The sequence below is a fragment of the Sphingomonas sp. genome, assembly GCF_003248515.1.
Classification (GTDB): Bacteria; Pseudomonadota; Alphaproteobacteria; order Sphingomonadales; family Sphingomonadaceae; genus Sphingomonas_I.
Map to the genome: position 1 here is coordinate 172,485 of NZ_QFOB01000006.1, position 111,804 is coordinate 284,288.

General features: G+C 66.1%; 114 protein-coding genes, 3 tRNA genes and 1 pseudogene. 46 read left to right on the forward strand and 72 right to left on the reverse strand.

Annotation, left to right across the window (positions count from 1 at the left end; translation table 11 throughout):
• Positions 1-8: 8 nt before the first annotated feature.
• The 3 genes from DI605_RS11895 (at position 9) to DI605_RS11905 (ending at position 2,780) form a co-directional block, all read left to right on the forward strand.
• Positions 9-590, forward strand: a complete 582-nt coding sequence (locus DI605_RS11895) for a hypothetical protein (RefSeq protein WP_293973822.1) — start codon at positions 9-11, stop codon at positions 588-590.
• A gap of 65 nt (positions 591-655) precedes the next feature.
• Positions 656-1,855 carry a phospholipase A gene (locus DI605_RS11900; RefSeq protein WP_293973825.1) on the forward strand — a complete coding sequence of 400 codons (1,200 nt, stop codon included), beginning with the start codon at positions 656-658 and terminating at the stop codon, positions 1,853-1,855.
• Positions 1,856-2,021: 166 nt separating this feature from the next.
• Positions 2,022-2,780, forward strand: a complete 759-nt coding sequence (locus tag DI605_RS11905; RefSeq protein WP_293973827.1) for a PEPxxWA-CTERM sorting domain-containing protein — start codon at positions 2,022-2,024, stop codon at positions 2,778-2,780.
• Between the two features lie 225 nt (positions 2,781-3,005).
• On the opposite strand, the gene leuC is transcribed toward DI605_RS11905, so the two are convergent.
• From leuC to ubiG, 6 genes are all read right to left on the reverse strand, one after another.
• Entirely contained in the window at positions 3,006-4,451 is a 1,446-nt protein-coding gene (leuC, locus tag DI605_RS11910; protein ID WP_293973829.1) for a 3-isopropylmalate dehydratase large subunit, read from the reverse strand.
• Between the two features lie 79 nt (positions 4,452-4,530).
• A complete protein-coding gene (locus DI605_RS11915) occupies positions 4,531-5,490 on the reverse strand; it encodes an NAD(P)-dependent oxidoreductase (protein WP_293973831.1) in 960 nt (319 codons plus the stop codon).
• A gap of 121 nt (positions 5,491-5,611) precedes the next feature.
• Entirely contained in the window at positions 5,612-5,920 is a 309-nt protein-coding gene (locus DI605_RS11920; RefSeq protein WP_293973834.1) for a (2Fe-2S) ferredoxin domain-containing protein, read from the reverse strand.
• 18 nt (positions 5,921-5,938) lie between these two features.
• Positions 5,939-6,466 carry a J domain-containing protein gene (locus tag DI605_RS11925; RefSeq protein ID WP_293973837.1) on the reverse strand — a complete coding sequence of 176 codons (528 nt, stop codon included), beginning with the start codon at positions 6,464-6,466 and terminating at the stop codon, positions 5,939-5,941.
• Positions 6,467-6,718: 252 nt separating this feature from the next.
• Complete coding sequence (locus DI605_RS11930; RefSeq protein ID WP_293973840.1) at positions 6,719-8,746, reverse strand: M13 family metallopeptidase; 2,028 nt, start codon at positions 8,744-8,746, stop codon at positions 6,719-6,721.
• 17 nt (positions 8,747-8,763) lie between these two features.
• Positions 8,764-9,501 carry a bifunctional 2-polyprenyl-6-hydroxyphenol methylase/3-demethylubiquinol 3-O-methyltransferase UbiG gene (ubiG, locus tag DI605_RS11935; RefSeq protein WP_293973843.1) on the reverse strand — a complete coding sequence of 246 codons (738 nt, stop codon included), beginning with the start codon at positions 9,499-9,501 and terminating at the stop codon, positions 8,764-8,766.
• An 89-nt stretch (positions 9,502-9,590) separates the two neighbouring features.
• Here ubiG and DI605_RS11940 point away from each other — a divergent pair, with 89 nt between their 5' ends.
• The 12 genes from DI605_RS11940 (at position 9,591) to DI605_RS11995 (ending at position 22,480) form a co-directional block, all read left to right on the forward strand.
• Positions 9,591-10,853 (forward strand): aspartate kinase, encoded by a 1,263-nt coding sequence (locus tag DI605_RS11940; RefSeq protein ID WP_293973846.1) that lies wholly within the window; start codon positions 9,591-9,593, stop codon positions 10,851-10,853.
• A 297-nt stretch (positions 10,854-11,150) separates the two neighbouring features.
• Complete coding sequence (locus tag DI605_RS11945; RefSeq protein ID WP_293973849.1) at positions 11,151-11,357, forward strand: cold-shock protein; 207 nt, start codon at positions 11,151-11,153, stop codon at positions 11,355-11,357.
• Between the two features lie 236 nt (positions 11,358-11,593).
• On the forward strand, positions 11,594-11,803 hold the full coding sequence (locus DI605_RS11950) for a hypothetical protein (RefSeq protein WP_293973852.1): 210 nt from the start codon (positions 11,594-11,596) through the stop codon (positions 11,801-11,803).
• 10 nt (positions 11,804-11,813) lie between these two features.
• Positions 11,814-12,047, forward strand: coding sequence for a hypothetical protein (locus tag DI605_RS11955; protein WP_293973855.1), 234 nt, complete (start codon positions 11,814-11,816; stop codon positions 12,045-12,047).
• A gap of 43 nt (positions 12,048-12,090) precedes the next feature.
• Positions 12,091-13,104, forward strand: a complete 1,014-nt coding sequence (locus DI605_RS11960; protein ID WP_293973858.1) for a nitronate monooxygenase — start codon at positions 12,091-12,093, stop codon at positions 13,102-13,104.
• 3 nt (positions 13,105-13,107) lie between these two features.
• Entirely contained in the window at positions 13,108-13,401 is a 294-nt protein-coding gene (locus DI605_RS11965; RefSeq protein WP_293973861.1) for a hypothetical protein, read from the forward strand.
• A 44-nt stretch (positions 13,402-13,445) separates the two neighbouring features.
• Positions 13,446-15,725 carry a phosphoenolpyruvate--protein phosphotransferase gene (ptsP, locus tag DI605_RS11970; RefSeq protein WP_293974451.1) on the forward strand — a complete coding sequence of 760 codons (2,280 nt, stop codon included), beginning with the start codon at positions 13,446-13,448 and terminating at the stop codon, positions 15,723-15,725.
• A gap of 76 nt (positions 15,726-15,801) precedes the next feature.
• A complete protein-coding gene (locus tag DI605_RS11975; RefSeq protein ID WP_293973864.1) occupies positions 15,802-16,674 on the forward strand; it encodes a helix-turn-helix domain-containing protein in 873 nt (290 codons plus the stop codon).
• A 77-nt stretch (positions 16,675-16,751) separates the two neighbouring features.
• Positions 16,752-17,684: a tetratricopeptide repeat protein gene (locus tag DI605_RS11980; protein WP_293973866.1), complete on the forward strand. Its 933-nt coding sequence runs from the start codon at positions 16,752-16,754 to the stop codon at positions 17,682-17,684.
• Positions 17,681-18,658: a tRNA lysidine(34) synthetase TilS gene (gene tilS / locus DI605_RS11985; RefSeq protein WP_293973868.1), complete on the forward strand. Its 978-nt coding sequence runs from the start codon at positions 17,681-17,683 to the stop codon at positions 18,656-18,658. Before DI605_RS11980 ends, tilS begins: the two co-directional genes overlap by 4 nt.
• Before the next feature lie 140 nt (positions 18,659-18,798).
• Positions 18,799-20,745 carry an ATP-dependent zinc metalloprotease FtsH gene (gene ftsH / locus DI605_RS11990; protein ID WP_293973871.1) on the forward strand — a complete coding sequence of 649 codons (1,947 nt, stop codon included), beginning with the start codon at positions 18,799-18,801 and terminating at the stop codon, positions 20,743-20,745.
• A 244-nt stretch (positions 20,746-20,989) separates the two neighbouring features.
• The gene (locus DI605_RS11995; RefSeq protein WP_293973874.1) at positions 20,990-22,480 is read left to right on the forward strand and encodes a hypothetical protein; all 1,491 of its coding nucleotides are present in this window, start codon (positions 20,990-20,992) and stop codon (positions 22,478-22,480) included.
• A gap of 10 nt (positions 22,481-22,490) precedes the next feature.
• On the opposite strand, the gene DI605_RS12000 is transcribed toward DI605_RS11995, so the two are convergent.
• Together DI605_RS12000 and DI605_RS12005 are read right to left on the reverse strand one after the other, a co-directional pair.
• Positions 22,491-23,000, reverse strand: a complete 510-nt coding sequence (locus tag DI605_RS12000) for a septal ring lytic transglycosylase RlpA family protein (RefSeq protein WP_293974453.1) — start codon at positions 22,998-23,000, stop codon at positions 22,491-22,493.
• Between the two features lie 118 nt (positions 23,001-23,118).
• Complete coding sequence (locus DI605_RS12005; RefSeq protein ID WP_293973877.1) at positions 23,119-24,249, reverse strand: lytic transglycosylase domain-containing protein; 1,131 nt, start codon at positions 24,247-24,249, stop codon at positions 23,119-23,121.
• Positions 24,250-24,412: 163 nt separating this feature from the next.
• Here DI605_RS12005 and DI605_RS12010 point away from each other — a divergent pair.
• Positions 24,413-24,500 (forward strand) — tRNA-Ser (locus DI605_RS12010).
• Positions 24,501-24,504: 4 nt separating this feature from the next.
• Here DI605_RS12010 and DI605_RS12015 read toward each other — a convergent pair.
• Both DI605_RS12015 and DI605_RS12020 read right to left on the reverse strand, forming a co-directional pair.
• The gene (locus tag DI605_RS12015; protein WP_293973880.1) at positions 24,505-24,972 is read right to left on the reverse strand and encodes a PIN domain-containing protein; all 468 of its coding nucleotides are present in this window, start codon (positions 24,970-24,972) and stop codon (positions 24,505-24,507) included.
• On the reverse strand, positions 24,972-26,132 hold the full coding sequence (locus DI605_RS12020; RefSeq protein ID WP_293973883.1) for an ImmA/IrrE family metallo-endopeptidase: 1,161 nt from the start codon (positions 26,130-26,132) through the stop codon (positions 24,972-24,974). The genes DI605_RS12015 and DI605_RS12020 overlap by 1 nt, the downstream gene beginning before the upstream one ends.
• A 398-nt stretch (positions 26,133-26,530) precedes the next feature.
• Between DI605_RS12020 and DI605_RS12025 the strand changes: the two genes are divergently transcribed.
• The 4 genes from DI605_RS12025 to DI605_RS12040 all read left to right on the forward strand — a co-directional run bounded on the left by DI605_RS12025 (position 26,531) and on the right by DI605_RS12040 (position 29,131).
• A complete protein-coding gene (locus DI605_RS12025; RefSeq protein ID WP_293973886.1) occupies positions 26,531-27,280 on the forward strand; it encodes a hypothetical protein in 750 nt (249 codons plus the stop codon).
• On the forward strand, positions 27,270-28,040 hold the full coding sequence (locus DI605_RS12030) for a metallophosphoesterase family protein (RefSeq protein WP_293973889.1): 771 nt from the start codon (positions 27,270-27,272) through the stop codon (positions 28,038-28,040). Before DI605_RS12025 ends, DI605_RS12030 begins: the two co-directional genes overlap by 11 nt.
• Positions 28,041-28,115: 75 nt before the next feature.
• Positions 28,116-28,562 (forward strand): hypothetical protein, encoded by a 447-nt coding sequence (locus DI605_RS12035; protein WP_293973892.1) that lies wholly within the window; start codon positions 28,116-28,118, stop codon positions 28,560-28,562.
• Positions 28,559-29,131, forward strand: a complete 573-nt coding sequence (locus DI605_RS12040) for an OmpA family protein (protein ID WP_293973894.1) — start codon at positions 28,559-28,561, stop codon at positions 29,129-29,131. The genes DI605_RS12035 and DI605_RS12040 overlap by 4 nt, the downstream gene beginning before the upstream one ends.
• A gap of 101 nt (positions 29,132-29,232) precedes the next feature.
• Here the strand turns inward: DI605_RS12040 and DI605_RS12045 are convergent, their stop codons facing one another.
• Complete coding sequence (locus tag DI605_RS12045; RefSeq protein WP_293973896.1) at positions 29,233-29,901, reverse strand: PEPxxWA-CTERM sorting domain-containing protein; 669 nt, start codon at positions 29,899-29,901, stop codon at positions 29,233-29,235.
• 338 nt (positions 29,902-30,239) lie between these two features.
• Between DI605_RS12045 and DI605_RS12050 the strand changes: the two genes are divergently transcribed.
• Entirely contained in the window at positions 30,240-31,376 is a 1,137-nt protein-coding gene (locus DI605_RS12050) for a hypothetical protein (protein ID WP_293973899.1), read from the forward strand.
• Positions 31,377-31,475: 99 nt separating this feature from the next.
• On the opposite strand, the gene DI605_RS12055 is transcribed toward DI605_RS12050, so the two are convergent.
• The 13 genes from DI605_RS12055 to rpsB all read right to left on the reverse strand — a co-directional run bounded on the left by DI605_RS12055 (position 31,476) and on the right by rpsB (position 43,353).
• Positions 31,476-31,865: a teicoplanin resistance protein VanZ gene (locus tag DI605_RS12055; RefSeq protein WP_293973902.1), complete on the reverse strand. Its 390-nt coding sequence runs from the start codon at positions 31,863-31,865 to the stop codon at positions 31,476-31,478.
• Positions 31,866-32,000: 135 nt separating this feature from the next.
• Complete coding sequence (rpmE, locus tag DI605_RS12060; RefSeq protein ID WP_293973906.1) at positions 32,001-32,231, reverse strand: 50S ribosomal protein L31; 231 nt, start codon at positions 32,229-32,231, stop codon at positions 32,001-32,003.
• A 107-nt stretch (positions 32,232-32,338) separates the two neighbouring features.
• Positions 32,339-32,815, reverse strand: a complete 477-nt coding sequence (gene fabZ / locus DI605_RS12065; protein ID WP_293973909.1) for a 3-hydroxyacyl-ACP dehydratase FabZ — start codon at positions 32,813-32,815, stop codon at positions 32,339-32,341.
• 6 nt (positions 32,816-32,821) lie between these two features.
• Positions 32,822-33,484 carry an OmpH family outer membrane protein gene (locus DI605_RS12070; RefSeq protein ID WP_293973912.1) on the reverse strand — a complete coding sequence of 221 codons (663 nt, stop codon included), beginning with the start codon at positions 33,482-33,484 and terminating at the stop codon, positions 32,822-32,824.
• Positions 33,484-36,129, reverse strand: coding sequence for an outer membrane protein assembly factor BamA (gene bamA / locus DI605_RS12075; protein WP_293974456.1), 2,646 nt, complete (start codon positions 36,127-36,129; stop codon positions 33,484-33,486). Before bamA ends, DI605_RS12070 begins: the two co-directional genes overlap by 1 nt.
• A gap of 117 nt (positions 36,130-36,246) precedes the next feature.
• Positions 36,247-37,380, reverse strand: coding sequence for an RIP metalloprotease RseP (rseP, locus tag DI605_RS12080; protein WP_293973914.1), 1,134 nt, complete (start codon positions 37,378-37,380; stop codon positions 36,247-36,249).
• On the reverse strand, positions 37,377-38,546 hold the full coding sequence (locus tag DI605_RS12085; protein WP_293973917.1) for a 1-deoxy-D-xylulose-5-phosphate reductoisomerase: 1,170 nt from the start codon (positions 38,544-38,546) through the stop codon (positions 37,377-37,379). The genes rseP and DI605_RS12085 overlap by 4 nt, the downstream gene beginning before the upstream one ends.
• Positions 38,543-39,304, reverse strand: coding sequence for a phosphatidate cytidylyltransferase (locus DI605_RS12090; RefSeq protein WP_293973920.1), 762 nt, complete (start codon positions 39,302-39,304; stop codon positions 38,543-38,545). The genes DI605_RS12085 and DI605_RS12090 overlap by 4 nt, the downstream gene beginning before the upstream one ends.
• A gap of 21 nt (positions 39,305-39,325) precedes the next feature.
• The gene (locus DI605_RS12095) at positions 39,326-40,069 is read right to left on the reverse strand and encodes an isoprenyl transferase (RefSeq protein WP_293973923.1); all 744 of its coding nucleotides are present in this window, start codon (positions 40,067-40,069) and stop codon (positions 39,326-39,328) included.
• The gene (frr, locus tag DI605_RS12100; RefSeq protein WP_293973925.1) at positions 40,066-40,623 is read right to left on the reverse strand and encodes a ribosome recycling factor; all 558 of its coding nucleotides are present in this window, start codon (positions 40,621-40,623) and stop codon (positions 40,066-40,068) included. Before frr ends, DI605_RS12095 begins: the two co-directional genes overlap by 4 nt.
• Positions 40,624-40,626: 3 nt before the next feature.
• Positions 40,627-41,352 (reverse strand): UMP kinase, encoded by a 726-nt coding sequence (pyrH, locus tag DI605_RS12105; RefSeq protein WP_293973928.1) that lies wholly within the window; start codon positions 41,350-41,352, stop codon positions 40,627-40,629.
• A gap of 207 nt (positions 41,353-41,559) precedes the next feature.
• A complete protein-coding gene (gene tsf, locus DI605_RS12110; RefSeq protein WP_293973931.1) occupies positions 41,560-42,510 on the reverse strand; it encodes a translation elongation factor Ts in 951 nt (316 codons plus the stop codon).
• 90 nt (positions 42,511-42,600) lie between these two features.
• Positions 42,601-43,353, reverse strand: a complete 753-nt coding sequence (gene rpsB / locus DI605_RS12115) for a 30S ribosomal protein S2 (protein WP_293973934.1) — start codon at positions 43,351-43,353, stop codon at positions 42,601-42,603.
• Positions 43,354-43,768: 415 nt separating this feature from the next.
• On the opposite strand from rpsB, the gene DI605_RS12120 reads away from it, so the two are divergent.
• On the forward strand, positions 43,769-43,999 hold the full coding sequence (locus tag DI605_RS12120) for a hypothetical protein (RefSeq protein WP_293973937.1): 231 nt from the start codon (positions 43,769-43,771) through the stop codon (positions 43,997-43,999).
• On the opposite strand, the gene pssA is transcribed toward DI605_RS12120, so the two are convergent.
• Both pssA and DI605_RS12130 read right to left on the reverse strand, forming a co-directional pair.
• Positions 43,935-44,732 (reverse strand): CDP-diacylglycerol--serine O-phosphatidyltransferase, encoded by a 798-nt coding sequence (pssA, locus tag DI605_RS12125; RefSeq protein ID WP_293974459.1) that lies wholly within the window; start codon positions 44,730-44,732, stop codon positions 43,935-43,937. The genes DI605_RS12120 and pssA overlap by 65 nt on opposite strands.
• A 42-nt stretch (positions 44,733-44,774) precedes the next feature.
• On the reverse strand, positions 44,775-45,509 hold the full coding sequence (locus DI605_RS12130; RefSeq protein ID WP_293973940.1) for a phosphatidylserine decarboxylase: 735 nt from the start codon (positions 45,507-45,509) through the stop codon (positions 44,775-44,777).
• Between the two features lie 117 nt (positions 45,510-45,626).
• Between DI605_RS12130 and DI605_RS12135 the strand changes: the two genes are divergently transcribed.
• From DI605_RS12135 to DI605_RS12145, 3 genes are all read left to right on the forward strand, one after another.
• Entirely contained in the window at positions 45,627-46,847 is a 1,221-nt protein-coding gene (locus tag DI605_RS12135) for an NADP-dependent isocitrate dehydrogenase (RefSeq protein ID WP_293973943.1), read from the forward strand.
• Between the two features lie 187 nt (positions 46,848-47,034).
• Complete coding sequence (locus DI605_RS12140) at positions 47,035-48,804, forward strand: cation:proton antiporter (protein ID WP_293973946.1); 1,770 nt, start codon at positions 47,035-47,037, stop codon at positions 48,802-48,804.
• The gene (locus DI605_RS12145) at positions 48,805-49,728 is read left to right on the forward strand and encodes a hydrogen peroxide-inducible genes activator (protein WP_293973949.1); all 924 of its coding nucleotides are present in this window, start codon (positions 48,805-48,807) and stop codon (positions 49,726-49,728) included. It begins immediately after the preceding gene.
• Positions 49,729-50,045: 317 nt separating this feature from the next.
• Here the strand turns inward: DI605_RS12145 and DI605_RS12150 are convergent, their stop codons facing one another.
• Genes DI605_RS12150 through DI605_RS12175 form a run of 6 tightly spaced genes read right to left on the reverse strand, consistent with a single transcriptional unit; the run spans position 50,046 to position 53,193 of the window.
• On the reverse strand, positions 50,046-50,777 hold the full coding sequence (locus DI605_RS12150) for an anti-sigma factor (protein WP_293973951.1): 732 nt from the start codon (positions 50,775-50,777) through the stop codon (positions 50,046-50,048).
• A complete protein-coding gene (locus DI605_RS12155) occupies positions 50,770-51,324 on the reverse strand; it encodes a sigma-70 family RNA polymerase sigma factor (RefSeq protein WP_367120044.1) in 555 nt (184 codons plus the stop codon). The genes DI605_RS12150 and DI605_RS12155 overlap by 8 nt, the downstream gene beginning before the upstream one ends.
• Before the next feature lie 22 nt (positions 51,325-51,346).
• A complete protein-coding gene (locus DI605_RS12160) occupies positions 51,347-51,799 on the reverse strand; it encodes a molybdenum cofactor biosynthesis protein MoaE (protein WP_293973957.1) in 453 nt (150 codons plus the stop codon).
• A complete protein-coding gene (gene moaD / locus DI605_RS12165) occupies positions 51,796-52,053 on the reverse strand; it encodes a molybdopterin converting factor subunit 1 (protein WP_293973960.1) in 258 nt (85 codons plus the stop codon). The genes DI605_RS12160 and moaD overlap by 4 nt, the downstream gene beginning before the upstream one ends.
• A 13-nt stretch (positions 52,054-52,066) precedes the next feature.
• Positions 52,067-52,615 carry a CDP-diacylglycerol--glycerol-3-phosphate 3-phosphatidyltransferase gene (pgsA, locus tag DI605_RS12170; RefSeq protein ID WP_293973963.1) on the reverse strand — a complete coding sequence of 183 codons (549 nt, stop codon included), beginning with the start codon at positions 52,613-52,615 and terminating at the stop codon, positions 52,067-52,069.
• A gap of 44 nt (positions 52,616-52,659) precedes the next feature.
• Entirely contained in the window at positions 52,660-53,193 is a 534-nt protein-coding gene (locus DI605_RS12175) for a GNAT family N-acetyltransferase (protein ID WP_293973966.1), read from the reverse strand.
• Positions 53,194-53,282: 89 nt separating this feature from the next.
• Between DI605_RS12175 and DI605_RS12180 the strand changes: the two genes are divergently transcribed.
• Entirely contained in the window at positions 53,283-54,581 is a 1,299-nt protein-coding gene (locus DI605_RS12180) for an MFS transporter (RefSeq protein ID WP_293973969.1), read from the forward strand.
• Between the two features lie 271 nt (positions 54,582-54,852).
• Here the strand turns inward: DI605_RS12180 and DI605_RS12185 are convergent, their stop codons facing one another.
• Entirely contained in the window at positions 54,853-55,284 is a 432-nt protein-coding gene (locus DI605_RS12185; RefSeq protein ID WP_293973972.1) for a hypothetical protein, read from the reverse strand.
• Positions 55,285-55,430: 146 nt separating this feature from the next.
• Here DI605_RS12185 and DI605_RS12190 point away from each other — a divergent pair, with 146 nt between their 5' ends.
• The 5 genes from DI605_RS12190 to DI605_RS12210 all read left to right on the forward strand — a co-directional run bounded on the left by DI605_RS12190 (position 55,431) and on the right by DI605_RS12210 (position 59,515).
• Positions 55,431-56,423 carry an agmatine deiminase family protein gene (locus DI605_RS12190; protein ID WP_293973975.1) on the forward strand — a complete coding sequence of 331 codons (993 nt, stop codon included), beginning with the start codon at positions 55,431-55,433 and terminating at the stop codon, positions 56,421-56,423.
• Positions 56,420-56,770 (forward strand): DUF3147 family protein, encoded by a 351-nt coding sequence (locus DI605_RS12195; RefSeq protein WP_293973978.1) that lies wholly within the window; start codon positions 56,420-56,422, stop codon positions 56,768-56,770. The genes DI605_RS12190 and DI605_RS12195 overlap by 4 nt, the downstream gene beginning before the upstream one ends.
• Before the next feature lie 8 nt (positions 56,771-56,778).
• Positions 56,779-57,627 (forward strand): N-carbamoylputrescine amidase, encoded by an 849-nt coding sequence (aguB, locus tag DI605_RS12200; RefSeq protein WP_293973981.1) that lies wholly within the window; start codon positions 56,779-56,781, stop codon positions 57,625-57,627.
• Between the two features lie 172 nt (positions 57,628-57,799).
• The gene (locus tag DI605_RS12205; RefSeq protein WP_293973983.1) at positions 57,800-59,143 is read left to right on the forward strand and encodes a chloride channel protein; all 1,344 of its coding nucleotides are present in this window, start codon (positions 57,800-57,802) and stop codon (positions 59,141-59,143) included.
• 57 nt (positions 59,144-59,200) lie between these two features.
• The gene (locus DI605_RS12210; RefSeq protein ID WP_293973986.1) at positions 59,201-59,515 is read left to right on the forward strand and encodes a hypothetical protein; all 315 of its coding nucleotides are present in this window, start codon (positions 59,201-59,203) and stop codon (positions 59,513-59,515) included.
• A gap of 24 nt (positions 59,516-59,539) precedes the next feature.
• Here the strand turns inward: DI605_RS12210 and DI605_RS12215 are convergent, their stop codons facing one another.
• Positions 59,540-60,196 carry a uracil-DNA glycosylase gene (locus DI605_RS12215; protein ID WP_293973989.1) on the reverse strand — a complete coding sequence of 219 codons (657 nt, stop codon included), beginning with the start codon at positions 60,194-60,196 and terminating at the stop codon, positions 59,540-59,542.
• 145 nt (positions 60,197-60,341) lie between these two features.
• Here DI605_RS12215 and folK point away from each other — a divergent pair, with 145 nt between their 5' ends.
• The 3 genes from folK (at position 60,342) to DI605_RS12230 (ending at position 62,304) form a co-directional block, all read left to right on the forward strand.
• Positions 60,342-60,830 carry a 2-amino-4-hydroxy-6-hydroxymethyldihydropteridine diphosphokinase gene (gene folK, locus DI605_RS12220; protein WP_293974462.1) on the forward strand — a complete coding sequence of 163 codons (489 nt, stop codon included), beginning with the start codon at positions 60,342-60,344 and terminating at the stop codon, positions 60,828-60,830.
• A gap of 12 nt (positions 60,831-60,842) precedes the next feature.
• Positions 60,843-60,918: transfer RNA gene (locus DI605_RS12225), tRNA-Lys, on the forward strand.
• 81 nt (positions 60,919-60,999) lie between these two features.
• Positions 61,000-62,304: an Hsp70 family protein gene (locus tag DI605_RS12230; RefSeq protein WP_293973992.1), complete on the forward strand. Its 1,305-nt coding sequence runs from the start codon at positions 61,000-61,002 to the stop codon at positions 62,302-62,304.
• Positions 62,305-62,424: 120 nt separating this feature from the next.
• Here DI605_RS12230 and DI605_RS12235 read toward each other — a convergent pair whose 3' ends face one another.
• From DI605_RS12235 to DI605_RS12260, 6 genes are all read right to left on the reverse strand, one after another.
• Positions 62,425-66,432 carry a multiheme c-type cytochrome gene (locus DI605_RS12235; protein ID WP_293973994.1) on the reverse strand — a complete coding sequence of 1,336 codons (4,008 nt, stop codon included), beginning with the start codon at positions 66,430-66,432 and terminating at the stop codon, positions 62,425-62,427.
• Entirely contained in the window at positions 66,432-68,228 is a 1,797-nt protein-coding gene (locus DI605_RS12240; protein ID WP_293974465.1) for a hypothetical protein, read from the reverse strand. The genes DI605_RS12235 and DI605_RS12240 overlap by 1 nt, the downstream gene beginning before the upstream one ends.
• 235 nt (positions 68,229-68,463) lie before the next feature.
• Positions 68,464-70,449, reverse strand: a complete 1,986-nt coding sequence (locus tag DI605_RS12245) for a heme-binding protein (RefSeq protein ID WP_293973997.1) — start codon at positions 70,447-70,449, stop codon at positions 68,464-68,466.
• Positions 70,446-71,837, reverse strand: coding sequence for a multiheme c-type cytochrome (locus DI605_RS12250; protein ID WP_293974000.1), 1,392 nt, complete (start codon positions 71,835-71,837; stop codon positions 70,446-70,448). Before DI605_RS12250 ends, DI605_RS12245 begins: the two co-directional genes overlap by 4 nt.
• A gap of 150 nt (positions 71,838-71,987) precedes the next feature.
• Entirely contained in the window at positions 71,988-72,410 is a 423-nt protein-coding gene (locus tag DI605_RS12255; RefSeq protein WP_293974003.1) for a VOC family protein, read from the reverse strand.
• A gap of 68 nt (positions 72,411-72,478) precedes the next feature.
• Entirely contained in the window at positions 72,479-73,039 is a 561-nt protein-coding gene (locus DI605_RS12260; RefSeq protein WP_293974006.1) for a PEPxxWA-CTERM sorting domain-containing protein, read from the reverse strand.
• A 233-nt stretch (positions 73,040-73,272) separates the two neighbouring features.
• Here DI605_RS12260 and lnt point away from each other — a divergent pair, with 233 nt between their 5' ends.
• Together lnt and metK are read left to right on the forward strand one after the other, a co-directional pair.
• Positions 73,273-74,793 carry an apolipoprotein N-acyltransferase gene (lnt, locus tag DI605_RS12265; RefSeq protein WP_293974009.1) on the forward strand — a complete coding sequence of 507 codons (1,521 nt, stop codon included), beginning with the start codon at positions 73,273-73,275 and terminating at the stop codon, positions 74,791-74,793.
• A gap of 81 nt (positions 74,794-74,874) precedes the next feature.
• Positions 74,875-76,080 carry a methionine adenosyltransferase gene (gene metK, locus DI605_RS12270; protein WP_293974467.1) on the forward strand — a complete coding sequence of 402 codons (1,206 nt, stop codon included), beginning with the start codon at positions 74,875-74,877 and terminating at the stop codon, positions 76,078-76,080.
• A 380-nt stretch (positions 76,081-76,460) separates the two neighbouring features.
• Here the strand turns inward: metK and DI605_RS12275 are convergent, their stop codons facing one another.
• Complete coding sequence (locus DI605_RS12275) at positions 76,461-76,952, reverse strand: MarR family transcriptional regulator (protein ID WP_293974012.1); 492 nt, start codon at positions 76,950-76,952, stop codon at positions 76,461-76,463.
• A gap of 61 nt (positions 76,953-77,013) precedes the next feature.
• On the opposite strand from DI605_RS12275, the gene DI605_RS12280 reads away from it, so the two are divergent.
• From DI605_RS12280 to DI605_RS12295, 4 genes are all read left to right on the forward strand, one after another.
• A complete protein-coding gene (locus tag DI605_RS12280) occupies positions 77,014-78,099 on the forward strand; it encodes an HlyD family secretion protein (RefSeq protein ID WP_293974015.1) in 1,086 nt (361 codons plus the stop codon).
• Entirely contained in the window at positions 78,096-79,682 is a 1,587-nt protein-coding gene (locus DI605_RS12285) for an MDR family MFS transporter (protein WP_293974018.1), read from the forward strand. The genes DI605_RS12280 and DI605_RS12285 overlap by 4 nt, the downstream gene beginning before the upstream one ends.
• 1 nt (position 79,683) lies before the next feature.
• Positions 79,684-81,120, forward strand: coding sequence for an efflux transporter outer membrane subunit (locus DI605_RS12290; protein ID WP_293974021.1), 1,437 nt, complete (start codon positions 79,684-79,686; stop codon positions 81,118-81,120).
• 232 nt (positions 81,121-81,352) lie between these two features.
• Positions 81,353-81,910, forward strand: coding sequence for a YitT family protein (locus DI605_RS12295; RefSeq protein ID WP_293974023.1), 558 nt, complete (start codon positions 81,353-81,355; stop codon positions 81,908-81,910).
• 52 nt (positions 81,911-81,962) lie between these two features.
• Here the strand turns inward: DI605_RS12295 and DI605_RS12300 are convergent, their stop codons facing one another.
• The 22 genes from DI605_RS12300 to DI605_RS12405 form a co-directional block, all read right to left on the reverse strand.
• Positions 81,963-82,667, reverse strand: coding sequence for a biotin--[acetyl-CoA-carboxylase] ligase (locus DI605_RS12300; RefSeq protein ID WP_293974026.1), 705 nt, complete (start codon positions 82,665-82,667; stop codon positions 81,963-81,965).
• Between the two features lie 4 nt (positions 82,668-82,671).
• Positions 82,672-84,111, reverse strand: coding sequence for an NADH-quinone oxidoreductase subunit NuoN (gene nuoN, locus DI605_RS12305; RefSeq protein WP_293974029.1), 1,440 nt, complete (start codon positions 84,109-84,111; stop codon positions 82,672-82,674).
• Positions 84,111-85,637 carry an NADH-quinone oxidoreductase subunit M gene (locus tag DI605_RS12310; RefSeq protein ID WP_293974032.1) on the reverse strand — a complete coding sequence of 509 codons (1,527 nt, stop codon included), beginning with the start codon at positions 85,635-85,637 and terminating at the stop codon, positions 84,111-84,113. Before DI605_RS12310 ends, nuoN begins: the two co-directional genes overlap by 1 nt.
• A gap of 115 nt (positions 85,638-85,752) precedes the next feature.
• The gene (nuoL, locus tag DI605_RS12315; protein WP_293974035.1) at positions 85,753-87,861 is read right to left on the reverse strand and encodes an NADH-quinone oxidoreductase subunit L; all 2,109 of its coding nucleotides are present in this window, start codon (positions 87,859-87,861) and stop codon (positions 85,753-85,755) included.
• Positions 87,862-87,868: 7 nt separating this feature from the next.
• Complete coding sequence (nuoK, locus tag DI605_RS12320) at positions 87,869-88,174, reverse strand: NADH-quinone oxidoreductase subunit NuoK (protein WP_293974038.1); 306 nt, start codon at positions 88,172-88,174, stop codon at positions 87,869-87,871.
• Positions 88,171-88,782, reverse strand: a complete 612-nt coding sequence (locus DI605_RS12325; protein ID WP_293974041.1) for an NADH-quinone oxidoreductase subunit J — start codon at positions 88,780-88,782, stop codon at positions 88,171-88,173. Before DI605_RS12325 ends, nuoK begins: the two co-directional genes overlap by 4 nt.
• A 127-nt stretch (positions 88,783-88,909) precedes the next feature.
• Positions 88,910-89,395, reverse strand: a complete 486-nt coding sequence (gene nuoI / locus DI605_RS12330) for an NADH-quinone oxidoreductase subunit NuoI (protein WP_293974044.1) — start codon at positions 89,393-89,395, stop codon at positions 88,910-88,912.
• Between the two features lie 4 nt (positions 89,396-89,399).
• Entirely contained in the window at positions 89,400-90,443 is a 1,044-nt protein-coding gene (gene nuoH / locus DI605_RS12335) for an NADH-quinone oxidoreductase subunit NuoH (RefSeq protein WP_293974047.1), read from the reverse strand.
• Positions 90,440-92,443 (reverse strand): NADH-quinone oxidoreductase subunit NuoG, encoded by a 2,004-nt coding sequence (gene nuoG / locus DI605_RS12340; RefSeq protein WP_293974050.1) that lies wholly within the window; start codon positions 92,441-92,443, stop codon positions 90,440-90,442. The genes nuoH and nuoG overlap by 4 nt, the downstream gene beginning before the upstream one ends.
• 4 nt (positions 92,444-92,447) lie before the next feature.
• Positions 92,448-93,083 (reverse strand): hypothetical protein, encoded by a 636-nt coding sequence (locus tag DI605_RS12345; protein ID WP_293974053.1) that lies wholly within the window; start codon positions 93,081-93,083, stop codon positions 92,448-92,450.
• Entirely contained in the window at positions 93,080-94,384 is a 1,305-nt protein-coding gene (nuoF, locus tag DI605_RS12350; RefSeq protein WP_293974056.1) for an NADH-quinone oxidoreductase subunit NuoF, read from the reverse strand. Before nuoF ends, DI605_RS12345 begins: the two co-directional genes overlap by 4 nt.
• Positions 94,381-94,530, reverse strand: a complete 150-nt coding sequence (locus DI605_RS12355; RefSeq protein WP_293974059.1) for a hypothetical protein — start codon at positions 94,528-94,530, stop codon at positions 94,381-94,383. Before DI605_RS12355 ends, nuoF begins: the two co-directional genes overlap by 4 nt.
• Positions 94,530-95,171, reverse strand: a complete 642-nt coding sequence (locus DI605_RS12360; protein WP_293974062.1) for an NAD(P)H-dependent oxidoreductase subunit E — start codon at positions 95,169-95,171, stop codon at positions 94,530-94,532. The genes DI605_RS12355 and DI605_RS12360 overlap by 1 nt, the downstream gene beginning before the upstream one ends.
• Positions 95,171-95,512, reverse strand: a complete 342-nt coding sequence (locus DI605_RS12365) for a nuclear transport factor 2 family protein (protein WP_293974065.1) — start codon at positions 95,510-95,512, stop codon at positions 95,171-95,173. The genes DI605_RS12360 and DI605_RS12365 overlap by 1 nt, the downstream gene beginning before the upstream one ends.
• On the reverse strand, positions 95,509-95,685 hold the full coding sequence (locus DI605_RS12370; protein ID WP_293974069.1) for a hypothetical protein: 177 nt from the start codon (positions 95,683-95,685) through the stop codon (positions 95,509-95,511). Before DI605_RS12370 ends, DI605_RS12365 begins: the two co-directional genes overlap by 4 nt.
• A complete protein-coding gene (locus DI605_RS12375; RefSeq protein WP_293974470.1) occupies positions 95,682-96,887 on the reverse strand; it encodes an NADH-quinone oxidoreductase subunit D in 1,206 nt (401 codons plus the stop codon). The genes DI605_RS12370 and DI605_RS12375 overlap by 4 nt, the downstream gene beginning before the upstream one ends.
• Before the next feature lie 32 nt (positions 96,888-96,919).
• Positions 96,920-97,579, reverse strand: a complete 660-nt coding sequence (locus DI605_RS12380; RefSeq protein ID WP_293974071.1) for an NADH-quinone oxidoreductase subunit C — start codon at positions 97,577-97,579, stop codon at positions 96,920-96,922.
• 11 nt (positions 97,580-97,590) lie between these two features.
• Positions 97,591-98,145, reverse strand: coding sequence for an NADH-quinone oxidoreductase subunit B family protein (locus tag DI605_RS12385; protein ID WP_293974074.1), 555 nt, complete (start codon positions 98,143-98,145; stop codon positions 97,591-97,593).
• Positions 98,136-98,513 (reverse strand): NADH-quinone oxidoreductase subunit A, encoded by a 378-nt coding sequence (gene ndhC / locus DI605_RS12390; protein WP_293974077.1) that lies wholly within the window; start codon positions 98,511-98,513, stop codon positions 98,136-98,138. The genes DI605_RS12385 and ndhC overlap by 10 nt, the downstream gene beginning before the upstream one ends.
• Positions 98,514-98,674: 161 nt before the next feature.
• On the reverse strand, positions 98,675-99,493 hold the full coding sequence (locus tag DI605_RS12395) for an inositol monophosphatase family protein (RefSeq protein WP_293974080.1): 819 nt from the start codon (positions 99,491-99,493) through the stop codon (positions 98,675-98,677).
• A gap of 128 nt (positions 99,494-99,621) precedes the next feature.
• Positions 99,622-100,185 (reverse strand): elongation factor P, encoded by a 564-nt coding sequence (gene efp, locus DI605_RS12400; protein WP_293974083.1) that lies wholly within the window; start codon positions 100,183-100,185, stop codon positions 99,622-99,624.
• A 136-nt stretch (positions 100,186-100,321) separates the two neighbouring features.
• Positions 100,322-100,615 (reverse strand): hypothetical protein, encoded by a 294-nt coding sequence (locus DI605_RS12405; RefSeq protein ID WP_293974085.1) that lies wholly within the window; start codon positions 100,613-100,615, stop codon positions 100,322-100,324.
• 170 nt (positions 100,616-100,785) lie between these two features.
• On the opposite strand from DI605_RS12405, the gene DI605_RS12410 reads away from it, so the two are divergent.
• A complete protein-coding gene (locus DI605_RS12410) occupies positions 100,786-101,064 on the forward strand; it encodes a hypothetical protein (RefSeq protein ID WP_293974088.1) in 279 nt (92 codons plus the stop codon).
• 150 nt (positions 101,065-101,214) lie between these two features.
• Positions 101,215-102,051, forward strand: coding sequence for a hypothetical protein (locus DI605_RS12415; RefSeq protein ID WP_293974091.1), 837 nt, complete (start codon positions 101,215-101,217; stop codon positions 102,049-102,051).
• 9 nt (positions 102,052-102,060) lie between these two features.
• Here the strand turns inward: DI605_RS12415 and DI605_RS12420 are convergent, their stop codons facing one another.
• The 3 genes from DI605_RS12420 to DI605_RS12430 form a co-directional block, all read right to left on the reverse strand.
• Complete coding sequence (locus tag DI605_RS12420) at positions 102,061-102,981, reverse strand: alpha/beta hydrolase (RefSeq protein WP_293974094.1); 921 nt, start codon at positions 102,979-102,981, stop codon at positions 102,061-102,063.
• Between the two features lie 87 nt (positions 102,982-103,068).
• Positions 103,069-103,656, reverse strand: coding sequence for a M23 family metallopeptidase (locus DI605_RS12425; protein WP_293974097.1), 588 nt, complete (start codon positions 103,654-103,656; stop codon positions 103,069-103,071).
• Positions 103,653-104,552 carry a L,D-transpeptidase gene (locus tag DI605_RS12430; RefSeq protein WP_367120045.1) on the reverse strand — a complete coding sequence of 300 codons (900 nt, stop codon included), beginning with the start codon at positions 104,550-104,552 and terminating at the stop codon, positions 103,653-103,655. The genes DI605_RS12425 and DI605_RS12430 overlap by 4 nt, the downstream gene beginning before the upstream one ends.
• A gap of 170 nt (positions 104,553-104,722) precedes the next feature.
• Between DI605_RS12430 and DI605_RS12435 the strand changes: the two genes are divergently transcribed.
• From DI605_RS12435 to DI605_RS12445, 3 genes are all read left to right on the forward strand, one after another.
• Complete coding sequence (locus tag DI605_RS12435) at positions 104,723-105,280, forward strand: DUF882 domain-containing protein (protein ID WP_293974102.1); 558 nt, start codon at positions 104,723-104,725, stop codon at positions 105,278-105,280.
• Positions 105,281-105,392: 112 nt separating this feature from the next.
• Positions 105,393-105,650 carry an XrtV sorting system accessory protein gene (locus DI605_RS12440; RefSeq protein WP_293974105.1) on the forward strand — a complete coding sequence of 86 codons (258 nt, stop codon included), beginning with the start codon at positions 105,393-105,395 and terminating at the stop codon, positions 105,648-105,650.
• A gap of 402 nt (positions 105,651-106,052) precedes the next feature.
• A complete protein-coding gene (locus tag DI605_RS12445) occupies positions 106,053-106,496 on the forward strand; it encodes a hypothetical protein (protein ID WP_293974108.1) in 444 nt (147 codons plus the stop codon).
• Here DI605_RS12445 and DI605_RS21495 read toward each other — a convergent pair.
• Positions 106,486-106,833 carry an alpha/beta hydrolase family protein gene (locus tag DI605_RS21495; RefSeq protein WP_367120046.1) on the reverse strand — a complete coding sequence of 116 codons (348 nt, stop codon included), beginning with the start codon at positions 106,831-106,833 and terminating at the stop codon, positions 106,486-106,488. The two genes, DI605_RS12445 and DI605_RS21495, sit on opposite strands and share 11 nt — an antisense overlap.
• On the opposite strand from DI605_RS21495, the pseudogene DI605_RS12450 reads away from it, so the two are divergent.
• Positions 106,825-106,947 (forward strand): annotated as a pseudogene (locus DI605_RS12450) (IS481 family transposase); the annotation flags it as partial. The gene DI605_RS21495 and the pseudogene DI605_RS12450 overlap by 9 nt on opposite strands.
• Positions 106,948-107,060: 113 nt before the next feature.
• On the opposite strand, the gene DI605_RS12455 reads toward DI605_RS12450, so the two are convergent.
• The 5 genes from DI605_RS12455 to mreC form a co-directional block, all read right to left on the reverse strand.
• Positions 107,061-107,136, reverse strand: a tRNA-Lys gene (locus DI605_RS12455).
• Between the two features lie 154 nt (positions 107,137-107,290).
• The gene (rodA, locus tag DI605_RS12460; protein WP_293974111.1) at positions 107,291-108,397 is read right to left on the reverse strand and encodes a rod shape-determining protein RodA; all 1,107 of its coding nucleotides are present in this window, start codon (positions 108,395-108,397) and stop codon (positions 107,291-107,293) included.
• Entirely contained in the window at positions 108,394-110,397 is a 2,004-nt protein-coding gene (mrdA, locus tag DI605_RS12465; RefSeq protein WP_293974114.1) for a penicillin-binding protein 2, read from the reverse strand. Before mrdA ends, rodA begins: the two co-directional genes overlap by 4 nt.
• Entirely contained in the window at positions 110,397-110,924 is a 528-nt protein-coding gene (gene mreD, locus DI605_RS12470) for a rod shape-determining protein MreD (RefSeq protein WP_293974117.1), read from the reverse strand. Before mreD ends, mrdA begins: the two co-directional genes overlap by 1 nt.
• Positions 110,924-111,802, reverse strand: coding sequence for a rod shape-determining protein MreC (gene mreC / locus DI605_RS12475; RefSeq protein WP_293974123.1), 879 nt, complete (start codon positions 111,800-111,802; stop codon positions 110,924-110,926). Before mreC ends, mreD begins: the two co-directional genes overlap by 1 nt.
• Positions 111,803-111,804 lie beyond the last annotated feature (2 nt).

Here is a 111,804-nt window from a genome sequence, read left to right on the forward strand (position 1 = left end):
AGGAGTGCATGCTGCCTTTGTGGCTGTGGAGTTCGGTCGTGGCGGCGACAGTGCCGGTGTCGCCGGCGACCCCCGACATACGTGTAACCCGCGCGACCCAGCTTTTCGATCAGCTGTGCCTGAAAGCCTTTCCCAGCGATGCCGCCCTCGATGATGCGGCCAAGAGCATGGGCGCGATCGCGCTGACGCCCGATCAGGTGAAGGTGACTCTGGTCAACGATCCCGGACGCGGATGGGCTCTCGGGGAAAACGGCACCACCTATCTGATCTTCCTCGAACTTCCTCCCTTCCACGCCTGCTCCGTGCGATGGAGCATGCCCGAAGGTGAAATCGATCTCGGCGAATATCGCGCGCTGATCGAAAACGAGAAGACGGCGCGCGCCGGCTTCACCACCATCCATGAATTCGATCGGGACGCGGGCGACATTCATATTCACGCTGTCGGAGAACAGCGCATCTTGCCCGAGGGCGGATCGGAGGCGCTTCTTCTGTTCGATCAGCGGGTGATCGATCCGGCGCGGCGCGCGCGGGGCGAAACCGCGACGAACTGGCGATTCGTCCGCCAGTTCGCCGGGCCGGGTGCTCCCTGAAAACGCGATCGCGAAGCGGCTTACGGCAGGAAGGAACCCGGCGGCGATGTGCGCGTCCCTTCCGGATGCGCATCCTCCTCCCCTTTCTCGCCATTTCCGCTTTCTCTTTTCCCGCGATCGCGGCGGAGCCCGTTCGCCTGATCGTATCCGGCACGCAGGTCGAGCCCTCCAGCGGGCAGGTGACGCTCGATATCGTCGCGATCAACGCCTCCGCCTCGTCTGCCGATTTCACGGCCCCGGGCGAAATCTCCGCCTCGCTCAAGAGCGCGGACGGCCGGAACGACACGATCATGCTCCGCCCCTCCACCCGGCCCGATCGCCGGACCATCCCCGCCTCGGGTTTCGCGGCGCTGCGCTACGCGGGCGTGCTGCCGACGGGCACGGGGCCGGGCGTGCTCTCCCTCGCTTTGCCCGACGCGCCAATCATCGCGCTGAACATTCCGGCCGGATCGCCCTCGCCCGAACCGATCCAGGTGGCCACCGCCACGAACGCCAGCGCCCCTTCCCCCGCGCCCGCCCTCCCGCCGCCGGCCGCTCCGCCCTCGACCGGATCGCCGCGCGACAATCCCCTGCTGGCCAATCTTTCCGCCTATGAGCCGATGTACTTCGTCTACGGCCCCGGCACGGATACGGCCGCGCGCATCCAGATCAGCCTGAAATATCAATTGTTCGGCCGGCGTGGAAACTGGCTGGACGGCATCAACTTCGCCTACACACAGCGCATGTTCTGGGACATCGAGGAGGCAAGCTCGCCCTTTCGCGATGTCAATTACATGCCGGAACTGTTCTATCTGGTGCCGCCCCGCGCCGTGAGCGATGGGCTGTCGATCGGTGGCCGCTTCGGCGCGCGGCACGAATCCAACGGGCGCGACGGGGATGCCTCTCGCACGCTCAACACATTGTATGTGCAGCCCGAGGCCACGATCCCGATCGGCCGCTTTTCGCTCACGCTCGGGCCGCGCGCCTGGGTCTATGTCGGGCGGCAGGACGGCAATGAGGATATCGAACGCTATCGCGGGCATACCGGCCTCTATGCGGCGTTCGGCGAGGATGACGGATTGCGGCTGAGCCTTACCAGTCGCTTCGCCTTCGGCAGCGGCAAGGGGGCGGTGGACGGCACGCTTTCCTATCCGCTCCCCAAAATGTGGGCATCCGGCCCGCAACTCTATCTGATCGCGCAGGGCTTCACCGGCTATGGCGAAAGCCTGCTCGATTATGATCGGCGGCAGACGCGCCTGCGCCTCGGCTTCGGGATAACACGCTGACAATTCCCCGTGGTCAATATATCCCTAAGATGATCGGCAAATCACCGTTTTACGCCAAACAATTTCTGCCATCATGGGGGTGATGATTCGTCAGATTTTACCGATCCTTTGGTAAAACCTGCTCGACAGGGTACAATATCACCGAATCATAAGACGGGAGATGCCTGTGGGGTGGCTTCGCTCTCTGGTGCCGACAATTGCGGCAGCGTCGATTTTTCTCGCCGGCGGCACCGCCGCGCAGGCCACAACCTATATTCTGGACGTGCAGGCCCGTGTGGCACAGGTCGGCTATTCCTCGATGGGATCGCCCACCATCGATTATACGGGGCCAAGCCAGTTCCACGTGGGCGATATGCTGCACCTGACGGCCACGTTCGACACGGACGACGCCACACCGCAGGGCGGGCCGCCCGCAGACCAGCGCAGCTATGCGATACCGGGATCCGCCGCGATGACGGCCGGCACATACAGCACGGCCTTCTCCTCCCTGTCCCTCCTTCTGTGGAACGACCGGATATCCTCCGGCCTGCCGCCACGCGACCGGCAGTCCTTCACCTTCGTCAACGATCCGGTGCCCGGCGCCCCGCCATTCGGCGCTGCCGATGGCATCAGGAAGACCGAGACGCTCACCTTCATCGCCTATGACGACAGCGCGACGGCGCTGGCCGGCGTCTCGCTCGCGGATCTGGTGTCGGGCGGGTTCAACACGCTGCTGCTGAACTATAATCTCGCCATCTATTCCGGCGTGGACGGCAGCTATGCCGAGCAGGTCTTCGCGGCCACGGACAGGGTTTCCTTCACGCTGACGGCCGTGCCGGAGCCAGCCGGATGGGCGATGATGGTCGCGGGCTTCGGGCTGATCGGCGCCGGATTGCGACGGCAACCGCGCCTTTCGTCCACCCTTCTGCCGGTCATGGCGGGATAGCGAAGCCCTCGCTTATTCGGCAGCCGCGGAAAAGGCGGGCGGATCGGATGACGGATGACCGTGACCGTCCGGGGCTGGCCCGAACCGGCGAAACTGTCCGCGAGAGAATCCAGATCCGGAAGCGTCACCGCCCCGCAATTCAGGCACCACAGCTTCTGCGCTGATGCTCGGGCGTCGCAGAGCGGGCCGTCTCGAGGGCCAGCCCGAACTCCGAGAGCAGCAGGATCAGTCGGCCGATGTCACCAGTTCGCGCACGTCGGTAAGGCGACCAGTGACGGCCGCCGCCGCCGCCATGGCGGGCGAGAGCAGATGCGTGCGCGATCCCGGCCCCTGACGGCCGACGAAGTTGCGGTTGGAGGTCGATGCGCAGCGCTCGCCCGCCGGCACCTTGTCCGGGTTCATCGCGAGGCACATCGAGCAGCCGGGCTCGCGCCACTGGAAGCCAGCCTCGATGAAGATGCGGTCCAGCCCCTCTGCCTCGGCCTGGCGCTTCACGAGGCCCGATCCGGGCACGACGAGCGCCTGGCGGATATTGTCGGCCACCTTGCGCCCCTTGGCCACGGCGGCGGCGGCGCGCAGATCCTCGATGCGGCTGTTGGTGCAACTGCCGATGAAGATATTCTCGACCGAAACGTCCTGCATCCGCGTGCCGGGAGCGAGCCCCATATAGGCCAGGCTCTTGCGCGCGGCCTCCTGCTTGGAAGGATCGGCGAAGCTTTCGGGATCGGGGATCACGCCGGTGATCGCCACCACATCCTCGGGGCTGGTGCCCCAGGTCAGGTTCGGCGCGATATCGTTCGCATCCAGCAGCACCACCTCATGGTAGCGGGCCTGCGCATCGGTGGGCAGCGTGCGCCACCATTCCAGCGCGCGCTCCCACTCCGCGCCCGAAGGCGCCATCGGCCGGCCCTTCAGATAGGCGAACGTCGTCTCGTCGGGCGCGATCAGGCCGGAGCGCGCGCCATGCTCGATCGCCATGTTGGAAACGGTCAGCCGTCCCTCGATCGACATGTCGCGGATCACCGAGCCCGTATATTCGACGACATAGCCGGTGCCACCGGCGGCCCCCAGCCTGCCGACGATCGCGAGGATCACGTCCTTGGGGGAAACGCCGAAGCCCAGCGTGCCATCGACGCGGATCTCCATCGATTTCGACTGCTTCAGCTGCAACGTCTGCGTGGCGAGCACATGCTCCACCTCGGACGTGCCGATGCCGAAGGCCAGAGCGCCCAGGCCGCCATGCGCGGCCGTGTGGCTGTCGCCGCAGACGAGCGTGGTGCCCGGCAGCGAGAAACCCTGCTCCGGCCCCACGACATGGACGATGCCCTGCTCTGCCTTCAGCGCATCGATATAGGGAACACCGAATTCGGCCACGTTGGCGCGCAACGTCGCCAGTTGCTGCGCCGATTCGGGATCCGCGATCGGCAGCGGGCGGCCTTCGGCATCCACCCGCGCGGTGGTGGGCAGATTATGATCCGGCACTGCGAGCGTGAGATCGGGGCGGCGCACCGGACGGCCCGCCACGCGAAGCCCCTCGAACGCCTGCGGGCTCGTCACCTCATGTACGAGGTGGCGATCGATATAGACGAGGCAGGTGCCGTCGTCGCGCCGCGAGACGACATGCGCGTCCCAGATCTTTTCGTAGAGCGTGCGGGGGGCGGAAGTGGACATGGGCGCGCACATAGGCGCGCCGATGGCGGAAGGCCAGATGGCGCAGCTTCATTTCGGCAAGCGCCCGCTTTCCGAAAGATCAGGTGCCCACCTGCTCCTTCGGCGAAACATAATCCGCGTCATGGGCGAAGGGCAGCGCCGCACCGGTGCGGAGCGCCGCCAGCACGCCGGCGAAATCGGTGGCGCAGCGGAATCCCAGTTCGCGCTCCGCCAGGCCCGCATCATAGACCCGATCGATCGTCTCCGGCAGCGCCCAGCCAGCACGCGCATAGAGATATTCGGCATCGGGGAAGAGGCGTGCGATCACGGCGCGCGCGTCGCGCTTCAGTTCGCCGGCATCGCTCCGGGCGAAGGGCGTGGGCGCGGAGAGGATGTAGGTGCCAAAGCCGATGCCGGGCGCGCGATCCAGCGCCGCGACATGCGCGGCCGCCGCATCTTCCGCGGTCAGGCGGCGATGGAGCAGCTCGTTGGCCTTCATATTCTCGCCCGAAAGCGCGCGGTGGGTATCGTCATCCTCGGGAAAGAAGCGGCCGGTGCGCAGGATCAGGACGGGCAGGCCCCGCTCGTCATGGAAGAGACGGCAAAGCTCCTCGGCGGCGCGTTTGGTCACGCCATAGATGTTGCGCGGCAGCAGTGGGCTCAGGCTTTCGTCCAGCCAAGCGGCTTCGCCGCCTTGCCCTTCGCGGATGGCGGTGGAGATCATCAGCGATGTGGTGGAAGTGAAGACGAAGCGGCTCGCGCCGGTGCGCGCCGCCGCCTCCAGCAGCGCGAGCGTGCCTGTGACATTCACGTCCACGAACGCCTGTACCGGATAACGCGCGATATCCGGCTTGTGGAGCGCGCCGGCATGCAGGACGGCCTCGAAGCCGTGCGCATCGAACAACCGATCGACGAGCCCGCGATCCGCGACCGATCCGATCACCCGGGTATGCGCGCCGGGCCCGATATCGAGCCCCACCACATCATCTCCGCGCGCATCCAGCAGGGGCGCGAGATGGCGGCCGAGCCAGCCGGAGGAGCCGGTGAGCAGGATCTTCATGCGCCGGGCTTATGGGCTCGCGCGTCTCCCGTCATCTGCAACCTGCGTCGCACCCGTCCCTTTCGGGCGAGGAGCCGGCGTGCTCCCGCACCCGCCCGAATGCGGACGCGCGGCCCCGCCCCTATTCCGCCCGCAGCCCCAGCAGCGCCTCCACCTCCTCGACGGGCGTGCCGCCGGGAACGATCAGCCATTCGTCGGGATGCGCGCCATCGATCACGGTGACGGCGCGTTTCGGGCAGAGCTTCATGCACTTGGCGGTGATGACGCCCACCAGCGCCGCCTTGCGCCCCTTGCCTCCGCCCGCGCGCTTGGCGAGCAGCTTCGAAAGGCGCTGCTTCCCATCCTTGCCGAAGCCGCCGCCCAGCTTCTTTTCACATTTGGCGCAGACGATCACCGCCGCCGCCCATTTGCTGGGAACCGAGCGCCTCACCCCGCCGCCCTCGCGCCTTCAGGCAGCGCGGCGCTCCTCGGCCGTGCGGAGAACGTCATAGGCCGCCTGGATCGCGCGGAACCGATCGGCCGCCTCGGCATCATCGGGATGCGTATCGGGGTGATTCGCCTTGGCCAGCCGGCGCCACGCAATCTTGATCGCCTCGAACTCCACATCCGGATCGAGGCCCAGCGTATCCAGCGCGCGCATCTCGTCGCGCGATCGGCTGCCGTCGCCGGGGCCGGCCCAGCCATAATGGCGTGCCTGTTCATAGCCGTTGGCCGTGCGCCGCTCGCCCGCTTCGCGCGCGGCGGCCTCCTCGGCAGAGAGGCCTTCGAAATAATTCCAGCCGCGATTATATTCGCCGGCATGCTCGGCGCAGAAATACCAGCGCTCCGGGCTGTTGGGTGATTTGGGCGCGGGGCAATCGCCGGGCAGATCGCAGCCATCCCGATCGCAGATGCGCACCTTCGTCGCGCCGCGCTCGCTGCCATAGCCGCGCCAGCGGGGGAAACCCCAGTCATTGGATCTGCTGTGCCGGCTCATCCTCCGCAGATAGCGTGCCCTTGGCCGATCCGCCACCGGCCTGCGGCCCGAACCCGTTATCCGCACGCCATTTTCCGGAACGCGGGCAAAAAAAAAGGCCGGTCAGAGGACCGGCCCATCAAAGTTGGGAGAGGATGCCTGAAAGGCGTATTCTTTGTGCACCTGCGAAGGCTTGGGCGCAAGGTCATTTTTGCATCGCAAAATGCAAAGGTTGCATCGTGAATTGCAATTCACGACATCTGCTTGTTATCGCTACCAGACACGCACTCGTTCCGCCGGTGCGAGATAGAGCAGATCGCCCGGTTTCACTCCGAAAGCGGCATACCAGGGATCGAAATTGCGGACGATGCCGTTGATCCGGATCGACTCGGGGCTGTGCGGATCGGTAAGCACCTGATTGCGCAGGAAGCCATCCCGCGCCTTGGCCCGCCACACCTGCGCATAGGCCATGAAGAAGCGCTGATCGCCCGTCAGGCCATCGATCGTCCTGGCCTTGCCGTGGCGCGCCAGATAGCGCTGATAGGCGGTATAACCCGCCTGGATGCCGCCGAGATCGCCCAGATTTTCGCCCAGCGTGAGCCGGCCGTTCACGTGCAGGCCCGGCAACGGTTCATATCTGTCATATTGCGCTGCAAGCCGATCGGCCCGGCCGGTGTAGGACGCGGCCGATTCCTTCGTCCACCAGTCACGCAGCTTGCCGCTGGCATCATATTGCCGGCCCTGATCGTCGAAACCGTGGCCCATCTCATGGCCGATCACCACCGCGATCGCGCCGTAATTCACCGCCGGATCCGCCGCCGGATCGAAGAAGGGCGGCCGCAGGATCGCCGCCGGGAAGGTGATCTGGTTCATCGGCGGCGAATAATAAGCGTTCACCGTCTGCGGGGTCATGCTCCAGAGCGAGCGATCGACCGGCTTCGGAAAACGCTTGAGCTGGAGCGCCCAGTCGAATCGATCGGAGCGGATCGCATTGCCCAGCAGATCGCCGCGTTCGATCTTCAGATCCGAATAATCGATATAGGTGGCCGGGTGGCCGATGCGCGGATCGAAGGCGGCCAGCTTGACGAGCGCTTCCTTGCGGGTCGGCTCGTCCATCCAGCTCGCCTTGGCGATCAGCTCGCCATAAGCAGCGCGCAGATCGGAGATCAGTTCCGCCATCTGGCGCTCGGCCTCGGGTGGGAAATGCTTCGCCACATAGAGCCGGCCCACCTCTTCCCCGAGCGCACCGTTGACGAGCGCCACGCCGCGCTTCCAGCGATCGCGCTGGCGCGGCTGATCCGCCAACGCCTTGCCGAAGAAGGCGAAGCGCGCATCATCGAACGGCCTGGAGAGATATTGCGCGTGATCGCTCACGAAGCGCAGCGCGACATAGTCCTTCCACTGATCGATTGGCACCTCTTCGAGCAGCTTCGTGGAGGCCGCGATCGCGCTCTTCTCGCCGACGATCAGCCGGGCCGGAGCGCCGAGGCCTTTGGCCTGCAGCCACAGCGCCCAATCCGCCCGCGGGGCGAGCGCAGTCAGCTCCGCCACCGTCATGCGGTTGGTCGTCTTGGTCACGTCGCGGCGCTGGGCGGGCGCCCACTGGTCGGTCGCGATACGTGTCTCCAGCGCGATCATGCGATCGGCGCGGCCTCCTGCATCAGACAGCCCGGCCAGCGTGGCGATCTGCGTGAGATAGGCGCGATAGGCGGCGCGAATCGCGTCGAACTTCTCGCCCTTCTCCAGATAATAATCGCGGCCCGGCAGCCCAAGCGTGCCCTGCCGCACCGAAACCGCATAATGCGTGGGATCATCGATGTCGGGGCGGAGCCCGATCGCGGCGGTGGGGGCCGCATAATCGGCCGAGGCGAACAGCCGGATCAGCCCCGCCCGATCCTTCACGGCAGCAATCGTCGCCAGATAGGGGGCCAGCGGTTTCGCTCCGGCCGCGTCGATCGATGCCTCGTCCATCCAACTCGCGTAGAGATCGGAAATCTTGCGCTCGGCAGGCGTTGCCCCGGGATTGGTCGCGATGCCCTCCACGATCGCGCGAACATCGGCCTCGGCGCGATCCTGGAGCGCGATGAACGCCCCCGCGCGGGTGCGATCGGGCGCGATCTCCGTCTTCGCTTGCCACGTGCCGTTGGCGAATTTGGCGAAATCGTCGCCCGGCTTCACCGCCATGTCGCGCGCGGTGAGGTCAACGCCCCACGCGCCCAGCTCCGGCCTGGCGAGTGGCGTCGCCGCGACAAGCCCGAGAGCGACGCCGGCGAGCGCCAGCGTCTTGAATTCGTTACGCATTCGGAATGTTCCTGTGGCTATTCGTTGTCCACTGCATGGCGCGCCGCCACGAAATAGTCGAGCGAGAGATCGGCCGAGAGCGTGAAGCCGTGGGCGGGATCAAGACGCATGCCCGTGCGATCGAACACCTCCAGCCCGGCCGCCTCCAGCAGAGCGGAAAGCTCGTCCGGCGTCAGGAATTTCGACCAGTCGTGCGTGCCCTTCGGCACCATTCCCAGCCCTTCGCCCAGCGTGATGAGCGCAAGCTTCGAAAGCGGGGTACGGTTCGGCGTGGACAGCAGGACGAGCCCGCCCGGTGCGAGAGCGCCCGCGATCGCCGCGACGAATCCGGCAGGATCGGCGACATGCTCCACCACTTCCATCGATACGATCAGGTCGAATGTCTCGCCCGAAAGCGATTCCACGCCGCCATGGCGATAGTCGATCGCAAGCCCCTGCCCCTCGGCATGGGCGCGCGCCACCGCGACATTCTCGGCCGCGGCATCCAGCCCGGTCACGCGCGCGCCGAGCCGCGCGAGCGGTTCGCTCAGCAGGCCGGCGCCACACCCCACGTCCAGCGCGCGGCGCCCTTCCAGCGGGCGGCGCGCGCGCGGATCGCACGCCCATTCCGCGTCGATCCGGTCACGCAGATAGCGCAGACGGACGGGATTCAGCTTGTGAAGCATCGCGGAGGATCCCTTGGGATCCCACCATTCGGCGGCCAGTGTGCCGAAAAAGGCGGCTTCGGACGGGTTGATCGTGTCGGTTGCGTTCATGGGGGTCGCTAACTATCAGGGCGCTCCCGCCGGCCCAAGCCCCCGTGGCCCAAGCCTCCCGACCTTATCTGAAGCGGCGAAGACGACACATGGCACGTATCGTAATGAAGTTCGGCGGCACCTCGATGGCCGGGATCGAGCGCATTCGCAACGTGGCCGCCCGCGTGAAAGCGGAAGTGGAACGCGGCAACGAGGTGGCGGTGGTCGTCTCGGCCATGGCCGGCGAGACGGACCGGCTCGTGAATTTCTGCCGCGAGGCGAGCCCGCTTTACGATCCCAGCGAATATGATGCCGTGGTGGCAAGCGGCGAGCAGGTGACGAGCGGCCTGCTTGCGATCACGCTCCAGGCGCTGGGCGTGCCGGCGCGCTCGTGGATGGGCTGGCAGCTGCCGATCCGGACGAGCGACACGCATGCGTCCGCCCGCATCACCACGATCGACGCCGAGACGATCGGTGCATCGATGGCGAAGGGCGAGGTCGCCGTGATCCCCGGCTTCCAGGGCGTCACCGAAGGGGGCCGGATCACGACGCTGGGCCGGGGCGGATCGGATACGTCGGCGGTGGCGGTGGCGGCGGCGATGAAGGCCGACCGCTGCGATATCTACACCGACGTGGACGGCGTCTATACCACCGACCCGCGTATCGTGCCCAAGGCGCGCAAGCTGGGCAAGGTGACCTATGAGGAGATGCTGGAGCTGGCATCCGTGGGCGCCAAGGTGCTCCAGACCCGCTCCGTGGGCCTCGCCATGAAGGAGAAGGTGCGCGTGCGCGTGCTTTCCTCCTTCGACGACACCAGGGATGATGACGGTCATCGCGGCACGCTGATCGTGGGCGACGACGAGATCGAAGAGGACAAGATGGAACGCCAGCTGATCACCGGCATCGCCGCCGACAAGAATGAGGCGAAGGTCACGCTCCTGTCCGTGCCGGATCGGCCCGGCGCGGTCGCCACGATCTTCACGCCGCTGGCCGAGGCAGCGATCAACGTGGACATGATCGTCCAGAACGTCGCCTCGGACGGCAAGTCGACCGACGTGACATTCACGGTGCCGCGCGCCGAGTTGGCCCGCGCGCTGGACGTGCTGGACAAGCAGCAGGGCACGATCGGCCATACCGGCGTGAAGCACGATACGAAGATCGCCAAGATCTCGGTGGTGGGCGTCGGCATGCGCAGCCATGCGGGTGTCGCCGCCGCGATGTTCAAGGCGCTGGCCGATCGCGGCATCAACATCCAGGCGATCACGACCAGCGAGATCAAGGTTTCCGTCATCATCGACGAGGATTTCGTCGAGCTGGCGGTGCGCGTGCTCCACACCGCCTACGGGCTTGATGCGGAAGACGAGGCAGCCTGACCGCGCTATTGCCGCTTCGGCGACAAAACATCGCGAACGTGACGACGGGCTCGATCTAACGGACGGACCACACGGCTTCCGGATACAGGTGCGCCGGCGCGCGCCAGCGACGGCTGGCGCGTGCGTATCTGCTGGCCCCTATCTATTTTCTGCCAATCGCCTATATCGGGAATGCTTACGTCGCCTGCGACGGATATCGGACCGCTTTTCGGCTCCCCTTTGTCCATTTCTAGCTTCTTCGAGCCGGGAGGCGCCATGTCGGCGCGGTCTCGTCACATGGACATAAGGATATCCTCCATGATCACCGGCAAAGTAAAGTTCTTCAACAACGACAAGGGCTTCGGCTTCATCGCGCCGGAAACGGGCGGCCCGGACGCGTTCGTGCACATCTCCGCCGTCGAGCGCGCGGGCATGAGCACCCTGCAGCAGGACCAGCGCGTTTCCTACGAGTTGGAGACCGATCGCCGCGGCAAGACCTCGGCCGTCAATCTCCAGGCAGCCTGAGCCACGGCGGGCGGGCGCACATCGCGTCCGCCCGCTTCGCCATCCTTCCGATAAGGGACGATCCGATGGCGAAAGCTCAGAAACGCGGCACCAGAAAAGCGCGCCGGCCGAACTAGGAAGCGCCGCCCGAGCTTTTCCGGGCCACCCCTTTGACCAGAGGCCAGGTGAGAGCCTGACCCGCATATCGACCGTGCCGCATGTTTCGATCTGCGGCTGCGGAACTCCCGGAGATCATCATGTCACGCACCGCCGTCCGCCCTTATCTCGTCACCAAGGATGAGGATGGCGTTTTTCGCGTGACCGTCCGCACCACGCGTTTCAATTCCCAGGGATATCCGCTCGTTTCCTCCGAAACGCTGGCGCAGACCTTTGAAACGGCGACCCGGGCTCGGGCCTTTCTTCGTAACGAATATCACGCCGAGGCAACCGATATCGCAACCAAATAAGGGAGCGTGCATGCAGAACTCATCCAGCTTTTGCCGGTCGCAGGAAGCGATCCAGAACAAGCGCGCGGCCGAAACGACGCTTGGCAACGTCCGCGAGATCGCCACGAAGGCTGCGGAGGTGTGGCGGCTGGAAGCGGTCGCCGCCGAACAGCGCGAGGATCGCCATCGCAAGCGCTCCGCCCTTCAGGCTGACGATCGCCTTCTCAGCGAAAATCCTGACCAGGGTTTCGCCGAGGGCGCATAAGGAGCCTCTCGCCATGCTCCAGCCGCGCGGCTAGGGCGTGGCGATGAGCAAGACGATCAATCTCGAAGCCTTGATGGCGCGCGGCGCCCAGTTTCTCGGCTCCCGCTACGCGATCATGGCTGGCGCCATGTCCTGGGTGTCCGAACGGCACCTCGTTTCCGCCATCTCGAACGCCGGCGGCTTCGGTGTGATCGCGTGCGGCGCGATGACGCCCGCATTGCTGGATGCCGAAATCGCCGCGACCAGCGCGATGACGGACAGGCCCTTCGGCGTGAACCTCATCACCATGCATCCGGCGCTGGGCGAACTGATCGACGTATGCGCCAATCACAAGGTGGGCCACGTCGTGCTGGCGGGCGGCCTGCCCCCGGCCGGCGCGATCGATCGCATCAAGGCATCCGGCGCCAGGGTGCTGTGCTTCCCGCCCACCCTCGCCTTCGCCAAGAAGCTGATCCGATCGGGCGTGGACGCGCTGGTGATCGAAGGGATGGAGGCTGGCGGCCATATCGGGCCGGTCTCCACCAGCGTGCTCGCGCAGGAGATGCTCCCCGAAATCGCCGATCAGCTGCCCGTCTTCGTGGCTGGCGGCATCGGCCGGGGCGAGGCAATCGCCGGCTATCTGGAAATGGGAGCCGCAGGCGTACAGCTCGGCACCCGTTTCGTCTGCGCGACCGAAAGCATCGCGCACGCCAACTTCAAGAAGGCCTTCATCCGCGCCTCCGCCCGCGATGCGATCGCCAGCGTGCAGATCGATCCGCGCCTGCCGGTGATTCCGGTGCGCGCGCTGAAGAATGCCGGGGGAGAATTGTTCACCGCCAAGCAGCGTGAAGTGGCGCAGGCTCTGGACGAAGGAAAATTGGCGATGGCCGAAGCCCAGCTCCAGATCGAACATTATTGGGCGGGAGCGCTGCGCCGCGCGGTGATCGAGGGCGATGTGGAGCATGGCAGCGTGATGGCCGGCCAGTCCGTGGGCATGGTGACCAGGGAGGAGCCGGTGGCGGAGATTATCGCCGCCCTGTGCCAGGAAGCCGAAACGGCGCTCAACCGCCGCCGCTAGACCATGCGCCGCCAGGACTTTCAGGGGGACATACTCAGCGCCGCGTCGAGCCTGCTCGGCATCTCGCTCGTCATCATCGCCGGGCTGAACGTGACGCATATCGCGCGCTCCACGCTGGCGGACGAGGTGGCCTGGGGGTCAGCGGTGCTGCTCGCGCTCAGCTGCATGCTGTCCTACCTCGCGTTGCGCGCCGCCCCGCGCGAGACGAATACCGGCAAATGGGCCGATCGGATCTTCATGCTCGGGCTCTTCGCGCTGTTCGCGTCGATCGTCGTGCTGGCGGTTAACAATCGGTAAAGTTGTATGAGGTAGCCCTTTGCTGGTAGCGCATGCTTAACGACATGCCGCCCGCCTCCTCCACAACCGCCGCTCGTGAAATCCTGGTGCGCCTGCACGACGTCATGGCGTCGCGCACGAACGCCCAGGCGAAGCTGAACCAGGTCACCCAGATCATCGGCGAGGCGCTCCACAGCGAGGTCTGCTCGATCTATCTGCTGCGCGATGGCGTGCTGGAGCTGTTCGCCACGCGCGGGCTGAAGCAGGAGGCCGTCCACGTCACCAAGCTTCAGCTTGGCGAGGGCCTGACCGGCACGATCGCTGAAAAGAACGAGACGCTCAATCTGGCCGAAGCGACGAGCCACCCGGATTTCGTCCACAATCCGGAAACGGGCGAGGAACTATATCACAGCTTCGCCGGCGTGCCGATCGTGCGTGCCGAGCGCGCGGTGGGCGTGCTCACGGTGCAGCATGTCGATCAGCGGCGCTATGACGATGTCGAGATCGAGGCGCTCCAGACGGTGGCGATGGTGCTGGCGGAGCTGATCGCGGGCGCGGGCCTGATCGACGAAACGCACGGCCCCGGTTCAGCCGGCGGGCGCGACAGCGGATCGGTGCGCCTTACGGGACTCAAGCTTGTCGACGGCATGGGCCAAGGCCGCGCCGTCTTCCACCAGCCGCGCGTGGTAGTAGAGCATACGGTGGCCGAGGATGTCGAGGCGGAGCGCCACCGCGTCTATTCCGCGTTCGACAAGATGCGCGACCAGATCGATCGCATGATGAGCCAGGCCGATTTCGGCGTGGCGGGCGAGCATCAGGACATTCTCGCGACCTACAAGATGTTCGCCTATGACGAGGGCTGGCGCGGCCGCATCAATGCCGCAATCGACAGCGGCCTCACCGCCGAGGCGGCGATCGAGCGCGTCCAGCAGCGCACGCGCATGCGGATGCGCGAGATAGACGATCCCCTGCTGGCGGACCGGATGCACGATCTGGAAGATCTTTCCAATCGCCTGCTCCGCATCGTTTCCGGCCAGCTCGGCACGGCGGCCCAGCTGGGGCTGCGGCAGGATTCGATCCTGATCGCGCGCAATCTCGGCCCGGCGGAACTTCTGGAATATGATCGCCGTCGCCTGAAGGGCGTGATCCTTCAGGAAGGATCGCTGACCGCCCATGTCGTGATCGTGGCGCGCGCGATGGGCATTCCCGTGCTCGGCCGCGTGCGCGATGCGCGCCGCCAGATCGGCGAGGGCGATATGGTGCTGCTCAACGCGACCGAGGGCAATGCCGTCGCGCGGCCGAGCGCCCCGATCGAGGAGGCATTCGAGAGCCGCCTTTCGCAAACGCAGAAGCTGCGCGCCGAATATGCCGCGATGCGCGATCTGCCGCCGACAACGAAGGACGGCCATCGCCTGATGCTGATGGTGAATGCCGGCCTGCGCGATGACGTGGCCGCGCTGGATACGACGGGCGCGGACGGAATCGGCCTGTTCCGCACCGAATTCGAATTTCTCGTCTCGGCCGAACTGCCCAAGCGCGAGCGCCAGCAGCGTGTCTATCGCGACGTGATGGAAACGGCGGGCGACAAGCCGGTGATCTTCCGAACCGTGGATGTCGGCGGCGACAAGGCGCTGCCCTACATGACCAGCGACCAGATCGAGGAGGAAAATCCCGCCATGGGCTGGCGCGCGATCCGCCTCGCGCTGGAGCGGGATGCCCTGATGAAGGCGCAGGCATCCGCTCTGGTGGAGGCGGCCGGCGGGCGTGTGCTGCAGGTAATGTTCCCGATGATTTCCGAGCCGTGGGAATTCGACGAGGCGCGCACCCTGTTTGAGGAGCAACGCGCCCGGCTCGCCAAACGGGGCAAGGTGCCGCCGCTCGCCATTCGCTATGGCGCGATGCTGGAAGTGCCCGCACTCGCCGAAAGCCTGGACATATTGCTGCCCAAGCTGGATTTTCTTTCGATCGGCACCAATGATCTCACGCAATTCCTGTTCGCGGCGGATCGTGCGCATCCCAAGCTGGCGGAGCGGTTCGACTGGCTCTCGCCCGCCATCCTGCGTTTCATCGCGCGCGTGGTGCGGACGTGCGACGCGGCCGGCGTGCCGGTGGGCGTGTGCGGGGAAATGGGCGGCCGCCCGCTGGAGGCGATGGCACTGATCGGCGCGGGGCTGGAGCGGCTTTCGATCACGCCGGCCGCGATCGGCCCGGTCAAGGCGATGATCAGATCGCTGGACCTTGCCGCGCTTCGCGATACGATGGCGGAGATGTTGGCGCGTCCGCCCGCCGACATGCGTGCAGCGCTCACCGATTGGGCGCTTGCCCGGGATGTAAGAATAGCTTGAGATTGCGTCACAAGGTCGGGAACTATCATTCCGTCCTGATCGCGGTTACATCGTCTCAAACTTGCTGGAACCCCGGATGAACGAGATCCGCAACGGTATAGCGGAAGCAATTCCCACCACGGTCGGTGGTCAGCTCCGTGCGGCGCGTGAAGCGCAGAGCCTTAGCCTTGGCGATGTCGCCGAGCGCACGCGCATTCCCACGCGCCATCTTACCGCGATCGAGAGCGACGATCATCGCGGTCTGCCCGCCGCCACCTACAGCTCCGGCTTCGTCAAGACCTATGCCCGGATGCTGGGGCTAGACGGACAGGCACTGGCGCAGCAATTCCGCGCGGAACTGACCGAGGCCGCGCCGCGCCCGGCCTTCCGCGAAGTCTATGAGCCGGCCGATCCGGCGCGCACACCCACGCGCGGCATCGCCTGGGCCAGCCTGCTCGTGGCAGCCATCCTGGTGCTGGGTTTCCTCTACTGGCGCGGCATGCGCAGCGAGGATCCCGTCGCGGTAGCGGCCGCCGCTTCGGATCAGGCACCTGCCCCCACTCCGGCGCCAGCTGCTCCGGCCGCCGTGCCCGCGGCGACGGCGCCTGCCCTGGTTGCGACAGGTGGCGCGGTGGTGCTGACGGCGGAATCCCCGGTCTGGCTGCGGATCAGCGAGCCGAGCGGCGCCAAGCTGTTCGAAGGCATGCTGGATACCGGCAAGAGCTTCGCCATCCCCGCCGAAGCCACCGATCCCCGCCTGCTGACGGGCCGGCCCAACGCGCTGAAGGTGACGGTGGGTGATACGATCATTCCGCCGCTCGGCCCGCCCGAGCAGCGGGTGCGTGACGTGAGCCTGAAGGCCGCCGCCCTGCTGGAACGGGTCTCGCCCCCCGCACCGGCCGATACCGGCGTTCCGGCGGCGATACCGCCGGCTGCTGCCGCCGTCGCGCCGCAGGCCGCGCCGAACTGATCCGGTTCCGCTTCATCCCGCGCTCATCCGCGCTATGCTGGAGCGGACCATCCGACAGAATTGAGAGACATTGTTCCATGTATCTGCGTTCGCTGACGTTCGCCTGCCTGCTCGCTACCGTCGCCACGCCGGCTTTGGCCCAGAGCGCCGACAAGATCGCGCCGCGCGTCGACAAGCTGGAAAAGGAGATGAAGGCCGTCCAGCGCAAGGTCTTCCCCGGCGGAAGCCCGGCCTTCTTCGAACCTGAAATCGCGCCGCCCGCCGCCAATGCCGCGCCGATCCAGCGCGCGCCTTCCGATCAGGCGGTGCGCGATCTCACCGCACGGGTGGAAACGATGGAGCGCGAGCTGGCCCGCATCACGGGGCAGATCGAGGAGAACCAGCATCGCCTGGATCTGCTGACCCAGACCGAGGCGAAGGATCGCGCCGATCTCGATGCGCGGCTGAAGGCGCTCGAAGGCGGCGCGCAGCCCCCGGCCGGCCCCGCCCCCGCGATCGACGCGCCCGCCGCCAGGCCGCCGCGTGGCGGCACCCGCCCCGCCCCCATGCCGCTCGATCCCGGCCCGGCGCCCGCGCCGAGCGCTCCCGCAGCGGCGGAGCCCGCCGCACCTTCCACCGGCGATGCGGGCGAGGATGCCTATATGGCCGGCTATCGCCTGTGGGAGCAGAAGAAATTCCCCGAGGCGCAGGTGGCGCTTCAGGCGATGATCAAGAAATATCCGAAGCACAAGCGCGCCAGCTATGCGCGCAACCTGCTGGGCCGCGCGCAGCTGGATGGCGGCACGCCGGCCATGGCCGCGCAGACCTTCTATGCGAATTACCAGACCGATCCGCGTGGCGAGCGCGCGCCAGACAGCCTCTTCTATCTCGGCCAGGCGCTGACCGATCTGAAGAAGCCGGCCGATGCCTGCAAGGCCTATGGCGAGCTGGAGCAGGTCTATGGCACGACGCTTTCGGCGACGCTGAAAGGCCGGCTACCGGCGGCGAAGAAGGCCGCTTCCTGCAAGTGACGGAGGGGGCGGCCGCGACGATCGCGCCGCCTGCCCCGGATCATGTCGCCCGGTTCGAGGCGGACCTGGCGCGGCTGCGTCCATCCCGGAGCGAAACACTGGCCGTCGCCGTATCGGGCGGGCCGGACAGTCTCGCGCTCCTGCTGCTCGCCGCCGCCGCGCTTCCGGGCCGGATCGCCGCTGTCACCGTCGATCATGGCCTTCGCCCGGAGGCAGCCGGCGAGGCGCAGTTCGTGGCCGAAATCTGCGAGGCGCTCTCCGTACCCCACAGCATATTGCGGGTTACGGTGGCGGACGACCCCGCCGGCCTGCAGGCCACTGCCCGGCGCGAGCGCTATGCGGCGATGGCGCGATGGGCGCACACCGAAAGCGTCGGTGCGCTCGCCACCGCGCATCATCTCGACGATCAGGCCGAAACCGTGCTGATGCGGCTGGACCGCGGCGCGGGCGTCGCCGGCCTTGCCGGCATCCGGCCCGAGCGATCGCTGGCAGAGGGGGTACAGTTGATCCGCCCATTGCTCGGCTGGCGACGCAGCCTGCTCGCCGGAATCGTGCGTGGCGCCGGGATCGTCGCGATCGACGATCCCTCAAACCGCGATCCCCGGTTCGATCGCGTCGCCGTGCGCGCGCGACTGGCAGCGGGCTGGCCCGATCCGGAGGGGCTGGCATCGGTCGCAAGCCACATGGCGGAGGCCGAGGAAGCGCTCTCCGTCACGGCCGACAGCCTGTTCGACACGCGCTTCGATCGCGAAGCCGCCACGCTGATGGCGCAGGATCTGCCACGCGAACTACGCCGCCGCCTGCTGGTGAAGGCCCTGAAGCGGCTCGCCGGCGACTCGCCGCTACGCGGAGACGAAGTGGATCGCCTGATCGATCGGCTGGCGGGGAATCAGGTCTCGACGCTCGCCGGCCTGCGCATCGATCCAGGCCCTCCATGGCGCTTCACGACCGCCCCGCCCCGCCGATCGGCCTGATCCAGCCCGTTTCCCCCCGCCGATCAGGTCGATCGGCGCTTGCTCCCCCGGCCGATCGCATCGATCGGCCCTTGTTCCATTGCCATTAACCTCTGCTCTCCTACATAATGGCTGTTCTGGAACAAGGCTGTGAACCGCGCATGAGCGAAGACAAGACCCCGCAAGGACCGAATCCCTGGATGAAGAGCCTGGCCATCTGGCTCGGCATTCTCCTCGCGATCGTTCTGTTCGTCTCGATGTTCGAGAATGGCAGCCGGCAGACGGGCGGCGAGAGCATCGCCTATTCCGAATTCCTTTCGCGCGTGGAGGATGGCTCGGTCCGCGAGGCGGATATCGGCAATGGCGTGATCGCCGGCAAATATTCGAACGGCGCGACCTTCAAGACATATGCGCCGAACGATCCCGGCCTGATCTCCCGCCTCACCGCCAAGGGCGTGACCTTCCGCGCCCGGCCGGAGGAGCAGCCCTCCGTCTGGACCTACCTCCTCTACCAGAGCTTCCCGTTCCTGATCCTGCTCGGCATCGGCTATTTCGTGATGCGCCAGATGCAGAAGAATGCGGGCTCCGGCGCGATGGGCTTCGGCAAGAGCCGCGCCAAGATGCTGACCGAGAAGCAGGGCCGCGTCACCTTCGACGACGTCGCCGGCATCGACGAGGCGCGTGAGGAATTGCAGGAGATCGTGGATTTCCTGAAGGATCCTTCGAAGTTCGCCCGTCTCGGCGGCAAGATCCCGAAGGGCGCTCTGCTCGTCGGCTCGCCCGGTACCGGCAAGACCCTGCTCGCCCGCGCCATTGCGGGTGAGGCGAAGGTGCCCTTCTTCACCATTTCGGGCTCAGACTTCGTCGAGATGTTCGTCGGCGTCGGCGCGAGCCGCGTGCGCGACATGTTCGAGCAGGCGAAGAAGAATGCGCCCTGCATCGTCTTCATCGACGAAATCGACGCGGTCGGCCGCCATCGCGGCGCCGGCCTGGGCAATGGCAATGACGAGCGCGAGCAGACGCTGAACCAGCTCCTCGTGGAGATGGACGGCTTCGAGGCGAACGAAGGCATCATCATCATCGCCGCCACGAACCGCCCCGACGTGCTGGATCCGGCGCTGCTGCGCCCCGGCCGTTTCGATCGTCAGGTCGTGGTGCCCAAGCCCGATATCGAGGGCCGCGAGAAGATCCTGTCCGTTCACATGGGCAAGGTTCCGCTCGCCCCGGACGTCAATTCGCGCACGATCGCGCGCGGCACGCCGGGCTTTTCGGGCGCCGATCTCGCCAACCTCGTCAACGAGGCCGCGCTGCTGGCCGCCCGCAAGGGCAAACGCCTCGTCGCCATGCGCGAATTCGAGGAGGCCAAGGACAAGGTGATGATGGGCGCCGAGCGCAAGTCCATGATCATGACCGAGGACGAGAAGAAGGCGACCGCCTATCACGAGGCCGGCCACGCGCTCGTCTCGCTTCACGTCCCGGGCTGCGATCCGCTCCACAAGGTGACGATCATTCCGCGTGGCCGTGCGCTGGGCGTGACGTGGAACCTGCCCGAGCGTGATCGTTACTCGATGACGATGAAGCAGATGAAGGCGCGCCTCGCGCTCTGCTTCGGCGGCCGTATCGCGGAGCAGCTGATCTATGGCGCGGACGAGCTGAACACGGGTGCCTCCAACGACATCCAGCAGGCGACCGACATGGCCCGCGCGATGGTGATGGAATATGGCATGAGCGAGAAGCTCGGCTGGCTGCGCTATCGCGACAATCAGGACGAGGTGTTCCTCGGCCACAGCGTGTCTCGCAACCAGCATATGTCCGAGGAGACGGCGCGCCTGATCGACGGGGAAGTGCGCCGTCTGGTGGAGGAAGGCGAGTCCAAGGCCCGCCAGGTGCTGACCGACAATCTGGACCAGCTCCACCGCCTCGCCACCGCCCTGCTGGAATATGAGACGCTCACGGGCGACGAATCGAAGAAGGCGATTGCGGGCGAGGATATCGGCCGCGAGGACCCCAAGGACCGCGCGCCCCGCTCGCTCTCGATCGGCGGTTCGTCGATCCCCAAGAGCCGTCGCCCCGGCGGCTGGGGCGAACCGACGCCGGCCGGCGCATAAGGCGAAGCATCATCGCGCAACCGGAAGGGCGGCCTCAGGGCCGCCCTTTTTCGTTTCGGAAGGCCCCCGTCTTCCGGTCAAAGGATCGACCGCCGCCTGCGGCCCCATCGCGATATCTATCTGCGGCTCCATCGCTATATCTATTAGCATTGCGCCACGTGCTGGAGAGGAGATAGGGTCGGCGCGCTTTCGCAAGGCATGCCCCAAGCGTCGCATGACGGAAGCGGCCGGGAGGATGGCTCCTATGCGGAGATGTCTCGCAGCGATCCTGATGCTTCTCGCATGCGCCCCGCCGGCCCATGCGCAGGAGGACCATCAGCATCACCCGGCACCAGAGCGCCTGGGAAAGGTTCACTTCGCAACGAGCTGCGCACCGGCCGTGCAGCCGGCGTTCGATCGCGCGGTCGCACTGCTGCACTCCTTCGCTTACGATCAGGCCGACATGGGATTTGCGGACGTGCTGGCCCGCGATCCGGCGTGTGCGGTGGCGCACTGGGGCCGGGCGATGACGCATTACCACCAGCTTTGGGATGTACCGGTCGGCGCCGGCCTTGCCGCCGGAGCCCGCGAGATCGCGCTGGCCGAGGCGATGCCCCCGGCGAGTGCGCGTGAACGGGCGCTCATTGCCGCGCTGCGCGCCTATTTCGATCAGGCGGACCGGATCGCCGCGCCGGTCCGCGCCATGCGATATTCGGACGCGATGGCCAAGCTTGCCCGAGATTATCCGCGCGATGACGAGATCGCGATCTTCCATGCCTTGTCCCTGATCGCGACCGCATCGCCCGGCGATCGCGACCATGCCCGTCAGAAACGGGCGGCGGCCATTCTTGAGCCGATCTGGAAGCGTCAGCCGGATCATCCCGGCCTGCCCCACTATCTGATCCATGCCTATGACAGCGCGGAACTGGCGGCGAAGGGCCTGGCGGCGGCGCGGCTCTATGCGAAGATCGCGCCATCCGCGCCCCACGCGCTGCACATGCCGTCCCATATCTTCACGCGGCTGGGCCTCTGGGATGATTCGATCGCATCCAACATCGCCGCGCGCGACGCGGCCAAGGCCCAGGGCGATGTGGGCGAACAGCTTCATGCGATGGATTATCTGACCTACGCCTATCTGCAACGTGGCGACGCAGCCAGCGCCGCGCACGAGGTCGCCGATCTCCACGCGATCACCGGCCTGTCGGGTGCCGGCTTCAAGATCGGCTATGCGGGCAATGCGATGCCGGTTCGCCTTGCCGTCGAAACGCACGATTGGGCCAGCGCCTCGCAGCTTACGCCCATAGCGAATTCCACGCCTCAGGTGGCGGCCCTCGTCTGGTGGGCGCGCGCGCTCGGCAAGCTGCGCGCGCGGCCCCCCGCCGCGGCAGACGGCGACATCGCCGAGCTTCAGAAGTGCCGCGAGGCCCTGCGCGCGGCGAACGACAGTTACTGGACGGCGCAGGTCGATACGCTGCTGAAATCCGCACAGGCCTGGCGCTTCGCGGCCGCGGGCGATCGTGAGGCGGCGATCGCGACGATGACGGCGGCGGCCGATGAAGAGGATGGACTGGAAAAGCTGCCGCTCACGCCCGGCCCGATCGTGCCCGCGCGCGAACAACTGGGCGAATTGTTCCTCCTGACCGGCAAGCCGCACGAGGCGCTGGGCGCCTTCGAGGCCGCGCTCGATCTGGCACCTGGCCGGCGGGGCAGCCTTCAGGGGAAGGCCGCCGCCGAGCGCCAGATCAGCAGTCGCTAGAGGCGCCGCCTCACCGCAGTGGCGCCACGCTCTCCAAAGGCTCCGCCGCCCGTCCCGATCGCAGGTCGCGCCTCACTTTCTCGCCCGGATAGACGCGGCGGACGCGCACCCGCGCCGTGCCCGCGCGCAGGATTCCCAGTTGCTCCGCCGCCCCCTTAGAAAGATCGATGATGCGGCCGTCCACGAAAGGCCCGCGATCGTTGACGCGCACGATGATCCGCCGCCCGGTCGCAAGCGCCGTCACCTCCACATAGGAGGGCAAGGGCAAGGTCTTGTGCGCGGCGCCCACGCGGTTTCGCTTGAATTTCTCGCCATTGGCGGTGCGCCCGCTTTGCCCCGGCCCATACCAGGATGCGAGGCCCACCTCGTCATAACCGGTGTCGTCGGCGGGAACATAGGTCTTGCCGCGCACCTGATAGGGCCGGCCGATCTTCACCGGCATGTCCGGCACCATGCGATGGCCCGCACAGGATGCCAGCAGCAAGGCGGCCGGGAGGATGGCGGCCCATGCCCGCCCCATCATGACAGGCTCGTTCGTGTGCCCAAGTCGCGGCATCTTCCCACGGCCCGGGCCGGGCCGGCGCGCGGCCCCCGGAGCGGATCCGGGGTGGCGACGGGAAAGCCGGGCCAGGATCACCCTACTCCGCCGGCCGCATCACTTCGTCGGCGAGCAGGCCCACCGAGAGCGCATAGAAATTCGAGCAATTATAATCGAGGATCGCCTGATAGTTGGTCGTCAGCAGATAGGCGGTCTGCCCCGGCCCGTCCGGCTCGATCAGCGTCGCCATCTCATTGTCCGCCGGCACGGGCGCGCCCGCGATCATGATGCCCTTCGCCCGCCACTCCGCGATCGTGAGCCAGCGGCTGAGGCGGACATGGACGCGCGGGCAGCGCGGGCTCGCGAGCGGCGAGGCGATGCCTGCGCGGCTGAAGGTGGACGGCACCACCACCGGCACGCCCCACGGCACGTTCGGCTTCCAGCCGGCATTCGTCAGGTAATTGCCGATCGAGGCGAGCGCATCGGGCTCGCTGCGCCAGATATCGGCCTTGCCATCGCCATCGCCATCCGTCGCCAGGCGCAGATAGGTGCTCGGCAGGAATTGGGGATAGCCGGTGGCGCCGGCCCAGCTGCCCTTGAGCAGCGAGCGCGGAAAGCCCCGGTCGATCAGCTTCAGCGTATCGATGAATTCGGCCGTGAAGAGCGCGCGGCGGCGCCCCTCATAAGCGAGCGTCGCGAAGGAGCGGAGGATATCATAATTGCCGGTGAAGGTGCCGTAGCCCGTCTCATGGCCGTAAATGGCGAGCATGATCGATTCGGGCACGCCCGTCTTCGCTTCGATCGCGGAAAGCTGCGGCCGCAGGCTGCCATAGCGCGATCGCCCCCGCCCGATCCGCACCGGCTCCACATGCGTACGCCTGTAGGGCGCGAAATTGATGCCGATGGAGGGCGTTGCCGGGCTGGTGGCCCCGCCGCCCGGCTGGCCGCGATCGGCGCGCACCACGCGCGGATCGAAGGTGAGATCGGCCACCTCGCGATCGAAGGTCTGCGGATTGACGCCCGCCGCCAGCGCCTGCGGGCGAAGGCCGGTGATGAAGGCACGGAAACGCTCCGCCTCGCTCGGCTCGGCCGGCGGCGTGGCGGCGGCTTCGGCGGACGTCGGCTGGTCCGTATCCGGCGGCGGCGCCTCCTGCGCGAGCGCGGATGTGGAGAGGGAGATGGCTAGGGCCACGGCAAGGGCCGGGGCCGAGACAAGGAAACGCACGATCATGTCCCCTTCCTGCCACAGCCGGATGCGCCCGTCTCCCCGAACATCCCGCCCGCGCGACGGCCGGCCTTGCGCGCGCGCCCGCCTGCCCCGATAAGCGCCAGCGTCCGGACAGGTGGCCGGATCGCCCGGAAGCCCGCCGTCAGGCGCGGGTGCGTGCCGGCTGGGAAGAGTGTCCGAGTGGTTTAAGGAACTGGTCTTGAAAACCAGCGACGGGCAACCGTCCGTGGGTTCGAATCCCACCTCTTCCGCCAGCCGTCAGAATTGCCAGCCTTCTTGCTCCATGAACTCCTCAAGCGTCAGACACGCGATTCCAAAGTGCGCGCAAATGTTTGGTATCTTCGCCCCGTTCGGCTTAGCCTTCTCCATCGTGACGACGGTGCGCCCATTACAGTTGGCCAGCGCGATGACGAACGGGTCTGCGTTGCGGCCGCCCTTAAGCAGCTTCTGCTGCTCAATGTTTTGTTGGAAGTGCACCACCCCATAGATTTGGGCCACGAAGGCGCCTTCTGCGGCAACCGGGATTTGATAGAAGTCGTTTTTGTCGACTGACCAATCGCGCAGGGCCTCCACGGGCCCGTCGAGGCACTCCCGCATGACCTCGCGCGTGGAGACGATGCTGGAGTCCGCTACCAACGCGTCAAATCGCTCCCACAGCGTAGGGAACCGGCTGGGGTAATAGTTCTTGAAGAGCGTGGAGAGAGGCGACGTGTCGAAGACGTACATCAGACCGCCACTCCCCGTCCGAAATAGTCTTCAAGCGTCCCCACATTTTTCGGCTTGGTGTCGAGGAACTCAGCGAGCTGCGTCTCATCAATCCGATTCTGATGAAACTGACCCAACGCTAGCGAGACGTACTCGCGGCCAAGATAAGACAACTTCGTCCAATAGTGGTTGCCGCCGCCGCCCTCGCCGCCACCACCAGCACCGCCGCCTTCCCACTGTGCGGTCCATCGCTCCACGGCTTCGCGGTACTGCGCTTCATCGATGCGTCCGTGATCGAAGAAGCGACGAAACACGACCTCCCGACTAACGTGAAACTGCGCCGCTATAATTTCTGCCGTAGCTTCATCCGCCCTACGGCCTGCGACTGCCAAATTAAATGCGTCTTCGGGCATAAGGAATTGCGCCGCAAAGCTATTACAGAGCACTTCGATCTGTTTCGAATCGCCCGCCAATCGATCGATGTACCGATCGCGCACTTTGTCGATTCCGCTCGTGTGGAAGATAAGGTGCGCAAGCTCATGGAAATAAGTGAATATTTGTCGGGTTTTAGTCGCACTATTGTTGACGTAGATGACTGGAAATTGATCGTCATACAAGCAGAAGCCCGAGAGATCGCGGACGCGAAACGCGTCCTTGAATACGAACACGCCGACCTGTTGAAGCGCCGCGCGCCACTGTTTCATCGCGGTCTCGGCGTCACGCCAACCGCGTTGATCCTCGAGCGACACCCCGATATATTCTCGGACCGCCGTGGTCATATTTGTTATGTTGACCCGCGGCTTGAACTCCAGATCGCGCGTGATGAGCCGCTCTGACGGGTTACGGCCGCCAGTTAGCTCAGCAAGATTTAACTGGAACGCTTTTGCCTTCCGCATCAGCAGGCGAATACGACTTGGCAGCCGATCCAACTCCGCCTCTGGTAGCGTCCGAAACGTCTCATTGATTGATGGTACGTTTGGTGGCTCGGGAAAAAAGAAGACCGCGATGGGCACCTTCAGCGCGTCGGACAGCTGTTCAAGCTGAGCGTAAGTAGGAGCGGATTCGCCGGCCTCCCATTCGTCGAAGCGTCGGAACTTCTCGGTGGCCTCGATATTGGACAGTCCCGCACGCTCGCGCGCCCAGACCAGCAAAGCGGGGTTGATGGGAATCTGCTCGGCCATGTCACGCTCGGTATAGCTAAGATCGCGCCGCATCCTACAGGCAATCATCGGTGCAGCTTACCACCGGCTTATCACGCCGCCGGTCGAACTTTGCTCGGTGAAGCGTATCAAGCGCTTACGCCAGACGCGCGGCAGCTATGATGACCACCGTGGGTTCAAAACCTGCGCCACCCGCCAAACTATGCCGCGCGAACGCGCTTTAACCGCCCGCCCCTTGCCCCCAAAACAATCCGAGATGAGGCGCTGGCAAGACGAAGCGTTGGATCCTTCTCCGGCGCAGAGAGTCGTGTGTGCAGCATATTTCGTCCGCCCCGTGCCGGAGCTGTAACACGTTGAACAAAAGGGATCGCCCGAACGCCCCGCTACCGGAGGCTTCGGAGACATCCGTCCGGAAGGACATGGCGGCGATCTTCGCCAGTTCGGATACGGGGCGTATCCGGGGGCCGACCGCTGTGAGGATCATGCCGATCAGGGCCAATGCCAGACGCCGCCGCGCGATGAACCGGCCGGCCGTTGCGGTGGCGCTGGCCGTGACGGCGCTTATGGGCAGCGTGATGCTTCTCCGCACAAGGCCCGCGCCCTCCGGCTATGGGAAGCCCGCCGATGCCGCCGTGCGGCAGATCGAAACGGCAGGGCCTGCCCTGATGGCCTCGCCGGGCCTTCCGGAAACCCCTCGCGAACCCGGCGCATCCCCGATCGCGGCGCAGGCAACGATCGGGGGGCGGGCCGCGACCGGGCAAGCCGATGCGATCGGCGGCCCGGCGGCGATGGCGCCAGGGCCGGTGAAGGCCGTGCATGTCTCGCGTCCCGCCACTCCGGCGCGGCGCGAACGGGTGATGCTCGCGAGCTATGTGAAGAATTCGGACGATTGCGACGGCACCATCCGGATGGATCGCGCCCGCTGCATGCATCCCCGGATCGTCGCGGCGGACGATGTGTTGCGAAGCGCCTATGCCGGTGCCGTGCGCGCGGGCGTGAGCCGCCGCACCCTGTCCCACTACCGGGCACGCTGGGCCAGGTTCGGTCGCAAAACCCTCACCGATCCGGATCGGGTCGTGGCCGAATATCGCGAAATGTCGCGCGATCTGCGCGATCTCGGCCAGGACGCGAAGGGAGCCGGGCGGGAGTATATCGCGGATGCTTCCTGATGAGGCCAAGGCCGCCGGCCCGGTCGGCAGCGTTTTCGGGCGACTGATCTACGCCGTTGGCGACATCCACGGCTGTTACGATCAGCTTCGTGCCCTTCTGGCGAAGATATCGGACGATGCGGCCGGCCGGGCCGATGGGCGCCGCGTCGCCCTGATCTTTTGTGGCGACTATATCGACCGTGGCCCCGCCTCGCGCCAGGTGGTGGATGCGCTCTGGTGGCTGAAGCGGCACGGCCCGTTCGATCTCCATTGCCTGAAGGGCAATCACGAACAGGTGCTGCTGGACTATCTGGCCGATCCGGCAGCGGCGGCCGGCTGGATGCGGTTCGGGGGCGCCGAAACGCTGAACTCCTATGGGGTCGCCGCGCCCGGGGCGGATGCGAGTGCGGCCGAACACTGCCGGGCTCGTGATGATCTGCTTGAAAATATGCCGGCCTCGCACCTGAAATTCTTCGAGAGCCTGGAATTGATGGTGGGCATCGGCGAATATGCGTTCGTCCACGCCGGCATCCGGCCGGGCGTACCGCTCGAGGAGCAGGATGGGCGCGATCTGCTGTGGATCCGTGACGACTGGATCGAGAATGAGCGCCCCGTCGAGCGGATCATCGTCCACGGGCATACGTGGATCGATGGCAAGGCGGAGGTCAGGCCGCATCGGATCGGGATCGATACGGGCGCCTACGAGACGGGAATATTATCGGCGGTGCGGATCGAGGATGGCGAGATCGGCTTCCTGTCCGCTTCGAACCGGGAGCACTGACGCCTCTTTGCCCCCTTGGCGATCGCATCGCGCCGCGCAATGATCCGTCTGCCACGGATGGCGAAGGGGGCAGATGTGGACGGGTCCATCTTCACGGCAACGGTCGGCCTGGCGGGCGCGGCGATCGGTGGCTTCACCTCCTTCGCCACCACCTGGATGACGCAGCGGGCGCAGCTGCGCGAGAGGATCGTCTCGGCCGAGCGCAGCCGGCGCGAGACCGTCTATGTCGAATTCATCCGCGAATCCGCGCGCCTGTTCGGCGATGCGCTGGGGCATGAGCGGGATGATGTGAGCGATCTCGTCGGCCTCTATGCGATCCTCGCGCGGATGCGCCTCATCTCCACCGGCCATGTGATCGACGCGGCGGAACGCGTGCTGGCCTCCGTCGCCAGCGCCTATCTGGCGCCCAACCGCTCCCTGCGCGAATTGCACCAGTTCGCGGCGGATGGCGGCCTCGATCCCTTCCTGATCTTCAGCGAAGCCTGCCGTCGCGAGCTTCAGAGCATCGAGAAATCCGGATGACGCGGCTTCTCTTTCTTCTGCTGTTCGTTCTCGTCGGCGTGGCGGCGCTGCTCGGCATCAAGAGCTGCCAGGAGGCGCGCCATCCGGTCATCAGCGCGCCCGCGCAGGATTTCGGCGGCAAGGTGGCCATCCTCGGCGATGGCACGCCGATCTTCGCGCCCAACGGCACGATCGCGCGCGCGCTGGCGGATTGGCTGGCCGATCCGAAATCCACCCGCCGCTATTTCGAGGTCGGCGGCCGGCAATTCGTGGGCCATACGGACGAGCCGACCCCGGAGACCAGGGCGCGCATGACACGGCTCGTCGCGATGCTGGCCGGATCCCCCGCGGTGAAGGTGGAAATCGTCGGTCATGCGGCCGCCAGCGGCAATCCGGCCGCCGACATGGCGCTGAGCCATGCCCATGCGGAGCGGGCGCGGGCAATGCTCGTGGAGGAAGGAATTTCGGCGGATCGACTGTCTGTTTCGACGCGCGGCGCAGGGCAGCCCCTGCCCGGCCTGCGCCCGGACGATCCGCGCAACGACCGGATCGGCCTGCTCATGACCGCACCCGATCGCCCCGCCGATTGAGAGACGGGCGGCGATCGCTCGGCCTCGCCAAGGTGCGGAATAATCGCAGACGCCGCCGATCACGGGACCAGCGGCGCCCACGCCCCAGAAACCGGAAGGGATCAGGCGTAACGGACGGAGATACGCTGGCGCCGGCGCATCGCGCCGCCGATCATGCCGAAGCCCCCGATGAACATCGCCCAGCCCGCCGGCTCCGGAACGGCCGAGAGCGATCCGAGAGCGATCGAATCGATGTTGAGATAGTTCGGGCCGTTCAGGGAGAAGACATCCCCCGCCCCCGTCGCCAGACGAACCTCGTCAAATGTCTCGCCGGCGTCTCCCGTCAGCGCGATCGTGCGCGGTGTGCTGGAGGAGAAGATGGGCAAGGCCCCCGCCGAGCCGGTTGCCACGACGCTGCCATTGAGGAGAAGCGAGTAGACGAGGTTCGGCGTCTGGCCGGAGCCGGACACAGCCTCGAACTGTATGCCTTCGAAGGCCAGGCCGCTGACGAGCTTGATCGATGTATAGCCGATACCCCCGCCATTCGGATAGAAAGACGGACCGTCACCGAACGGAAGCGCGCCGATGATCGTCCCGCTGCCCACATGCGTCACCGATACGCCGTCTTCGATGAAGGCCGTGTTGCTCAGCATGTGCGGGCTCGGCAGAGTGGTGAAGGACACGAAATTGGTCGGATCGGTGATCCCGCCCGCCGAAACGACGATCGCGGCATCAGCCTGCGATCCGGCAACCGATACCGCCGCGACAACGGCACACATAATTCTGCGCATAAGCGACACTCCCCCCTGCAGGCCGAGCCCCCCTCGGCCAGACAGGTCGCCTATCATGGCGTTAACAGCCATGCGAGCCGGAGCAGCCCGAACGGGACGCGCAGCAATACTTTGTCATGTGTGGAGCCCGAGAGCGCCGCTGGCGGACGCCGTCATGCCCGCATGCACAGCCGCGCAGCGCCTTCTCGGGGCTTGCTTCCATGCGTACGGACGGGCAACGCAGGCAAACGCGATCGTAACCAAAATCGCCACAGAGCGTTGGACGATCCAGCAACGGTAACGGCATTGACGAGTTGACGGCGCAAACGATCATAGACGCGGAAGTTCCGGGTCCCGGCATGCCCGAAATCCTGTTCCGGTCCGATCATGTGGAAGTGCGCCGGATCGCGGTGGGCGATGGCCGTCATCAGGTCGTGACGTTCGAATCCTATCATGACGAGCCCGGCTTCGGCCGGATCGGCTTCGGCGAGACCTTCTTCACGCGCGAGGGTTTCACCGGCATCCACGTGCTGAGTTCGGGCAACGACTGGTATCAATATCCCGAGATTGGCGAGGTGCTGGCCGTGATCCGCGCGGCGGTGAACGGGGCGGAGCGCGTTCTCGCCTATGGCTCCAGCATGGGCGGCTATGCCGCACTGCGCTTCGCCGATGCGATCGGGGCCACCGACGTTCTTTCCCTCTCCCCCCAATATTCGATCGATCCGCGCGTGGTGAAGGCGGATCGGCGCTGGTGGTGGGATCAAAGGCGCATCACCTTCCTGCCCGAGCATAATGGCGCGCTCGCCTGCCGGGCCAATATCGTGATCGCCTTCGATCCGACGATCGCGCTGGACGCCCTCCATGCCGAACGGATCGGGCGCGACGTGAAGGTCACGATGCTGCGCCTCGATCATGCGGGCCATCCGGTGACGACCGTGCTGGCCGAACTGCACCTGTTGCAGAAGATGGCGCTGTCCTTCCTGGCGGGTGCGGCCGATCCGGCCGCCATCCGCGCTGAATTCGAGGCGCGGCGCGAGGAATCCTCGATGTGGCTGGTCGAATATGGATCACGCCTCCCCGGCGGTGACAGGCTGAAGGCGCGGGACATTGCCGCGCGAGCGGTCGACATGTCGCCCGGCAATGCCGCGATCAAGCATCAATATGGAATGCGGCTGCACGATCTCGGCCAGTATGACGAGGCGGTCGCCGCGCATGAGGAAGCGGTCGCGATCTCGCCGCACCCGATCTTCGTGCTCTCGCTCAGCCGCGCCCTGTTCTTCGCGGGGCGCCACGCCGAAGCGCTGGAACAGGTGCTCCGCGCGCAGCGGGAGCGGCCCTATGACGATTTCTATTTCCATTCCTCGGCGCGGATCCGGCTCGCAATGGGGGACAGGATCGGCGCGTGGCGCGATGCGCGCGAGGCTTTCCGGCTCGCGAAGCGCCCCCGCACATACTGGGATCTCGCGCGCTACGGCTTTCACCGCGCCTTTGGCTGAAGCGGCTTTCGTTTCCGTCGGACCGGATTGGCCACTCCGGAATATCCTCCCGCCACGCCAACCGGGCCGGCGGCCAATTTCGCCTGCTTCGATATCGCCCTAGAGCGTCTGCCGCCCCGCTTTGTCGGCCGTGGCGGATTGCCTGCGGAAGACGAACAGCCCGATCGATCCGATCACCAGCCCCGCGACGATCCCCACCGCATCGGCCACGACATCCCACACATCGGCATCGCGATGCACGAGCGGCGTCGCCTGGCTCAGCTCGATGAAGATGCCGAACAGCAGCAGCGCCAGCGCGATCCATGCCGCCCGCCCGCGCGACCAGCCGAGGCGCGCGAAGAGTGCAAGCGTGATGAAGGCCAGAGCATGCCCGTCCTTGTCGCTATGGCCGATCTCCGGACCACCCGGAATGACCGCGCAGACATAGGCGAACAGCAGCGACGCCCAGAAGGCGAGGCGCATCAGCTTGCGGACAGTCTCAATTGTCATTGTGCAGCGCAATATCAGCGCGCGCGCGGCGGGACAATGTGCGGCGCGGCGAGGAAGGCCCAAAAGAAAAAGCGGCCAGCCACAAGGCCGACCGCTTCATTCCGCGAAGCCCCCGGTCGAACCGGGGATTGTCGCTTACTTCTTGCCGAGCGTGAGGCCGCCGAAGCGCTTGTTGAAGCGCGCGACCTGGCCGCCCTGATCCAGCAGCTGGCTGCGGCCGCCGGTCCAGGCCGGATGCACCGTCGGATCGATGTCGAGCTGGAGCGTCTCGCCCTCGCTGCCCCAGGTGGAGCGCGTCTCGTAGGTGGTGCCGTCCGTCATCTGGACCTTGATGACGTGATAATCGGGGTGGATGCCCTGCTTCATAATCTCATGCTCCTGAAATGGCTGGTTACCGACCAGCCGGAGGGAAGCGGCGCCCTTACAGGCGGACGCGACAAAAGGAAAGGGCCGCCGGAGAGCGAAGCCCTCGCTCAGGCATCCTTCGGCGGATCGGCGATCATCGCGGTGAAATTGGCCTGCGCCACCACCTTGCCATCGATCAGCGCCTTGCCGGCGAACTTGCAGACCGTCGCTCGCTTCTGGACGAATTCCACTTCAAGCTTCAGCAGAACGCCGGGCTCCACCGGGCTGCGGAACTTCGCTTCGTCGATCGCCATGAAATAGACGAGCTTGCCCGAACCCGCGAGTCCGAGGCTCTCGACCGCGAGCACGCCGGCGGCCTGCGCCAGCGCCTCGACGATCAGCACGCCCGGCATGATCGGACGGCCGGGGAAATGCCCCTGGAAGAAGCTTTCGTTGATCGTCACGGCCTTCACCGCGACGATCGAACGATCCGGCACCAGCGCCTCGACGCGATCGACGAGGAGCATGGGATAGCGGTGCGGAAGCGCCGCCATGACCCGCTTGATATCCAACGGGCCGATATCGGGGCGTTCCGCATCGCTCATCGTGGCTTAGCGACCCTGCGGCTGCGGCTTGGCCGGAGCGGCGGCGGCAGGCGCCGGAGCGGCACCGGCGGCCGGGGCGGCGGCGGGCGCGGTCGGCTGCGGACGCACGATCTGCACCGCCGTCAGCTTCTGATCGAGCAGCGGCAGCACGGCGGCCGTCACGTCGCCGGCCGGATCGGCGGCGAGCACGGTGCCGCGCGGCACGACGAGCGCGGCCTTGCGCTGGGCGCGGACCTGCTCGGCGAGCGGAACCACGGCCTGGATGATCTGCTCGCGCACATAGGCGGCCGAATCCTGGATCGCCTGCTGCACGGCCATCGCCTGGTTGCGCGCCTCGCCCAGCTTGTCCTCGGCCTGTCCGATCGCCTGCTGCGTCGCGACCGGGAGCTTGGAGGGATCGCCGTTCGGCCCGAGCGTCTTCTGCGCGGCCTGGATCTGCGTCTGATAGGCGGTGCGCGCCGATTCGAAGGCCGCATTCGCCTGCTGCTGCGGGCCCTGATAGCGCGTGACGAGCTGGGTCTGCGCATTCTTGGCGGCGGCGCTGTCGCTATACAGGCGATCAATGTCGATCGTGAGGATCCCGCCCGTGGCGGCCTGCGCAAAAACCGGCGGCGTGATCGCCACCGCGAGGAGCGCGGCGACGGCCGCGCGCTTGAAAGTGCTGAACATCAGAATTGCGTCCCTACGTTGAAAGTGAAGAGCTTGGGATCGTCCCCGGCATATTTGACGAGCGCCTTGGCGATATCGATGCGGAAGGGGCCGAACGGCGAATTCCAGTTCACGCCGAAGCCCACCGAGATGCGCGGCTTCCACGTATTGCCGACATAGACTTCCTGGAAGCCGGCGATGCTGGTGCCGACGAGCGAGAAGCCCTCCGAGCAGCTTGTCGTGCCGGAGGGCACGGTCTGCGAAACGCCGCTGGTGCTGTTATAGCAGGTGAGCGTGCCGTCCGCATTCGGGGTCGCACGGAACTGGCCGGAAACCGGGATGTTGGTCGTCGCCGGCCGGGTAAGGCCGAAGACGGAACCCGCGATCGCGAAGATGGAGGGGCGCAGGCCCAGTTCGCGCGCGCCATTGCCCAGCGGCAGCTCCAGATCCAGCTTGGCCATGTAATAGGCCCGGCCGCCCAGCGCGTCGTCCGACATCTGGCTGCGATCGTTGACCGGATTGCCATCGGCATCATAGGGCACGCGCAGCACGCGCGGGCCGATGCCGCGAATGTCGAAGCCGGCGAATTCGGGCTGGCCGAGGAAGAACCGGTCGGTCAGGCGCACCTTGTCGATATTCGCGCCGCGGCTCTTGTTGAGCGAATAGATATAGCCGCCCTCCCCGTTGATGGAGAGGATCATGCCCTTGAGCACCTGATAATATTGGTGGCCCTCGGCGCGGGTGCGGATGTAGCGGACGCTGCCGCCCAGGCCGGCGAAATCCTGGCTCAGCACGAGCCTGCGCCCCGCAGTCGGGCGACGGCGATCGTTCAGATTGTCATAGACGATGCTGTAGCCCACCGACGAGGTCAGACGATTGCCAATGGAATCACAGAGATAGCGGCCCGCAAGAAGCGGATCGCACTGGAAGTTGTTGGTCAGAACCGAATTGCCACTCGAATCGGTCGTGTAATAAGAATAGAAGCTGCTCTTATCGAGGCTGACCTTGTCGTAGCTCAGGCCATAGCGCAGCGCGAGGCTCCAATATTCGGTCAGCGGCAGGCCGGCGCGCACCTGGAAGCCGGTGGTGACCTGGCTGTAGGTCGTGTTGCGATTGTCGTTCACATAATTGAACGAGTTCAGATCGCGACGGAACACGTCCACGCCCAGCGCGATCGACTTGTCGAACAGATAAGGCTCCGTGAAGCCGACCGAAACCGACTTCGAATAGACCGAATAGTCGACGCTGGTGCGCACTTCCTGCCCCTTGCCCATGAAGTTGGACTGGGTGATGGAGGCGTTGACGATGAACTTTTCGAGGCTGGAATAGCCGGCCGAAACCTGGAGCTGGCCAGTCGATTTCTCTTCCAGATTGGCCTCGAGGATCACCTTGTCCGGCGTCGAACCCTGCTTCTGGCCGATTTCCAGCTTGTCCTGGAAGAAGCCCAGGCTCTGAATGCGATCGCGCGAGCGCTTCACGCGGAAGCCGTTGAAGGCATCGCCCTCCGCCAGGCGGAATTCGCGGCGGACGACCTTGTCGCGCGTGATCGTGTTGCCGTTGATATCGATCCGCTCGACATAGACGCGCGGCGCATCGGCGACCTGGAAGGTGACGCCCATGGTGAGCGTATCCTTGTCGCGGCGGAAATCCGGGCGCACGTCGGCGAAGGCATAGCCCAGCAGGCCGGCCGTCTCGGTGATCGTGTCGACAGTATCCTCGACGATCTTCGCGTTATACCAGTCGCCCTGCTTGAAGCGGATCAGATATTTCAGCGTATCCGGCTTCAGATCGCGGATCTGGCTTTCCAGATCGATCTTGCCGAACTTGTAGCGCTCGCCTTCCTCGACCACGTAGGTGACGATGAAGTCGCGCTTGTTGGGCGTGAGCTCCGCCACGGCCGAAACGACATGGAAATCGGCATAACCCTGCGTCAGGTAGAATTGACGCATCTTCTGCTGGTCATAGGCCAGACGATCGGGATCATAGCTCGTGCCGCCGGAAAAGATCTTCGTGATGCCGCTCTGCTTCGTCACCATCTCGCCGCGCAGGCGGCCGTCCGAGAATTTCTCGTTGCCGATGATGTTGATCTTGCGGATGCGCGATTTCGGCCCCTCGTGGATCTCGAAGACGACATCGACGCGATTCTGGTCGAGCTGCACCATCTTCGGCTCGACCGTGGCGGCGTAGCGGCCCTGGCGCTTATACAGTTCGATGATGCGCGCCACGTCCGCGCGCGTCTTGGATCGGGTGAAGATCTGGCGCGGGGCGAGCTTGATCTCGGGGCGGATCTTGTCTTCCTTGATCCGCTTGTTGCCCTCCAGCACGATCCGGTTGATCACCGGATTTTCGCGCACCTGGAGCACGATATTGCCCGTGTCCGCGCCGGCGATCGTCACGTCGGCGAACAGTTCGGATGCGTAGAGATCCTTCAGCGCCTGATCGAGATCGGCCGCCGTATAGGTCTGCCCTGCCGAAAGCTTGATGTAGGAGCGGACCGTATCCGCCTCCAGGCGCTGATTGCCGGTCACGTTGATCGAATGGATCGTGCCGCCGATCGTCGGCGGAAGCGCGGCGGCCGGCGGCGGCGCCGCGGGCGTGGCCGGGACAGGCGTGCGGGCCGGGCGCTGCGCGATGGCCGGCACGCCCGCAAAGGCCGTGCCGATCAGGAAAGCCGAAGCGTAGCGGCGTGCACCCGTATTGTTCTGAAACTTCACCCGTCCGCCCTTAATTTCGAAAGCAGTGCCGGGGCCCCTCTTCCGGCGCACCGCCCTGCCCCATCCCGTTCAGCCGATCAAGCCGGCAAGCGTCCGCCAGAGGCCGAGCGAGCCGAGATCATTGATCGTCACGAACACCATGAAGCCAAGCAGCATCGCCAGACCTGAACGAAACGCCCAATCGTGGGCACGTTCCGGCAGGGGCCGGCGGCTGACGCCCTCGATCATGTAGAAAAGGAGGTGCCCGCCATCGAGCATGGGAATTGGCAAGAGATTGATGAACCCCAGATTTATCGAAATCAGGGCCATGAAGTGGATGATCGCGACAATACCGAAGGAAACGGTCTCGCCCGAATAGCGCGCGATCTGGATCGGGCCGCCCAATTCCTTGGCCGGTCGCCGCCCCGTCACGATCTGGCCGATGACGTCCACCATCGTCCGCACGGTCTGCACCGTTTCGCGCACGGCCGCCCCGATCACGCCCGCAGGACCGCGCCGTTCATAAATCTCCCGCCCCGGCGTCACGCCCAGCAGGCCCAGGCGCTGCGGATTGCCCAGATCGTCCGTGATCTGGCGCACGGCCGGAGTGGCGGAAAGCGCGATCATCCGCCCGCCGCGCTCCACATCCAGCGCCATCGGCGTGCCCGGGCGCACCGAAACATAGACGGCCAGCTCCTCGAAGCGCGAAATGGCGCGCCCGTCGATTGCGACGATCCGGTCACCCGGCAGGATACCCGCCTTCGCCGCCGCCGATTTTTCGACGACGCGCTCGATCACGGCCGGCGTCTGCGGCACGCCATAGACGGCGAAGAAGCCCGCGAAGATGGCGATTGCGACGAGGAAATTGGTGAGCGGGCCGGCCAGCACGATCAGGAAGCGCTGCCACAGCGGCTGCGCCTGGAATGTCCGGGCCTTCTCGGCCGGCGGCAGGGCCAGCCATGCCGGATCGGTGCGACCCGCCGGCCCCATATCACCCGCAAACTTCACATAGCCGCCCAGCGGCAGCAGCGAGACGCGCCAGCGCGTGCCGCGCCTGTCCGTCCAGCCGGTCACCTCGCGCCCCATGCCGATCGAGAAGGTCTCGGCATGCACGCCGAACCAGCGACCGACGAAATAATGGCCCAGCTCGTGCAGGAAGACGAGCGGCCCGATCACCACGACAAAGCCGAACAGGGCCAGCAGGATGCTCGGTATGGCCATCATCGGGCAAGCGACTCCACAAAGGCACAGGCGCGAACGCGCGCCTCCGCGTCGATCGCCAGAACATCCTCGATCGATCCCGGCCGGATCGCAATATAGCTGTCGCGCACTTTCGCCACGATTAAGGCGATATCGAGGAAGCCGATCCGCCCGGCGAGAAATGCCGCCACCGCGATCTCGTTGGCGGCGTTCAGGATGGCGGGCGCGGCGCCCCCCTCCCGCATCGCATCCATCGCGAGGCCCAGCGCGGGGAAGCGATCGAAATCGGGCGCCTGGAAGTCCAGCCGGCCGATCGCGGCCAGATCCAGCCGGGGGCACGGAGTCTCCATCCGATCCGGCCAGGCCAGCGTATGCGCGATCGGCGTGCGCATGTCCGGCGTGCCCAACTGGGCCAGAACCGATCCGTCGACATATTCCACCATCGAATGGACGACCGACTGGGGATGGACGAGCACGTCCAGCCGATCGGCGCCCACCGGGAAGAGGTGGAAGGCCTCGATCAGCTCCAGGCCTTTGTTCATCAGCGTGGCGCTATCCACTGAAATCTTCGCACCCATCGACCAGTTGGGATGCTTCACGGCCTGCGCCGGCGTCATCCCCGCCATCTGCTCGCGCGTCAGCGACCGGAAAGGTCCGCCGCTCGCCGTGAGGATCACCTTTCGCACGCGCTCTGCGGATCCATGCGGAAAGCATTGGAATACCGCATTATGCTCGCTGTCCACCGGCAGCAGGGTCGCGCCATGCTCGGTGGCCGTGCGCGTCATCAGCGCGCCGGCCGAAACGAGCGCCTCCTTGTTGGCGAGCGCGACCGTCTCGCCCTGCTCCAGCGCCGCCATCACCGGCTTCAGCCCCGCCGTGCCGACGATCGCAGCCATCGTCCAGTCGGCGCCCATAGCCGCCGCCTCGACGATCGCCCCCTCGCCCGCGGCGGCCTCCACGCCGCTGCCGGAAAGCGCGTCCTTCAACTCCGCATAGAGCGCCGGATCGAGAATCACCGCGCGCTCGGCGCGCGTGCGGCGGGCGGCATCGGCCAGCTTGTCCACGCTGCGCGCGGCCGTCAGCGCGCGCACGCGGAAGCGCTCCGGCTCGCGCTCGATCAGGTCCAGCGTGGAGGCGCCGATCGATCCGGTCGCGCCGAGGATCGTGACGGAACGCGGACCTTCCGTCACAGCACGCCTCCGGCCACCAGCGCCGCCACCAGCGTGGCGACGGGGATCAGGCCATCGATCCGGTCGAGTATGCCGCCATGGCCTGGCAATATGTGCCCGCTATCCTTCACGCCAGCCTTCCGCTTGAGTGCGCTTTCATACAAATCCCCCCCTTGCGCGACGACCGCAAGCGGCGCGCCCAGCCATAACGTCGCCCCCGGCAGACCGAAGGCCAGGCCAAGGATCGCGCCGCCGATCAGCGCCGCCGCCATGCCGCCGACCAGCCCGGCCCACGTCTTGTTGGGGCTCAGTTTCGGCGAAAGCTTCGGGCCGCCGATGGCGCGGCCGGAAAAATAGGCGCCCGTATCGGTGAGGATCACGATCACGATCGTCCACAACGCCATCGCGAAGCCTTGCGGCAGCCCGCGCAGGAACAGGAGGGCGATTGCCGGCGCGCCCGCATAGACGAGGCCCCAGCCGATGCGCGAACTGCCCACCATCATCGCGGCCACGATCGCCGCGATGGAAAGAACGGCCACCGTATCGCGCTCCGGCCCCCAGGAACCCGGAGACGACAGGATCAGCACGCCAGCGAGCAGGACCAGCGCGATCGCCGCGCGGGCGACATGCGCGCCCGCCAGCCCGCACCATTCCGCCAGCGCGATCACCGCGACGACCGTCACGAACGCCCACAGCAGCCAGCCGCCCGCCGCCAGCGCGCCGAGCGCGACTGCGGCTGCGACCAGCCCCGCCAGCGCCCGTGTCTTGAGATCGGACACGCCGGTCCCCGCCATGATCCGTCAGCGGCCGCCGAAGCGGCGCTCGCGCGCGCCGAAGGCCGCCAGCGCATCCTCCAGCGCCGCCCGATCGAAATCGGGCCACAGCGTGTCGGTAAACAGCAGTTCGGCATAGGCCGCCTGCCACAGCAGAAAATTGGAGAGCCGCACTTCGCCCGAGGTGCGGATCATCAGATCCAGCGGCGGCAGGCCGGCCGTGTCGAGATGATCGTCGATCAGATCGATATCGATCGCCGCCGGATCCAGCGTCCCGGCCTTCGCCGCCTCCGCCATGCGCCGGGCAACGCGCACGATTTCGTCCTGACCGCCGTAATTCAGGGCCAGAACGGCCGTGAGCCCCTGATTGTTGGCGGTCCGCGCGACGGCCGCCTCCAGCTGTTCCACCAGATCGGGCGCGAACTTGTGATAATCGCCGATCAGGCGGAGCCGCACGCCATTGCGATCCAGTTCGTCAATCTCGCGCTTCAGATAGAGGCGGAGCAAACCCATCAGATCGTTGATCTCGTCCACCGGCCGACGCCAGTTTTCCGAGGAAAAGGCATAGAGCGTCAGCGCCTCCAGGCCAATTTCGCCCGCGGCGCGGATCGTCCGGCGAACCGCCTCCATGCCCTGACGATGCCCGGCCACGCGCGGCAGGTGGCGGCGTTTCGCCCAGCGTCCATTGCCATCCATGATGATGGCGACATGGCGCACGCAGGCAACGCCCCCTCCGGGGATGGCGGCGGGACTGGCTGAGCCGGGGCTCACTTGCCCAGGATTTCCTTTTCCTTGGCGTTCGTCGCGGTATCCGCGTCGGCCACGGTCGCGTCGGTCAGCTTCTGCACCTCGGTTTCGAGGCGCTTGCGCTCGTCCTCGCTGATCTCGCCCTTCTTCTCGTCGGCCTTCAGCGAATCCATGCCGTCGCGGCGTACGTTGCGGATCGCGATCTTGGCCTTTTCCGCGAAGGATCCGGCCAGCTTGGCGAGTTCCTTGCGGCGTTCCTCGGTCAGATCCGGGATGGGGATGCGCAGATTCTGGCCATCCACGATCGGGTTGAGCCCGAGATTCGCGGAACGGATCGCCTTGTCGACCACGCCGACATTGGACTTGTCCCACACCTGCACCGCCAGCATCCGCGATTCCGGCGTGGTGACAGTCGCGACCTGGTTCAGCGGCATGTGGCTGCCATACACCTCCACCGTGATCGTATCGAGCAGCGAGGTGGAGGCGCGGCCGGTGCGCAGGCCCTGGAGATCGTGCTTCAGCGCTTCGACGGCGCCGGCCATGCGGCGCTCCAGATCGGCCTTGTTATAGGCGGGCATCTTCTAGTTTCCTTCGTTCCGCACGGTCGTTGCCGTGCCTTTGCCGGCGAGCACGGTCGCAAGATTGCCCTGCTCGCGGATGTTGAAGACCACGATCGGGATGTTGTTGTCACGGCACAGCGCCACGGCGCTGGCATCCATCACCTTCAGATTATCTGAAAGCACCCGATCGAAAGTGACTGTTTCATAACGCTTCGCTGTTGCCACCTTCTTGGGATCGGCATCGTAGACGCCGTCCACAGACGTACCCTTGAACAGGGCATCGCACTTCATTTCGGCCGCCCGCAGGGCAGCGCCCGTATCGGTGGTGAAGAAGGGGCTGCCGACGCCGGCCGCGAAGATCACAACGCGCCCCTTTTCCAGGTGGCGCTCGGCACGACGGCGGATGAAGGGTTCGCACACCGTCTGCATCGGAATGGCGGACTGGACACGGGTATCGACGCCGATCTGTTCCAGCGCATTCTGCACGGCGAGCGCATTCATCACCGTCGCCAGCATGCCCATATAATCGGCAGTCGCGCGCTCGATTCCCTTCGCTGCGGCCGAAAGCCCGCGGAAGATGTTGCCGCCGCCGACGACGATGCACAATTCGAATCCCGCCTCGCGCGCGGCCGCGATCTCGCCTGCGACCCGCGCCGTGGTGGCCGGATCGATCGCCAGTTGCCCCTCCCCCATCAGCACTTCGCCCGAAAGCTTCAGGAGGATGCGTTTGAAGGGCGGCTGCGACATGCCTGGCATAGGTCCGATACTGATGGAGGGGACGGCCACTCTTAGATGGGCGTCGGCGCGGTGCCAAGGCTTCGAAATGCCGAACCGTGACAAGACGGCCAACGATCGATCGTGCCGCCGGGCCGGAACGACGATATCGCCACAAAGAAAAGGCCCCGCCCCTCTCGCGAGGAACGGGGCCAGATCTCAGGCCGAAGCGGCAACCGGTCAGTTGGCCGGCGCGGCTTCCTTCTGCGGCACGCCGGAAGCGGCGGCGACTTCGGCGGCGAAATCGCTCTCTTCCTTCTGGATGCCTTCACCCAGCTGGAAGCGCACATAGTCGGTCAGCGCGATGGAGCCACCGGCTTCCTTCGCGGCGGCCGCGATCACGTCCTTGATCTGCGTCTTGTTGTCCATGACGAAGATCTGGCTGATCAGCGCATTTTCCTTGCGGAACTTGGCAACCGCACCCTCGACCATCTTCTCGATGATGTTGGCGGGCTTGCCGCTTTCGGCGGCCTTTTCCATCGCGATAGCGCGCTCGCGCTCCACGAGGGCCGCATCGAGGCCCTCTTCATGCAGCGCCTGCGGGAAAGCGGCGGCGATATGCATCGCCAGCTGCTTGCCGAGCGCCTCGATCTTCTCGACCGGGGCCGAACCTTCGAGTGCCACGAGCACGCCGATCTTGCCGATGCCGGGGGCGGCGGCGTTGTGGACATAGGACACGACCGCGCCCTCGTTCACCGAAACCACCTTGGCGCGGCGCAGCTGCTGATTCTCGCCGATCGTGGCGACGTTCGAGATCAGCTTCTCCTGCACCGTGCCGCCGCCCGGATAGGCGGCCGCAGCCAGCGCCTCGATGCTATTGCCCGTCGAGAGCGCCAGCTTGGAAACGGTGCGGACGAAATCCTGGAACTGCTCGTTCTTGGCGACGAAATCCGTCTCCGAATTCACCTCGACAGCCGCGCCCGTCTTGCCCTCGACATACACGCCGACGAGGCCCTCGGCCGCCGTGCGGCTGGACTTCTTGGCGGCGGTGGCCAGGCCCTTGGTGCGCAGCCAGTCCACGGCGGCATCCATGTCGCCATTGGTCTCGGTGAGCGCCTTCTTGCAATCCATCATGCCGGCGCCCGAGCGCTCGCGCAGCTCCTTCACGGCAGCAGCGGTGATCTCCGCCATAGCTCCATCCTTTCAAAGGCAAGGGCTCCCCCGCAGGAGAGCCCGTTAATATGGCGGGCGAGGTCTAGCCTCGCCCGCGCGTCAGATATGTTACGCCAGCGCTTCCTCGACCGGCGGAGCCTCGGACGCGCCGAGATCCTCGCCGCTGCTGCGACGGCTGTTCACGTTGCCGCGCGTCGCCGCCTCGGCGATCGCATCGCAATAAAGGCGGATGGCGCGGCTCGCATCGTCATTCGCGGGCACCGGGAAGGCGATGCCGTCCGGCGACACGTTCGAATCGAGGATCGCCACGACCGGGATGCCCAGCGTGTTGGCTTCCTTGATCGCCAGCTCTTCCTTGTTCGCGTCGATCACGAACATGATGTCGGGGATGCCGCCCATGTCCTTGATGCCGCCCAGCGAGAGCTCCAGCTTGTCGCGCTCGCGGGTGAGCTGCAGCACTTCCTTCTTGGTCAGGCCGTGCGTGTCGCCCGAAAGCTGCTCTTCCAGCGCCTTGAAGCGCTTGATCGAGCCCGAAATGGTCTTCCAGTTGGTGAGCATGCCGCCCAGCCAGCGATGGTTGACGAAATGCTGGCCCGAAGCGCGCGCGGCGTCCGCGATCGGCTCCTGCGCCTGGCGCTTGGTGCCGACGAACAGCACCTTGCCGCCGGCCGCGACCGTCGACGAGACGAACTCGAGAGCGCGCGCCATCAGCGGCACGGTCTGCGAGAGATCAATGATGTGGATGCCGTTGCGATCGCCGAAAATGTACGGCTTCATCTTCGGATTCCAGCGGTGCGTCTGGTGACCGAAATGCGCGCCCGCGTCGAGCAGCGCCTGCATGGAGACGGTAGGAACCGCCATGGTATTTCTCCTTACCCGGTTGGACCTCTGCGCGGCTGGAACCTTCACGCACCTGAAAGGCACGCGAAACGGCACCGGTATGAACGCCGCGCATGTGGAATGAGCGGCCCCTTACAGTCATTGCGGCCGGATCGCAAGACGTTCGCCGCTCCGCATCCCAAGCCGTCGTAGCGTACCGGGCCAGGCCATCCCGCCATGCCATCGAAGATCGGCCCGCCCGTTGCTCCGGCGGGCACCGGAGCTTCGCCGGTGGGCAAAGCGCCCGGCCTTCCAGCCTTCGCCGATCCACGACGGCGGAACACAGAAAGAACATAGCTTGACAGAGGGGAACATTTAATGAACATTGGAACCCGAACGCTCCGACACGGTTCACACCGCGTTCGTGAGGAGCAGGGCACGGACGGGAGTAATGATGATGCTGCAAGCAGTTGCCACGCTGATCTCGCTGCTCGCAGGCGCGATGGCGCTGGGCGTGATCCTGCATATGCTGAGCGCGGAGCGCGAGGCGATCCGGGCGGCGCTCGGCCTTGTTCCGGCAGCCCCCGCTCCGCTGGCGCCCTTGCCGTCGCGCTTCCGCGAAATCAGGGTTCGACGGGGTCCGTCGATGCGGATGGCGCCGCCGGCCCGCGTGCGCGTCGCGCTTTGACGAGGCGATAGCTGCGCGTGGCGAACGGAATCGCGAGGGCATAGACCGCAATCAGCGCGCTGAGCGTCCCCCACGGCGCCGTCACGATCGAGGTGCCGAGCAGGCCGATCAGCAGCAGGGCGGGCACGCGCCATTCCTGGCGCAGACGGAAGGATCCCATGCTGTAGGTCGGCAATTGCGAGATCATCAGCAGGGCCACCAGGATCGTCCAGGGCGCCACCAGATAGGTGCGCTGGAACAGCATGTCCCCGGTGGTGAGCCACAGCATCAGCGGCAGCAGCGCCATCGCGGCGCCGGCCGGCGCGGGAATACCGGTCAGGAAACCCGCCTCGCGTCGCGGCTGGGCCTCCGAATCGATCTGCGCGTTGAAGCGGGCAAGACGCAGCGCGCAGCACACCGCATGCATCAGCGCGATCACCCAGCCATATTTGGGCACATAGCTGAGCGACCAGAGATAGAGGATGATCGCCGGCGAGACGCCGAAGGCGATCACGTCCGACAGCGAATCGAGTTCGGCGCCGAAGCGGCTCTCGCCCTTCAGCAGCCGGGCGATGCGCCCGTCCAGCCCATCGAGCACACCGGCCACGATGATCACCGCGACCGCTTTTTCCCACTCGCCCGAAATCGCGAAGCGCACGCCGGTCAGGCCGAAGCAGAGCGCCAGCGCGGTGGTGGCGTTGGGCGGAATGGCGCGCAGCGGCAAGCCGCGCCGCATCAGCCGCGCGCGGCGCATCGGCAGCGGCCTTTTCATCGTTGGTTCCTCACGGCGCGAATCCTATTGCGCAATGCCCGTCACGCTCTCGCCGTCGCCGATCCGGGCGAGGATCGTCTCGCCTGCGATCGCGCGCTGGCCGAGCGCCACCTTGGGCGCGGTGCCCGCCGGCAGATAGACGTCCACGCGGCTGCCGAAACGGATCAGGCCGAAGCGCTGGCCCACGGCCAGCGTGTCACCCGGCTTCACGAAGGGCACGATGCGCCGCGCGACGAGGCCGGCAATCTGGGTGAAGCCGATGCGCGTGCCATCGGCACCTTCGATCAGCAGATGCTGGCGCTCATTCTCCTCGCTCGCCTTGTCGAGGCTCGCATTCAGGAACTTGCCCGAAATATAGACCACGCGAGAAACCGTCCCGCCGATCGGCGCGCGATTGATGTGCACGTCGAACACGCTCATGAAGATGGAGACGCGCACCATCGGCTCGCCCGAAAGCGCATCCTCGCCCACCAGTTCGCGCGGGGGTGCCACCTTCTCGATCAGCGTGACCAGGCCGTCCGCAGGCGAGACGATCAGCCCCCTGCCCTGCGGCACGGCGCGGATGGGATCGCGGAAGAAGGCGAGCACCCACAAGGTGATGCCCACGCCGATCCAGCCCAGATCATCCGAGATGAACCAGAAGATGAGCAGGGTGATGGCCGCCGCGATCAGCGCGAACTTGCGGCCTTCGGGATGGACGGACGGCCAGCGCCATTGCGCGCTGGGGGTCGTGTCGGGTCGGTTTTCGAGGGAAGACATCGCGGGTTTCTACGGCGAGCGGCCGGCGGTGACAATCGCCGCTGCACGGTTGAAACGTCCGCCGCCCCGCCCTAGAGCGCCTCGCATCCTCCCTCCAGCAGCGGGAATGCGCGCAACATGGCGAAGATCAAGGTAAAGACACCCGTCGTCGAGATCGACGGCGACGAAATGACGCGGATCATCTGGGAATGGATCCGTGAGCGCCTGATCCTCCCCTATCTCGACATCGATCTTAAATATTACGACCTCTCCGTCGAGAAGCGCGACGAGACCAACGACCAGATCACGATCGATAGCGCCAATGCGATCCGTGAGTATGGCGTCGGCGTGAAGTGCGCCACGATCACGCCGGACGAGGCGCGCGTCGAGGAATTCAACCTCAAGAGCATGTGGAAGTCGCCGAACGGCACGATCCGCAACATCCTGGGCGGCACGATCTTCCGCGAGCCGATCGTCATCAAGAACGTTCCCCGCCTGATCCCGGGCTGGACCGATCCCATCGTCGTCGGCCGCCATGCCTATGGCGATCAGTATCGCGCCACCGACTTCCTCGTCCCCGGCCCCGGCAAGCTGAAGATGGTCTTCACCGGCAATGACGGGAAGGTGATCGAGAAGGACGTGTTCGATTTCCCGTCCTCGGGCGTCACGATGGGCATGTACAATCTCGACGATTCGATCGCCGATTTCGCCCGTGCCAGCATGAATTATGCGCTGGATCGCAAGTGGCCGCTCTATCTTTCCACCAAGAACACGATCCTCAAGGCCTATGACGGCCGCTTCAAGGATCTGTTCGCGGACGTGTTCGAGAAGGAATTCAAGGACAAGTTCAAGGAAGCCGGCATCGTTTACGAGCATCGCCTGATCGACGACATGGTCGCCTCCGCGCTGAAGTGGAGCGGCAAGTTCGTCTGGGCCTGCAAGAATTACGATGGCGACGTGCAGTCGGATCAGGTGGCGCAGGGCTTCGGGTCGCTCGGCCTGATGACCTCCGTGCTGATGACGCCGGATGGCAAGACGATCGAGGCGGAAGCCGCGCACGGCACGGTGACCCGCCATTACCGCATGCACCAGCAGGGCAAGTCGACCTCGACCAACCCGATCGCCTCGATCTTCGCCTGGACCGGCGGCCTCAAGTTCCGCGGCAAGTTCGACGGCACGCCGGATGTGACGCGCTTCGCCGAAACGCTCGAGCGCGTCTGCATCGAGACGGTCGAGAGCGGCCAGATGACCAAGGATCTCGCGCTGCTCGTCGGCCCGGATCAGGCCTGGATGACGACGGAGCAGTTCTTCGAGGCGATCCGCGTCAATCTGGAAACCGCGATGGGCAACTGGCAGTAAGCCATATCCCGGCGGGCGATCTCCGCATCGCTCGGAAGGATCCATCGAAGCGGCGCCGGCCCGAAGGGGCTGGCGCCGCTTTCATATGCGGGTGCCATGCCCGCCAATCATCGCCCGGAACGTTTCCTACCATTTCCCTCGTCATCGCGGACTGGCCTTCCCGCCCGTGGCGCGCAACAAGGGCATCATGGCGCTCCCGATCGAATCCGTTGGTTTCAGTGATGGCCTCGTGATTCTGGGCGCGGCCGGTGTGGTGATCCCGGCTTTTGCGCGCCTCCGGATCAGCCCGGTGATCGGCTTCATCCTCGTCGGCATGCTCGTCGGCCCATCGGGGCTGGGGCGGTTCGTGCCGCAGGCGCCGTGGCTTTATCATGTCACGATCAGCGATCCCCACTCGATCGAGCCGATAGCGGAGCTGGGGATCATCCTTCTTCTCTTCTCGATCGGGCTGGAGCTGTCCTTCGCCCGATTGTGGCAGATGCGAAGGCGGGTGTTCGGGCTGGGAGCGGCCGAGCTCATCGCCTGCGGCAGCCTGCTGGCGGCCCTCTTCTTCCTCAGCGGCACGTCGCGCGGCGGCGCGCTGGGCCTCGGCTTCGCGCTCGCCCTCTCCTCCACGGCACTCGTCCTCCCGATCGCGGGCACCAGCGGCCCCGTCGGCCAGCGCGCCTTCGGCATGCTCCTGTTCGAGGATCTTGCGCTCGTCCCGATCATCTTCGCGCTGGGCGCGATGGCGCCGCGCGGGGGCGAAGGGGCCGCCGCCGAAATCGGGCGCACCCTGCTGCTCGGCGGCATCGTCATCGCCGTGCTGCTGCTGCTCGGCCGACTCACTTTGCCCCGCCTGTTCGCGCAGGCCGCGCGCACCAAAAGCCCGGAACTGTTCCTGGCCGCCAGCCTGCTCGTCGTGATCCTCGCCAGCGTGATGACGAGCGCGGTCGGCCTCTCACCCATCGTCGGCGCGCTGCTGGCCGGCATCCTGATCGCCGAAACCGATTATCACGGCGAGGTCGAGCATATCACGGAGCCGTTCAAGGGCCTCGCACTCGGCGCTTTCCTCATCACGGTCGGCATGAGCCTGGATTTCAACGCGGTCGCCAATCAGTGGCTGCCTTTGCTGCTCGCGGTGACGATCGTCGTGGTGGTGAAGGCCGTCGTCACCGGGCTGCTGCTGAAGCTCGGGCGTACGCCGCGCGGTGTGGCGCTGGAGATCGGGCTGATGATGGCCGCGCCCGGCGAGACAACGCTGATCGTGCTTTCCACGGCGAGCGCGGCCGCGCTCATCAGCCCGGCCACCGCCGCCTTCTGGCAGATCGTCACCGCGATCGGCCTCACCATCACCCCGCTCCTCGCGGCCGTTGGCCGGATGCTTTCGCGCCGCCTGTCGGTGGAGGAAGCCGATCCGATGAACGATATCGAGCCGGAGGGCGATCGCGCACTCATCATCGGCTTCGGGCGCGTCGGCCGGCTGGTCGCGCAGATGATCGGGGAGCATGATCTGCCCTATCTCGGCCTCGATGCCGATCCGGATACCGTCCGCAATGCGCGCCAGCGCGGCTACAATGTCGCTTTCGGGGATATCGGGCGGCCGGGCATGATCGATCGGCTGCATTTCGATCGCGCCAGCGCCGTGATCCTCACGATGGACGATCCCGTGCAGAGCGTGCGGCTGACCAAGACGCTGCGCCGGCGCCACCCCGACCTGACGATCGTGGCGCGCGCGCGCGATCCCAATCATGCCGCCGCCCTCTATCGCGCGGGGGCGAGCGATGCCGTGCCCGAGACGATCGAATCCTCGCTGCAATTGTCGGAAGCGGTGCTCGTCGACCTCGGCCTCGCTGTCGGCCCCGTCATCGCCTCGATCCACGAGAAGAGATCACAATTGCGCGCCAAGATCATGGATATGGCGGAATTGCAGCGCGAGCCGCTGCTGCGCCGCCCCCGCGCGCCCGAAGAGGTTTGAATGGCCGCCGCCTATCTGCCGACGCTCAAGCAGCTGCAATATCTGATCGCGTTGCGCGATCATGGCCATTTCGGCCGCGCCGCCGACGCCTGCTTCGTTACCCAATCCACGCTTTCGGCGGGCCTGCGCGAGCTGGAATCCCTCCTCGGCGTGATGCTGGTGGAGCGCACGCGCCGCGTCGTCCGCTTCACGCCGCTGGGCCTGAGCATCGCCGAGAAAGGGCAGCGCGTGCTGCGCGAGGCAGAAGAACTGGCGGCGATGGCCAAGGCCGCGCACCAGCCGCTTTCGGGCGATCTGCGCATGGGCGTGATCCCCACGATCGCGCCGTTCCTGCTGCCCCGCGTGCTGGGCAAGCTTCGCGCCGAATGGCCCGAACTCAAGCTTTTCCTGCGCGAGGAGACATCGGGCGCAGCCTGCGAATCGCTCCATCGTGGCCATGTCGATTGCGTGATCCTCGCTCTGCCTTATGCCTGTGGCGATATCGAGCATGAGGATCTGTTCGAGGATCGCCTCTACGTCGCCTTCCCGGCGGATCAGGGCGCGCAGATGAGCGCCATCGTCTCCCCGGATGCGATCGAACCCTATCGGCTGCTGCTGCTGGAAGACGGCCACTGCCTGAAGGATCATGCGCTGGCCGCGTGCAACCGGCCCGAATTGCGCGCGGAGGCCGGCATGATGGGCACGTCGCTCCACACGCTGGTGCAGATGGTGGATAACGGGCTGGGCGTGACGATGCTGCCCAAGATGGCGCTGGATGCGGGCATCCTCGATCATACCAAGGTCGTCGCCCGACCACTCGACGCCAGCCATCCCTCGCGCCGCATCGCGCTCGTCTGGCGTTCAGGCAGCCCGCGCGAGAAGGAATTCCGGCTGCTCGCCCAGGCCCTGCGCAAGGCGTCTGCCGAGAGCGGAGAAAAAAATTAAGCCTTTTGCAACCCGGCGGGTTCCGCACCCGTAACTGTCCATGTCCCGGTCGGGAGCGTAACCCGGCCAGAGTTTCGGCGGCTCCCCCCGCGCCGCCCCCGGGACAGTAACAGTTGCGTGGCTTACGAAGTGTGTCGCTCGGCTTTGCTTTGGCCCCGTTGGCACCAGAGGGCAGTGGCGCATCACAGCAGGCGCCACTGCCCTTTTGGTTTTCGGGAGATGGCCAAAGACAGGACTGTTGCGCACGCGAAGACGCGCGGGCGGCTGTGGCCGCTCCACTTCCTTCCAGCTGAAAAGGATCCGCCCCTCAGGCCGGGTCAGGTTTCCGGAGAAATCGCCACGAGCGGGCCAGAGAAGAGCACGGGGCCGGTGGGCGCGCCAGTGGTCGATCCGCCGACCGGCTCACGCGAGATGGCGAAGGTGGCGCCCACCGCCATGCCGGTGCCCACGCTGCGCTCGGCAGGCTCTCGCGCATCGACGAGGCCCATCGGCTTGGGCGCATTCTTCCCTTCGATCAGCCACAATTCGTAGCTGTGGGCCTCGTCCGGGGTGAGCCCGACGGGCACGATCCGCATCTTTCCGCTCACCTTGTCATAGGTGACGAACAGGCCGGGCGTCTGCCCTTCGGCGCTGAGCGCGGCCACGGCGGTCGTGCGCAGCGCGATGGGCTGTACGGCGGCGGTGGGCCTTATGCTGGGCACCGGCATCATCGTGGCGTGCGGCCGCAGCGCAAGGCCGGCGGCCACCAGCGCCACCAGCGAGGCGGCGGCCGTCGCGATGCGCCAGCGGCCGGCCTGATTGTCATTGGAGGCGGCGGCGCGGACGGGCGCGATGCCGATCGCCTCCATCACCCGCTGCTCCAGCCCGGCCGGCGGATCGACCGGATCGATCGCCAGCGCGATCGGCGCCAGCCGCTCCTGCCACGCCAGCACGGCATCGACAGCGCCGGGCTCGCGCGCCAGGCGGCGCAGGAAATCGAGCCTCTCCTCCGGGCGGAGCGTGCCGAGAACGAATTCGCCGGCTTCCTCGAAGGGGATTTCGTCAGCCACCGAGGCAGGTCCTCAATTGCGCCAGGCTGCGATGCAGCCAGGATTTGATCGTGCCCACGGGCCGTCCGGTCCGCTCGGCCAGTTCCTCGCGGCTGTCACCGCCCAGATACGCGGCGATCACCATCTGGCGCTGTTCGGGATCCAGCCGCTCCAGGCAGACGCGCAGCGCCGCCAGCTCCTCGCTCGTCGCGCCATCGCCGTCGCGATGCGCGATCATATCGAGGTCGAAATCCACGGTCTGGGCCGCACCGCGCGAGATTTCGGCGCGGCGGCGATCGATCGCGATGTTGCGCGCGATCGTGGCCAGCCACGTGATTGGCCGCCCGCGCGCGGCGTCATAGCCGCCCGCGCTCCGCCATATTCTCACATATGCGTCCTGCACCGCTTCGTCCGTCTTGGCTGGTTCGCCCAAGATACGCAGCATGATGCCGTAAAGTTTCGGCGCGGTCCGCCGGTAAAGCTCTGCGAAGGCGGCACGATCCTGATCGGCCACCGAAGCCAGCAAATCTTCTAGCTGCCACCCCGCAAATGTCGCGGTTTCCCCCATCCTGTACCCCACCTACAAAATACTAGACCCAGCGGGAGGCCGCCGCATCGTCCTCCGCCCGGGCTTCCACCCATTGGCTCGTGCCGTCCGCGAAACGCGCGCGCTTCCAGAACGGCGCGCCGGTTTTGAGCCAATCGATGAGGAAAGCACAAGCCTCAAGCGCCGCCGCGCGATGCCGGGATGCCGTTCCGACGAACACGATCCGCTCTCCGGGCGTCATCGCGCCGATGCGATGGACCAGCACGATGCCCAGCAGCGGCCAGCGCCGCGCCGCATCGGCGGCGATCGCCTCCATCGCCTTCGCCGTCATGCCGGGATGATGCTCCAGCAGCAGCTCGACGAGGCCGCCGCCCGGCCCCTCCTCCCCGCGCACGATCCCCGTGAAGCTCGCCACCGCGCCGCCGCCCAGCGTTTCCAGTGCCACCAGTTCGGCGCCGGGGTCGAACGGCTCCGGCTGGACGCGGACGGAGATCATCCCCCCGTGACCGGCGGGAACAGCGCCACCTCGCGCGCGCCCGCGATCGGCGTATTCGGCGTTGCGAAGCTCTGGTCCACCGCCGCGCGCAGACGGGAGCGATCGGCCAGCGCCTCGGCATGCGCGGGGCTGCGCGTGGCGAGCCAGTCGATCAGGGCCGCCACATCGGCCACGTCGCCGGGCGGCGTCACGCTCTCCCCGTCAAGGCCGATCCGCTCGCGCACCCATGCGAAATAGAGAATGTCGATCGCCATTCCGGTCCGGCGCTCAATCCATGTGCTTCAGGCCGACGCGGAGATAATCCCAGCCGGTGATGAGCGTCAGGCCCGCCGCCATCCACAGGCAGAACAGGCCGATCCAGCCGATCGCCGGCGTCTCGGGCAACGCCCCCGCCAGGATCAGCGCGCCCAGCGCCACCAGCTGGAAGGTCGTCTTCCATTTGGCAAGCTGGCTCACCGGCACGGACACGCGCAGCTCCGCCAGGAATTCGCGCAAGCCCGATACGGTGATCTCGCGCAGCAGGATGATGAGGCCGGCAATCACCGGCAGCCCGTCCAGCACGCGCGTGAAGACGAGCATCACGATCACGGTGCCCACCATGATCTTGTCCGCGATCGGATCGAGGAAGATGCCCAGCTTCGAGACGGTTCCCTGGGCGCGCGCCAGATAACCGTCGAAATAATCGGTCACGGCCACGATCAGGTAGAGAATGAAGGCGAAGGCATAGTCCGCCGGCCCCGGCCGCCACAGCAATGCGCACAGAATCGGCATCGCGAAGATGCGGGAAAGCGTCAGCAGATTCGGCAGGGTCAGCATCGAAACACCATCCTAGCCCAGTTTCCCGGAGCGAATCATCCCCCTCATGGCCGCGCGAGCAGGATGCGCTCCACATCGTGATAGCCCCGCTCGGCGAAGGGCACGAAACCCAGCTTTCCGGCCACCCGCAGCGACGCCGCATTTTCGTGCGCGATCAGGCACACCATCCGCTGATGGCCGAAGCGCCGCTCCCGCCAGGCGATCACCGCCTCCATCGCTTCCGTCGCATAGCCATGGCCCTGCGCCTCGCCCGAAAAAACCCAGGCGCCCTCGGGAAAGGGATCGAAATCCTCGCCCAGCCCGCGATGGAAATCCGCGAATCCCGCCTCGCCGATGAAGGCCCCGGTCGCCTTGTCCTCGATCGCGAAGATGCCGTAGCCGAACAGTGCCCAATGGCCGTTATAGCGCATGATGCGCGCCCAGTTTTCCTCGGCATCCTGGGTGTGGCCGCCGATGAAGCGCACCACATCCTCGTCGCCGGTCATGGCGAGCCGCCCGGCCAGATCATCGGGGCGATGGAGGCGCAGGATCAGGCGCTCCGTCTCGATCCGGGGGGGCTGGGGGGTGACTGCGTTCATGCCGTAACATTTCCTGATTTGGCGCGAACGCCATCGTTCGGCTATGGAGGCGGAATAGCGACACCAGCCCAGGCGCGACACCCCCCCATATGACACCATCGTTTCGCCTGCTCGGCACACGACGATTCCTGCCTCTCTTCGCGACGCAGTTCCTCGGAGCCTTCAACGACAACCTGTTCAAACAGGCGATGGTGCTGTTCGCCACCTACAGCATCTTTTCCGATCCCAAGAAGGAGGCCGCCTTCAACGCGGTGGCGACCGGCCTCTTCATCCTCCCCTTCTTCCTGCTTTCCGCCCTTTCCGGCCAGTTGGCCGACGCGCACGACAAGGCCCGGATCATCCGCCTCGTGAAGCTGGCGGAGATCGCGATCATGCTGGTTGGCGGCGGTGGCCTGCTGCTGGGCAATGTGCCGCTGATGCTGGGGGCGATCCTCGCCATGGGCATCCATTCCACCTTTTTCGGCCCGATCAAATATGCGCTCCTGCCCCAGCATCTGGAGGGGGACGAGGTGCTGGGCGGCACCGGGCTGGTGGAGGCGAGCACCTATTGCGCGATTCTCGCAGGCACCATCCTGGCCGGGCTGATCGATTCGCGTGCCACCGCCATCCTCGTCATCGTCATCGCGCTGCTGGGCTGGGCCACGGCGCGCAGCGTGCCTCCCGCGCCGCCGCCGGGCGAGCGCCCGCATCTTGATCTTCACATCATCCGCGCCTCGATCCGGCTGGTTTCGGGCACGATGCACATTCCACGCCTGTTCCTCGCCATCTGCGCGATCAGCTTCTTCTGGATGATCGGATCGATCCTCATCATCCAGTTTCCACCCCTTGTGAAAAACGTGTTCACGGCCGACAAGCAGGTGGCCAGCCTGTTCCTCGCCATATTCTCGATCGGCGTCGCGATCGGATCTGTGCTCATCAACCGGCTGCTCAACGGCCGCGTCTCCGCGCGCTTCGCGCCCGCCTCCATTCTCGCGATGGCGGCCGCCCTGCTGCTGATGGGCTTCGCATCGCACAACTGGAGCCCGGCGCCCGCCGGCGAACTCTATAATCTCAAGGATTTCGTCGCCCATCCCGGCGCGCCGCTGGCGATCATCGCGCTGTTCGGCATTTCGGTGACGGGCGGCATGTTCGTGGTGCCGCTCTATGCCTTCCTGACGACGACGGTGGAGGTCGATCATACCGCGCGCACGGTGGCCGCGAACAATATCGTCAATTCCGGCGCGATGGTGCTGGGCGCCGTGATCGCGATCGGCTTCGCGGCGTTGGGGATCCCCGTCCAGGATGCGCTGACGAGCGTGGCGGTGCTCTGTCTGGTCGCAGCCTATCTCGCCTGGCGCCTGCACTGCGCCTGCGACGCGCACGACAAGTCCTGCGGGGACGACGCCTAGCGCGATCATGAAGCGAACGGTATGATCCGCCGGCACCAAAATCGCGCCAGCGGAAATCCCGAGGCATCCGATCCTGCGAGGCCGGATCGCCACAGCGCCGGAAAGCCGGCGCCGCCGCTATCCCAATATGACGAGGAAGAAGATCAGCCCTGCGGCCCAGGTCGCCAGAAACAGGCGAATCTCGCCCGGCGAAAGTGTCAGACCGGGCTTTCCTGGGGCCGTCATGCACGAAGACTAGGAGCGATCGCACCGCTCCGCCAGAGCGTTCCCGTCAGGCCTGCTCGGTTTCCTTGACCGGCTTCTCCTCGGCCTTGAACGCCTCGATCCGCTTGGTCACGGTATCCACGACATTTCCGGCCGCCTTGGAGATCCGGGCGCGGTTCACAACGGCGGCGGTTGCCGCAGCCACGCCCGCCGCTGCGGCCGCCGCTCCCACAAGGATGCGCGTGCGCGTCGCCGGCTTGGCCGCATCCTTTTCGCGGCTCGATCTGGTGGCGCGCTTCGTCGCGGGTTTCGCACGCCCACCAGCCTTCTTCGCTGCATCCGCCGTGGCGGAGGCCGCCGCCTTGGCCGCCCGCTTGGGCGCGGCGCGCTTGGCCGCGGGCTTCTTCGGCGCGGCAGAGGCGCTCGTCGTCGCGCGCGTGCGGCGGCGCGGCGGGGTCGTGGTGGCGGTCGTTTCGGGCGTGCCGTCGGTATCGGCCATCGGGAATGCTCCTGTCGGTTCGCAGTTGTAACCGCCGCGTCACCCGACGGTTCCGAAACGACCCGCCGCCCATCGTCTCTTGTCCTTGACCCGCAACGGTTCGTCCGTATCTCCCGCCCTTCCATTCTTTGCCCCAGGATATCGACATGACCTTCCGCCAGCCCCCCGAATGGGCCGATCACGATGCCGTCTGGATCGGCTGGCCGAGTCATGCGGAGTTGTGGGAAGAGGATCTGGAGCCCGCGCGCGCCGAAGTTGCCGCCTTCGCCCTCGCCGTGCGCGCCGGAGGCAAGGGCGAGCGCGTGATCCTCGTCGCCGCCGACGATGCCTCGGCCGCGGCCGCGCGCGCCGTGGGCGATGTCGAGGTGGTCGAGGCGCCGTTCGGAGACATCTGGCTGCGCGATACCGGCCCGCTGATCCTGCGCGAGGGATCGGATGCCCGTGCCGCCAGCTTCCGCTTCAACTGGTGGGGCGGAAAATATCATCTGCCCGGCGATGAGGATATCGGCGCACGGCTCGCGGCCAGCCTCGGCCTGGAAGGCGCCCCTGCCGATTGGGTGCTGGAAGGCGGCGCGATCGATGTCGACGGCACGGGCCTCGCCGTCACGACCGAGCAGTGCCTGCTCAACCCCAACCGCAATCCCGGCCTGCTGCGCGGTGATATCGAACGCCGCCTTGCGGTCGATCTCGGCCTCGATCGGGTGCTGTGGCTGGGCCATGGCCTGGCCGAGGATCATACGGACGGCCATGTCGACAATCTCGCGCGCTTCGTCGGGCCGAATCGCCTCGCCCTGCCCGCGCCGGCCGGCGCTGATGATCCCAATGCGGAGGTCTATCGCGATGCCGCCGCCCGCGCCCGCGCGTTCGGCGTCGAAGTGGTCGCCATCCCCTCGCCCGGCCTCGTCGAGCGCGAGGGGAAGATGGTGCCGGCCTCCTACATGAATTTCTATATCGGCAATGCCGCCGTGGTCGTGCCGCTTTACGGCGCCCCCAATGACGATCTTGCCCTCGCCACGATCGGCGCGCTCTTCCCCGGCCGTGACTGCGTCGGCGTGCGCGCGGATCACATCCTCACGGGCGGTGGCAGCCTCCACTGCATCAGCCAGCAGATTCCCGCCGGGGATATGCCGCGCGGATGACGGCGCTGGTCGTCCGCGCGCTGATTTCGGGCCTGATCGTGGCGATCGTCGCGCTCATCGCGCGGCGCAGCCCCGCCTTCGGCGCGCTGGTGGCCTCGCTTCCGCTCGTCTCGCTGCTCGCGATGATCTGGCTGTGGCGCGATACGCACGATACGGAGCGGCTCGCCGCCCATGTGGAGGCCACCTTCTGGTATGTGCTGCCTTCGCTGCCCATGTTCCTGCTGATCCCGGCGGGGCTGCGCCACGGCATCGGCTTCTGGCCGATCGTCGCGGCCGGTTGTCTCGTCACATTCCTGCTCTATCTGCTGACCATCGGCATCGCCGCCCGCTTTGGTGTGAGGCTCTGACCCCTGACATGACTGAAATCACCGTCGCCGCCCTGCAACTCGCCTTCACGAGCGACATTCACGAGAATATCCGCCGCGTCTCCGATCTGGTGCGCGAGGCGGCCGGCAGGGGCGCGCAGGTGATCCTGCCGCCGGAGCTGTTCGAAGGCCCCTATTTCTGCCGCGTCGAGGATGAAAGCCTGTTCGCGACGGCGAAGCCCACCGAAAGCCACGAGGCGGTGAAGGCGATGCGCAAGCTTGCCGCCGAGCTCGGCGTGACGATCCCGACCAGCTTCTTCGAGGCGGACGGGCCACATCACTATAACAGCCTCGCGATGATCGGCCCGGACGGGAATGTGCAGGGCGTCTATCGCAAAAGCCACATTCCCGATGGGCCGGGCTATGAGGAGAAATTCTATTTCCGCCCCGGCAATACCGGCTTCAAGGTGTGGCCGGCCGGGGGAACGACGATCGGCGTCGGCATCTGCTGGGATCAATGGTATCCCGAAACGGCGCGCGCGATGATGCTGATGGGCGCGGAACTGCTCCTCTATCCCACGGCGATCGGCAATGAGCCGCATGATCCCGGCCTCGATACGTCCCGCCTGTGGCGCCGCGCGATGATCGGCCATGCCGTGTCCAATGTGGTGCCCGTGGTAGCCGCGAACCGGATCGGCACCGAGGAAGGGCAGACCTTCTATGGCCACAGCTTCATCTGCGATCAGCGTGGCGATCTGCTCGCCGAATTCGGCGCGGAGGAGACGGGCGTGCTCGTCGCCACGCTGGATGTGGATCTGGCCAAGCGCCATCGCGCCGCCTTCGGCTTCTTCCGCGATCGCCGCCCCGATCTGTACGGGCGCCTCGCCGAGGATCGCTGACCGGCTCTTCGCGAGCCGGTCGGGCGCGGGCAATCCATTCTTGCGGCCCGCGCCGATCCGTCCACGGGATTGAATCCCGCGCTTCGCATCGTCTTGCTGTAGAAATCCGGCGTTCAGAGGGTCTATGGGAAGGGCCCGCCTCCTTCCCGCAAGCCACGCAGGGCGATCCGACATGAACGACCCCGCGCACGGGAAAAACCTTTCCGAAGCCGCGCCCCGCAGGCGCCGCGCCGTCGATCGTATCTCGATCGTCGCGCGTCGACACGGCCCCACCTCCCCGGTTTGGCGCAAGCGCGCGGCGATCCTGTCCGGCGCGGTTGCGCTCGGGCTGTTGGCGCTGCTGTTCGCGGCAGGCGCCGATCATGCGAGCGATCTGTTCCTCGCCTTCGCCCGGCGCTGGCCGTGGGCACCGCTGATCGTCACGCCGGCCGCCTTCGCCCTGCTCGCCTGGCTCACCCGCCGGATCGCGCCCGATGCGCGCGGCTCGGGCATCCCGCAGATCATGGCGGCGCGGCTGGATCCGGAGGCCGCGATGGGATCGCTCGCCAGCGCGCGCACGGCGATCGTCAAATTCGGGCTCACGCTCTCCGCGCTGCTCGCCGGCGCGTCCGTCGGCCGCGAAGGCCCGACCGTGCAGATATCCGCGACGATCATGGCCTATGCCCACCGCCTGTTTCGCGTGCCGGTGACGGCATCGGTGATGGTGGCCGGGGGCGCCGCCGGCGTGGCCGCCGCCTTCAACACGCCGCTCGCCGGCGTCACCTTCGCGATCGAGGAACTCGCCTCCGCCTATGAGCAGAAGATGACGATGCTCGTCATGACGGCGGTGCTGATCTCCGGCATGGTCAGCCTGGGGCTGGCCGGCGACTATGTCTATTTCGGCGCGATGATCGACGTGCTCACCGTGCGGCAGGCGCTGCCGCTGGTGCCCGTGGCCGGAATCCTCGGCGGGCTTGCAGGCGGCCTCTTCTCGAAGCTGATGCTGGCCTTCGCCACCTCCGATGCGCCGCTCCTCGCCGCGCTGCGCCGGCGGCCGGTGGCGCTTGCGGCCGGTGCCGGCCTCGTCGTGGCGCTAGTCGGCTGCGCGACGGGCATGACATGGGGCACCAGCTATGAGCCCGCGCGCCTCATCATCACCGGCGCCAGCGCCCCCTGGTGGTTCGGCCCCGCCAAATTCTGCGCGACGCTGGCGACGGCGGTGTCCGGGCTTCCGGGCGGCATCTTCGCGCCGTCGCTGGCGGTGGGCGCCGGGCTGGGGGATCTGCTGCGGCTGGCCTTTCCCGCCATGGGGCTCGGCGCGGTCGCACTGCTGGGCATGACCGGCTATTTCACGGGCGTCGTCCGCGCGCCGCTCACGGCGGTGGTCATCATCTCGGAAGCCACCGCCAGCCGCGGCCTTCTGCTCCCCCTCCTCGCCACCGCCCTGATCGCGGATTGGGTGGCCGGTCTCGTCTCGCGCGAGCGCCTCTATCACGGCCTGTCCCGCGCCTTCATGGGAAAGGCGGAAAAGGGCTGACCGGAGGCTGGCGGCTTGGGGTAGAAAGCGGACGAACGCGAAGGTATGACTTGCCCTATGGCAGCCACCCTCGGCCCTTGGTCGAAAGACGAACTGATCGAAAGCTGGCGAGCAGCGCGCCGCATGACGCGGGATGGCTACGGACGCTGGTTGCTGTTGATCAAAGAACTTCGCGTTCAGCACGGCGTCAGCATCATCGAGGCGGAGCGGATTGCGCTCTCCAATCCTCACCGTCGGAAGTGGGTAGAAAAACAGATCAACACGCATCAGGAATGCCGTAAGAAGGCACTGTCTCACGTTCGGCACCACGGCAAAGACGCACTGGTTGATCGCGAGGGCGAGACTTTTAAGTTCACGATCAACGTCCGCTAGCGGACCGATAACCATCATCGGCGATCAGACCCCCAGCGCCATCGCCTCCGCGAACACCGCCTCCAACATCTCCGCCGTCAGCACGCCGGTATTCTGGTTGTAGCGCGAACAGTGATAGCTATCGAGGATCACCAGCCCGGATGGCAGCCGGTGCGCATGGCCATGGCCGAACGGCGCCTTGGGCAGCCGCCCGCCGAGCGCCTTCACCGCCGACTGGTGCGCGATCTGCCCCAGAGCGACCACGACGCGCAGATTGGGGAGATCCTCCAGCCCGCGCTCCAGAAAAGGGCGGCAGGTGCGGATTTCCTCGGGTGTCGGCCTGTTCTGCGGCGGCAGGCAGCGCACGGCATTGACGATCATCGCGCCGTGCAGCGTCAGCCCGTCATCCGCGCGTTCCAGATAATCGCCGCGCGCCAGCCCCAGCTTCAGCAGCGTGCGATAGAGCAGCGTTCCGGAAAGATCGCCGGTGAAGGGCCGTCCCGTCCTGTTCGCGCCCTTCATGCCGGGCGCGAGGCCGATGATCGCAAGCCACGCCCCGGGATCGCCGAAGGCCGCGACCGGCGCATTGTGCCAATCCGGATGCGCCGCCCTCTGCTCCTCCCGGAACGCCGCGAGACGCGGGCAGAGCGGGCAATCGCGCGACGGCGCCGAATGCGGATCGGAAGGAGAAAGCGCGTCCATCCCCTCCCGCTAGCGCGGGCGGGCCGCCGCGGCCACATCCGCGCCTTGCGAGGACGCCGGAGCGGCGACGCGCGATGAGAAATAGAAGCATCAAGGCGGGAAAAGAAATGTGGAGCCCGGCCCGGTTCGCCTCTACCCGGCCCGGATGCATCTCTACGCGATCGCCTTGGGCTCGAACCGCCGCCACGGCCGCTTCGGCACGCCGGAGGCGATCGTCCGGGCGGCCGCGCTGTCGCTCGGCGGCGATATCCGGCTGATCGCGCTTTCGCCCCTGTTCGCCACCGCCGCCATGGGCGATCGCGGCCGCCGTTTCGCCAATGCCGCCGCCACGATCGAGACGGCGCTCACGCCCCCCGCCCTGCTCGCCCGGCTGAAGCAGGTGGAGCGCGCCTTCGGGCGCCGCCGTGGCAAGCGCTGGGGCGCGCGCGTGCTGGATCTGGATATCCTGCTCTGGTCGGGCGGGCGCTGGCGCTCGCATCATCCCCGCCTCACCGTTCCGCATCGGGCGCTGGCCGAGCGCCGTTTCGTGCTCGATCCCCTGGTGCGCGTGGCACCCCGCTGGCGGCTGGCCGGCACCGCACGCACCGTGGCCCATGCCCACGCCCGGTTGACCAGACCCTCCCGCGTCCCGTAGGGGCGGCGCGTTGGGTCCGTAGCTCAGTCGGTAGAGCAAGCGACTTTTAATCGAGAGGTCATGGGTTCGAATCCCATCGGACCCACCATCCTCTCCCTCCACTTTCCCTTCTTCCCCGATTGGGCAGGCGCCTTCCCGTCGTCCCTTTCCTGCGTGTAGGGCCGCGCCGATGTCCACCTCGTCTCTCCGCAGCCTCGGGCTGGATTTCGGCACGACCAATTCGGTCGTCGCGATGTCCAGCGGGGGCGAATCCCGCATGGTGATGCTCGATGCGCCCGGCGGTGCCGACGCCACCTTCCGCTCCGCGCTCTGTTTCTGGGAGGATGATGCCGTGCGCGGCGGGATCGCGTCCGAGGCCGGACCCTGGGCGATCGCCGAATATGCGGAATATCCGCAGGGTTGCCGCTTTCTCCAGTCGTTCAAGTCGGTTGCCGCCAACGCCAGCTTCGAACATGCCACCATCTTCCAGAAGCGCATGGCCTTCGAGGATCTCGGCCGCCTGTTCCTCGAAAGGCTTGCCGCGCGCGCCGGCGGTGCCTTAGCGGGCGTTGGTCGGATCGTGGTCGGCCGGCCGATCGAATATGCGGGCCATCGGCCGGACGAGGCGCTCGCGCGGCGGCGCTACGATGCGATGTTCCGCGCGATCGGCGCGGAAATCCATTATGTCTATGAGCCGCTGGGTGCCGCCTTCAGCTATGCTGCGCAGCTTTCCGATCCGGCGACGATTCTGGTGGCGGATTTCGGCGGCGGCACCAGCGATTTCTCGGTCGTTCGGGTGGAGGCGCCGGGCGCCGCGCGCCGGTGCGTGCCGCTGGGCCAGGCGGGCGTGGGCATTGCCGGCGATCAGTTCGATTACCGGATCATGGATCATCTGGTCACGCCGCTGCTCGGCAAGGGCGGCGCCTATCGATCGTTCGACAAGGTGCTGGAAATACCGGCCGGCTATTTCACCGATCTGGGGGATTGGTCGCGCCTCGCCCTGATGCGCAATCGGCGCACGCTGGCCGAACTGGAAAAGCTCCAGCGCAACGCGCTCGATCCGGAGGCGATCGGCCGGATGATCGCCGTGATCGAGGAGGAGCAGGGCTTCGCCCTCTATCGCGCCGTGGGCCAGGTGAAGCGCGATCTTTCCGCATCGGAAGAGGCGCATTTCCATTTCGCGGGCGCCGGCCTCGCGATCGAGGCGGATGTGCGGCGCGAGACGTTCGAACAGTGGATCGCGCCCGATATCGCCCGGATCGAAGCGGCGGTGGATCGCGCCCTCGCGGCCGCGCGCACATCGCCGGACGCGATCGATCGCGTGTTCCTGACGGGCGGCTCCTCGCTCATGCCGCGCATCCGCCGGATCTTCGTCGATCGCTTCGGCGAGGGGCGCATCGCCAGCGGCGGCGAATTCACCTCGATCGCCCACGGCCTGGCGATGATCGCCGAACAGGAAGACCTCGCCGCCTGGACGAACGTCGCGCGGGCCTGATCCGCGCGCCCGGTCGTTCGAGCCGGGCAGATCGAGGCGGCGCCGTGCTCGTCGTGCCTGTCACATCGCCGGGCGGGGAACAGCGCCGCCTGATCCTCCGGCGCCGGCCAGCGCGACGCTTCAGCGCGCCGCCGCCCAGTCCTTCAGGTCGGCCTCGTCCATCACCTTCCATGGCACGCCGCGCTTGTTGAGGAACAGATGCTCCATCTCGGCGCGCGTGAAGGGGCGCGATCCGACGCGGCCGAACACCGCGATCTGGCCGCCCGTCTCGTCCACCGCGCGATCACGATCGAGGCCACGCGAAAGCGCGCGGGCAGGCGCCGGCGTGCGCGCCCAGGCGATCAGTTCCGGCTTGGGCGCGGGCGAGAAGCCGTAGAAATTGGGCTGGCTCGCAGGCGACGTGAGCTGGATCACCTTCAGGCCCGCCCGGCCATCCGCCACATAGGCGAAGAGCGAGGCGTTGGTGGCGCCGATCACCACATCCGAAGCGTCCGTCATCTGACCGCCGAACGTTTCCTTCGCATAGACTTTCGGCGCCTCGGGATTGGTGACGTTCACGATCACCAGCCCGTCCGCCCCGGCCGCGACATAAGCGTAGGTGCGCGCCACATAGAGGCGGCGTGCATCGGCCAGCGGCACGATCGCGGGCAGCAGCTTCGGCGCCGTCAGCTTCGTCACGTCCAGCACGCGCAGTCCCTCGGCGGTGGTCACCCAGAGATAGCGGAACTGGATCGCGCTCGCCCGCGCATCCTTCAGCGGCACGGTCGCGGCGAGCTTCGGGCGCAGCGGATCGGCCAGATCCACCACGACAAGGCCCACATCCGCCGTGATATAGGCGATATGGCCGGCCAGCTGGATGTGGCGCGCGCCGGCCAGCACATTGCCCTCGTTCCACGTCACGGTGCGCTTCAGGAAATTGTTGCGCGGCTCGCCATCGGCCAGCGTATCGACGTTGACGAGGATCAGGCCCTCCTTCGCATCCGTCACCACCGCATAATGGTAGATCGGATCGAACGCCTGCTCCTGGTTCATCTGGCGCATCGCCGCCGTATTGCGCAGCGGGTTGATCGGCTGGTTGGTCGGCAGCGCCATGCAGGTGGCGTTGTTGGATTTCACATGATCGCGCTGGCCGAGCGGAGAGAAGGGCGCAGTGGTGATCCGATCGGAGAAGCCCTTGTTGGCGACGGATGCCACGTCATAGGCGCGGAAGCCGCCCTTCCCTTCGGCCACGAACAGATATTCGCCGCGCAGCTGGACGCAGGATGCGCTGCCGCCCGTCTTCTGGACGATGTTGCGGAAGCTCTCGACCGGATTGGTCTCGCCCGAAACCTTCTTGTCGAAGGTCGTGCCCCGGTTCCAGTTGACCAGCTCGCGCTTGTTGCGATCGACATGCAGCTTGTACCAGTCCGGATAGGCATAACGCTGCAGGTAGGATCCGATCACGGCCTGCGGTTCCTGCCACTCGGTCACGCGCACGGCCTCCACGCCGCTTTCCAGACCCAGCCAGGCATTGAGGCCGACGAAATTCACGCTGCCCGTGCCCGTCAGCATCAGCTGCGCCATGATCGCATTATTGTCGTTCGCGGCGGAAAGATGGCAGTCCGAGCAGGTCTTGGTCTCGGTCTTGCGCACGGTGTGCGGGAAATGCGGCGCGAAGGCCTGGGACGAGAAGCCGATCGAGGAGATGGGCGGCTGCTGCACATAGATGCGCTCGCGATTGATGTTCGTCGACGACAGCACCAGCGCCGATGTGGAGCGGACCGGCGCGATCTGGTTGCCCTTGGTCGTCATGTGGATTCCGAGCTGGAACATGTCCTCGCGCGCCACCTGCGGGTTATAGGTCGCGAAGTTGCGCGTTTCCTCGTCGCCCTTGAAGTGATGCTCGCGCGTCTTCCAGTTGGCCTCGATCGGCAGGTGGCAGCCGCCGCACGACGTCGTCCATGAAAGGTGGCAGGTGAAGCAGGCCATCTTGTTGGGATCGTGCGCGCGGGCATCCGGCGCGATGCCGGGGCCGAAGGCAAAACGGCCCGTTTCCACGCCATCCTTGCCCATCAGCTTGGCGCGCGCGGCCTTGGCATTGAATTCCGGCAGGCTCCGGTCGACCGAATTCTTCACCAGCGACACGCGCCATTCCAGCTTGGGATCGACGATCGATCGCTGGATCAGCACGCGCTCGCCGGCGGCACCCGTCGTCCATTCGAAGCGGCGGCGGCCATCGCCGTTGCGCAGCACGGTCAGGTCGTTGCCGCCCGGCCGGGCTGCGGGGCCGCTCGTCTTCAGCGTCGGGAAGGCATCCGCCGTGCCGTGGCAGTCCTTGCAGCCGATCTCCACGGCATTGGCCACCTCGCCATAGATCAGGCCATTGCCGTGGCTGTCCTGCGCGAAATGACAATCGGCGCATTGCAGCCCCTTTTCAGCATGAATGTCCATCAGGTGGACGGCCTTGCCCTTCTGTTCGCCCACCGGCGCGAAATCGGGCATGCCCTTCTTGCTGAATTTCTCGGCATCGTCGGGCGACACGATCTTGCCATCCGCATCCAGCAGATTGCCTTCGCGATCGCGCTTGAAGATGCCGCGGAAATTCCAGCCATGGCCGTGATAGTCGGCGAACTGCGTGTCCTTCGCCGCCGGGTTCACGTCATCATAGACGCGGCGCAGGAAATCCACGTCGCTCCACTTGCCGCGCGGGGATGCGGCCTCGGGGTTGCGCTCCTCCACTTCGCGCGTCTCGGCAGCGGTCGGATATTTCTGCTTCTCCGGCCACATCAGGGGCGCGTCGGACTCGTAATCCCACATCGTGTAGCCGAGGTAGGAATTCAGGAAGATGTTCGGCTGGTGCATGTGGCAGTTCATGCACTGGGCGGTCGGGATGGCGCGCGTGAAGGCGTGCTCGATCGGATGCCCCCGCTCCTTTTCGTCCAGCACGGGATGGCCGGCCGGCTTGTCGTGGCCGCCATGCAGATCGGCTGCGGCGCGCTCCATCAGGTTCGCGATCGTCGGGTCCTTGGTCCCCGTCTGCCCGTCGCGGCCATAGCTCGCCCAGATCAGGCTGTGCTTGGGATCGCGATCATTGGCGTAGACGACGTGGCAGCCCGCGCAGCCCGAATTGCGATAGTCGCCGGGCTGGTCATTCGTGCCCATGAACCACATGAAGGGATCGTTGAGGCGCGTCTTGTGGATGTTCAGCACCGGAATCGCGACGCGAAGGCCCGTGCCCGGCCCGCGATTGGATTGCTTCAGCTCCGGTCGGCCATTTTCGTCGAGCCGCTGGATGTTGCCCGAGGGATTGGGCAGGCCGATCTCGGCGAACTGGCTGCCGATCGTGCGGCCGCCGCGCTCGAACACGCGGAAGATGTCGCCCGGCGGCGTCACCTGCCAAGTCGGCAGCGGATACAGCAGCGGCAGCGCGCCGCGCGCCGCCTGCTGCGGCGTCACCGTGCCCGGCGGCGTGCCGGGAGACAGCAGCTTCGCAGGCTCGCCGGTCTTCGTATAGGCCTCGCCGGTGATGTAATTCTTGTAGGGCAGGATGCCGTTATTATAGGCGGCTCCGCCCCAGAGCATCGCGCCCGTCGACATCAGCGATCGTTCGGCCGCCTCGATCACCTCCAGATGGCATGCCCCGCACGCCGCCCGCGCGACGCGATAGTCTGATGGGTTCACGAAGCGGATATATTCGGGCGCCTCGCGGTTCAGCAGCGTGTAGCTACGCTTGGGATTGGCGGATTTTGGCCAACCCCAGCTTTCCGGGAAACGCGGCAGCACATGCGCCTTGTCGCGCGCGGCGACATAAACGGGATCGTCGGGCTTCAGCCCCGCGCCCACGCGGATCGCGGGATCGCCGCCATGGCAATCGGTGCAGCCCAGCACCACCGCTTCCGATTTGTGCATCGTCAGCGCGTCGCTCGCCGAATGGCAGTCCACGCAGCCTTCGGATTTGGCGTGCGCCTCGTCCTTCGTCTGGTTCTGCGGCGCCGGAGGCGTCACCGCATAGGTATAGACATGCGGCTTCTCATTCTCGGACGCGGCTGATCGCGTCGCCGGCAGCAGTGCGGCGAAGGCGAGCAGAAGCGCGGCCAGCCCGAGCCATTTCCCGTCACGCCGGAAGAAGGAGGAAAGCAGCCTCCGCATCAGAAGCTCAGGATCACGTTGCCGAGCACGGAATAATAGGCCTTCGATCCATTCTGCTGATCGAACAGATCCCGAAAGCCCCTGCCCGCGCGCAGCACCGCGCCGGAAAGGCGCACCACGATATTCTGCGTCATCTTGGGCCGCCAGATCGCCGCCGCCGAAAGATCCCAGCCGATATCCCTGGGGATCGATCCCTCCGATCGCAGTACCTGCAGCACCTTCGTCGTCTGGAACCACAGATGATTGGCGTTGGCGGAAAGCCGCAGCGTCGGCAGCAGATCGAAATCCGCTCCCGCCCCCGCCAGCACCGTGCCCGGATTGATGAAGTTGGATTGCCCCTGATCCTTGGACGAGCGCAGATCGGCGAGGATGCCGTTACGCCCGTTCACGCCGATCACGCGGCCGCCACCCGCGAACGGGATGGTCTGGCGGATCCAGTAGGATGTGTCCGCGCCGGCGAAAATGGGGTTTTCCAGGATGGCGTCATAGCCATTCTCGGTCTTGTCATAGGGATCGCCGTCGCCACTTGCGAACATCGCGGCGCCGCGCACGCGCACCCAGGAGAAATCGATCGAGGGCTCGGCCGCAGCGAAGAAGGCGCGGATCTTGTTACGCTCGCCGGTCAGGAAATTGTGACTGTCGCGGCCCAGCACGCCATAGACCGAGACGGTCAGATTCAGCCGATCGAAATGACCGTCGCCATTATAGCCGAAATAATAAGCGTCATAATCATGGCCCCGCAGATCGCCGAGCAGGGCCGGGCGCACCGGAAAGCCGTTATGGTCGATCTGGACGCCGTTGCCCTCGCGATTGCGATTGTAGACGGCGGTCAACTGGCTCGTGAAGCCGGGCACCGGCAGATCCTGCCGGTAGAGATTGGCGAGGAAGACATAATCGTCGCGCGGCGTCTGGCCCAGATCGTTGAGGCCGCTGTTCGTATCCTTCTCCAGCCGGCGGAAGACGGCGAGATTATACTGGAAGCGGTTATTGTCGCGATTGCCGAACAGGCGGATGGCGAGCGCGCTGTCGTTGAACAGGAAGCCCCGGAAATCCGCCTGGAAATCCTGGATGCCCACGCGAAGGCTGTCGAAATCGTAGCGATCCGAAACGTTGCGCAGGTGATAGTCGATGAAGGCCTCCTGCACGCCCAGGAAACGATCCGTCCGGTGCGTGGGCGAAGACGGCCTCACATTCAGGATGCGCCGCTCGTTCACATCAACATAATTGATGTTGTAGGCCAGCGTCAGCCGATATTCGACATGGGGCGGCATGAACGCCGTCGATCCCTTGATAAGGCCGACGGAGGTGATGAAGGTCTGCGCCAGGACGAGGCTCGATCCCTTGCCGAACACGTCATAGCTGCCCGGTCGCGATGTCGTCTGCACACCCACCGGCGTCGGGAAGGAGCGCGGCTCGACGATGCTGTCGGACGTGCCGGAAAGAACGAGGAACCAGTCCTCCCCCTTGATCGGCAGGGGCACCTTGTGGGGATCCAGCGGCCGATCGCCCTTCAGCAGATTCTGGTGATAGGGATCGGTCTTGCGCCGGCACACGGATTGCACCGCCACGAAATTGCGATCCGGGCAGAGCGCCGTGATGAGCCGCCAGCGATCTGGCAGCGGCAGTTCGTCACCGGGAAAGGCGCTCGGCGCGGGCGGGCGCACCGCGCCGGGATTGTCCTGCACGATGGCGTCCGGAAGATCGGGCCGTTTCGCGCCGGGCCGGCGCCTGCCTTCAAGAATGGGATCGACCGGCGTGATCAGCGGCTGCGGCTCCAGCGCCTTGTGATCCACCACCGGCACGGGAGGCGCCGGCTGCAATTGCGCCTCCGGCTTCGGATTGGGAACGTCCGAATTCTTCAGGAGCGGCGCGGCCGTCCGCGCGGCATCGGTCACGGGATCCGGCACGGTCGATTGCGCCTGCGCGACGATCCAGTCGTGCAGTTTAACGGTTTCGCCTTGCTTTCCGGCGGTTGACTGCGCGAATGCCGGCCCCGTGGCCGCCCCCGCCAGCAACAGGGCGAACAGCGCCCTATTTGCCACCGCAGGCATCCTGATCGCTCGTGTCGAGGAAGGGCGCGAACGGGCATCCGATATAGCGCAGCCGCACCGACTTATCGCCGAGATTGACGACGATCTGGTCCGCGCGGATCGCGGCCGGCGCATTGCCCACGCCGGTATTGAGCTTGAGCCCGGCATTGTGAAGCCCGAGGAACGAGATCATGTCGTCCTGGTCGATGCCGTCACCCGAAACGCCGATCCCGCCGATCAGCACGTTGCCGCGATAGATGGGCACGGATCCCGGAAAGATCTGCACGCCATTGGCGATCCGCGCCTTACCCGATCCGGTGGTCGGCAGCTTCGTGCAGCGCTGTGCGGTATCGGCCGCCGCCCCCGTGGGATCTGTCACATAGGTCAGATGCTCGACCAGATTGGTCGCGATCAGCGCCGATTGCAGGCCCGTGGAGAAAGGGCTCCACTGGGCGATCGGCCGCGAGAAGGGGCCATTGGGGCGCCCCACCTCGCCATCCGGAAAATAGGGACGCGAGAGATTGCCGTTGGCGCGATCGGTGAAGGCGAACTTGCCGGTGAGCGCGGATTGATCGCCCAGGAAGCCGCGATCGGCGGCGACGAAGCCGCGCACGTCGCCGGAAGGATCCGCCAGCATGTTCGCGCCCGCCTGCGCGCCGGAGAAGAAGGCCGCCGTGCGCGCCTTCTGCAAGGCCACGTCCGTGCCGAAGATCGGCGCATCGGGCGATCGCACCAGCCCCAGCGAAACGCCGCGCGTATCGACGATCGTGATCGAAACCTGCGCGCGGCTGTCCAGCGGGCGGCGTATCTGGCCCCTCGCCCGCGTCATGATCGTGAAGGCTTCCTCCAGGATCGTGCGCACCTCCGCCTGCGTCAGCGGCTGGGCGACATCCGCCGCGTCCGTCGCGGCGATGATGGGAAAGCGGTCATTGCCTGCCCCGTCGCTCAGCACGAAGGCGTCCCGGTTCGAGAATTCGGCGCTGGTGGAGGCGCGGATGCCGGAGGCTTCGGTGCCATAGGCCTGCCCGGCCAGCAGTGCGGGCGTGCCGGTTTCGGCATAATAGCCGCGCACCGCCACAAGCTGGCCCGATGTCACGCTGGCGAAGGCCGGCGCCTGCGCGGGATTGCTCTTCAGCCCACCTGTCGTGACATCGATGAAGCGCAGCGTCGTCCCGTCGACGGTGATCTTGTCCGCGGTGATGGAATCGGGCGCCTGGAAACCGATCGTGCCGGCCAGTGCGATATATTCCTCATTGTCGGTATCCACATCCAGCGTGTTGGCATCGAAGCCATAGACGCCGTCACCCATCACGCCGATCCCGCCGACGATCACGCCATTCTTGTAGAGCGGGATGCCGCCGGGATCGGCCGAAAGCCCCAGCGGCGAACGCTTCGGCCCGATCAGCGCCGCCGATCCGCCGGTGGCGACATAGCGGCTCGACAGATCCGAACAGGGCAGCTGGCTGAACTGCACGCCGAACAGCGGCCCGCTCTCCAGCCCCACCGTGGTCGGCGCGGGCGGGAAATGCTGCTGCACGATCTGGCTGGCCGTGCGCGTGGTGAAGGCGTTGCCGCCGCTCGAAAGATAGGCGGCCGTCACCGCCTTGGCGATGGCGCCGCCCGCCGCCGGGATGGTCGCGCCCTGCACGTCCAGATTGATGCCCGTGTCCGGCGACGGGATGGTGGCGGTCGCGCGCGCGCCGGTCATGTTGTAGACCGCCAGGATATTGCCGACGCGATCGGAGACGGCGATCACGGAGGGCAGGCCCCTCGCGGTCGCCTCGGCCGCCGCTTGCGACAGGATCTTGCCGACATCGGCCGTCGTCAGCGCCTCCTGCGCGGGCACGGTGAAATTGCCGCCCGACGATGAGGAGGAGCCGGTGGTCGTATCCGGCGCCAGGCTGCTGCCGCTTCCCCCGCCACCGCAGGAGGAGAGGAGGAAAGCGCAGGCGACGATCGCACCGGTCAGTCGACGGCCGAAGTTCAACGCAACCCTCCGATGGCGGAGGCCGCGCGCTGGAAGGCGGCACGGAATTCCAGCGGCTTATAGGCGTTGGGATCGCGCACCGCGCGATAGGCCGCATCGATCGGCCCACGCGCCGTGGCCGCCTGCTCGCGGCTCACCGCCCCCTGCTTCACCAGCGCGTTGAGCAATGTATCCAGCGTCATCACGGCCTGCGCGCTCGCCTCGTAATCGGTGTAGCGCCGACCGCCTTCGCCGACCACGGCGGCGATGATCGCCAGCGTCTCGTCGGTGGAGAAGGATCGCGCCGCCAGCGCGCTTTCCAGCGCGCCCGCCGCGGTCTTCAACCGCCCCGCCGCCGCCAGCGCCTGCGGCCGCCCCTGCGTGAGCGCGACGTGGAAGCCGCGCGCCGCCGCGTCGAAACGCTGGCCTTGTGCGGGCGCCACCACCTTCGCCGCTGCCGAGAGCATGATCATATTCTCGTCCTGGAAAGGCGGCACGCCCACAGGCGTCGGCCGCTCCGGATTGGCGATGGAAACGGGCCTGAAATCAGCCTCGTCGGAAATGCGCCGATGGCAGCCGTGGCAATCGAAGAAATAGGGTTCGGCAAACACGCCCGCCACGCCGCGCGGCCCCGAATAGACGCCCAGGGCGCGCTGCACCGCCGCCGCCTGCCCCACCGCCCAGGTCTTGACGGGAGAAGGCGCGCCCTTGCGCTTCGCATAGGCGTCATTCTCGCTCCAATGCTGCTCCAGCGTAGTGAACAGATCGAGTTCGAACGCGATGCGCGGATGGCCCGCCGCCATGATCCGGTGATCCACGAACTGCCCCTCGCGCCCGCTGCCGAAATGGCAATCCAGGCAGCGATCGGCCCGCGCCGAAGGCTGGTCGATCGGATAGAGACCACCCGAAACGTTGGAAGCATGGGTGGCGCCCACCGCATAATGGCGCGTCAGCCAGGGGCCGCTCGCGGGGCCATGGCACGCTTCACAGCCCACGCCGTCCGAAATGGTCCAGCGCGGTCCGTGGCTCGGCGCCGGATCGGCATGGCAGCCGAGGCACTCGGCCGCCTTCTGCGGATCGCCGATGCCCAGCTTGGCCGCGATCGCGCGCGCCCGTGGCTCGCCCAGCACGCGCCACGCCCGGCTGTGCGCGCCGGCCTGGCTCGATTCGTCCTGCCAGCGCAGTATCTCATCCTGCCGAACGACCGCGCCATCGCCTTCCTGGCGCCCGTGGCAGGTGGTGCCGGCGCAGGAGGCCACGCCCAGATGCTCGCCCGTGGCGACGCGCGTCGCCGCCTCGGCCCGATCGGTGCGGAAACTTCCGAAGGACAGGATCGTGACGAGCAACAGCGCCGTGATCGCGAACGCGGTCAGCGCAATGCGTCCTGCCCGGATTCTCTCTAAGCCCACACGTCGCCCCCGCCCCGTTGGAGTCCGGTTAGCGAAACTGCGGCAAAGAGGCTATAGCCGTAACGAAGCTTTGTTGAACGAAGTCACCCGCCACCGCCCGGAAAGCGACGAGCGGTGGCCCACAGTCGGGCCATGCCAGCCCGCTCCGGCTCAATCCGTGGCGAAAAGCTGGCCGATGTCGCGAAACGCCTTGAACTCCAGCGCATTGCCGGAAGGATCGCGGAAGAACATCGTGGCCTGCTCCCCCACCTGCCCGGCAAAGCGCACATAAGGCGCGATCCCGAAGCGCACGCCCGCCGCCTTCAGCCGTTCGGCGAGCGCCTGCCAGTCCTCCCATTCCAGCACCACGCCGAAATGGGGCACGGGCACGTCATGCCCGTCCACCGGATTGGTGATCCCCGCCGGCCGCGCCGCCGGATCCAGATGGGCCACGATCTGGTGCCCGCGCAGATCGAAATCGATCCACTGATCCGAACTCCGCCCCACGCCGCAGCCCAGCAGCCCCGCATAGAAATCCCGCGCGGCATCCAGATCATGCACGGGAAAGGCGAGGTGGAAGGGCTGGATGGTCATGGACAGGAAAATAGCGCTCCGAACCGCGAATGAAAACGGGCTCCCGAAACACATTTTCCCTTTTCAGATCAGGCGATTGTCCCCGATCTTCGACGGAACGCGGCAAGCCTGCGTCCATGGTAGCGCTGCACGCCGCCGATCAGGCCGAAGCCCGCCATCATCATCGCCCAGATTTCGGGTTCGGGCACGAACAGCCCCACCACACGATATTGCACGTCTCGCGGAAAATAGATCGTGCCGTTGGCGGACACCGAATAATAGAGCGTGTCGATCGCCGGATCGGTCGAGGCGTTGCTGATGGTCGAGCAGAATTGATCGTTGCCGACGCCTGCGCCGCAGCTCGAATGATCGCCATTGTCCGCGAACAAGATGGTGTCGCTCATCTGATCGTACGAAAAGCGCGGCGCGTAGAGGGCGGCGGGAAGCCCGAAGCCGTTGATCGTCATGCCCGTCACCGCGGCATCGATGTCCGCCGCATTGTCGAACGAAAAGGAAAGGCTAACGGCAACAGGATCGAAAGGCGGCGGTGGCGCGCCCGCATTGGCCGAAAAATAGCGCGATGCCACGAAATCGAAATCGAGCAGCACGATCGCCGCCCGCGCCGGCGTGCCGCCCAGCAGCGCGGCCATGCAGACCGCAACAGATGCAAAAACCGGCCGAATCCTCATGACATTCCCTCCCTCAAAACCGGAAGCGCATTGCCAAAGATCAGACGTTCGATGCGGATGTCGCGGCTGGCCGGCGATCGTTCACCGGCAGCCTCCCGCCACAGCCGGATAGCATCGATCGCCCGCGCCCGCCATGAAGGCCCGCATCACAATCGCCGCTGCATCCGTCACGAAGCGGCGCTAGAGAGGCTACGATGCCCCCCCTTCGCGCCACCAGCGCCTTTCCCCTCGCCTTCGCCCTCGGCGCCGCCTCCGCCTTCGGCTTCGAGCCTTATGCGCTCTGGCCGCTCGCCTTCTGCTGCCTCGCCGCCCTGCTCGCCCTGCTGATCCGGGCGCGGCGATTCGGGCAGGCATTCGGCCTTGGCTGGTGGTTCGCGCTGGGTCAGTTCACGGTCGGGCTCAACTGGATCGCCACCGCCTTCACCTTCCAGGCGGCGATGCCCGCATGGCTCGGCTGGATCGCGGTGGTGCTGCTGTCGCTCTATCTCGCCGTCTATCCCGCGCTCGGCCTCGCGCTCGCATGGACGCTGGGCCGGATCGCCAGGAGCCCCGCCTCGCTCGCCCTGTTCGCGTCCGCCGGGTGGATCGCCGGGGAATGGCTGCGCGGCACGGCCTTCACCGGCTTTGCGTGGAATCCGCTCGGCGTGATCTGGCTGGAGGTGCCCGGGGGGAGCGCGATGGCGCCGCTGATCGGCACCTACGCGCTCTCCGGCCTGGCCATCTTGCTCGGCGGGCTGATCTGGCTCGCCGTCACGCGCGCCGGCCCAAAAGGGCTGGCGATGGCGGCGGCGCCGTTGCTGCTGGTCGCCACGGCCGCCACGATCCGCGTGTTATTGCCTTCGGGCACCGGTCCGGAGGGCATCGCCATTCGCGTGATACAGCCCAACATCAACCAGAATGAGAAATGGGAGGAAAGCGCGGAGGCGCGCAATTATGATCGCCTCGTGCGCCTTACCGGCCAGCCGGGGCCGGAGCCGCGCCTGATCCTGTGGCCCGAAGTCGCCGTGCCCTGGTATCTCGATGAAAATCCGCTCGCGCGCGATACGATCGCCAGCCTGCTCGGCCCCCGCGATCTGCTGCTCACCGGCGCGATCCACTTCAATTACGACAAGGCCGGCAATCCCGTCACCGCCACGAACAGCCTGTTCGGCCTCACGCCTGAGGCACGCCTGATCGGCCGCTACGACAAGTCCCATCTCGTTCCCTATGGCGAATATCTGCCGATGCGGCCGATCCTGTCGCGCATCGGCCTCTCCCGCCTGGCGCCCGGCGACATGGATTTCCAGCCCGGCCCCGGCCCGCGCGGCATCCTGTTGCCCGGCATCGGCCTCGTCGGCGTACAGATCTGCTACGAGATCATCTTTTCCGGCCATGTGATCGATGAGGCGCATCGCCCGCGCTTCCTGTTCAATCCTTCGAACGATGCGTGGTTCGGCCGCTGGGGGCCGCCCCAGCATCTGGCGCAGGCACGGCTGCGCGCGGCAGAAGAAGGCGTGCCCGTGATCCGCTCCACGCCCACCGGCATTTCGGCGGTGATCGATGCGCGCGGCCGGCTGCTTTCGTCCCTGCCATGGCATCAGGCCGGCGCGATCGATGCGCGCCTGCCCGCCTTGCTGCCGCCGACGCCCTTCGCCCGCCTTGGCAATCTGCTGGCCGCCGCATTTGCCGCCACCCTCCTGCTGTGGGGGTTTGCAAGCGGGCGCCGCCGCCGCTAAGGCGGAAGGCAAGACATAAAGATGTCTTTAAGTGCGACCGCCGAGGGCGGCGCGGGTCCGAACGAAGGAACGATCAAGCTTATGCGCAGCGACTATCTTTTCACCTCGGAGAGCGTCTCCGAAGGCCATCCCGACAAGGTCGCTGACCAGATCTCCGATGCGATCGTGGATCTGTTCCTGTCGAAGGATCCCTATGCGCGCATCGCCTGCGAAACGCTGACGACGACCCAACTCGTCGTGCTGGCCGGCGAGATACGCTGCAAGGGCGTCTACGAGAACGGCGAATGGGCCACCGGAGCGCAGGAGGAGATCGAGAAGACCGTCCGCGCGACCGTGAAGCGCATCGGCTATGAGCAGGACGGTTTCCACTGGGAGACGTTCCGCTTCGAAAACAATCTCCACGCCCAGTCCGCGCACATCGCGCAGGGCGTCGATGCCTCCGGCAACAAGGATGAGGGTGCCGGCGATCAGGGCATCATGTTCGGTTTCGCCTGCGATGAGACGCCGGATCTGATGCCGGCCACGCTCTATTACAGCCACCGCATCCTGCATCGCATGGCTGCCGATCGTCATTCGGGCGCGGCCCCCTTCCTGGAGCCGGATGCCAAGAGCCAGGTGACGCTGCGCTTCAAGGACGGCAAGCCCGTCGCCGCCACCGCGATCGTCGTCTCGACCCAGCACGCCAAGGGCTATGACGAAGGCGCCAGGGAAGCCGAGCTGCACGCTTATGTGAAGCAGGTGGTGGCCGACATCCTCCCGGCGGAGCTTCTGTCCGACGCCACCGAATATCACATCAATCCCACCGGCAGCTTCGAGATTGGCGGACCGGACGGCGATGCGGGCCTCACCGGCCGCAAGATCATCGTCGACACTTACGGCGGCGCCTCGCCCCACGGCGGCGGTGCCTTCTCCGGCAAGGATCCCACCAAGGTGGATCGTTCGGCGGCCTACATCACCCGCTATCTGGCGAAGAACATCGTCGCCGCCGGCCTCGCCAAGCGCGTGACGATCCAGCTCGCTTATGCGATCGGCGTATCCAAGCCGCTGTCGCTCTATGTCGACACGCACGGCACCGGCACCGTGGACGATGCCGCGATCGAAACCGCGATCGGCAAGATCGAGGCGCTCGGCGGCCTCACCCCGCGCGGCATTCGCGAACATCTGAAGCTCAACAAGCCGATCTACGAGCGCACCGCCGCCTATGGCCATTTCGGCCGCGATCCGGAGGGCGATTTCTTCCCATGGGAGAAGACCGATCTGGTCGACGCACTGAAGGCCGCGCTCTGAAAAGCGCAGGCGTCCATCCGTCGTCTTCGGCTGGATCCACCTGAGGCGCGCGATATCGCCCGCCAAACCATCCGATCAGAAAAGGCCGCTCACCATCCCGGTGGGCGGCCTTTTCCGTGCCCGCTTCCCGCGCGCTCCAGCCGCTGCAATGCGGCGTCCTGTTATCGGGTCGCCCCGGCATGATCTCCGCATGTCGGAATCCACTTGTCGTGCGGAGCACAGAGGATAAACTGCCCGTCAGATCCGAAAACGGACAGGATTGATCGATGGAGAGCGATCATGGAGCATCTGGACCCGGTTTTCAGCGGTCTTCAATATAAGCTGCTCTTCGCGGCAAGCGGCATTTCGTTCCTGCTATCCGCCACGATGATCTTTATCCTTCACTGATCTTCGGCAGATTTCTCACATTTTAAAGCCGCCCTCGCGCTCGCGAGATCGCTCAGCCGCGCGTTGATCTTTCCCACCAGCGCCGCCAGCGTCGCTTTCTCGCCATCGTCCAGCGCCGTGAAGACATCCTCCACGAATCGACGCGCCTCCGGCTCCGCCTGCACGAGCGCGGCTTCCCCCTCGGCCGTCAGCTCGATCAGTTTCGCGCGACGATCGTCCGGCGATGCGCGCCGCGCGATCAGCCCCGCGCGCTCCAGCCCGTCCAGCGCCTCGGTCACGGTGCGCGGCGCATAGGCGAACGCCTCCGCGACATCGACGGAGCGTGTCGGCGCCGCATGCTTGATGAAGGCCAGCAGGCGAAAGCGCGCGAGCGAGACGCCCTGATCCTTCAGCACGCGATCCATCTCGAGCTGGGACTTCTGATAGAAATCCCGCAGCGCATTGACGACCGCGGCGACCTCGCCCGTATAATTCAGCAAACCCATAATGAATGGTATTGCCATATCTTCCCGGGAGGGGCAAGTGAGCCGCCAGAAGAGGTGGCATATGGCGACGATTCCCGGTTCGGATTCGGTGGAAGGGGCTGATCACAGGAATCGCCTGCTGAAGCGCGTGGTGACGATCATCGTGCTCGTCGTGCTCATCGGCGGTGGCGGCTGGCTGCTCTATCGCCAGCTCGTCGGCCGCTATTATGAGGAAACGAACGACGCCTATGTGCGGGGCGATAGCGTGACCGTCTCGTCCCGCGTGTCCGGCTATGTCGAGCAGCTCTTCGTGACGGACAATCAGGATGTCCGCGCGGGCGCGCCGCTGCTTCGGCTCGATGCGCGCGATTACAGCGCCCAGGTCGCCCAGTATAAGGCGCAGCAGGGCGTCGCCGCCGCCAATGCGGATAATATCCGCGCCACGATCAGCGAACAGGAAGCCGCCATCGCCCAGACGCGGGCCGAGCTGGACAGCGCGATCGCGACGCAGCGTTTCGCCGATGGCGAGGTCGCCCGCTACACTCCCCTTGCCGCCTCCGGCGCGGAAACGCGCGAGAAGCTGGCAAGCCTGCGCCGCCAGGCGGAGGAATCGCACGCCAAGGTCGCGCAGGGACGCGCCGCGCTGGTTTCGGCCGAGCGACGCGTCGCCTCGCTGCATGCCCAGATCCGGCAGGCCGAAGCGCAGGGCGCATCCGCGCGCGCGCAATCATCGGCCGCCTCCGTCAATCTCAATTCCGCGCTGATCCGCGCCAGCATCGGCGGTCGCATCGGCGATCGATCGGTGCGCGTCGGCCAATATGTGCAGCCGGGCGTGCGGCTCATGTCGATCGTGCCGGTCGATGCGCTCTATGTGGTCGCCAATTTCAAGGAAACGCAGATCGGGGACATGCGCCCCGGCCAGCCCGCCGAAATCCGCGTGGATGCGTTGCCCGGCGTGGATCTGCACGGCCATATCGAGAGCATCTCGCCCGGCACCGGCGCCGAATTCTCCCTGCTGCCGCCGCAGAATGCGACGGGCAATTTCACCAAGATCGTCCAGCGCGTGCCCGTCCGCATCGCCGTCGATGCCGCGCCCGATGTGCGCCGTCGCCTGATCGCGGGCCTGTCGGTCCACGTCACGGTCAACACGAAGGGCGACGCCCGGTGACCGATACGGCCAGCCCCGCCGACGAGGCCGGCGCGGAGCCCGCCCCGCTCGCCCCGCCGGCCAAAGCGGATTTCGGCGCGTGGCTGGCGGTGGCGGCCGGCACAATCGGGGCCTTCATGGCCACGCTCGACATCTCGATCGTCAATTCGGCGCTGCCCACCATCCAGGGAGAAATCGGCGCGAGCGGCACCGAAGGCACCTGGATCGCCACCGCCTATCTCGTGGCGGAGATCATCATGATCCCGCTCGCCGGCTGGCTGGAAAGGCTTTCGGGCCTGCGCGCCTTCCTGCTGACCATGGTCGGGGGTTTCACCCTCTTCTCCATGCTGTGCGGCGTTTCCACCTCATTGCCGATGATGATCGTCGGCCGCATCGGCCAGGGCTTTACCGGCGGCGCGCTCATTCCCACCGCGATGACGATCATCGCCACGCGCCTCCCGCCGCATCAGCAGCCGATGGGCATCGCCGCCTTCGGGCTCACCGCCGTCACCGGGCCGGTCCTCGGCCCCGTCGTCGGCGGCTGGCTCGCGGAAAACGTCTCCTGGCACTATGCCTTCTTCATCAATCTGCCGATCGGCGTGCTGCTGTCATGCCTGCTTTTCTTCGGCCTGCCGCCCGTGCGCGCGCAATGGCATCTGCTGCGTCAGGCGGACTGGTTCGGCATTGCCGGGATCATCCTGTTCCTTGGCGGGCTCACCATTTTCCTGGAGGAGGGCGAGCGCGAGCAATGGTTCGAATCCAGTACGATCGTCGCGGTGTTCGCGATGTCGATGGTCGGCTTCGTATCGCTGATGATCGGGCAGATGCTGGCCGAGCGGCCCGTCCTGCGCCTTTCCCTGCTGCTCGATCGTCAGTTCGGCTCGGTCATCCTCATGGCGATGATCGTCGGCGCCGCCGTCTACGGCACGTCCTTCATCATCCCCCAGTTCCTCTCGGCGATCGCGGGATATAATTCGCTCCAGTCGGGCCAGGTCGTGTTCCTCGCGGGGATACCGGCCGCGATGCTGATGCCATGCATTCCATGGCTGATCCGCAGCGTGGATCTGCGGCTGCTCGTGATCACGGGGCTCAGCCTGCTCGCTTTGAGCTGCTGGCTGGAGACGGATCTCACCGCGCTTTCGACGGGAGATGTCTTCGCCGAATCCCAGCTCATCCGTGGCGCGGGGCAGACGCTGGCGATGATGTTCCTCAATCAAGCGGCGCTTTCCTCCGTGCCGATCGAGCTTTCGCGCGACGCCGCCGGCCTTTTCAGCACCGCGCGCAATCTGGGCGGCAGCATCGCGCTGGCCGGCATATCGGTGGTGCAGGATCAGCGCATGTGGTTCCACCAGCGCCGGCTGGAAGAGACGATATCCGCCAATTCGGTGATCGTGCAGGATTATATGAACGGGCAGGCCGCGTCGCTGGGCGGCATGCCGACGGCGTTTCGCGCCCTCTCCGGCACGATCCAGACGCAGGCGCTCACGCTCACCTATGTCGATATGTTCTGGATGCTCACGATCGGCGTGATCGTGGTGCTGCCGCTCACGCTCCTCCTCCGGCCGCTGCCCAAGCGCCGTCCTCTGGCCGAAATGGCGCACTGACATGCAGATCCGCACCGTCCCGGCGCGCCACGCGCTCCTCTTCTCGCTGACGGCCCTGTCGTCGCTCGCCGGCTGCACGGTCGGCCCGGATTACCGGGGAGCGCCCTCGCTCGGCGCGGGTGCGCCGCCTCCGGCGTTCGTCCGCTCGGATGCCTCCGCCACAACGCCCGCTCCCGCCGGCCGCTGGTGGACGGCGCTGGGCGATGCAACACTGGACGCGCTAGAGGAGCGCGCGCTGGCGGCCAATGCCGATCTGGCGGCGGCCGAGGCACGGCTGCGCCAGGCCCGCGCCGCCCTCCGGGTGGAACGCGCCAATGGCCGCCCCTCCGCCAATCTTCAGGGCACCTATCTTCACGCGCGCCTGCCGGGCGTGAATGTCGGGGAGGATGATGGCGGCGGCGGATCCAGCAGCGTCGATTTCTACAATCAAGGCTTCGATGCCAGTTGGGAACTGGATCTGTTCGGCGGAAAGCGCCGCTCCGTGGAAGCCGCGCGGGCCCAGGCGGAGGAAGCCGAGGCAAAGCGGGCCGATGCGCGCGTGAGCCTCACCGCCGAAGTCGCACAGGCCTATGTGAACCTGCGCGATCGCCAGCGCCGCATCGCGCTTGGCCGGCAATCGGTCGCGCTGGGCGAACAGGCGCTGGCGCTCGGCCAGCAGCGGCTGGAGCGCGGCACCGCCACCCGCGCCGAGATCGAACAGATGCGCCAGCAGCTGGATGAAACGCGCGCGCAGCTCGTGCCGCTCGCCACGCAGCGCGATGCCTATCTGGACGAACTGGCCACCCTGCTCGCGCTCGCGCCCGGCGCGCTCGATGCGGAGCTGGCTGCGCCCGTCACGGCGCCGCTGCCCCCGGCCCAGGTCGCGATCGGCGATCCCGCGACGCTGCTGCGCAACCGCCCCGATATCCGCGCCGCCGAACGGGAGCTGGCGGCCCAGACGGCGAAGGTCGGCGTGGCGGAAGCAGCGCGCTTCCCAAAGGTCAGTTTCATGGGGATTTTCGGCCTAGGTGGCAGCGATGTTTCCGATCTGGTCGATCCGGGCAGCCTCGCCGCCCTGCTCGCGCCGCGCATCAGCTGGAGCTTCCTCGATTTCGGGCGCAATCGCGCCAAGATCACGCAGGCGGAGGCCGTACGCGACGAGGCCGATGCCAAATATCGCGCCGCCGTATTGGCCGGCCTGCGCGATGCCGAAGGCGCGCTCGCCCGCTTCCGCGATCAGCGGCTGATCGTGGCCGATCGCGCACGCGCCTTCGCCGCCGCGCGCGCCTCCGCCGATCTCACCGCCCAGCGCGAGCGCGCCGGCACCGCCACGAAGATCGATCTGGCCGATGCCGAGCGCCGCCGCCTCACGGCCGAATCCAGCCTCGCCGGCGAGGAGGCCGCGCTCACCACGGCCTTCATCAGCGTGGAAAAGGCGCTTGGGCTGGGCTGGATCTGAAACGGCCTTTCGATCGCGTCCCGATCCCGCGCCTGATGGCTGGTGCCCGATCACCCTGCCGAACCCCGGCAGGGCGGCTCCGGTGGATTTTCGCCGAAATGTCCGGATGGCCGCGCTTCCCCGGCCGCCTTCCCTCGCCTAGGTTCGCGCATCCATCGCAAAGGATCGCCTCCTGTCCCAGTCGCCTGCCCCGCAGCCGCAAGAGCATCACTGGGCGGAAGATATCTATGCCATGGTCGTCGGCTGCGCGCTCGTCACCATCGGCCTGATGCTGTTGCAGGCGGGCCGGCTCGTCACCGGCGGCGTCGCAGGCGTCGCGCTGCTGCTCCATTATGTGATCCCTCTGCCCGTGGGCCTGCTGCTGGCGATCGCCAACCTGCCCTTCCTGCTGCTGGCCGCGCGCACCATGGGGCGCGAATTCACGATCAAATCCTGCACGCTCAATCTCGCCCTGGCCGGTCTTTCCGCGATCGCTCCATCGATGATGACGATCGCGCGGGTGCATCCGGCCTTCGCCGCGCTGGTCGGCGGATCCACGATCGGCATGGGCGTCCTCGCTCTGGCACGCCATCAGGCCGGCGTCGGCGGCTTCGGCATCGTCGCCCTGTGGCTCTATCGCTCACGCGGTCTGAATGCCGGCCGCACGCAGATGACGCTCGATGCGGGCGTGCTCGCGCTTTCGGCTCTGATCGTGCCGTGGGAGCGGCTTGGCTGGTCGATCCTGAGCGCCATCGCGCTCAACGGCGTGATGCTCGTCTGGCACCGGCCGGGGCGCTATACCGGATATTGATCCCGCCCTTCGCCGGTAGAAGCGTTGGCATCAGGCCGCGACGCGGGCGCCTTCAGATCAGGAACACGTCTCCCGCGCGGATCGTCTCAACCGATCCGTCGGCCAGGCGCAGGCGCAACGCACCTTCCTCGTCCAGCCCGTCGAACAGTCCGTCGATCGTTCCATCAGGCCCTCGCGCCGAAAGCGCCGTGCCCGGGGGATGCGCCCGCTCCAGCCAGGCGGCCCGCAACGCCGCCAGCCCCTGCCCTCGCCATCGCCCCAGCCAGAGCGCAAATTCCCGCGCCAGATCCTCGAGGAAAAGCGCCACGTCCGGCACCGCGCCCGAAAGCCCGGAAAGGCTCGCCGTTGCCCGGTCCAGCCCCTCAGGCGCCGCCGCCAGATTGACGCCGAAGCCCGCCACGATCGCATCGCCATTGCGCTCCAGCAGCATGCCAGAAAGTTTGGCCCCGTCCGCCATCAGATCGTTCGGCCATTTGAGCCGCAGCCGGTCGGCCCCCGCGCCGGCCCAGACGGAAACGGCCGCATGCACGGCGACACCCGCCACCAATGCCAGCGTGGGCGCCCCCGGATCGCCCGGCTGCAGCCGCACCAAAGTGCTCGCGTAAAGATTGCCGGCCGGCGAGGCCCAGGCCCGGCCCAACCGCCCGCGCCCCTGCGTCTGCCGCTCGGCCCGCAGCCACGCCCCTTCCGGAAGCATGGCGGCGGCGGCAAGCAGATCCGCGTTGGTCGAGCCCGTCTCGGCGACGGTCCGGATCATGCGATCAGAAGAGGGCCTTCGCCGCCGTGAGCGTCGCCGCGCTGAGGAACGGAATGGCCAGATAACCCAGCGGCGAGATCATGACCGCGGAAATCACGATCAGCCCGCCCTCGATCGCATTGTCCGAAGAGGCGAGTTCCGGCGCCGGTTCGTCGAAATACATCGTCTTGACGATCTTCAGATAATAGAAGGCGCCGATCACCGAACCCACGGCACCCACCAGCGCCAGCCAGAACAGGCCGTTATTGGTGGCCGCGCCGAACACCGCCAGCTTCGGATAGAAGCCGAACAGCGGCGGGATGCCCGCGAGGCTGAACATGAACATCGCGAGCGCCGCCGCCAGCGCCGGCCGCGAGCGCGACAGCCCGGAAAGCGCCGCGATCGATTCCACCGGCGCACCATTCTGATCGCGCATGCGGATGATGCACAGGAAGCTGCCCAGCGTCATCGCGATATAGACGGTCATGTAGATCATCACCGCCGATATGCCCTCGGGCGTGCCGGCCGCGAGACCGATCAGCGCGAAGCCGACATTGTTGATCGACGAATAGGCCAGCAGCCGCTTGATGTTGGTCTGGCCGATCGCCGCCACTGCGCCCAGCACGATCGACGCGATGCTGGCGAAGATGATGATCTGGCGCCACGCATCGGTGGCCGGGCCCATCGCCTCCACCGTGACGCGCACCATCAGCGCCATCGCCGCCACCTTGGGCGCCGAGGCGAAGAACGTCGTCACCGGCGTCGGCGCGCCCTCATACACGTCCGGCGTCCACATGTGGAACGGCACGGCCGAGATCTTGAAGGCAAGGCCGGCAAGCACGAAGACCAGGCCGAAGAGCATGCCGGTGGAGACGCCACCGCCCAGCGCCGTGCGAAGGCCAGCGAACTGCGTCGTCCCCGCAAAGCCATAGAGCAGCGAGATGCCGTAGAGCAGGATGCCGCTCGCAAGCGCGCCGAGCACGAAATATTTGAGGCCCGCTTCAGCCGAGCGGCGATCGTGGCGCATGAAGCTTGCCAGCACATAGGCCGCCAGGCTCTGCAGTTCGAGGCCGACATAGAGCGTCAGCAGATCGCCGGCCGAGGCCATGATTCCCATGCCCGTGGCCGAAAGCAGGATCAGCACCGGATATTCGGCGCGCATCGCGCCCGTCCGGCTGAACCAGCCCGGCGCCGCCAGGATCGAAACCGCGCTCGCCACATAGATGAGCAGCTTGGCGAAGCCGGCGAACGCATCGGCGCGATAGAGGCCGCCATAAGCGCTGCCCGCGTGGCTGGGCGTACCCATCAGCGAGAAGGCGGCGCCGGCCAGCAGCGCGACCGCCGCCCAGCCGATGCCGGTGGAGGCTTCATCGCCGCGCCATCCGGCCACGAGCAGCAGGAGCAGCGCGCCGATCGAAAGGATGAGCTCGGGCACGCTCGCCGCGAGAGTGACGGACCCGGTCATCAATGCGCCTCCCCGTGCGCTTCGGCAGGTTTGGCAGGAGCACCCATGGCCAGCTTGGAATCGCCGCCCTTCCAGGCGCGATCGGTGCGTGCGAGCACGACGCCGACATCCTTGCGCATCGGTGCCATGAAGCTTTCGGGATAGACGCCCATCCAGATCGTCACCAGCGCCAGCGGCACCAGCAGCGCCAGTTCGCGCATCGAAAGATCGCTCATCGCGGCCACGTCCGGTTTGTCGAGCGGGCCATAGGCCACGCGACGATACAGATAGAGCATGTAGGCGGCACCCGTGATGATGCCCGTGGTCATGATGAAGGCCGCGATCGAGGAGGCCTCATAGGTGCCCATCATCGACAGGAATTCGCCGACGAAGTTGGAAAGGCCCGGCAGGCCGATCGAGGCCATCGTGAACAGCAGGAACAGCAGCGCATAGCGCGGCATGTTCGTCGAAACGCCACCATAGCGCGCGATCTCGCGGGTGTGCAGGCGATCATAGACGACGCCCACGCACAGGAAGAGCGCGCCCGAAACGATGCCATGGCCCAGCATCACCATCAGCGCGCCTTCGATACCCTGCCGGTTGAAGGCGAACAGCCCGAAGGTGACGAACGCCATGTGCGCGACGGAAGAATAGGCGATCAGCTTCTTCATGTCGCTCTGCACAAGCGCCACCAGCGAGGTGTAGACGATGCCGATGCTCGAAAGCGCCATCACCAGCCCGAACATCTGCACGGAGGCTTCCGGGAACATCGGCAGGGAGAAGCGGATGAAGCCATAGCCACCCATCTTCAACAGCACGCCCGCCAGAATGACGGAGCCGGCGGTCGGCGCCTGCACGTGCGCGTCGGGCAGCCAGGTGTGCACCGGCCACATCGGCATCTTCACGGCGAAGCTCGCGAAGAAGGCCAGGAACAGCCAAGTCTGTGCCTTCACCGGGAAATCGGTGTTCATCAGAACCGGGATGCTGCTGGTGTGCGCGAAATTCACCATCCACAGCATCGCGATCAGCATCAGCATCGAGCCGAGCAGCGTGTAGAGGAAGAATTTGTAGCTCGCGTAGATGCGATCCGCGCCCCCCCAGATGCCGATGATCAGATACATCGGGATCAGGCCGGCTTCGAAGAAGATGTAGAACAGGAACAGGTCCTGCGCCATGAACACGCCGAGCATCAGCGCTTCGGTCAGCAGCAGCGCGGCCATATATTCCGGCACCCGCTTCTCGATCGCCTTCCAGCTCGAAAGCACGCAGATCGGCATCAGGAACACGGAAAGCTCGATCAGCATCAGCGCGATGCCGTCGATGCCCAGCGCCCAGCCGAAGCTGCCGAACAGGCCGATATTCTCCTGGAACTGCCACTGCGGGCCACCGATCTGGTAATTCGCCCACAGCAGGATGCCGAGCGCGAAATCCAGCAGGGTCGCGATCAGCGCGATCATTCGCGCCGCCTTCGCATCCGCGAACAGGCAGGCGATGGCCGCCGCCAGCGGCAGCGCGATCAGGATGGTAAGGATGGGAAGGCCGCTCATGCCGCCACCCCGCATGTCCCGCTCGGGCGAGACCCCCTTTTCGCAACCGTCGGGTTCAAGATCATACCCTTGAGAATAAGCAGGCCCGCCGCGACGGGTCCGACAAAGGAAAGGCTCATGCCGCCATCGCCCAGGTGGCCGCGGCCGCAAGGCCGAGCAGCATCACCAGCGCGTAGGTATAGACATAGCCGGACTGGAGCTTGCCGCTCGCCACCGAGCCGAGCTTGACGACCGCGGCCGCCCCGTTCGGTCCGAAACGATCGATCGTCTGCTGGTCGCCACGCTTCCAGAGGAAGCGGCCGATCGCGAAGGCCGGCTTCACGAACAGCACGTCATAGAGCTCGTCGAAATACCATTTGTTCAGCAGGAAGCGATAAAGCCCCCCGAACGTGGCCACGAAGCGCCCCGGAATGCTGGGTGCGAGCATGTAAGCCCAGTAGGCGATGCCCAGGCCGATCAGCATCACGATCGCCGGCATCAGCTTCGCCAGCTCCGGAATCTCGTGCATCGCATGCGCCAGATGCTCGTTCACGTGCAGGCTGCCATGCCAGAAGGCTTCCGCGCCCGCGCCGATGAACGGCACCGCGAAGACGAAGCCCGCGAAGATCGCGCCCATCGACAGGATCACGAGCGGGATCAGCATCACGATCGGGCTTTCGTGCGGATGATAGCCCGCCGTGCCGTCGCTCTCATGGCCGTGGCCATGCGCATCGTGGCCGTGCGCGTGGTGATGGTCATGGCCGTGCGCATCATGCGCATGGGCGTGATCGTGGGCATGGTCATGCCCATGATCGTCGGCCCCGTGGCCGCCATGGCCGTGTGCGTCATGCACCGCATGCTGGATGTGCTCGGACTGCTCCCAGCGTGGCTTGCCGAAGAAGGTGAGGAACACCAGGCGCCACGAATAGAAGCTGGTCAGCAGAGCCGCCGAGATGCCGACGAAATAGGCGACGCCGCCTGCCGTCGTGCCCTTGGCATAGGCCGCCTCGATGATCGCGTCCTTCGAATAGAAGCCGGCGAAACCGAACACATCCTCGATGCCCACGCCGGTAATGGCCAGTGTGCCCATCGTCATCGCGAGGAAGGTCAGCGGGATCTTCTTCGCCAGGCCGCCATAATAGCGCATGTCCTGCTCGTGGTGCATCGCGTGGATCACCGAGCCCGCGCCCAGGAACAGCAGCGCCTTGAAGAAAGCGTGCGTGAACAGGTGGAACATCGCCGCGCCATAGGCGCCGACGCCGGCCGCGAAGAACATGTAGCCCAGCTGCGAACAGGTGGAATAGGCGATCACGCGCTTGATGTCGGTCTGCACGGTGCCCACGGTCGCGGCGAACAGCGCGGTCGCGGCACCCACATAGGTCACCACCGTCAGCGCCGTCGGGCTCACCTCGAACATCGGTGACAGGCGGCAGACCATGAAGACGCCGGCGGTGACCATCGTCGCCGCGTGGATCAGGGCCGAAACCGGCGTCGGGCCTTCCATCGCGTCCGGCAGCCAGACGTGCAGGCCGAGCTGGGCCGATTTGCCCATCGCACCCACGAACAGCAGCAGACACAGCAATGTCATCGTATCGACGCGGTGGCCGAGGAAGCCGATCGTGGAGCCCGCCATGCCGGGCGCCGCTTCCAGGATCGCGGGGATCGAGACGGTGCCGAACACCAGGAAGGTGCCGAAGATGCCGAGCGAGAAGCCGAAATCGCCCACGCGGTTCACCACGAACGCCTTGATCGCGGCCGCCTGCGCGCTGGGCTTTTCATACCAGAAGCCGATCAGCAGGTAGGAAGCGAGGCCCACGCCTTCCCAGCCGAAGAACATCTGGATCAGGCTGTCGCTCGTCACCAGCATCAACATCGCGAAGGTGAACAGCGAGAGATAGGCGAAGAAGCGGGGCTGCGAGGGATCCTCGCTCATATAGCCCCAGCTGTAGAGGTGGACGAGGCTGGACACGCTCGTCACCACCACCAGCATCACCGCCGTCAGCGTATCGACGCGCAGAGCCCAGTCGACGGAAAGGTCACCGGAGCTGATGAAGCTCAGCACTTTCACGACATGCGCGGTGTCGCTGCCGGTCAGGAAACCGATGAAGATCGGCCAGGCCATCGCACAGGACAGGAACAGGCCACCCGTGGTGACCAGCTTGGCCGCCACGTTGCCGATCGCGCGATTGCCGAGGCCCGCAATGATCGCCGCCAGCAGCGGCAGGAAGACGAGGGGAACGATCACTCCGAATTCACCCCTTCATCCGGTTGACATCGTCGACCGCGATCGTGCCGCGGCCACGGAAGTAGATGACGAGAATGGCAAGCCCGATCGCGGCCTCGCCGGCAGCAACCGTCAGCACGAACATCGCGAACACCTGCCCCACCAGATCGTGGAGATAGGCCGAGAAGGCGACGAGATTGATGTTCACGCTGAGCAGGATCAGCTCGATCGCCATCAGGATGATGATCAGGTTCTTCCGGTTCAGGAAGATGCCGAACACGCCCGTGACGAACAGGATCGCCGATACGGTGAGATAATGCTGGAGGCCGATCACAGCTCGACCCCCTGGCCGACGGGCGGCTTCATGTTCACGATGGCCTCCTCGGGGCGGCGCTGGTTCTGCCTGGCGATATTCTGGTGGCGAACGTCACCGCGGCTGCGATGGGTCAGCACGATCGCACCGATCAGGGCGACGGTAAGCACCAGCCCTGCGACCTCGAAGATGAAGAGGTAACGCGTGTAGATCAGCAGGCCCAGCGCCTGGATGTTCGGAATGGTATCGGCATCCGGCGTCGGCGCGTCGCCCAGCGGAATGCCGCCGGCGCTCCAGGCGCCGGTCGCGAAGATGATCTCGCCCGCCAGCACCGCGACCAGCGCGATGCCGAACGGCAGATAGCGCGCGAAGCCCGCCCGCATCTCCGAAAAATCGATGTCGAGCATCATCACGACGAAGAGGAAGAGCACCGCGACCGCGCCGACATAGACGATGACGAGCAGCATCGCGATGAATTCGGCGCCGACCAGCAGCATCAGCCCCGCCGCGTTGAAGAAGGCCAGGATCAGCCACATCACGGAGTGAACGGGATTGCGCGCGGTGACGCACAATATTCCCGAAAGCACCACCACGGTAGCGAAGAGGTAGAAGGCGATCGTCTGGATCACGAGGCCGCAACCCTTCCCCCGATCACGCTGATCTGGTCCACGTGCATGTGTGTCTTTCTCGCTGCCGGGTAGCAGGACGGGCCATCGGCAAGCTCAGCCCGCCGGGTCGTTTCGGATGCCGTGCGCATTATCGGTACGGCGCGTCAGCGGCAAGGTTCTGGGCGATCGCCCGCTCCCACCGGTCCCCGTTGGCGAGCAGCTTGGCCTTGTCGTAGATCAGCTCCTCGCGGGTCTCGGTCGAATATTCGAAATTCGGCCCCTCGACCACGGCATCCACCGGGCATGCTTCCTGGCAGAAGCCGCAGAAGATGCACTTGGTCATGTCGATGTCGTAGCGCGTCGTGCGGCGGCTGCCGTCGTCGCGCGGTTCCGCCTCGATCGTGATCGCCTGCGCCGGGCACACCGCCTCGCACAGCTTGCACGCGATGCAGCGTTCCTCGCCGTTCGGATAGCGGCGCAGCGCATGCTCACCGCGGAAGCGCGGGCTGAGCGGGTTCTTCTCGAACGGATAGTTGATCGTCGCCTTGGGCTTGAAGAAGTAACGCAGCGTCTTCGCGTGCGCCTTCACGAACTCCCAGAGCGTGAACGACTTGACGTAATAGCCGAGGCTCACTGGTTCAAACTCCGTAGCGGGTGATCATCAGCCACCCCGAGACGAGAAACACCCACAGCAGCGACATCGGCAGGAAGATCTTCCAGCCCAGCCGCATCAGCTGGTCGTAGCGATAACGGGGCACCGTCGCCTTCACCCAGGAGAAGACGAAGAAGCCGAACAGAATCTTGGCGAGCAGCCACACCACGCCCGGCACCCAGTACAGGAAGGGGATATCGAACGGCGGCAGCCATCCACCCCAGAAGAGCGTGGCGTTGAGCGCGCTCATCAGCAGCACGTTGCCATATTCGCCCAGCCAGAAAAGCGCGAAGGCCATGGACGAATATTCGGTCTGATAGCCCGCGACGATCTCGCTCTCCGCCTCGGTCAGGTCGAAGGGCGCGCGCTGCGTTTCGGCCAGCGACGAGATCAGGAACACCACCGCCATCGGGAAGAGCAGCGGATTGAGCCCGTAGAAGTTGATGAAGCCGAAGATGTGGCCGCGCTGCGCCATGACGATATCGTTCATGCGGAAGCTGCCGGTCCACAGCACCACCGAAATCAGTACGAAGCCGATCGAAACTTCATAGCTCACCATCTGCGCGGCGGCGCGGATCGCGGAATAGAAGGGATATTTGGAGTTGGAGGCCCAGCCCGACAGGATCACGCCATAGACGCCCATGGAACTGATCGCGAGCAGGTAGAGCAGGCCCACATTGATATTGGCCACCACCGCCTTCGGGCCGAACGGGATCACCGCCCAGGCCGCCAGCGCCACCGTGAAGGTGATGATCGGCGCGATCAGGAAGAGGCCGCGATTGGCCGCCGCCGGGATGATCGTTTCCTGCAGGAAGACTTTCAGGCCGTCCGCGAAGGACTGGAGCAGGCCGAACGGACCGACCACGTTGGGGCCGCGCCGCAGCGCCATCGCCGCCCAGATCTTGCGATCGGCATAGATGATCATCGCCACCGCCAGCATCAGCGGCAGCGCGATCACGAGAATGTCGATGATCGTGGCGAGCGCGTAGGCGCCCTCATAGGGCAGGAAACCGGTGAACCAGGAGATCATTCCGCGGCCTCCGCATAGCTGACGCCGTGGAGCAGTTCGGCCGAGCAGCGCTGCATCGTTTCGCTGGCGCGCGCGATCGCGTTGGTCAGGTAGAAATCCTTGATCGGCGAACCGATCTCGCCCGTCGCGGTCGAGGTATCCAGCGACGGCACCGACCATTCATAGCTGGCAAGGCCGAGCACGCCGAGCGCCGGTATCTCGGCCGCCATCTTCGCGCGCAGCTGCTCCAGCGTGTCGAACGGCAAAGTCTGCCCGATCACGTCCGAAAGCGCCCGCAGGATCGCCCAGTCCTCACGCGCATCGCCCGGCGGGAAGACGGCGCGGTCGCCGCGCTGCACCCGGCCCTCGATGTTCACATAGGTACCGCTCTTCTCTGTATAGGCGGCCGCCGGCAGGATCACGTCCGCCTGTGCCGCGCCCTTGTCACCATGATGGCCGACATAGACCTTGAACGCGCCGGGGAAGCGATCGTCCGCCACTTCGTCCGCGCCCAGCAGGAAGACGAGCCTGGGGCTCTTCGCCGCCACTGCCGCGATGCCGCCATCCTGCGCATAGCCGAGCATCAGCCCGCCCATCCGGCTCGCCGCCATGTGCAGCACGTTATAGCCGTTCCAGCCATCCTTCACGAGGCCAAGCGTCTCGATCAGCCTTAGGCTCGCCCCCTGCCCCTTGTTGAGCGCGCCGCCGCCGACGATCACGGCCGGGCGCTGCGCCTTGCCGAACGCCTCGGTCACGGCCGCCGGCAGGTTGCCGATCAGGCCCAGATCGTTGCCCAGCCAGGTCACCGGATAGGTGAGGTCCACCTCAGGCCCGATCGCGAACACCTTGGCGCCGCGCTTGATCGCCTTGCGGATGCGCGTGTTCACCAGCGGCGCTTCCCAGCGCACGTTGGAACCGATCAGCAGGATCGCGTCCGCCGTCTCGATGCCGGCGATCGTCGTGTTGAAATTCACGGCGGCAATGCTGGACACGTCATAGGCGAGGCCCGTCTGCCGGCCTTCCAGCAGATCCGATCCCATGCCCTCCAGCAGCACACTGGCCGCATACATCGTCTCGCAATCGACCAGATCGCCCGCGATCGCGGCCACGCTGGCGCCGGCATTCACGGCCTTGATCGCGTCGAACGCCTCGCCCCACGTCACGGGCACGAGCTTCCCGTCCTTCTTCAGGAAAGGCTTGTCGAGCCGCTTGCGGACAAGGCCGTCCACGGCATGGCGCGTCTTGTCCGACGCCCATTCCTCATTCACGTCCTCGTTGATGCGCGGCAGCGCGCGCAGCACCTGACGGCCCCGGCTGTCGAGGCGGATATTGGTGCCCACGCCATCCATCACGTCGATCGCGAAGCTCTTCTTTAGCTCCCACGGCCGCGCCTCGAACGCATAAGGCTTGGAGGTCAGCGCGCCCACCGGGCAGAGATCGACGATATTGCCCGAAAGCTCGGACGTAAACGCCTTCTCCAGATAGGAGGTAATCTGCATGTTCTCGCCGCGATAGAGCGCGCCGACTTCCTCGACGCCGGCCACTTCCTCGGCGAAGCGCACGCAGCGCGTGCACTGGATGCAGCGGGTCATCACCGTCTTGACGATGGGACCCATATATTTCTCGGTGACGGCCCGCTTGTTCTCCTGGTAGCGGCTGTGGCCGCGCCCATAGGCGATTGACTGGTCCTGCAGATCGCATTCGCCGCCCTGATCGCAGATCGGGCAATCGAGCGGATGGTTGATGAGCAGGAATTCCATCACGCCTTCGCGCGCCTTCTTCACCATCGGCGTATCGGTGCGGATTTCCTGATTGTCGGCGGCGGGCAATGCGCAGCTCGCCTGCGGCTTGGGCGGCCCCGGCTTCACTTCCACCAGGCACATCCGGCAATTGCCGGCAATGCTCAGGCGTTCATGATAGCAGAAGCGCGGCACTTCCTTGCCCGCAGCCTCGCAGGCCTGCAGCACGGTGGCGCCCGCCGGCACCTCCACTTCGATTCCGTCGACGGTAAGCTTGGGCATTCGATCAGCTTCCCTGCGCCGGCGCGGCCGGCAACATCATGTGATAGGCGGCAAGCGCAATGGCGGCACGCAGGCCCGGCCGGTTCAGCGCCATCTTCTGGTTCGCCGGCACGCAATTGGTCAGCGTCCCGCCAATTCCCTGCATCGCGGCCTTTTCTTCCGGGCTCGTCGGCGGGGCCGAAAGGATGGCCCAGCTCTTCGCCGGATCGGTCCTTACGACGCACATCGCGACATATTCGACCGTGTCGTGCGCCTGAATCGCGGGCTTGCTCTCGTCATAGGCGACGGCATTCGGGAAATGCGCGGCGTCCGTCTTCGTCCGCAGCAGCGTCTCGGCCATGCTTCCGGCCAGCAGCACGCCGCTGTAGCGGATACGGCTCCAGCTCATGCAGCGCCCGTCATTGTGGCCGTTCGAGAGAGCGGTGACCTTCTTGCGATAGGCCTCGGCCTGATAATCCAGAGCCAGCGCCTCCGCCGCGCCCTTCGGCGTCGTCTCCGCGATGCAGGCGCCATAATTATGGACAGCCTGGATCGAAAGATCGTCCGGCGTGGCGGAAAGCGGCTGGCGCTTGGCCGAAAGGGCCGGCGCGGCCAGCGCCGCGCACGTCAGCATCGCCGCAAGGATGCGGGCTGCCCTCATTCCGCCGCCACCGCCAGATCGGTCGCGCGATATTCGGCGATCCGCTTCTCGATCTCCGGGCGGAAATGGCGGATCAGGCCCTGGATCGGCCAGGCGGCCGCATCTCCCAGCGCGCAGATCGTGTGGCCTTCCACCTGCTTGGTCACTTCCTGCAGCATGTCGATCTCGCGCAGGTCCGCCTCGCCGGTGCGCAGACGCTCCATCACGCGCCACATCCAGCCGGTGCCTTCGCGGCACGGCGTGCACTGGCCGCAGCTTTCATGCTTGTAGAAATAGCTGATGCGGCTGATCGCGCGAACGATGTCGGTGGATTTGTCCATCACGATCACCGCCGCCGTGCCGAGGCCCGATCCCAGCTCGCGCAGGCCATCGAAATCCATCGGCGCGTCCATGATCTGCGCCGCCGGCACCAGCGGCACGGAAGAGCCGCCGGGGATCACCGCGAGCAGATTGTCCCAGCCGCCGCGAATGCCGCCGCAATGCTTCTCGATCAGCTCGCGGAAGCTGATGCCCATCGCCTCTTCCACCACGCACGGATTGTTCACGTGGCCGCTGATCTGGAAGAGTTTGGTCCCCTGATTCTTGTCGCGGCCGATGCCGGCGAACCAGCTCGGCCCGCGCCGCAGGATCGTGGGGACGACCGCTATCGATTCCACATTGTTCACGGTCGTCGGGCAGCCGAACAGGCCCACGCCCGCCGGGAAAGGCGGCTTCAGGCGCGGCTGGCCCTTCTTGCCCTCGATGCTCTCGATCTGCGCGGTTTCCTCGCCGCAGATATAGGCGCCGGCGCCGCGATGGACGAACACGTCGAAATCATAACCGGAACCGGCGGCATTCTTGCCGAGGAAGCCCTTGGCATAGGCCTGCTCCACCGCCGCGAAGAGGTTCTCCGCCTCGCGGATGAACTCGCCACGAATGTAGATATAGGCGGCGCGCGCGCGCATCGCGAAGCCGGCGATCAGCGCGCCTTCCAGCAGCTTGTGCGGATCATGGCGCAGGATCTCGCGATCCTTGCAGCTGCCGGGTTCGGATTCGTCGGCATTGATGAGCAGGAAGCTCGGCTTGCCGGGCTTGTGCTCCTTCGGCATGAAGCTCCACTTCATGCCCGTCGGGAAGCCCGCGCCGCCACGGCCGCGCAGGCCACTCGCCTTGATGTCCTCGATGATCTGGTCCTGGCCGCGGGCCATCAGATCCCTGGTATTGTCCCAGTCGCCGCGCTTCAGCGCGCCATCCACGCTCCAGTCCTGGAAGCCGTAGATGTTCGTGAAGATCCGGTCCTTGTCGTCGATCGAGGCGATCATCGGCCCTTCCCCACGAGTTTCTCCGCTCCGAAATAGACGGCGACCGCCAGGGCGATGCCCACGACCGCCACGATGAGGCCCAACGCCAGCTTGATCACCAGCACGAGCACGACGATGGCCAGGATGATCGAAAGGATCAGCGGCATCAGGAGGTAAACTCCTTCAGCACGGTCGGCCCGCCCTTCGGCGAGGACAGGAACCGGTCGCTCACCTGCGGACCCGGCTTCGGCGTCTCGCCGCGCGCCAGCGCCTCGAGGATCGCGGTCGTGCTCTCGAAGGTCAGATCCTCGTAATTGTCGTCGTTGATCTGCACCATCGGCGCATTCACGCAGGCACCCAGGCATTCCACCTCGGTCAGCGTGAACAGGCCGTCGGGCGTCGTCGCGCCCTTCTTCAGGCCCTTCTTGTAGCAGGCGTCCAGCACGTCGTCGGAGCCGCGCAGCATGCACGGCGTCGTTCCGCACACCTGCACGTGATAGCGGCCGACCGGCGCCATATTGTACATCGTGTAGAAGCTCACGACCTCCAGCGCGCGGATATATGGCATGCCGCACTGGGCCGCGACATATTCGATCACCGGCACGGGCAGCCAGCCCTGCGTCTGCGTCTCGGCGCCCACCTGCCGCTGGGCGAGATCCAGCAGCGGCATGATCGCCGAAGTCTCGCGCCCCTTGGGGTAGCGGCCGAAAACCTCCCTGGCCTTGGCGGCATTGGCCTCGGTCCAGGCGAAATTGCCCCAGCGGGCGCGGGTCTCTGCCTCGTCGGGAATTTGAACAGCGTCAGCCATCAGCGCACGAACTCCACGCGCGAAATCTTCTCGTCGCCATCGAAGGAATAGATGGACATCACCTCGAAAGGATCGCCCTCCGGCGTGCGCCACACGCGTTCGTGCAGCGTCACATAATCGCCGAAAGCCTGCCGCTCGAGCACGATCGCCCGGTTCTGCGGAAAATCCGCGAAGGTCCTGGCATTGCCGTCGCGCACGCCATCGCGGCCCACGCGCAGATCGGCGCCGCGATACATCGCCTCCACGCCATCCTTGGCGAAGAAGGCCGAATAGCCCTCGGCATCGCCGGCATTGTAGCGCTCGATCAGCTTGTCGAGCAGGTCGAAACGGGCCTTGCTCACAGCCGGGCCGCCTTCCGCGCCTTCGACGCGACATAAGCGGCCCACATCGTCGACGCGGCAATGACGAAGGCGGCGCCCGCCCCCGGCTTCCCCTGCGCGAGGCCGAACGCCACCAGCGCGATCGTCAGCGCAACCAGCCCGAACACCCACATCGGAAAGACGGGACGGCTCACCGGTCGCACTCCCCGAACACCACGTCGATCGCCGAAAGGATCGCGGTCGTATCCGCCAACATGTGGCCCTTCATCATGAAGTCCATGGCCTGAAGGTGGCTGAAGGCGGTCGGACGGATCTTGCAGCGATAGGGCTTGTTGGTCCCGTCGCTCACCAGATAGACGCCGAATTCGCCCTTCGGGCTCTCGGTGGCGACATAAACGTCACCCTCGGGCACATGGAAGCCTTCGGTGTAGAGCTTGAAGTGATGGATCAGCGCTTCCATCGACTGCTTCATCTCGCCGCGCTTCGGCGGCACGACCTTGCGGTCGAGGCTCGCGATCGGGCCTTCCGGCATCTCGCTCAGGCACTGCTTGATGATCCGCACGGACTGGCGGACCTCTTCCACGCGCACCATGAAACGATCATAGCAATCGCCGTTCGTGCCCACCGGCACCTCGAAGTCCATGCGATCATAGACGTCGTAGGGCTGGCTCTTGCGGATGTCCCACGGAATGCCCGCGCCCCGGATCATCGGGCCGGAGAAGCCCCAGGCCAGCGCGTCCTCCTTCGAGACGACGCCGATGTCCACGTTGCGCTGCTTCCAGATGCGATTGTCCGCAACCAGGCTGATCGCATCCTCGAACAGCTTGAAGCGCGTATCCACCCAGTCGCCGATGTCGGTCAGCAGCTTCAGCGGCACGTCCTGATGCACGCCGCCCGGCCGGTAATAGGCCGAATGCATGCGCGCGCCGGAAGCCCGCTCGAAGAAGTTGAGGCAATCCTCGCGAATCTCGAACAGCCACAGGTTCGGCGTCATCGCGCCGACGTCCATGATGTGGCTGCCCAGGTTCAGCATGTGATTGCAGATGCGGCTGACCTCGGCGAACAGCACGCGCAGATATTGCGCGCGCAGCGGCACCTCGATCCCCAGCAGCTTTTCCACCGCGAGCACATAGCTGTGCTCCATGTTAAGCGGCGAACAATAATCCAGCCGGTCGAAATAAGGCAGAGCCTGGAGATAGGTCTTGTATTCGATCAGCTTCTCGGTGCCGCGATGCAGCAGGCCGATATGCGGATCGCAGCGCTCCACGATCTCGCCGTCCAGCTCCATCACGAGGCGGAGCACGCCGTGCGCGGCGGGATGCTGCGGGCCGAAGTTGATCGTGTAGTTCGCGATCGAAACCTCACCCATCTCGGACGAGGGCGCGGCCGGCACCATCACGGGTTCGGCGACGATCGTGTCGTGATCGCTCACTTCTTCACCTCTTCGGCCTTGAGCGGGGTCGGCGCCCCGGGCGCCTGGGGCGCCTTCTCGTCGCCCGGCAGCACATAGTCCGAGCCTTCCCACGGGCTCGTGAAGTCGAAGCTGCGGAAGTCCTGCGCCAGCTTCACCGGCTGATAGACGACGCGCTTCTCCTCTTCCGAGTAACGCAGCTCGACGAAGCCGCTCAGCGGGAAGTCCTTGCGCTGGGGATGGCCGCGAAAGCCATAATCGGTCAGGATCCGACGCAGGTCGGGATTGCCGTCGAAGAGCACGCCATACATGTCGTACACTTCACGCTCCAGCCAGCCGGCCACCGGCCAGATGCCCGTCACGGAAGGCACGGGCATCGTCTCGTCTGTGGAGACGTGCACGCGCAGCCGGTGATTCTTCGTCACCGAAAGCAGCATGTAGACCACCTCGAAACGCTCGGCGCGCTCCGGATAGTCGACGCCGGCAATCTCCATCAGCTGCTGATAGGCCAGCGTGTCGCGCAGGATGCGCATCGCCTCGGGCAATGCCTCGCGCTTCACGTCCAGCCGGATCTCGCCGACATGCTCGCCCCCGGCGATCAGCCGGTCGCCCAGCGCCGCCTGCGCGGCCTCGATCACGCCCTCGTTGGAGGCATATTTGGGATGCGGCGCGCTCATCGTTCGCCCCCTCACCGTTCAATCGTGCCCATGCGGCGGATCTTCCGCTGCAACTGCATCACGCCGTAAAGCAGCGCCTCGGCGGTCGGCGGACAGCCCGGCACATAGATATCGACGGGCACGATCCGGTCGCAGCCGCGCACCACGGAATAGCTATAGTGATAATAGCCGCCGCCGTTCGCGCAGGACCCCATCGAGATCACATATTTGGGATTCGACATCTGATCGTAGACGCGGCGCAGCGCCGGGGCCATCTTGTTGCAGAGCGTGCCCGCCACGATCATCACGTCCGACTGGCGCGGGGAAGCGCGCGGCGCGGCGCCGAAGCGCTCCAGATCGTAACGCGGCATGTTCACATGGATCATCTCGACCGCACAGCAAGCGAGACCGAACGTCATCCACCACAGGGATCCCGTGCGGGCCCACTGGAACAGCTCCTCGGTCGAGGTGACGAGGAAGCCCTTGTCCATCACCTCGCTGTTGAGGCTGTCGAAGAAGGCCTGATCCGGCGCCTGCAACCCTTCGGGCTTATGCGGATCGAGCGCCGCCGGTAGCGTCACTCCCATTCCAGCGCTCCCTTCTTCCAAGCATATGCGAAGCCGACGGCAAGCTCGATGAGGAACACCATCATCGCGGCCCAGCCGACGAAACCGACGCCACCCAGCGCAACCGCCCACGGATAGAGGAAGGCAGCTTCCAGATCGAAGACGATGAACAGGATCGCCACGAGATAGAAGCGCACGTCGAACTGCGCGCGGCTGTCTTCGAATGCGGGAAAGCCGCATTCATATTCGACCAGCTTCTCGGGCGTAGGCTTGGACGAACCCGTCAGCTTTGACACGATCATCGGCAGGACGACAAACGCCGTCGAGAGGATGACGGCGATGCCCAGAAACATCAGGATCGGCAGATATCCGGCAGCTACGGCGGCCATCGATTCCCTTACTCCGTACCGGACAGGATCGCTGTCCGTTCACACGAAACCCCCTAGGCTTGCCGCACCTGCGAAGCAAGTCGCTCGACCTGTGAGAATCATTCGCAAAAAGGGTCGTTGCCGGCGGATATCCGGCAACATCCCAGACAAGATCGCCCGATTCAGCTCTTGCGAAGAGCACCCGCGACCAGCCGGAGCAGCTTGGAATGGATGCCCTCGCTCGCCGCGAGGAACTGGTTGCGTTCCATCGCCTGATCGCCGCCGCGGAAGTCGGTCACGAATCCGCCCGCCTCCTTCACCAGCAGCATACCTGCGGCGACATCCCAAGCGCTCAGATCGCTCTCCCAGAAGGCATCGACGCGGCCCGCCGCCACCCAGGCCAGATCCAATGCTGCGGCGCCGAAGCGGCGAATCCCCGAAACCTGCGGGCCGACGGCGGCGAAGATCCTCGTCCACTGCTCGAAATCGCCATGGCCCATGAAGGGAATGCCCGTCGCGATCAGCGCATCGGGAAGCTCGCGCCGCGCGGAAACGCGCAGCCGCTTGTCCTGCAGCCAGGCGCCCCTGCCCTTCTCGGCCCAGAAGCTCTCGTCAGTCAGCGGCTGATAGACCAGCCCCTGCGTGATCTCGCCCCGGCCGTTCGGGCGCGGCTCTTCCACCGCGATCGAAATGGCAAAGTGCGGGATGCCGTGCAGGAAGTTGGTCGTGCCATCCAGCGGATCGACGATCCAGCGCGGTTTGCTCGGATCGCCTTCGCGCGTACCCCCCTCTTCGCCCAGGAAACCCCAGTCGGGCCGCGCCCGCTTCAGCTCCTCGTACAGAGTCTCCTCGGCCTGGCGATCGGCCTGGCTCACGAAATCAGCCGGCCCCTTGCGGCTGACCTGCAACTGCTGGACCTCGTTGAAATCGCGGCGGAGCTTCGGGGCGGCCTTGCGCGCCGCGCGCTCCATGACGGTGATAAGGCCGGAATGGGCAACCATGACAATCTCCCCCCTCCCGCGTGCGGAAGGGGCCGGGGGTGGGCAGCGCGCCAGCAGCGTGGCGCGATTTCACATGTGAGGTGGGATGCCCACCCCTGCCCTCTCCCGCAAGCGGGAGAGGAATTCACTCAGTCCGCGCGGCGGACATATTCTCCGCTCGCGGTATCCACCACGATGCGCGTGCCGCTCGCGATGTGCGGCGGCACCATCACGCGCACACCATTGTCGAGGATGGCGGGCTTGTAGCTGGAAGAGGCGGTCTGCCCCTTCACCACCGCATCGGCCTCCACGATGGTCGCCTCGATCGTGTCGGGCAGCTGCACGGAAATGGGGCGCTCGTCGTAAAGCTCCATCACCACGTCCATGCCGTCCTGCAGATAGGCGGCGGCATCGCCCAGCAGATCGCGCGAAAGCGTGATCTGCTCGTAGCTTTCCTTGTCCATGAAGGTCAGCATGTCGCCGTCGGCGAACAGGAACTGGAAGTCCTTGGTGTCGAGGCGCACGCGCTCCACCGTCTCGGCCGAGCGGAAGCGGACATTGTTCTTGCGGCCATCGATGAGATTCTTCATCTCGACCTGCATGTAGGCGCCACCCTTGCCCGGCTGGGTGTGCTGGATCTTGACGGCCTTCCAGATGCCGCCCTCATATTCGATGATGTTGCCGGGACGGATGTCCACGCCGCTGATCTTCATGTGCGTCTCGCGTTTGGAAAGAGCTGGCCCTCGATGGGGCAGGCGCGCGCCATTACCCGCCGGCCGCGCTTACGGCAAGGCTGGAGCGCGCGCTGGGCGCCTCGCGAGGCGGCGGCGGCCGGCCGGTCGGGCCGGATCAGCGCCTGTAGCCGAGGATATCGCGCGCCTTGCGCTGCACGTAGCGTTGATGCTCCGCGCTCAGCGTGCCGCCATCCTGCGCGAGGAAGCCGTCCACCTCCTGGCGGAGCGCGATGGCGCGCGCCAGTTTCTGTCGCTTCATCGTCGGCGTTTCGGCTAGGCCGCCCAACGCCCAATAGCTCGCGGGATAAGAGGAGGCCGTCGCCGAACTGGACTGGTCGAGCACGCCCGCCGTCTGGCCGATGGCGGCGGTGGGGGCGAACAGGAGCAGCATCGGGACAACGATCTTCATCGCGGTTCTCCTGAAGGGAACCGCGCCAACACATGCCGCACGCGGTTCGTTCTGCGATGGAGGTACGCCCTTCCGCGCCTTTCCGCCAGCCCCGGCACATCCTCGCCCCGCCGTGGACAGACAGGTCCGCTTCGGGCATGGAAGAAGCGTTCATGCAGGGAGGACGGGCATTGCGTTTGCACCATCTCGCGATTCTGCTGGCATTGCCGGCGCTCACCGCCGCCACCCTGCCACGCGACGAGCCGGAGCGCGCCGCCGACAGCGCGGACAAGGTTGTCTGCAAGCGCTTCATCCGCACCGGTTCGCTGATCGATGGCTATCGCGTCTGCAAGACAAAGGCGCAGTGGGAGCATGATCGCGCCAATATCCGCGTGCTCTCCACGATCGATGGCTGCCGCCTGCGCGCCGAGCCCGATCCGCTGAAGATGGGCGGCGGCTGCGCGATGTAGGCTCTGGCGGCACGGCCGCCCGCCTGTCCGCCCGTTCTTCCGGTATCGCCCGCGCGCATCGCCCTTCGGGCCGCCGCATGCCGCCTCGCTTGCCGCGCCTCCGCTCGTCGCTTATCGAAATGGCAAGAATTCCCCGGCCATCGAGGTGAAATGCCCGACATTTCCGCGCCCGATCTTTCCAGCCTGCGCGTGTTCGTCGGGCTTTACGGTCTCAATCGCTCGCTCCGCTGGACATGGCGGAGCATCGATCGCTGCTTTCTGCGCCCGCTGGCGGAAGCCGGCGTGCAAGTGCAGGTGGCGGCCCACTTCAACATGCCGAAAGTGGTCGATAATCTTCAGAGCCAGGAGAGCAATGTCCGCCATCGCGATGCGGGCTGGCGCCGGCTCGCGCTCGACGGGATGATCCTTGAGGATCAGCGGATCGATCCGATCCATCCCGATGTGCAGCGCTGGATGCGACACGCCTTTCCGGAGGATGACGATCAGGAATGGCAGACGCGGCGCAACCTCGTCTACCAACTCTACAGCATCCAGCGGCTGTGGACGCTGTGCGGCGCGATGAACGCACGGGATTCGGATGTCTTCCTGTTCCTGCGGCCGGATATGGAATATCTCGATCCGATCGATATCGGCGCGATCGCGGCGCAGCTGCGCGGCGGGGTGGATCTTATCACGGCCAATTGGGCGACGTGGACCGGCCTCAACGATCGCTTCGCCTTTGCCTCCCGGCGCGGAGCGGAGGTTTATGTGTCGCGGCTCGATCATGTCGACGCCTTCTGTCGGGAGCGCTGCTTCCTCCAGGCAGAACAACTCCTGCTCCACGTCGCCACGGAGAGCGGGCTTGTGCTTGGCGAAACCGCGATCCGCGCGATGCGGGTGCGCTCCAACGGCGCCACCTGGCGGGAGGATTTCTCGCTCACGCCAAAACAGTATCTCCGCTCCGTCGCCCGCAAGCGCCTGACGAAGCTGGGCCTGCCCGCTTATTGACCGCCCGCCTCAGCGCACCGGCGCGCCCAGAAACGCGCGTATCGCCTTCACCGTCGCGACTGGCTGTTCTTCCATCAGCCAGTGCCCCGAATCCGGAACCACCACGCCGCGCACGTTCGTGAAGGCGGCGCCCGCCACCACCGCCATCATCGTCCCGAAGGATTTATCGCCACCGATCGCCAGCACGGGCCGCGGCAATTTGCCCCTGGCCGCCAGCAAGGCGCGATCGTCGATCACGTCCTGATCGAAGGCGGCGAACTGGCTGAAGCCGGCGTGCATCGCGCCGGGCATCGCATAAAGCTCGGCATAATGCTGGCGCGATGCCTCGCTGAATTTGGCCGGCGTCGCCGAAAATTCGTTCCAGAAGCGATCGAGATAAATTCGTTCGCGCCCTGCCACCAGTCGCTCCATGTCCGGCCCGCCGAAGCGGAAGTGCCAGAGCAGCGGGCTCTTGAGGATTTCCTCCCATGGCCCGATCCCGGGCACCGGCGCGTCCATCAGCACAAGCCGGGTCGCGCGATCGGGATGTTCGAACACGAAGGCGAAGGCCACCATGTTGCCGATGTCATGCGCCACCACATCGGCCCTGGCCACATTCAGCGCATCCAGCACACCGACAATATCCTGCCCCTGCGTCTTCTTGTCATAGCCGCCCGCAGGCCGCCCCGAGAGCCCCGTGCCGCGCAGATCCAGCACGATCACCAGATGATCGCGCATGAGATCCGCCGCCAGCGGCGCCCACATGTCGCCGGTCTCGCCATAGCCGTGGAGCAGCACGACCGCGGGGCCCTTGCCCCCGATACGGACGTGGAGCGTCGTCCCGTTGGTGGCAATCGGCCGGGTCCGGAAGGCTGCGGGATAGGGCTCCACCTGCGCGGCGGCGGGCGCCGTCCATCCGAGCAACAGCATCACGAGCAACGCGCGGATCATGGCCCATCCCCCCCGTGCCGCCACTCTACGTCACGCCGCCGCAACCATCCAGACACTCGAATAAAAACGCCAGCCCGTCAGGGCGCATTATTTTGCGAGAAGTGGATAGGGATTTATCTCCATTCCTTCATACCATTTCTCATCAGGGCGCATCCGCTTGATCTCGTAATGAAGGTGGGGAGCCTCCGGGCTCGCATCGCCCGATGATCCGACACCGCCGATCAACTGCCCCTGCCCAATCCTGTCACCTTCTTTAAGATTCGGTGCGTAAGCATCTAGATGAGCGTAATAATCGATCCACGCCGGATCGGTTCGCCGTATATAGATGGTGTGGCCGCCATCCCGGCTTTCGAACAGTTTCTCCACTGTTCCCGCCGCCGCCGCCACGACGGCCGTGCCGCGCGGCGCCATGATATCGATCGCATGGTGTGCGCGCGCGCCATCGGCCCGCGCGTCGCCCCACGTATCCGTCAGCGCCGCCTGCCACACGCCGTTCACGGGAATGACGAGCTCGCCCGTACGCGATGGCGCATAAGGCGAAGGCGGCAGCTTCGCGCGGGGCGGCTCTGCGATGGGCTCGGGCGCCGTGGCCGGGCCGCCCCGGCTCGCCAGCCATAAGAAGGCGCCTAAGATCAGGGCGATCACCAGCAGGATCAGCCCACCCGTACGCGTCATTTTTGGAATATCGCCGGCGTGCCCGGCTTCACCATCATGGAAAGCCGGGCGGCATCCCAATTGGTCAGGCGGATACAGCCATGGCTTGCGGTGCGCCCGATATTCTGGGGCTCGGGCGTGCCATGGATGCCGTAATGAGGCTTGTCGAGATCCATCCACACCACGCCCACCGGCCCGTTCGGCCCCGGCGGGATCACGGCCTTCCTGTCGGTGGAAGAGGCATCCCAGAAAAGCTTGGGATTGAAATGAAATGGCGGCAGAAAGCTGGTGCCCTGCACTTTCCATCGGCCGATCGGCAGCGGATCGTGCCGGCTGCCGGTCGTAACCGGAAATTGCGCGATCAACGCGCCCGCCTCGTCATAGGCGCGCAGGACGCCATCCGATTTGTCCACCACCAGCTTCGCCGCCTTCGGCTGATCGGCGGAAACGCTGAGCGACGCGAGAGTGGCCTTCCATTCCGGCTTGAAACTCTCCGGATAGGCGGTGCTCGCCGGAAGCACGTTGGGCACGGTGATGCGCGCGCCCGGCGCCAACTTCGTCTGTGCGCCGTTGAGCGCCGCCAGCAGGGCGGGTGTGGTGTGATAGCGTTCGGCCAATGCCTCCATCGCATCGGCATAGCCCATGGCGGGCAGCCTGGCCTGCTCCGTCTCGCCCCTGGGAATGGCGCCCACGAACGGACCACGCAGTTCCGCGTCCCCCAGCGTTATTTCGATCGTCGCCGGCACGTCTCGATGCGCATCGAGACGCTTCATCGTCGCGTCGTCCGGCCTGCCGCTTCCGGGCAGGCCATTCGCATCCTGATAGCCCCTGAGCGCTTTCGTGAGCGACATGCCCGCCTGCCCGTCCAGCACGCCGGGCGAGAAGCCCAGCCGGTCCAGCAACACCTGTATGCGCAAGGTTTCCGGCGATGGCGGCGCGGAAGATGCGACCGAAAGGGGACAAACCGTTACAATCATAAGGTAAACGCCGGCAACCAAAGTTTTACGCACGCGTGGCATCCTCTATTTTGCTTTCGGGCAACTTAGGCAACGCGCCGCTGGGGCGTAATTTCCAGAGCGGGATCTGAATGCTGGACATCGAAATCGGCCGCCGGCGGATGCTGGGCGGCGCTCTCGCGCTCGGCGCGGCATCCACGGTCATCACCAAGGGCGCCTTCGCGGCCCTTCCCGAACGCCGGGTGGCGTTCCGCAACATCCACACCAACGACACGGTCGACGCCCGTTTCTTCGGCGCGGACGGGTGGGACAAGCAGGGCCTGGCCGAGCTGAACTATGGCCTGCGCGACTGGCGCAACAACGAGGAGACGCAGATGGATCCGCAGCTCATGCTGCTGATCTCGCGCATCCGCGATACGCTGGGCGTCGATCCGCGCACCAAGATCGATCTGATCTCCGGCTATCGCTCGCCTGTCACCAATGCGGCGCTGCGCGCCCGTGGCGGCGTGCATACCGGCGTTGCCTCAAAGAGCCAGCACATGCTCGGCAAGGCCACCGATCTCCACATTCCCGGCGTCCCGCTCGATCGGCTGAAGATGGCCGCGCTTTCGCTGCAGGGCGGCGGCGTCGGCTATTATCCCAGGGACGGTTTCGTCCATGTCGATACGGGCCGCGTCCGCCATTGGTGAGGCAGGCGGTGCGGCGATCGATCGGGTAACCGCTCGACAAGATTTATCGGGTTAGAGGATTGCCATCGCCCGCAGCCGCGTGGCATCGCGCGGTTGAACGGGGAGTAGCGTCTTGGAAACCATCTACGATTGGGTCACGGTCGCCGTCTTCGCGGGTCTTATCGTGCTGTTCCTGCAGCGTTCCTCCGGCGAGGGCGAACCGGAAGACAGCATCTGGCAGTATCTGGGCGCGTCGATCGGCTGCGCGGTGGCCAACTATCTCGGCAACCACGATGATTTCCCCTATCACGATGTGGCGGCGGTGATCGTCCTCGTCGCGACGGTGGCCTATATCTGGTACGCGCTGAAGCCGCTCAAAGGCCTCAAATAGAGGCTGCTCAAACCCCTCGTCGATCGAGCGACGATCGGGGCTTCCGGCGCGAACATGGTTGATCGGATCTGCCCAATATACCGACGGCCGACCCCATCCATGGATGAAGTGGCGCGCGCGGATGCGGGATAATCGGAAGCCGCTCCCCGTCCCGAGCCTTCTGCATCCCGAAGGCGTTGAGCGCCCGGGATACCCAACGCCCGGCACATGTTGGAGGCTGTACCAGCGGTTGAACTCGCCCTCGTCCCTGGTCGGATAGCTCATCACGACGAGATGGTGCGCTTGCAGGGGCGATGCGCCCTCTGCCGGCGGGGAAGCTCCTGTCACGGCTGCCGACGGAACGGCTGGCCCAAGCGGGCGCAGCACGATGCGGAAGGTGTCTGCGCCGCCTGTGCCGTTGCGTTGAGCGCCGCCTACATTGGCCGCGCGTTTCGCGGCTTCGGTTGCGAATGCCGCCGCCGACGGGGCAGCCACGTCGACGAATGCGAGATGGTCGGTAAGCTTGGCGCCCATCCGGCCGATGGCCTCGACCTCCGCTTTCGCAACACTGCGAACGCCGGGCGCGCCGGCGATGTCGTGCAGCTGCTGATCGAAGCGTGGCCGGGAAGCTGCGCCGACGCTCGGCCTGGCCGCGCTGAAGATCAGGATCAGGTCGTCGCCCAGCGAAGTTGGCAGTGGGGCCGCCGCTTTCGCGGCCCCATCGGCGCGGGCATGCACGCCGCAAGCGGTGCGATGCGGACGATCCGGCACGCGCGACACCTACACGCTGCCCCAACTCCTTCCTGCCTTTCTCCTCACCGCGATGACCGTCCGCAGTCAATCGTGACGCGCGGCCTCACGGCTTGAGCTTTTCGTCGAAGAAGGAGAATGCTTGCGCGAGGAGGCGCTGTGTCTGGTCGGCAGAGGCGTGTTCCCAATAATGACCAGCGCCTGGCACGATCGACAATTCGGCTGGGACGCCCTGCGCGCGCAGCGCATCGTAGAAGATCTGGCTCTGACGCCATCCCACCGCAGTGTCCGCATCCCCATGAGCGATCAGGAAGGATGTGTTCCGATCGCTCGCGTCGATGTAGGCGATCGGATTCGCGAGTTGCACGACCTCTCGCGGGCACTGATTGAGGACGCACCCCAAAACGGCGCTTTGAGAGTATGTCGGCGAGTTGTGAACCAGACCGCCCGCCACCTCAAGACGCTCAGCGGCCTCACGCCCTACGAATACATCGCCAAGATCTGGACGTCTGAGCCAAACCGGTTCATCGTCAATCCTATCCACCAGATGCCGGGACTGAACACCTAGTCACGTGGGCACAGCAGCTAGGCGAAAGCTTACGCCCGTCTTACGGCATTGCGCAGCGCAGCCAGCAAATTACCGAAACGCTTCGCCAAGTTGCTGTTTTAACTAGGAAGTTATGGTGGACGCACTTGGGCTCGAACCAAGGACCCGCTGATTAAGAGTCAGCTGCTCTACCAACTGAGCTATGCGTCCATTCGCCGGGGCGAAGCGCCGGAAGCGGGTGGTCCGCTTGGGCGAGGCGCGCCAATAGCCGCCCCTCCCCACCCTGTAAACACCCTAAAATCGCATCCGTCGAAAAAAGGCGGATTGCCTGCGCCATCTCCCTTACGGCCCGCGCCGCCCCGCCTCATTTCGCCGCGTCGCGCGCCTCGCGATCGATCGCGATCAGCAGGCCAAGGCAGATCAGCACCGTCATCATCGCCGATCCGCCGAACGAGACGAGGGGCAGCGGGATGCCCACCACCGGCGCCAGGCCCATCACCATCGAAAGATTGATCGCCACATAGAAGAAGATCGTCGTCGAAAGGCCGCCGGCCGCCAGACGGCCGAAGCGCGTGGGCGCGCGCCCCGCCACGCGCATGCCCCACAGGATGACCAGCAGATAGCCGGCGATGATCCCCACCCCGCCCAGCAGGCCCCATTCCTCCGCCATGGTGGCGAAGACGAAATCGGTGTGGCCCTCGGGCAGATAATCGAGGTGGCTCTGCGTTCCGGCGAGGAATCCCTTGCCCGTGATCCCGCCGGATCCGATCGCGATCTTGGACTGGATGATGTGATAGCCGGTGCCCAGCGGATCGCTTTCGGGATTGAGGAATATCTCGATCCGGCTGCGCTGATAATCGTGGAGCAGGCCCAGAGCGACGGGCGTGAGCGCCACCAGGGCGGCAATGCCTCCCACAAACAGCCGCACGGGAATGCCCGCCAGGAACATCACCGTGATGCCGCCGAACACGATCATGAGCGACGTGCCGAGATCCGGCTGCGCCATGACGAGCAGAAACGGCACACCGACCAGCAACGCCGCCGGCCAGATGGCGGACCAGCGCCGTATCTCCGCCGCCGGCAGCATATCGTAAAACCAGGCGAGCACGAGCACGATCACGGGCTTCATCAGTTCGGACGGCTGGAGCCGGATGATGCCGAGATCCAGCCAGCGCCGGCTGCCGCCCGCCACCGCCCCCAGCGCCTCCACGCCCACCAGCATCGCCACCAGCAGCGCATAGGCCGGGACGGCCAGCCCTTTCAGCATATCGACCCGGATGCGCGAGAGGATCAGCGCACCCACGAGGAAGGCGCAGAAGCGCACACCCTGGCTCAGCGCCCAGGGGCGCAGGCTGCCGCCGGCGGCCGAATAAAGCACGACCAGGCCGAAGCCGCAGATGCAGCAGACGAGCGACAGCACGCCCCAGGGCATGCGCGCGATCGGCGCGGGAACGAGACCCAGCCGGCTCAATCGCCGCGCTCGCCCTGCGGCGGGCGGGACCCGGGCGCGGCACCCGCATCCGGATCCACATTCTCCTGCTCGGTCGTCGGCCCGGCGAGATGCGCCGTATCCCAGCGCGCCGCCTCGGCCGCCATGCGTTCGGCGATGCCGCCGCCCCATTGCGCCTCGTTGGCGGCGAGCGTGGCCATGGCGCGTTCGGGCGCGAACAGCCAGGTCATCACATCACGCGCCACCTGGGCGGCGGCCGCGCCATGACTGCCATGCTCCAGCGTCACGCCGATCGCATAGCGCGGGCTTGCGTAGGGAGCGAACCCGATGAAATGGGCGTGATCGCGATATTTCCAGGCGAAGGCATCGCTGGACGTCGCCCCGCGCCTGCGATCGGCCATGCTGATCCGGCGCACCTGCGCGCTGCCCGTCTTCCCCGCCATCTCGACGCCTGCGACCTGCAGCCGCGCGCTGCCTGCCGTTCCCGCGCCGCTCACCACATCGCGCATCGCACGGTGGACGAAATCCAGATGCTCGCGATCGAAGCCGATGGGCGGCCCCTGCGGGCCATAACGCTTGTTGCCGATCAGGCGCGGCTGCAGCACCTGTCCGCTCGCGATCCGGCTGGCCAGCACCGCCAGTTGCAGCGGACTGGTGAGCATATAGCCCTGCCCGATCGAGCTGTTCACGGTATCCGCCACTGTCCAGGGCTTGTGATATTTGCCCAATTTCCAGGCCGTATCGGGCACGGTGCCGTAACGCTGGGAGACGAAGGGGAGATCATATTTCTCGCCCATGCCCAGCATCCGGGCCATGCGCGCGATCTGATCGATGCCAATGCGGCGCGCCATCGTATAGAAATAGACGTCGCAGCTCTGGGCGATCGCGCGGTGCATGTCGATCGGCCCGTGCCCGCCATGGCGCCAGCAGTGGAAGTAGCCATTGCCGACGCGATAGCGCCCCGTGCACACCACCGTATCCGATGCCGGCACGCCCGCCCGCAGCAGCGCGAGCGCCACCATCGGCTTGACCGTCGATCCCGGCGGATAGAGGCCCTGAAGCGACTTGTTCGTCAGCGGCAGATGATCGTCGGCGGACAGCATCGCCCATTCCGACTGACCAATGCCGTCGGAAAAACTGTTGGGATCGTAAGCGGGCATCGATGCCATGGCGAGGATATGGCCATTGGCCACATCGATCACCGTCGCGGAGCCGCTGTTGGGCCCCAGCCGCCGCGCCACATAGTCCTGCAGGCCCGCATCGATCGTCAGGTGGAGCGTATGGCCCATCTGCTCGGGCCGCGTGGTGAGATCAGCCACGAGCTTGCCGTGCGCGGTCACCTCCGTTCGCTTGGCGCCGGGCTTGCCACGCAGCCACGGCTCCATCGTCCGTTCCAGCCCCTCCTTGCCCACCTTGAAGCCGGGGGTGATGAGCAGGGGATCGCGATTCTTCTTGTAGTCCTCGATCGAGGCCGGGCCGACATAGCCCACCAGATGCGCGACAGCGGCCCCCAGCGGATACGCGCGCGCATAGCCGCTGGAAGGTGCGACGCCGGGCAGATCCGGCTGCTTGAGGCTCACCGCCGCATAGCGCTCATAATCCAGATTTTCGGCCACCGGCACCGGCTGATAGCCCGGCGCGCGATCCAGCGCGTCGCGGATGCGCCTGATATCCTCCGGCGCCAGATCGAGCAGCGCGCGCAATTCATCGATGATCCGGTCCGGATCCTGCAGGCGATCGGGGATCAGATCGACGCGAAAGCTCGTCCGGTTGATCGCGATCGGCTTGCCGCTCCGGTCGACGATCCAGCCGCGCCGGGGCGGGATGAGCTGGCTCTGGACCCGGTTGCTTTCGGCCAGCCGATCATATTTGTCCTTCTGGGCGATGGAAAGCCACGCCATGCGCCCCGCCAGCAGGCCGCCCAGCCCCACCTGGAGCCCGCCGAGGACCAGCGCACGCCGCGTGAAGGTATAGACAAGGCCCTGTTCGGTGATGAACCGGCCCGGGCGGCTGATGGGCATCAGGCGGCCCGGCCGCGCGCGCCCAGCCGCCACCGATCGATCGCACGGCACAGGCGAGCAATCGTCGGGAAGGAGAGCGCGGAAAGCAACCACTGGCCCATCACCGACCAATAGGGGCCGGCGCCGCCGCACCAAAGCGCAATCCCCCAGGCAGCGCTGGTCGCGAAAGCGAGCGCAGCCGTCGCCAGGGCCCAGTCCGTCGCGAAATCGCGCCACAGCAGGCGCAGATCCGCCGCGTCGAACGCCAGCATCACGACCGTCCAGATCGTCATCGCCGATCCGAGAGGGGCACCACCGATCAGATCATCGAGCAGACCGAGCGGAAGCGCCATCCAGGCACTCCACAGTTCAGGCCGCAGCAGGCGCCAGCCGATCAGCATCAGCAGGCCGAAGGGCGGAAACAGCGGTACATCCGCCACATAAGGCCCGATCGCCACCAGCGAGCCCGCCACCACCGAGGCCACCGGCACAAGCCAGAGCCGAAGCGGAGCGCGTTCTTCCTTCAGGGCCAGCGGACTGCGCGCCATCAGTTGGCCGATCCCACCGGCGCGGCCGGCGGCGGCGCCAGCTCCACCTCGGGCAGCACCATCGCCACGTCCAGTCGCGCCGGATCCGCAAGCGGCCGCCCCGTCGCCAGTTCGCCACTTCCGCCCAGCACGACCGCGACGGGTATGCCCGCCGGAAACACCCCGCCCGTACCGGACGTGACAAGCAGATCGCCACGACGCAGAGGCGCCGCGCCCAGCTGCGTGGATTTGATGTCGATCCCGCCATCGCCCCGCCCCGTGACGAGTGCGGGCTGGCCCGTTCGCACGACGCGCACCGGCACGGAGCTTCCGCCGTCGCTCACCAGCAGCACGCGGGAGACGCGCCCCCCCGCCTCCGCCACGCGACCGATGAGGCCGCCCGGCCCGCGCACGGGCTGGCCCGCGCGCACGCCATCCGTGGATCCGGCAGCGAGCGTCACGTAGCGGCGGTGCCCGGCGGCATCGGCTCCGATCAGGCGAGCCACCACGATCGGGTCCGTGCCGTGCTCCACGATCCGGAGCAGGCGATGCAACCGCACATTTTCATATTCGGTGGCGCGGGCCTGGATCAGGCGATTGGCGGTTTCATCCAGTTGTGCGCGCAAGGCCCGGTTCTGCCGGGCGGCGTCCCAATAGGCGCCGATCCCACCGCCCACTTCATCCGCACCACGCCCGACATTGCCGAACAGGCTGGTGGCGGGGGCCGTGACATCGAGCGCGAATCCCCTGATCCCCTGGAAGGCCACCGGATCGAAGCGGGCGACGAGCAGCAGGCCCAATCCGGCAACGATCCCGACGATCGCCGCAACATAGCCGGCGAACAGGCCATATTGCACGCGACGCGAAAAGCCACGGGTGCGATGACGGGGCGGCGCCATGG

What these genes read in the sequence shown, in the direction of transcription:
- pssA (WP_293974459.1), bottom strand. Translation starts at nt 44,732, where the DNA reads ATGCGCCGCGCGCGGCTGATGCGGCGCGGCTTGCCGCTGCGCGCCATT.
- DI605_RS12360 (WP_293974062.1), bottom strand. Translation starts at nt 95,171, where the DNA reads ATGGCTGACGCTGTTCAAATTCCCGACGAGGCAGAGACCCGCGCCCGC.
- pyrH (WP_293973928.1), bottom strand. Translation starts at nt 41,352, where the DNA reads ATGTCGCAGCCGCCCTTCAAACGCATCCTCCTGAAGCTTTCGGGCGAA.
- DI605_RS12135 (WP_293973943.1), top strand. Translation starts at nt 45,627, where the DNA reads ATGGCGAAGATCAAGGTAAAGACACCCGTCGTCGAGATCGACGGCGAC.
- DI605_RS12145 (WP_293973949.1), top strand. Translation starts at nt 48,805, where the DNA reads ATGGCCGCCGCCTATCTGCCGACGCTCAAGCAGCTGCAATATCTGATC.
- DI605_RS12195 (WP_293973978.1), top strand. Translation starts at nt 56,420, where the DNA reads ATGACGGCGCTGGTCGTCCGCGCGCTGATTTCGGGCCTGATCGTGGCG.
- moaD (WP_293973960.1), bottom strand. Translation starts at nt 52,053, where the DNA reads ATGGCGATCGACATTCTCTATTTCGCATGGGTGCGCGAGCGGATCGGC.
- tsf (WP_293973931.1), bottom strand. Translation starts at nt 42,510, where the DNA reads ATGGCGGAGATCACCGCTGCTGCCGTGAAGGAGCTGCGCGAGCGCTCG.
- DI605_RS11915 (WP_293973831.1), bottom strand. Translation starts at nt 5,490, where the DNA reads ATGAAGATCCTGCTCACCGGCTCCTCCGGCTGGCTCGGCCGCCATCTC.
- DI605_RS12300 (WP_293974026.1), bottom strand. Translation starts at nt 82,667, where the DNA reads ATGATCCGGACCGTCGCCGAGACGGGCTCGACCAACGCGGATCTGCTT.
- DI605_RS12345 (WP_293974053.1), bottom strand. Translation starts at nt 93,083, where the DNA reads ATGAGGGCAGCCCGCATCCTTGCGGCGATGCTGACGTGCGCGGCGCTG.
- nuoF (WP_293974056.1), bottom strand. Translation starts at nt 94,384, where the DNA reads ATGATCGCCTCGATCGACGACAAGGACCGGATCTTCACGAACATCTAC.
- metK (WP_293974467.1), top strand. Translation starts at nt 74,875, where the DNA reads ATGCGCAGCGACTATCTTTTCACCTCGGAGAGCGTCTCCGAAGGCCAT.
- ubiG (WP_293973843.1), bottom strand. Translation starts at nt 9,501, where the DNA reads ATGAACGCAACCGACACGATCAACCCGTCCGAAGCCGCCTTTTTCGGC.
- DI605_RS11965 (WP_293973861.1), top strand. Translation starts at nt 13,108, where the DNA reads ATGCGCCGCCAGGACTTTCAGGGGGACATACTCAGCGCCGCGTCGAGC.
- DI605_RS12130 (WP_293973940.1), bottom strand. Translation starts at nt 45,509, where the DNA reads ATGTCTTCCCTCGAAAACCGACCCGACACGACCCCCAGCGCGCAATGG.
- DI605_RS11900 (WP_293973825.1), top strand. Translation starts at nt 656, where the DNA reads ATGCGCATCCTCCTCCCCTTTCTCGCCATTTCCGCTTTCTCTTTTCCC.
- DI605_RS12070 (WP_293973912.1), bottom strand. Translation starts at nt 33,484, where the DNA reads ATGTTCAGCACTTTCAAGCGCGCGGCCGTCGCCGCGCTCCTCGCGGTG.
- frr (WP_293973925.1), bottom strand. Translation starts at nt 40,623, where the DNA reads ATGCCCGCCTATAACAAGGCCGATCTGGAGCGCCGCATGGCCGGCGCC.
- DI605_RS12260 (WP_293974006.1), bottom strand. Translation starts at nt 73,039, where the DNA reads ATGGCCGCGCTGCTGGGCGGCACGCCGGCGCGGGCGGCGATCGTGCTG.
- DI605_RS12290 (WP_293974021.1), top strand. Translation starts at nt 79,684, where the DNA reads ATGCAGATCCGCACCGTCCCGGCGCGCCACGCGCTCCTCTTCTCGCTG.
- mreC (WP_293974123.1), bottom strand. Translation starts at nt 111,802, where the DNA reads ATGGCGCCGCCCCGTCATCGCACCCGTGGCTTTTCGCGTCGCGTGCAA.
- DI605_RS12425 (WP_293974097.1), bottom strand. Translation starts at nt 103,656, where the DNA reads ATGACGCGTACGGGTGGGCTGATCCTGCTGGTGATCGCCCTGATCTTA.
- efp (WP_293974083.1), bottom strand. Translation starts at nt 100,185, where the DNA reads ATGAAGATCAGCGGCGTGGACATCCGTCCCGGCAACATCATCGAATAT.
- DI605_RS12255 (WP_293974003.1), bottom strand. Translation starts at nt 72,410, where the DNA reads ATGACCATCCAGCCCTTCCACCTCGCCTTTCCCGTGCATGATCTGGAT.
- DI605_RS12375 (WP_293974470.1), bottom strand. Translation starts at nt 96,887, where the DNA reads ATGGTGCCGGCCGCGCCCTCGTCCGAGATGGGTGAGGTTTCGATCGCG.
- DI605_RS11925 (WP_293973837.1), bottom strand. Translation starts at nt 6,466, where the DNA reads ATGAGCCGGCACAGCAGATCCAATGACTGGGGTTTCCCCCGCTGGCGC.
- DI605_RS12175 (WP_293973966.1), bottom strand. Translation starts at nt 53,193, where the DNA reads ATGAACGCAGTCACCCCCCAGCCCCCCCGGATCGAGACGGAGCGCCTG.
- pgsA (WP_293973963.1), bottom strand. Translation starts at nt 52,615, where the DNA reads ATGCTGACCCTGCCGAATCTGCTGACGCTTTCCCGCATCTTCGCGATG.
- DI605_RS11895 (WP_293973822.1), top strand. Translation starts at nt 9, where the DNA reads ATGCTGCCTTTGTGGCTGTGGAGTTCGGTCGTGGCGGCGACAGTGCCG.
- nuoG (WP_293974050.1), bottom strand. Translation starts at nt 92,443, where the DNA reads ATGCCCAAGCTTACCGTCGACGGAATCGAAGTGGAGGTGCCGGCGGGC.
- DI605_RS12435 (WP_293974102.1), top strand. Translation starts at nt 104,723, where the DNA reads ATGCTGGACATCGAAATCGGCCGCCGGCGGATGCTGGGCGGCGCTCTC.
- nuoH (WP_293974047.1), bottom strand. Translation starts at nt 90,443, where the DNA reads ATGATCTCCTGGTTCACCGGTTTCCTGCCCTATGAGGGCGCCTACGCG.
- DI605_RS12140 (WP_293973946.1), top strand. Translation starts at nt 47,035, where the DNA reads ATGGCGCTCCCGATCGAATCCGTTGGTTTCAGTGATGGCCTCGTGATT.
- nuoN (WP_293974029.1), bottom strand. Translation starts at nt 84,111, where the DNA reads ATGACCGGGTCCGTCACTCTCGCGGCGAGCGTGCCCGAGCTCATCCTT.
- DI605_RS12015 (WP_293973880.1), bottom strand. Translation starts at nt 24,972, where the DNA reads ATGTACGTCTTCGACACGTCGCCTCTCTCCACGCTCTTCAAGAACTAT.
- DI605_RS12155 (WP_367120044.1), bottom strand. Translation starts at nt 51,324, where the DNA reads ATGGGGGAAACCGCGACATTTGCGGGGTGGCAGCTAGAAGATTTGCTG.
- DI605_RS12025 (WP_293973886.1), top strand. Translation starts at nt 26,531, where the DNA reads ATGGCGGCGATCTTCGCCAGTTCGGATACGGGGCGTATCCGGGGGCCG.
- leuC (WP_293973829.1), bottom strand. Translation starts at nt 4,451, where the DNA reads ATGTCCACTTCCGCCCCCCGCACGCTCTACGAAAAGATCTGGGACGCG.
- DI605_RS11930 (WP_293973840.1), bottom strand. Translation starts at nt 8,746, where the DNA reads ATGCGTAACGAATTCAAGACGCTGGCGCTCGCCGGCGTCGCTCTCGGG.
- lnt (WP_293974009.1), top strand. Translation starts at nt 73,273, where the DNA reads ATGCCCCCCCTTCGCGCCACCAGCGCCTTTCCCCTCGCCTTCGCCCTC.
- DI605_RS12045 (WP_293973896.1), bottom strand. Translation starts at nt 29,901, where the DNA reads ATGCGCAGAATTATGTGTGCCGTTGTCGCGGCGGTATCGGTTGCCGGA.
- DI605_RS12185 (WP_293973972.1), bottom strand. Translation starts at nt 55,284, where the DNA reads ATGGCCGATACCGACGGCACGCCCGAAACGACCGCCACCACGACCCCG.
- DI605_RS12205 (WP_293973983.1), top strand. Translation starts at nt 57,800, where the DNA reads ATGAACGACCCCGCGCACGGGAAAAACCTTTCCGAAGCCGCGCCCCGC.
- DI605_RS12275 (WP_293974012.1), bottom strand. Translation starts at nt 76,952, where the DNA reads ATGGGTTTGCTGAATTATACGGGCGAGGTCGCCGCGGTCGTCAATGCG.
- DI605_RS11995 (WP_293973874.1), top strand. Translation starts at nt 20,990, where the DNA reads ATGCGGAGATGTCTCGCAGCGATCCTGATGCTTCTCGCATGCGCCCCG.
- DI605_RS11980 (WP_293973866.1), top strand. Translation starts at nt 16,752, where the DNA reads ATGTATCTGCGTTCGCTGACGTTCGCCTGCCTGCTCGCTACCGTCGCC.
- ptsP (WP_293974451.1), top strand. Translation starts at nt 13,446, where the DNA reads ATGCCGCCCGCCTCCTCCACAACCGCCGCTCGTGAAATCCTGGTGCGC.
- DI605_RS12295 (WP_293974023.1), top strand. Translation starts at nt 81,353, where the DNA reads ATGGTCGTCGGCTGCGCGCTCGTCACCATCGGCCTGATGCTGTTGCAG.
- DI605_RS11960 (WP_293973858.1), top strand. Translation starts at nt 12,091, where the DNA reads ATGAGCAAGACGATCAATCTCGAAGCCTTGATGGCGCGCGGCGCCCAG.
- DI605_RS12230 (WP_293973992.1), top strand. Translation starts at nt 61,000, where the DNA reads ATGTCCACCTCGTCTCTCCGCAGCCTCGGGCTGGATTTCGGCACGACC.
- DI605_RS11945 (WP_293973849.1), top strand. Translation starts at nt 11,151, where the DNA reads ATGATCACCGGCAAAGTAAAGTTCTTCAACAACGACAAGGGCTTCGGC.
- mrdA (WP_293974114.1), bottom strand. Translation starts at nt 110,397, where the DNA reads ATGCCCATCAGCCGCCCGGGCCGGTTCATCACCGAACAGGGCCTTGTC.
- DI605_RS12180 (WP_293973969.1), top strand. Translation starts at nt 53,283, where the DNA reads ATGACACCATCGTTTCGCCTGCTCGGCACACGACGATTCCTGCCTCTC.
- fabZ (WP_293973909.1), bottom strand. Translation starts at nt 32,815, where the DNA reads ATGAGCGATGCGGAACGCCCCGATATCGGCCCGTTGGATATCAAGCGG.
- DI605_RS11940 (WP_293973846.1), top strand. Translation starts at nt 9,591, where the DNA reads ATGGCACGTATCGTAATGAAGTTCGGCGGCACCTCGATGGCCGGGATC.
- DI605_RS12160 (WP_293973957.1), bottom strand. Translation starts at nt 51,799, where the DNA reads ATGATCTCCGTCCGCGTCCAGCCGGAGCCGTTCGACCCCGGCGCCGAA.
- DI605_RS12050 (WP_293973899.1), top strand. Translation starts at nt 30,240, where the DNA reads ATGCCCGAAATCCTGTTCCGGTCCGATCATGTGGAAGTGCGCCGGATC.
- mreD (WP_293974117.1), bottom strand. Translation starts at nt 110,924, where the DNA reads ATGGCGCGCAGTCCGCTGGCCCTGAAGGAAGAACGCGCTCCGCTTCGG.
- DI605_RS12405 (WP_293974085.1), bottom strand. Translation starts at nt 100,615, where the DNA reads ATGAAGATCGTTGTCCCGATGCTGCTCCTGTTCGCCCCCACCGCCGCC.
- DI605_RS12420 (WP_293974094.1), bottom strand. Translation starts at nt 102,981, where the DNA reads ATGATCCGCGCGTTGCTCGTGATGCTGTTGCTCGGATGGACGGCGCCC.
- DI605_RS12415 (WP_293974091.1), top strand. Translation starts at nt 101,215, where the DNA reads ATGCCCGACATTTCCGCGCCCGATCTTTCCAGCCTGCGCGTGTTCGTC.
- DI605_RS11950 (WP_293973852.1), top strand. Translation starts at nt 11,594, where the DNA reads ATGTCACGCACCGCCGTCCGCCCTTATCTCGTCACCAAGGATGAGGAT.
- DI605_RS12310 (WP_293974032.1), bottom strand. Translation starts at nt 85,637, where the DNA reads ATGAGCGGCCTTCCCATCCTTACCATCCTGATCGCGCTGCCGCTGGCG.
- rpmE (WP_293973906.1), bottom strand. Translation starts at nt 32,231, where the DNA reads ATGAAGCAGGGCATCCACCCCGATTATCACGTCATCAAGGTCCAGATG.
- DI605_RS12030 (WP_293973889.1), top strand. Translation starts at nt 27,270, where the DNA reads ATGCTTCCTGATGAGGCCAAGGCCGCCGGCCCGGTCGGCAGCGTTTTC.
- rseP (WP_293973914.1), bottom strand. Translation starts at nt 37,380, where the DNA reads ATGATGGCCATACCGAGCATCCTGCTGGCCCTGTTCGGCTTTGTCGTG.
- aguB (WP_293973981.1), top strand. Translation starts at nt 56,779, where the DNA reads ATGACTGAAATCACCGTCGCCGCCCTGCAACTCGCCTTCACGAGCGAC.
- folK (WP_293974462.1), top strand. Translation starts at nt 60,342, where the DNA reads ATGCATCTCTACGCGATCGCCTTGGGCTCGAACCGCCGCCACGGCCGC.
- DI605_RS12020 (WP_293973883.1), bottom strand. Translation starts at nt 26,132, where the DNA reads ATGGCCGAGCAGATTCCCATCAACCCCGCTTTGCTGGTCTGGGCGCGC.
- DI605_RS12385 (WP_293974074.1), bottom strand. Translation starts at nt 98,145, where the DNA reads ATGGGAGTGACGCTACCGGCGGCGCTCGATCCGCATAAGCCCGAAGGG.
- DI605_RS12235 (WP_293973994.1), bottom strand. Translation starts at nt 66,432, where the DNA reads ATGCGGAGGCTGCTTTCCTCCTTCTTCCGGCGTGACGGGAAATGGCTC.
- DI605_RS12355 (WP_293974059.1), bottom strand. Translation starts at nt 94,530, where the DNA reads ATGCCGCTGATCCTTTCGATCATCCTGGCCATCGTCGTGCTCGTGCTG.
- DI605_RS12395 (WP_293974080.1), bottom strand. Translation starts at nt 99,493, where the DNA reads ATGGTTGCCCATTCCGGCCTTATCACCGTCATGGAGCGCGCGGCGCGC.
- DI605_RS12190 (WP_293973975.1), top strand. Translation starts at nt 55,431, where the DNA reads ATGACCTTCCGCCAGCCCCCCGAATGGGCCGATCACGATGCCGTCTGG.
- ftsH (WP_293973871.1), top strand. Translation starts at nt 18,799, where the DNA reads ATGAGCGAAGACAAGACCCCGCAAGGACCGAATCCCTGGATGAAGAGC.
- DI605_RS12040 (WP_293973894.1), top strand. Translation starts at nt 28,559, where the DNA reads ATGACGCGGCTTCTCTTTCTTCTGCTGTTCGTTCTCGTCGGCGTGGCG.
- ndhC (WP_293974077.1), bottom strand. Translation starts at nt 98,513, where the DNA reads ATGGCCGCCGTAGCTGCCGGATATCTGCCGATCCTGATGTTTCTGGGC.
- DI605_RS12000 (WP_293974453.1), bottom strand. Translation starts at nt 23,000, where the DNA reads ATGGGGCGGGCATGGGCCGCCATCCTCCCGGCCGCCTTGCTGCTGGCA.
- DI605_RS11975 (WP_293973864.1), top strand. Translation starts at nt 15,802, where the DNA reads ATGAACGAGATCCGCAACGGTATAGCGGAAGCAATTCCCACCACGGTC.
- DI605_RS12380 (WP_293974071.1), bottom strand. Translation starts at nt 97,579, where the DNA reads ATGAGCGCGCCGCATCCCAAATATGCCTCCAACGAGGGCGTGATCGAG.
- rpsB (WP_293973934.1), bottom strand. Translation starts at nt 43,353, where the DNA reads ATGGCGGTTCCTACCGTCTCCATGCAGGCGCTGCTCGACGCGGGCGCG.
- DI605_RS12280 (WP_293974015.1), top strand. Translation starts at nt 77,014, where the DNA reads ATGGCGACGATTCCCGGTTCGGATTCGGTGGAAGGGGCTGATCACAGG.
- DI605_RS12055 (WP_293973902.1), bottom strand. Translation starts at nt 31,865, where the DNA reads ATGACAATTGAGACTGTCCGCAAGCTGATGCGCCTCGCCTTCTGGGCG.
- DI605_RS12120 (WP_293973937.1), top strand. Translation starts at nt 43,769, where the DNA reads ATGCTGCAAGCAGTTGCCACGCTGATCTCGCTGCTCGCAGGCGCGATG.
- DI605_RS11955 (WP_293973855.1), top strand. Translation starts at nt 11,814, where the DNA reads ATGCAGAACTCATCCAGCTTTTGCCGGTCGCAGGAAGCGATCCAGAAC.
- DI605_RS12005 (WP_293973877.1), bottom strand. Translation starts at nt 24,249, where the DNA reads ATGATCGTGCGTTTCCTTGTCTCGGCCCCGGCCCTTGCCGTGGCCCTA.
- DI605_RS12215 (WP_293973989.1), bottom strand. Translation starts at nt 60,196, where the DNA reads ATGGACGCGCTTTCTCCTTCCGATCCGCATTCGGCGCCGTCGCGCGAT.
- DI605_RS12210 (WP_293973986.1), top strand. Translation starts at nt 59,201, where the DNA reads ATGGCAGCCACCCTCGGCCCTTGGTCGAAAGACGAACTGATCGAAAGC.